118 protein-coding genes (2 of these 118 only partly in view) are annotated in these 115,343 nt (G+C 42.4%); 100 read left to right on the top strand and 18 right to left on the bottom strand.

What is annotated here, in order from left to right:
- Window positions 1-309, top strand: partial view of a DUF2785 domain-containing protein gene (locus ACVX3R_RS02440; protein ID WP_458795325.1) — the final stretch only. 483 nt of this gene lie to the left of the window's left edge; 309 of the gene's 792 nt are visible here — the last part of the coding sequence; the start codon falls outside the window, past its left edge; it ends in the stop codon at window positions 307-309.
- 111 nt (window positions 310-420) lie between these two features.
- The gene (locus ACVX3R_RS02445; RefSeq protein ID WP_458795326.1) at window positions 421-1,089 is read left to right on the top strand and encodes an MIP/aquaporin family protein; all 669 of its coding nucleotides are present in this window, start codon (window positions 421-423) and stop codon (window positions 1,087-1,089) included.
- 208 nt (window positions 1,090-1,297) lie between these two features.
- Here ACVX3R_RS02445 and queF read toward each other — a convergent pair whose 3' ends face one another.
- From queF to ACVX3R_RS02480, 7 genes are all read right to left on the bottom strand, one after another.
- Window positions 1,298-1,789 carry a preQ(1) synthase gene (queF, locus tag ACVX3R_RS02450; protein ID WP_000082582.1) on the bottom strand — a complete coding sequence of 164 codons (492 nt, stop codon included), beginning with the start codon at window positions 1,787-1,789 and terminating at the stop codon, window positions 1,298-1,300.
- Window positions 1,790-1,806: 17 nt separating this feature from the next.
- A complete protein-coding gene (gene queE / locus ACVX3R_RS02455) occupies window positions 1,807-2,523 on the bottom strand; it encodes a 7-carboxy-7-deazaguanine synthase QueE (RefSeq protein WP_458795327.1) in 717 nt (238 codons plus the stop codon).
- Window positions 2,516-2,959 carry a 6-carboxytetrahydropterin synthase QueD gene (gene queD, locus ACVX3R_RS02460; RefSeq protein ID WP_000464575.1) on the bottom strand — a complete coding sequence of 148 codons (444 nt, stop codon included), beginning with the start codon at window positions 2,957-2,959 and terminating at the stop codon, window positions 2,516-2,518. Before queD ends, queE begins: the two co-directional genes overlap by 8 nt.
- Entirely contained in the window at window positions 2,959-3,612 is a 654-nt protein-coding gene (queC, locus tag ACVX3R_RS02465) for a 7-cyano-7-deazaguanine synthase QueC (protein ID WP_458795328.1), read from the bottom strand. The genes queD and queC overlap by 1 nt, the downstream gene beginning before the upstream one ends.
- A gap of 202 nt (window positions 3,613-3,814) precedes the next feature.
- Window positions 3,815-4,129 carry a thioredoxin gene (gene trxA / locus ACVX3R_RS02470; RefSeq protein WP_001029581.1) on the bottom strand — a complete coding sequence of 105 codons (315 nt, stop codon included), beginning with the start codon at window positions 4,127-4,129 and terminating at the stop codon, window positions 3,815-3,817.
- 15 nt (window positions 4,130-4,144) lie between these two features.
- Window positions 4,145-4,366, bottom strand: a complete 222-nt coding sequence (locus ACVX3R_RS02475) for a DUF4649 family protein (protein WP_270748330.1) — start codon at window positions 4,364-4,366, stop codon at window positions 4,145-4,147.
- Between the two features lie 97 nt (window positions 4,367-4,463).
- Window positions 4,464-4,844: a MarR family winged helix-turn-helix transcriptional regulator gene (locus ACVX3R_RS02480; RefSeq protein ID WP_458795329.1), complete on the bottom strand. Its 381-nt coding sequence runs from the start codon at window positions 4,842-4,844 to the stop codon at window positions 4,464-4,466.
- Between the two features lie 196 nt (window positions 4,845-5,040).
- Between ACVX3R_RS02480 and ACVX3R_RS02485 the strand changes: the two genes are divergently transcribed.
- Entirely contained in the window at window positions 5,041-5,415 is a 375-nt protein-coding gene (locus ACVX3R_RS02485; RefSeq protein ID WP_458795330.1) for a CidA/LrgA family protein, read from the top strand.
- Window positions 5,412-6,107 carry an LrgB family protein gene (locus ACVX3R_RS02490; RefSeq protein WP_458795331.1) on the top strand — a complete coding sequence of 232 codons (696 nt, stop codon included), beginning with the start codon at window positions 5,412-5,414 and terminating at the stop codon, window positions 6,105-6,107. The genes ACVX3R_RS02485 and ACVX3R_RS02490 overlap by 4 nt, the downstream gene beginning before the upstream one ends.
- 31 nt (window positions 6,108-6,138) lie before the next feature.
- On the opposite strand, the gene ACVX3R_RS02495 is transcribed toward ACVX3R_RS02490, so the two are convergent.
- The 3 genes from ACVX3R_RS02495 to ACVX3R_RS02505 are packed head-to-tail and all read right to left on the bottom strand — an operon-like array spanning window position 6,139 to window position 7,948.
- Window positions 6,139-6,867 (bottom strand): hypothetical protein, encoded by a 729-nt coding sequence (locus ACVX3R_RS02495; protein WP_458795332.1) that lies wholly within the window; start codon window positions 6,865-6,867, stop codon window positions 6,139-6,141.
- Window positions 6,868-6,882: 15 nt separating this feature from the next.
- Window positions 6,883-7,578, bottom strand: a complete 696-nt coding sequence (locus ACVX3R_RS02500; protein ID WP_458795333.1) for an ABC transporter ATP-binding protein — start codon at window positions 7,576-7,578, stop codon at window positions 6,883-6,885.
- 4 nt (window positions 7,579-7,582) lie between these two features.
- A complete protein-coding gene (locus ACVX3R_RS02505) occupies window positions 7,583-7,948 on the bottom strand; it encodes a GntR family transcriptional regulator (protein ID WP_049537140.1) in 366 nt (121 codons plus the stop codon).
- A 140-nt stretch (window positions 7,949-8,088) separates the two neighbouring features.
- Here ACVX3R_RS02505 and nrdR point away from each other — a divergent pair, with 140 nt between their 5' ends.
- From nrdR to ACVX3R_RS02630, 25 genes are all read left to right on the top strand, one after another.
- Window positions 8,089-8,562, top strand: coding sequence for a transcriptional regulator NrdR (gene nrdR / locus ACVX3R_RS02510; protein ID WP_001203676.1), 474 nt, complete (start codon window positions 8,089-8,091; stop codon window positions 8,560-8,562).
- The gene (locus tag ACVX3R_RS02515) at window positions 8,563-9,726 is read left to right on the top strand and encodes a DnaD domain protein (RefSeq protein ID WP_458795334.1); all 1,164 of its coding nucleotides are present in this window, start codon (window positions 8,563-8,565) and stop codon (window positions 9,724-9,726) included. It abuts the gene before it with no gap.
- Entirely contained in the window at window positions 9,727-10,623 is an 897-nt protein-coding gene (gene dnaI / locus ACVX3R_RS02520; protein ID WP_458795335.1) for a primosomal protein DnaI, read from the top strand.
- Window positions 10,620-11,333, top strand: a complete 714-nt coding sequence (locus ACVX3R_RS02525; RefSeq protein ID WP_458795336.1) for an NADPH-dependent oxidoreductase — start codon at window positions 10,620-10,622, stop codon at window positions 11,331-11,333. Before dnaI ends, ACVX3R_RS02525 begins: the two co-directional genes overlap by 4 nt.
- A gap of 13 nt (window positions 11,334-11,346) precedes the next feature.
- On the top strand, window positions 11,347-12,657 hold the full coding sequence (der, locus tag ACVX3R_RS02530; RefSeq protein ID WP_084853278.1) for a ribosome biogenesis GTPase Der: 1,311 nt from the start codon (window positions 11,347-11,349) through the stop codon (window positions 12,655-12,657).
- A gap of 227 nt (window positions 12,658-12,884) precedes the next feature.
- Window positions 12,885-13,736, top strand: a complete 852-nt coding sequence (locus tag ACVX3R_RS02535; protein ID WP_458795337.1) for a TPM domain-containing protein — start codon at window positions 12,885-12,887, stop codon at window positions 13,734-13,736.
- Between the two features lie 160 nt (window positions 13,737-13,896).
- On the top strand, window positions 13,897-14,493 hold the full coding sequence (locus ACVX3R_RS02540) for a LemA family protein (RefSeq protein WP_000812473.1): 597 nt from the start codon (window positions 13,897-13,899) through the stop codon (window positions 14,491-14,493).
- Between the two features lie 132 nt (window positions 14,494-14,625).
- Window positions 14,626-14,916: a hypothetical protein gene (locus ACVX3R_RS02545; protein ID WP_458795338.1), complete on the top strand. Its 291-nt coding sequence runs from the start codon at window positions 14,626-14,628 to the stop codon at window positions 14,914-14,916.
- Between the two features lie 142 nt (window positions 14,917-15,058).
- Window positions 15,059-17,572 (top strand): preprotein translocase subunit SecA, encoded by a 2,514-nt coding sequence (gene secA / locus ACVX3R_RS02550; RefSeq protein WP_458795339.1) that lies wholly within the window; start codon window positions 15,059-15,061, stop codon window positions 17,570-17,572.
- A gap of 79 nt (window positions 17,573-17,651) precedes the next feature.
- Window positions 17,652-18,683, top strand: a complete 1,032-nt coding sequence (locus ACVX3R_RS02555; RefSeq protein ID WP_061598126.1) for a 3-deoxy-7-phosphoheptulonate synthase — start codon at window positions 17,652-17,654, stop codon at window positions 18,681-18,683.
- A gap of 1 nt (window position 18,684) precedes the next feature.
- Window positions 18,685-19,716 carry a 3-deoxy-7-phosphoheptulonate synthase gene (locus tag ACVX3R_RS02560; RefSeq protein ID WP_458795340.1) on the top strand — a complete coding sequence of 344 codons (1,032 nt, stop codon included), beginning with the start codon at window positions 18,685-18,687 and terminating at the stop codon, window positions 19,714-19,716.
- Window positions 19,717-19,760: 44 nt separating this feature from the next.
- Window positions 19,761-20,123: a holo-ACP synthase gene (gene acpS / locus ACVX3R_RS02565; protein ID WP_458795341.1), complete on the top strand. Its 363-nt coding sequence runs from the start codon at window positions 19,761-19,763 to the stop codon at window positions 20,121-20,123.
- The gene (gene alr, locus ACVX3R_RS02570; RefSeq protein WP_458795342.1) at window positions 20,113-21,216 is read left to right on the top strand and encodes an alanine racemase; all 1,104 of its coding nucleotides are present in this window, start codon (window positions 20,113-20,115) and stop codon (window positions 21,214-21,216) included. The genes acpS and alr overlap by 11 nt, the downstream gene beginning before the upstream one ends.
- A gap of 18 nt (window positions 21,217-21,234) precedes the next feature.
- A complete protein-coding gene (gene recG / locus ACVX3R_RS02575) occupies window positions 21,235-23,250 on the top strand; it encodes an ATP-dependent DNA helicase RecG (RefSeq protein ID WP_458795343.1) in 2,016 nt (671 codons plus the stop codon).
- A 320-nt stretch (window positions 23,251-23,570) separates the two neighbouring features.
- The gene (locus tag ACVX3R_RS02580; protein WP_458795344.1) at window positions 23,571-24,551 is read left to right on the top strand and encodes an acetylxylan esterase; all 981 of its coding nucleotides are present in this window, start codon (window positions 23,571-23,573) and stop codon (window positions 24,549-24,551) included.
- A 336-nt stretch (window positions 24,552-24,887) separates the two neighbouring features.
- Entirely contained in the window at window positions 24,888-28,280 is a 3,393-nt protein-coding gene (locus tag ACVX3R_RS02585) for an SIALI-17 repeat-containing surface protein (RefSeq protein WP_458795345.1), read from the top strand.
- A 233-nt stretch (window positions 28,281-28,513) separates the two neighbouring features.
- Window positions 28,514-29,212, top strand: a complete 699-nt coding sequence (locus ACVX3R_RS02590) for an N-acetylmannosamine-6-phosphate 2-epimerase (protein WP_001135660.1) — start codon at window positions 28,514-28,516, stop codon at window positions 29,210-29,212.
- Window positions 29,213-29,326: 114 nt separating this feature from the next.
- A complete protein-coding gene (locus ACVX3R_RS02595) occupies window positions 29,327-30,655 on the top strand; it encodes an ABC transporter substrate-binding protein (RefSeq protein ID WP_458795346.1) in 1,329 nt (442 codons plus the stop codon).
- A 220-nt stretch (window positions 30,656-30,875) separates the two neighbouring features.
- Window positions 30,876-31,742 carry a carbohydrate ABC transporter permease gene (locus tag ACVX3R_RS02600; protein ID WP_162183266.1) on the top strand — a complete coding sequence of 289 codons (867 nt, stop codon included), beginning with the start codon at window positions 30,876-30,878 and terminating at the stop codon, window positions 31,740-31,742.
- Window positions 31,743-31,757: 15 nt separating this feature from the next.
- Window positions 31,758-32,597: a carbohydrate ABC transporter permease gene (locus ACVX3R_RS02605; RefSeq protein ID WP_458795347.1), complete on the top strand. Its 840-nt coding sequence runs from the start codon at window positions 31,758-31,760 to the stop codon at window positions 32,595-32,597.
- Window positions 32,598-32,870: 273 nt separating this feature from the next.
- The gene (locus ACVX3R_RS02610) at window positions 32,871-33,323 is read left to right on the top strand and encodes a YhcH/YjgK/YiaL family protein (protein ID WP_000575447.1); all 453 of its coding nucleotides are present in this window, start codon (window positions 32,871-32,873) and stop codon (window positions 33,321-33,323) included.
- Between the two features lie 20 nt (window positions 33,324-33,343).
- Window positions 33,344-33,988, top strand: coding sequence for a YesL family protein (locus ACVX3R_RS02615; protein WP_458795348.1), 645 nt, complete (start codon window positions 33,344-33,346; stop codon window positions 33,986-33,988).
- 171 nt (window positions 33,989-34,159) lie between these two features.
- Window positions 34,160-35,077, top strand: a complete 918-nt coding sequence (locus tag ACVX3R_RS02620) for a dihydrodipicolinate synthase family protein (RefSeq protein WP_001281470.1) — start codon at window positions 34,160-34,162, stop codon at window positions 35,075-35,077.
- Between the two features lie 17 nt (window positions 35,078-35,094).
- The gene (locus ACVX3R_RS02625; RefSeq protein ID WP_458795349.1) at window positions 35,095-35,979 is read left to right on the top strand and encodes an ROK family protein; all 885 of its coding nucleotides are present in this window, start codon (window positions 35,095-35,097) and stop codon (window positions 35,977-35,979) included.
- Window positions 35,980-36,190: 211 nt separating this feature from the next.
- Window positions 36,191-36,661, top strand: coding sequence for a GNAT family N-acetyltransferase (locus tag ACVX3R_RS02630; RefSeq protein ID WP_458795350.1), 471 nt, complete (start codon window positions 36,191-36,193; stop codon window positions 36,659-36,661).
- A 242-nt stretch (window positions 36,662-36,903) separates the two neighbouring features.
- Here ACVX3R_RS02630 and ACVX3R_RS02635 read toward each other — a convergent pair whose 3' ends face one another.
- Window positions 36,904-37,755: a MurR/RpiR family transcriptional regulator gene (locus ACVX3R_RS02635; RefSeq protein ID WP_458795351.1), complete on the bottom strand. Its 852-nt coding sequence runs from the start codon at window positions 37,753-37,755 to the stop codon at window positions 36,904-36,906.
- Window positions 37,756-38,011: 256 nt separating this feature from the next.
- Here ACVX3R_RS02635 and pbp2b point away from each other — a divergent pair, with 256 nt between their 5' ends.
- From pbp2b to ACVX3R_RS02745, 22 genes are all read left to right on the top strand, one after another.
- Entirely contained in the window at window positions 38,012-40,054 is a 2,043-nt protein-coding gene (gene pbp2b, locus ACVX3R_RS02640; protein WP_458795352.1) for a penicillin-binding protein PBP2B, read from the top strand.
- 10 nt (window positions 40,055-40,064) lie between these two features.
- Window positions 40,065-40,661 carry a recombination mediator RecR gene (gene recR, locus ACVX3R_RS02645; RefSeq protein WP_000966754.1) on the top strand — a complete coding sequence of 199 codons (597 nt, stop codon included), beginning with the start codon at window positions 40,065-40,067 and terminating at the stop codon, window positions 40,659-40,661.
- 172 nt (window positions 40,662-40,833) lie between these two features.
- Window positions 40,834-41,877, top strand: coding sequence for a D-alanine--D-alanine ligase (locus ACVX3R_RS02650; protein WP_007521202.1), 1,044 nt, complete (start codon window positions 40,834-40,836; stop codon window positions 41,875-41,877).
- A gap of 84 nt (window positions 41,878-41,961) precedes the next feature.
- The gene (locus tag ACVX3R_RS02655) at window positions 41,962-43,335 is read left to right on the top strand and encodes a UDP-N-acetylmuramoyl-tripeptide--D-alanyl-D-alanine ligase (protein ID WP_458795353.1); all 1,374 of its coding nucleotides are present in this window, start codon (window positions 41,962-41,964) and stop codon (window positions 43,333-43,335) included.
- Window positions 43,322-43,933 carry an NUDIX hydrolase gene (locus tag ACVX3R_RS02660; protein ID WP_458795354.1) on the top strand — a complete coding sequence of 204 codons (612 nt, stop codon included), beginning with the start codon at window positions 43,322-43,324 and terminating at the stop codon, window positions 43,931-43,933. Before ACVX3R_RS02655 ends, ACVX3R_RS02660 begins: the two co-directional genes overlap by 14 nt.
- Before the next feature lie 196 nt (window positions 43,934-44,129).
- Complete coding sequence (locus ACVX3R_RS02665) at window positions 44,130-44,834, top strand: YwaF family protein (protein WP_458795355.1); 705 nt, start codon at window positions 44,130-44,132, stop codon at window positions 44,832-44,834.
- Window positions 44,835-45,067: 233 nt separating this feature from the next.
- On the top strand, window positions 45,068-46,438 hold the full coding sequence (gene ftsA, locus ACVX3R_RS02670) for a cell division protein FtsA (RefSeq protein WP_000196340.1): 1,371 nt from the start codon (window positions 45,068-45,070) through the stop codon (window positions 46,436-46,438).
- 16 nt (window positions 46,439-46,454) lie between these two features.
- Window positions 46,455-47,711, top strand: a complete 1,257-nt coding sequence (gene ftsZ / locus ACVX3R_RS02675) for a cell division protein FtsZ (protein WP_458795356.1) — start codon at window positions 46,455-46,457, stop codon at window positions 47,709-47,711.
- Window positions 47,712-47,714: 3 nt separating this feature from the next.
- Window positions 47,715-48,386, top strand: coding sequence for a YggS family pyridoxal phosphate-dependent enzyme (locus ACVX3R_RS02680; RefSeq protein ID WP_001049621.1), 672 nt, complete (start codon window positions 47,715-47,717; stop codon window positions 48,384-48,386).
- Window positions 48,387-48,395: 9 nt separating this feature from the next.
- Entirely contained in the window at window positions 48,396-48,926 is a 531-nt protein-coding gene (locus ACVX3R_RS02685; RefSeq protein WP_007517068.1) for a cell division protein SepF, read from the top strand.
- Window positions 48,926-49,186 (top strand): YggT family protein, encoded by a 261-nt coding sequence (locus tag ACVX3R_RS02690; RefSeq protein ID WP_458795357.1) that lies wholly within the window; start codon window positions 48,926-48,928, stop codon window positions 49,184-49,186. Before ACVX3R_RS02685 ends, ACVX3R_RS02690 begins: the two co-directional genes overlap by 1 nt.
- Window positions 49,183-49,974: a YlmH family RNA-binding protein gene (locus ACVX3R_RS02695; protein WP_458795358.1), complete on the top strand. Its 792-nt coding sequence runs from the start codon at window positions 49,183-49,185 to the stop codon at window positions 49,972-49,974. Before ACVX3R_RS02690 ends, ACVX3R_RS02695 begins: the two co-directional genes overlap by 4 nt.
- 8 nt (window positions 49,975-49,982) lie before the next feature.
- On the top strand, window positions 49,983-50,777 hold the full coding sequence (locus ACVX3R_RS02700) for a DivIVA domain-containing protein (RefSeq protein ID WP_458795359.1): 795 nt from the start codon (window positions 49,983-49,985) through the stop codon (window positions 50,775-50,777).
- Window positions 50,778-51,030: 253 nt separating this feature from the next.
- A complete protein-coding gene (gene ileS / locus ACVX3R_RS02705) occupies window positions 51,031-53,823 on the top strand; it encodes an isoleucine--tRNA ligase (RefSeq protein WP_458795360.1) in 2,793 nt (930 codons plus the stop codon).
- Window positions 53,824-54,144: 321 nt separating this feature from the next.
- Entirely contained in the window at window positions 54,145-54,837 is a 693-nt protein-coding gene (locus tag ACVX3R_RS02710) for a phosphoglycerate mutase (RefSeq protein WP_000240120.1), read from the top strand.
- Window positions 54,838-54,958: 121 nt separating this feature from the next.
- Window positions 54,959-55,660 carry an ABC transporter ATP-binding protein gene (locus tag ACVX3R_RS02715; protein ID WP_458795361.1) on the top strand — a complete coding sequence of 234 codons (702 nt, stop codon included), beginning with the start codon at window positions 54,959-54,961 and terminating at the stop codon, window positions 55,658-55,660.
- A gap of 1 nt (window position 55,661) precedes the next feature.
- Window positions 55,662-58,361 carry an FtsX-like permease family protein gene (locus ACVX3R_RS02720; RefSeq protein ID WP_458795362.1) on the top strand — a complete coding sequence of 900 codons (2,700 nt, stop codon included), beginning with the start codon at window positions 55,662-55,664 and terminating at the stop codon, window positions 58,359-58,361.
- A gap of 144 nt (window positions 58,362-58,505) precedes the next feature.
- The gene (gene rpsO, locus ACVX3R_RS02725; RefSeq protein WP_001018251.1) at window positions 58,506-58,775 is read left to right on the top strand and encodes a 30S ribosomal protein S15; all 270 of its coding nucleotides are present in this window, start codon (window positions 58,506-58,508) and stop codon (window positions 58,773-58,775) included.
- 339 nt (window positions 58,776-59,114) lie between these two features.
- Window positions 59,115-60,161: a FecCD family ABC transporter permease gene (locus ACVX3R_RS02730; RefSeq protein ID WP_458795363.1), complete on the top strand. Its 1,047-nt coding sequence runs from the start codon at window positions 59,115-59,117 to the stop codon at window positions 60,159-60,161.
- A 1-nt stretch (window position 60,162) separates the two neighbouring features.
- The gene (locus tag ACVX3R_RS02735; protein ID WP_458795364.1) at window positions 60,163-60,918 is read left to right on the top strand and encodes an ABC transporter ATP-binding protein; all 756 of its coding nucleotides are present in this window, start codon (window positions 60,163-60,165) and stop codon (window positions 60,916-60,918) included.
- Window positions 60,919-60,937: 19 nt separating this feature from the next.
- On the top strand, window positions 60,938-61,945 hold the full coding sequence (locus ACVX3R_RS02740) for an ABC transporter substrate-binding protein (protein ID WP_458795365.1): 1,008 nt from the start codon (window positions 60,938-60,940) through the stop codon (window positions 61,943-61,945).
- A complete protein-coding gene (locus ACVX3R_RS02745) occupies window positions 61,926-62,618 on the top strand; it encodes an alpha/beta hydrolase (RefSeq protein ID WP_458795366.1) in 693 nt (230 codons plus the stop codon). Before ACVX3R_RS02740 ends, ACVX3R_RS02745 begins: the two co-directional genes overlap by 20 nt.
- Window positions 62,619-62,660: 42 nt before the next feature.
- Here ACVX3R_RS02745 and ACVX3R_RS02750 read toward each other — a convergent pair whose 3' ends face one another.
- On the bottom strand, window positions 62,661-63,410 hold the full coding sequence (locus ACVX3R_RS02750) for a lysophospholipid acyltransferase family protein (RefSeq protein ID WP_458795367.1): 750 nt from the start codon (window positions 63,408-63,410) through the stop codon (window positions 62,661-62,663).
- 133 nt (window positions 63,411-63,543) lie between these two features.
- Between ACVX3R_RS02750 and ACVX3R_RS02755 the strand changes: the two genes are divergently transcribed.
- The 6 genes from ACVX3R_RS02755 (at window position 63,544) to ACVX3R_RS02780 (ending at window position 70,650) form a co-directional block, all read left to right on the top strand.
- Window positions 63,544-65,880 carry a cation-translocating P-type ATPase gene (locus tag ACVX3R_RS02755; RefSeq protein ID WP_458795670.1) on the top strand — a complete coding sequence of 779 codons (2,337 nt, stop codon included), beginning with the start codon at window positions 63,544-63,546 and terminating at the stop codon, window positions 65,878-65,880.
- A gap of 101 nt (window positions 65,881-65,981) precedes the next feature.
- Entirely contained in the window at window positions 65,982-66,659 is a 678-nt protein-coding gene (locus ACVX3R_RS02760) for a tRNA (adenine(22)-N(1))-methyltransferase (protein ID WP_458795368.1), read from the top strand.
- Entirely contained in the window at window positions 66,646-67,443 is a 798-nt protein-coding gene (locus ACVX3R_RS02765; RefSeq protein ID WP_458795369.1) for a Nif3-like dinuclear metal center hexameric protein, read from the top strand. Before ACVX3R_RS02760 ends, ACVX3R_RS02765 begins: the two co-directional genes overlap by 14 nt.
- 16 nt (window positions 67,444-67,459) lie before the next feature.
- Window positions 67,460-68,563 carry an NAD(P)/FAD-dependent oxidoreductase gene (locus ACVX3R_RS02770; RefSeq protein ID WP_458795370.1) on the top strand — a complete coding sequence of 368 codons (1,104 nt, stop codon included), beginning with the start codon at window positions 67,460-67,462 and terminating at the stop codon, window positions 68,561-68,563.
- A gap of 100 nt (window positions 68,564-68,663) precedes the next feature.
- A complete protein-coding gene (galE, locus tag ACVX3R_RS02775; RefSeq protein ID WP_458795371.1) occupies window positions 68,664-69,683 on the top strand; it encodes a UDP-glucose 4-epimerase GalE in 1,020 nt (339 codons plus the stop codon).
- On the top strand, window positions 69,667-70,650 hold the full coding sequence (locus ACVX3R_RS02780; RefSeq protein WP_458795372.1) for a glycosyltransferase family 2 protein: 984 nt from the start codon (window positions 69,667-69,669) through the stop codon (window positions 70,648-70,650). The genes galE and ACVX3R_RS02780 overlap by 17 nt, the downstream gene beginning before the upstream one ends.
- Window positions 70,651-70,732: 82 nt before the next feature.
- Here the strand turns inward: ACVX3R_RS02780 and ACVX3R_RS02785 are convergent, their stop codons facing one another.
- Complete coding sequence (locus tag ACVX3R_RS02785; protein ID WP_458795373.1) at window positions 70,733-70,936, bottom strand: ferredoxin; 204 nt, start codon at window positions 70,934-70,936, stop codon at window positions 70,733-70,735.
- A 45-nt stretch (window positions 70,937-70,981) separates the two neighbouring features.
- Here ACVX3R_RS02785 and ACVX3R_RS02790 point away from each other — a divergent pair, with 45 nt between their 5' ends.
- From ACVX3R_RS02790 to whiA, 9 genes are all read left to right on the top strand, one after another.
- Window positions 70,982-71,488: an SAG1386/EF1546 family surface-associated protein gene (locus tag ACVX3R_RS02790; RefSeq protein ID WP_061419698.1), complete on the top strand. Its 507-nt coding sequence runs from the start codon at window positions 70,982-70,984 to the stop codon at window positions 71,486-71,488.
- Between the two features lie 9 nt (window positions 71,489-71,497).
- Window positions 71,498-72,172, top strand: a complete 675-nt coding sequence (cmk, locus tag ACVX3R_RS02795) for a (d)CMP kinase (RefSeq protein WP_181186794.1) — start codon at window positions 71,498-71,500, stop codon at window positions 72,170-72,172.
- A 118-nt stretch (window positions 72,173-72,290) separates the two neighbouring features.
- Window positions 72,291-72,797 carry a dihydrofolate reductase gene (locus tag ACVX3R_RS02800; protein ID WP_458795374.1) on the top strand — a complete coding sequence of 169 codons (507 nt, stop codon included), beginning with the start codon at window positions 72,291-72,293 and terminating at the stop codon, window positions 72,795-72,797.
- 201 nt (window positions 72,798-72,998) lie between these two features.
- On the top strand, window positions 72,999-74,231 hold the full coding sequence (gene clpX, locus ACVX3R_RS02805) for an ATP-dependent Clp protease ATP-binding subunit ClpX (RefSeq protein WP_045592370.1): 1,233 nt from the start codon (window positions 72,999-73,001) through the stop codon (window positions 74,229-74,231).
- 8 nt (window positions 74,232-74,239) lie between these two features.
- Entirely contained in the window at window positions 74,240-74,827 is a 588-nt protein-coding gene (yihA, locus tag ACVX3R_RS02810) for a ribosome biogenesis GTP-binding protein YihA/YsxC (RefSeq protein WP_458795375.1), read from the top strand.
- Between the two features lie 9 nt (window positions 74,828-74,836).
- The gene (locus ACVX3R_RS02815; RefSeq protein ID WP_458795376.1) at window positions 74,837-75,217 is read left to right on the top strand and encodes a RidA family protein; all 381 of its coding nucleotides are present in this window, start codon (window positions 74,837-74,839) and stop codon (window positions 75,215-75,217) included.
- Between the two features lie 51 nt (window positions 75,218-75,268).
- A complete protein-coding gene (rapZ, locus tag ACVX3R_RS02820; RefSeq protein WP_000163039.1) occupies window positions 75,269-76,159 on the top strand; it encodes an RNase adapter RapZ in 891 nt (296 codons plus the stop codon).
- Window positions 76,156-77,133, top strand: coding sequence for a YvcK family protein (locus tag ACVX3R_RS02825; protein WP_458795377.1), 978 nt, complete (start codon window positions 76,156-76,158; stop codon window positions 77,131-77,133). The genes rapZ and ACVX3R_RS02825 overlap by 4 nt, the downstream gene beginning before the upstream one ends.
- Entirely contained in the window at window positions 77,130-78,041 is a 912-nt protein-coding gene (gene whiA, locus ACVX3R_RS02830) for a DNA-binding protein WhiA (RefSeq protein WP_458795378.1), read from the top strand. The genes ACVX3R_RS02825 and whiA overlap by 4 nt, the downstream gene beginning before the upstream one ends.
- A gap of 451 nt (window positions 78,042-78,492) precedes the next feature.
- Here whiA and ACVX3R_RS02835 read toward each other — a convergent pair whose 3' ends face one another.
- Window positions 78,493-79,461: an NAD(P)/FAD-dependent oxidoreductase gene (locus tag ACVX3R_RS02835; RefSeq protein ID WP_458795379.1), complete on the bottom strand. Its 969-nt coding sequence runs from the start codon at window positions 79,459-79,461 to the stop codon at window positions 78,493-78,495.
- 136 nt (window positions 79,462-79,597) lie between these two features.
- Between ACVX3R_RS02835 and cdaA the strand changes: the two genes are divergently transcribed.
- The 8 genes from cdaA to ACVX3R_RS02875 all read left to right on the top strand — a co-directional run bounded on the left by cdaA (window position 79,598) and on the right by ACVX3R_RS02875 (window position 87,898).
- Window positions 79,598-80,455 carry a diadenylate cyclase CdaA gene (gene cdaA / locus ACVX3R_RS02840; protein WP_001011078.1) on the top strand — a complete coding sequence of 286 codons (858 nt, stop codon included), beginning with the start codon at window positions 79,598-79,600 and terminating at the stop codon, window positions 80,453-80,455.
- Window positions 80,442-81,224: a CdaR family protein gene (locus ACVX3R_RS02845; protein WP_001230922.1), complete on the top strand. Its 783-nt coding sequence runs from the start codon at window positions 80,442-80,444 to the stop codon at window positions 81,222-81,224. The genes cdaA and ACVX3R_RS02845 overlap by 14 nt, the downstream gene beginning before the upstream one ends.
- A gap of 28 nt (window positions 81,225-81,252) precedes the next feature.
- Complete coding sequence (gene glmM / locus ACVX3R_RS02850; protein WP_458795380.1) at window positions 81,253-82,605, top strand: phosphoglucosamine mutase; 1,353 nt, start codon at window positions 81,253-81,255, stop codon at window positions 82,603-82,605.
- Between the two features lie 73 nt (window positions 82,606-82,678).
- On the top strand, window positions 82,679-83,053 hold the full coding sequence (locus tag ACVX3R_RS02855) for a DUF1149 family protein (RefSeq protein ID WP_001050095.1): 375 nt from the start codon (window positions 82,679-82,681) through the stop codon (window positions 83,051-83,053).
- A 2-nt stretch (window positions 83,054-83,055) separates the two neighbouring features.
- The gene (locus ACVX3R_RS02860) at window positions 83,056-83,904 is read left to right on the top strand and encodes a DegV family protein (protein ID WP_458795381.1); all 849 of its coding nucleotides are present in this window, start codon (window positions 83,056-83,058) and stop codon (window positions 83,902-83,904) included.
- Window positions 83,905-84,066: 162 nt separating this feature from the next.
- Complete coding sequence (gene dapB, locus ACVX3R_RS02865) at window positions 84,067-84,834, top strand: 4-hydroxy-tetrahydrodipicolinate reductase (RefSeq protein WP_458795382.1); 768 nt, start codon at window positions 84,067-84,069, stop codon at window positions 84,832-84,834.
- Window positions 84,831-86,030, top strand: a complete 1,200-nt coding sequence (locus tag ACVX3R_RS02870; RefSeq protein ID WP_458795383.1) for a CCA tRNA nucleotidyltransferase — start codon at window positions 84,831-84,833, stop codon at window positions 86,028-86,030. The genes dapB and ACVX3R_RS02870 overlap by 4 nt, the downstream gene beginning before the upstream one ends.
- A complete protein-coding gene (locus tag ACVX3R_RS02875; RefSeq protein ID WP_458795384.1) occupies window positions 86,027-87,898 on the top strand; it encodes an ABC-F family ATP-binding cassette domain-containing protein in 1,872 nt (623 codons plus the stop codon). Before ACVX3R_RS02870 ends, ACVX3R_RS02875 begins: the two co-directional genes overlap by 4 nt.
- A 36-nt stretch (window positions 87,899-87,934) precedes the next feature.
- On the opposite strand, the gene mntE is transcribed toward ACVX3R_RS02875, so the two are convergent.
- Window positions 87,935-89,119, bottom strand: a complete 1,185-nt coding sequence (gene mntE, locus ACVX3R_RS02880; RefSeq protein ID WP_458795385.1) for a CDF family manganese efflux transporter MntE — start codon at window positions 89,117-89,119, stop codon at window positions 87,935-87,937.
- Window positions 89,120-89,426: 307 nt separating this feature from the next.
- Between mntE and ACVX3R_RS02885 the strand changes: the two genes are divergently transcribed.
- The 5 genes from ACVX3R_RS02885 (at window position 89,427) to yaaA (ending at window position 95,271) form a co-directional block, all read left to right on the top strand.
- Window positions 89,427-92,123 carry a cation-translocating P-type ATPase gene (locus ACVX3R_RS02885; protein ID WP_458795386.1) on the top strand — a complete coding sequence of 899 codons (2,697 nt, stop codon included), beginning with the start codon at window positions 89,427-89,429 and terminating at the stop codon, window positions 92,121-92,123.
- 104 nt (window positions 92,124-92,227) lie between these two features.
- Window positions 92,228-92,638, top strand: a complete 411-nt coding sequence (locus tag ACVX3R_RS02890) for a peptide deformylase (RefSeq protein ID WP_458795387.1) — start codon at window positions 92,228-92,230, stop codon at window positions 92,636-92,638.
- Between the two features lie 11 nt (window positions 92,639-92,649).
- Window positions 92,650-94,245 carry a hypothetical protein gene (locus tag ACVX3R_RS02895; RefSeq protein WP_458795388.1) on the top strand — a complete coding sequence of 532 codons (1,596 nt, stop codon included), beginning with the start codon at window positions 92,650-92,652 and terminating at the stop codon, window positions 94,243-94,245.
- Between the two features lie 86 nt (window positions 94,246-94,331).
- Window positions 94,332-94,463 (top strand): DUF3953 domain-containing protein, encoded by a 132-nt coding sequence (locus ACVX3R_RS02900; protein WP_002874755.1) that lies wholly within the window; start codon window positions 94,332-94,334, stop codon window positions 94,461-94,463.
- 79 nt (window positions 94,464-94,542) lie between these two features.
- The gene (gene yaaA, locus ACVX3R_RS02905) at window positions 94,543-95,271 is read left to right on the top strand and encodes a peroxide stress protein YaaA (protein ID WP_458795389.1); all 729 of its coding nucleotides are present in this window, start codon (window positions 94,543-94,545) and stop codon (window positions 95,269-95,271) included.
- Between the two features lie 31 nt (window positions 95,272-95,302).
- Here the strand turns inward: yaaA and ACVX3R_RS02910 are convergent, their stop codons facing one another.
- Together ACVX3R_RS02910 and ACVX3R_RS02915 are read right to left on the bottom strand one after the other, a co-directional pair.
- A complete protein-coding gene (locus ACVX3R_RS02910) occupies window positions 95,303-95,851 on the bottom strand; it encodes an NAD(P)H-dependent oxidoreductase (RefSeq protein WP_458795390.1) in 549 nt (182 codons plus the stop codon).
- 91 nt (window positions 95,852-95,942) lie between these two features.
- On the bottom strand, window positions 95,943-96,389 hold the full coding sequence (locus ACVX3R_RS02915) for a MarR family winged helix-turn-helix transcriptional regulator (protein WP_458795391.1): 447 nt from the start codon (window positions 96,387-96,389) through the stop codon (window positions 95,943-95,945).
- 118 nt (window positions 96,390-96,507) lie between these two features.
- On the opposite strand from ACVX3R_RS02915, the gene ACVX3R_RS02920 reads away from it, so the two are divergent.
- From ACVX3R_RS02920 to ACVX3R_RS03015, 20 genes are all read left to right on the top strand, one after another.
- A complete protein-coding gene (locus ACVX3R_RS02920; protein ID WP_458795392.1) occupies window positions 96,508-96,984 on the top strand; it encodes a cell wall elongation regulator TseB-like domain-containing protein in 477 nt (158 codons plus the stop codon).
- Between the two features lie 9 nt (window positions 96,985-96,993).
- A complete protein-coding gene (locus ACVX3R_RS02925) occupies window positions 96,994-98,175 on the top strand; it encodes a pyridoxal phosphate-dependent aminotransferase (RefSeq protein WP_458795393.1) in 1,182 nt (393 codons plus the stop codon).
- A complete protein-coding gene (locus tag ACVX3R_RS02930) occupies window positions 98,175-98,546 on the top strand; it encodes a VOC family protein (RefSeq protein ID WP_458795394.1) in 372 nt (123 codons plus the stop codon). The genes ACVX3R_RS02925 and ACVX3R_RS02930 overlap by 1 nt, the downstream gene beginning before the upstream one ends.
- Window positions 98,547-98,559: 13 nt before the next feature.
- On the top strand, window positions 98,560-99,903 hold the full coding sequence (gene asnS / locus ACVX3R_RS02935) for an asparagine--tRNA ligase (RefSeq protein WP_458795395.1): 1,344 nt from the start codon (window positions 98,560-98,562) through the stop codon (window positions 99,901-99,903).
- Window positions 99,904-100,028: 125 nt separating this feature from the next.
- Window positions 100,029-101,234, top strand: coding sequence for an MFS transporter (locus tag ACVX3R_RS02940; RefSeq protein ID WP_458795396.1), 1,206 nt, complete (start codon window positions 100,029-100,031; stop codon window positions 101,232-101,234).
- A 135-nt stretch (window positions 101,235-101,369) separates the two neighbouring features.
- Window positions 101,370-101,660, top strand: coding sequence for a 30S ribosomal protein S6 (rpsF, locus tag ACVX3R_RS02945; RefSeq protein WP_001151775.1), 291 nt, complete (start codon window positions 101,370-101,372; stop codon window positions 101,658-101,660).
- A gap of 11 nt (window positions 101,661-101,671) precedes the next feature.
- A complete protein-coding gene (locus ACVX3R_RS02950; RefSeq protein ID WP_000609613.1) occupies window positions 101,672-102,142 on the top strand; it encodes a single-stranded DNA-binding protein in 471 nt (156 codons plus the stop codon).
- A gap of 31 nt (window positions 102,143-102,173) precedes the next feature.
- Complete coding sequence (rpsR, locus tag ACVX3R_RS02955; protein ID WP_000068664.1) at window positions 102,174-102,413, top strand: 30S ribosomal protein S18; 240 nt, start codon at window positions 102,174-102,176, stop codon at window positions 102,411-102,413.
- A 152-nt stretch (window positions 102,414-102,565) separates the two neighbouring features.
- A complete protein-coding gene (locus tag ACVX3R_RS02960) occupies window positions 102,566-103,075 on the top strand; it encodes a GNAT family N-acetyltransferase (RefSeq protein ID WP_458795397.1) in 510 nt (169 codons plus the stop codon).
- 408 nt (window positions 103,076-103,483) lie between these two features.
- Window positions 103,484-104,638, top strand: a complete 1,155-nt coding sequence (gene wecB / locus ACVX3R_RS02965) for a non-hydrolyzing UDP-N-acetylglucosamine 2-epimerase (protein ID WP_458795398.1) — start codon at window positions 103,484-103,486, stop codon at window positions 104,636-104,638.
- Window positions 104,638-105,417 (top strand): hypothetical protein, encoded by a 780-nt coding sequence (locus ACVX3R_RS02970; RefSeq protein ID WP_458795399.1) that lies wholly within the window; start codon window positions 104,638-104,640, stop codon window positions 105,415-105,417. Before wecB ends, ACVX3R_RS02970 begins: the two co-directional genes overlap by 1 nt.
- A 142-nt stretch (window positions 105,418-105,559) precedes the next feature.
- The gene (locus ACVX3R_RS02975; RefSeq protein ID WP_458795400.1) at window positions 105,560-106,870 is read left to right on the top strand and encodes a glycosyltransferase family 2 protein; all 1,311 of its coding nucleotides are present in this window, start codon (window positions 105,560-105,562) and stop codon (window positions 106,868-106,870) included.
- Between the two features lie 8 nt (window positions 106,871-106,878).
- Complete coding sequence (locus ACVX3R_RS02980; protein WP_458795401.1) at window positions 106,879-107,982, top strand: glycosyl hydrolase family 8; 1,104 nt, start codon at window positions 106,879-106,881, stop codon at window positions 107,980-107,982.
- Between the two features lie 122 nt (window positions 107,983-108,104).
- The gene (locus tag ACVX3R_RS02985) at window positions 108,105-109,505 is read left to right on the top strand and encodes a bifunctional Cof-type HAD-IIB family hydrolase/peptidylprolyl isomerase (RefSeq protein WP_458795402.1); all 1,401 of its coding nucleotides are present in this window, start codon (window positions 108,105-108,107) and stop codon (window positions 109,503-109,505) included.
- Window position 109,506: 1 nt separating this feature from the next.
- The gene (locus ACVX3R_RS02990) at window positions 109,507-109,866 is read left to right on the top strand and encodes a S1 RNA-binding domain-containing protein (protein ID WP_458795403.1); all 360 of its coding nucleotides are present in this window, start codon (window positions 109,507-109,509) and stop codon (window positions 109,864-109,866) included.
- Window positions 109,867-109,919: 53 nt separating this feature from the next.
- Entirely contained in the window at window positions 109,920-110,669 is a 750-nt protein-coding gene (locus tag ACVX3R_RS02995) for a tRNA1(Val) (adenine(37)-N6)-methyltransferase (RefSeq protein WP_458795404.1), read from the top strand.
- Window positions 110,659-110,943 (top strand): GIY-YIG nuclease family protein, encoded by a 285-nt coding sequence (locus ACVX3R_RS03000; RefSeq protein WP_458795405.1) that lies wholly within the window; start codon window positions 110,659-110,661, stop codon window positions 110,941-110,943. Before ACVX3R_RS02995 ends, ACVX3R_RS03000 begins: the two co-directional genes overlap by 11 nt.
- Window positions 110,944-111,028: 85 nt before the next feature.
- Window positions 111,029-111,964 carry a manganese-dependent inorganic pyrophosphatase gene (locus ACVX3R_RS03005; protein WP_458795406.1) on the top strand — a complete coding sequence of 312 codons (936 nt, stop codon included), beginning with the start codon at window positions 111,029-111,031 and terminating at the stop codon, window positions 111,962-111,964.
- Window positions 111,965-112,050: 86 nt separating this feature from the next.
- Window positions 112,051-112,563, top strand: a complete 513-nt coding sequence (locus tag ACVX3R_RS03010) for a YiiX/YebB-like N1pC/P60 family cysteine hydrolase (protein WP_458795407.1) — start codon at window positions 112,051-112,053, stop codon at window positions 112,561-112,563.
- Window positions 112,547-113,197: a DUF1803 domain-containing protein gene (locus ACVX3R_RS03015; RefSeq protein WP_458795408.1), complete on the top strand. Its 651-nt coding sequence runs from the start codon at window positions 112,547-112,549 to the stop codon at window positions 113,195-113,197. The genes ACVX3R_RS03010 and ACVX3R_RS03015 overlap by 17 nt, the downstream gene beginning before the upstream one ends.
- 43 nt (window positions 113,198-113,240) lie before the next feature.
- Here ACVX3R_RS03015 and ACVX3R_RS03020 read toward each other — a convergent pair whose 3' ends face one another.
- Complete coding sequence (locus ACVX3R_RS03020) at window positions 113,241-114,686, bottom strand: UDP-N-acetylmuramoyl-L-alanyl-D-glutamate--L-lysine ligase (RefSeq protein WP_458795409.1); 1,446 nt, start codon at window positions 114,684-114,686, stop codon at window positions 113,241-113,243.
- A gap of 105 nt (window positions 114,687-114,791) precedes the next feature.
- Between ACVX3R_RS03020 and ACVX3R_RS03025 the strand changes: the two genes are divergently transcribed.
- A protein-coding gene (locus tag ACVX3R_RS03025) for a putative polysaccharide biosynthesis protein (RefSeq protein WP_458795410.1) crosses the window boundary here: on the top strand, window positions 114,792-115,343 show its 5' portion. Its footprint extends 1,071 nt past the window's final position; 552 of the gene's 1,623 nt are visible here — the first part of the coding sequence; the start codon lies at window positions 114,792-114,794; its stop codon lies beyond the right edge, outside the window.

Below are 115,343 nucleotides of genomic sequence, written 5' to 3' on the forward strand. Positions count from 1 at the left end.
ACAAAGTCAGATATAGCCGAAGCATTTGAAATCATTGGGAAAATCTTTAAACATGTTGAGATTCGTTTTACAAATGATGAAGATTGGCGGTTAGCCAGAGCGTTTTATCAACCAATCTTACGAGGGAAAATCGAACCTTCTCTCCTCACTGCTTGGCTGCAAACAGTCGAATTTCCCTTGAAAGAAGTAAATGATTTCCATAAATTTTCCAATTTCAGATCTTGTTTGCTGGAAATTTACCTTCAACTAGACTGTCATAAACTTTTACAAGATGAGTTAAAAGAAGCTATTCAATCTTTTCAATACTAGAGATTAACTGGTCATTTTATGATTTTCAAAAAACTTTCCAGTCAATTTTCTTGAAACCCTTTCCTTCTTTTGATAGACTGGTACATAGTTTTGAAAAAAAGGAGACTTATCATGAAAAAATTTGTTGCTGAATTAATCGGTACGTTCATGCTTGTGTTTATCGGAACAGGAGCTGTTGTTTTTGGGAATGGTGTTGAAGGTCTTGGACACCTTGGAATTGCTTTGGCATTTGGTTTGGCAATTGTGGTAGCAGCTTTCTCAATCGGAACTGTTTCAGGTGCTCACTTGAACCCAGCTGTTTCAATCGCTATGTTTGTAAACAAACGCTTGTCATCAAAAGACCTTGTCAACTATATCCTTGGACAAGTAGTTGGTGCTTTCCTTGCATCTGGATCTGTGTTCTTCCTCTTGACTAATTCAGGTATGTCAACTGCTAGTCTTGGAGAAAATGCCTTGGCAAACGGTGTCACTGTCTTTGGAGGTTTCTTGTTTGAAGTTATCGCAACTTTCTTGTTTGTCTTGGTTATCATGACTGTCACTTCAGCAAGCAAAGGTAATGGTGCGATTGCTGGTTTGGTCATCGGTTTGTCCTTGATGGCCATGATCCTTGTGGGCTTGAACATCACTGGACTTTCAGTAAACCCAGCTCGTAGCTTGGCTCCTGCTGTCTTGGTAGGTGGCGCAGCCCTTCAACAAGTATGGATTTTCATCCTTGCCCCAATCGTTGGTGGCGTTCTTGCAGCCCTTGTTGCGAAAAACTTCCTTGGAACAGAAGAATAATTGAAACTCAAAAAGCCTTGCTCCTCATCTTGAGGGACAGGGCTTTTTCGTATCTGTTTATACTCAATGAAGACCAAAGAGCAAACTAGGAAACTGGCCATAGGCTGCTCAAAACACTGATTTGAGGTTGTGGATAGAACTGACGAAGTCAGTAACATACCTACGGCAAGGCGACGTTGACGCGGTTTGAAGAGATTTTCGAAGAGTATTAGCGGTTGTCAATTTTCTCTGGATAGAGGTCATGTTGGAAGAGGCGTTGTTCTGCCAGGCCTTCATACTTGGTTCCAGGTCTACCGTAGTTGTAGTAAGGGTCAATTGAGATGCCGCCACGCGGAGTAAATTTTCCCCAGACTTCTAAATAGCGAGGGTCTAGCAAGTTGACCAAGTCTTTCCCGATGGTGTTGATACAGTTTTCGTGAAAATCTCCATGATTTCGGTAGCTAAAGAGGTAGAGTTTGAGGGATTTTGACTCGACACAGAGCTTGTCAGGAATGTAGGAAATATAAATGGTTGCAAAGTCTGGCTGAGCAGTGATTGGGCATAGCGAGGTAAATTCAGGGCAGTTGAATTTGATGAAATAGTCATTTTCCACATGACGATTGTCAAAAGATTCGAGGACTTCTGGTTGATAGTCAAAAATGTAGTTGGTTTCTTTGTTGCCCAGTAGGCTTAGGTTTTTCATTTCTTCTTGTTGTGACATGATTTTTTCTTTCTAATTTAAACACCACGTTGGTTGTCGTAGAGGAGGGTATGAAGTTGAGGAAGGACGCGGACATTGCCCCAGCTATCATCAGCGGCGACATGTTCCCAAAGTTCTTTGAGGCGGTCCAATTGGTTTTGGACAATATTGCCTGTAGCCTTGGGCTCAGGATTTCCTGCTGATAAGAAGAGGACATCTGGTTGGTAGCGCTTTTGAATCCCTTTAGCAAAGGCCAAATCGGCATCGTCAAAGACAGGGATTTTAAAGGTGACCTTGTCTGGATCTAGTTGGGAAACGATAAAGTCTAAGGTTTCGAAGTTGACTTCCATCTTGGATGAAGGAGGTTTGGGACTCAGAGTGACCTGGTCAATATCTTTTAACCAATTTTGCCAGCGGGAGCCTTGGGTCTCAACAGCCAGAGTGACACCACGTTCCTTGAGCTTAGTGACCAGTTCAGCCATGTTGGCTGCTAGGATAGCAGGATTTCCCCCAGACAGGGTAACGTAATCGTAGCTTCCTAGTTTATCCAAGGCAGCAATGACCTCGTCAGCTGTCATACGAGTGGGTTTTTCAGAACCATCCCAAGTAAAGGCAGAGTCGCACCAGTCGCAGTGGTAGTCACAACCAGCAGTGCGGACAAACATGGTTTTCTGTCCGATAGCACGACCTTCACCTTGAAAGGTTGGCCCGAAAATTTCAAGAACCGGTAGTTTGAGGACACGTTCCTTAGTCATCTAACCACTCCCGTCTAAACTCTGCAAAGGCAGTCGGAGTCTCATAGAGGCGAACGTATTCCAAACGGAGACCGCGCTCGTCCGGCAACTCTTGACTCATGGTTTGGAAAATCCAGTAAACCATATTTTCAGCAGTCGTGTTCATATAAGGCAGGGTTTCATTGAGATATCGATGATCCAAGTGGGGTTCTAAGTAGTTCTTGTAGATCGCTTTGATATCTCCGAAATCGTAGGTCATGCCCCGTTCATCTAAAAATCCACTGACAGCAATCTGCAGATGATAAGTGTGGCCGTGCAGGGATTTGCATTTTCCCTCATAGTGAAAGAGGTGGTGGGCAGCATCGAAGGTAAACTCTTTTGAAACTAAGGTTCTGTGAGGATTGTAGACAAGAGACTCCCCAGTCTCCTGTTTGATTTCTTTGGGTGCAAAAAACATTAGCCCTCTCCTTTCTGTGAGAGATAAACATCTAGTCCATGCTGGCGCAGGTGACAGGCTGGACAATCACCGCAGCCACTTCCGATAATCCCATTGTAGCAGGTCAAGGTCTTTTCACGAACATAGTCAAAGGCACCGAGTTGGTCGGCTAATTCCCATGTTTCAGCCTTATCTAGCCACATGAGAGGTGTTTGGATAACGAAGTCGTAATCCATGGCAAGGTTGAGAGTAACATTAAGGGATTTGACAAAGACATCCCGGCAGTCAGGGTAGCCTGAGAAATCTGTTTCGCAGACACCTGTCACGATGTCTTTAATGCCTCGTTGCTTGGCAAGAACTGCTGCAAAGGATAGAAAGAGGTGGTTGCGACCATCAACAAAAGTATTGGGAACCTCTCCTTCTTTTTGCTCGATTTCCATATCAGAGGTCAAGGCATTTTCAGTGATTTGTCCCAGCAGAGACATATCTAAGATGTGATGACGAACGCCTTGTTCCTTAGCGATTTCTTCAGCAACTTGAATTTCGAGATGATGGCGTTGGCCGTAGGCAAAGGTGACAGCTTCGACTGTTTCATAGTGTTTTTTGGCCCAAAAGAGGCAGGTTGTGGAATCTTGACCGCCACTAAAGACGACCAAGGCTGATTGACGTTTCATAGTACTCCTTCCAAAATGGGAAATGTTCAGAGCACGCAAAAAGCTCCCTTGAGGGGAGCTAAAAAATACCAAGTAGAGGTTTTTTTTAGCGATGGCATGTCCCAAACATCGTAATATTCTACCTACAGTCTAGCATATTTTTTGAAAAATGGCAAAGGGCAAGAAAAAAGAGACCAAATAAAGTACTTGGTCTCTCGTTTGATTAGCTCAATTCAGCAACGATGGCCTTGATTTGTTCTGCAGTATGAACACCTGCAACCTGTTTAACCACTTGGCCGTCTTTTTTGAAGAGAAGAGTTGGGATAGACATGATTCCAAAAGCACGAGCTGTGTTTGGATTTTCATCAACGTCCATTTTAACGATTTTCAAGACATCTTCTGAAAGTTCTTCAGACAATTTGTCCAAGATTGGACCTTGCATACGACATGGGCCACACCAAGTTGCCCAGAAGTCTACCAAGACCAAACCGTCTTTTGTTTCTTGTTCAAATGTTGCATCTGTAATTGCTTTTGCCATTGTATTTCTCCTTTTTTAGTTATATTGGCTTAAATCTTGTTTCATGAGATAGAAGAAGACATCTCCGTAAGTCCCATGGTAGTCCAAATCATGACCGTTATAGGTCAATTTTTGAACTGGGTAATAGTCTGCGATACCGATAAGGCAAGCTTGTTGAGAACGTTCAAAGTCTTCGTAAGACTCGAACGTCATGGTTCTCTCTTGTTTGCTGGTGTCTAGATAGGTAATTTCAATCATATTAAACTCCTTTGTTCAATCTTGACTTTATTGTACTCCTTGAAAAGAGGAATGTCAAGAAAAATGATTGCGCACGCAACTTTTTTAAAAATACTCATTAAGGCAAGAAATCAAGACTGGTTTCCAATCTTTCTTCGACGGCCTTTTGTAGATAAGCCAGGGTTGTTTGTCCCTCGTCAGTCAGACAGATAAAACTGGCCCGTCTATCCTGATCGCAACATCTGCGACTAAGCAAACCGCAGTTTTTCTCTTCTAATCTAGCCACCATTCGAGAAATAGCGCTTGAGCTGAGATGGAGCTTATCTGGCAGGTCAATTTGTCGTAGAGATTTTTCTTGGGTTAGATTCAGATAGTAGAGCAGGTAAAACTCTTTCAAGTTCAGCCTTTGTTCACTCTGCTGAGCAATAGTTTCTTCCAACAAGGCTTCCATTTCTTTTTGACGGCGATTGTAGTCAAACCATTTTTCTAAGTAGGTCATTGCTTTCTCCTTTCTTTTCAAAGTAAAAATCACAAAATCATTACTGATTATCTTTATAACACAAGATGATTGCGCATGCAATGATTATACTACTTTTAACTAATCCTTGCAAGAAAGAAGAATTTCAATATTTCCTTGAAATTTTCTGAAAAAAGAGTAAACTGGTATGCAAGAAGTTTATTTCATGGAGTTTAGGATGAAATTATATGTTCAATTAATGATTCTCTTTATGATTTCTCTAATCGGTGAGGGAATCTCCAGTTTCTTTCATCTGCCCATCCCAGGCAGTATTATCGGTTTGATTATTCTCTTTCTAGCCCTGCAGTTCAAGTGGCTAAGGACCAGGCATGTCAACATGGTCGGAAATTTCTTGCTGGCCAATATGACCATTCTCTTTTTGCCGCCAGCAGTGGGTATCATGGAAAAGTTTGATGTGATTGCCCCTTATCTTTTACCCATCGTCTTGATTGTCTTTTTTGCGGCTGTCATCAACATTATCCTCATCGCTCTAGTGGTTCAGTTTATCAAGAGACGATTTGAGGGAGATTATGAGAGAGGAGATGCCAAATGAGCGAATTTGTATCCAATCCTCTATTTGGGATTGCATTATCTATCTTAGCTTATCTAGTGGGGATCTTGATTTACAGACGTTTTCCCCATCCATTGACAACGCCCCTGCTTTTGTCAGCTATTTTTATCATTATTTTCCTTAAGGCGACGGGTATTTCTTATCAAGATTATTACCAAGGTGGGGTTTATCTGAACAACTTGATTGTCCCATCGACCGTGGCTTTAGGGATTCCGCTTTATAAGAGTTTTCACCTGATGAAGCATCATGCTCGGAGTATTCTCTTTGGTAGTCTGTTAGCAGTAGTTGTCAATACTTGTTTCACTGCCATAGTAGCGAAAATATTTGGCATGGACTTTTTCCTAGCCATTTCTCTCTTTCCCAAGTCAGTGACAACCGCCATGGCAGTGGGGATTACAGAAAAATTGCAAGGTTTAACAACTGTAACCTTGGTCGTAGTAGTAGCCACTGGGATCTTAACCAGTGTTATCGGACCAACCCTTTTGAAGTGGTTGAAAATTGATGATCCAGTAGCAGTTGGGCTTTCGCTTGGAGGAACAGGTCACGCAGTCGGAACGGGAACAGCCTTTCGATACGGTTCTGTAGCAGGAGCCATGGGTGGCTTGGCTATCGGTGTCACCGGTATACTCTACGTATTTGTCAGCCCCATCGTAGCCAGTTTGATCTTGAGTTAAAGAAAAACCCAGCTTTCTAGCTGGGCATTTTTTATTGCAAATTAACCTTGTTTTTCAAGATGTAGTAGGTTCCGAGATAGTAGATAGCTGATAAAAAGAGATCGCGCAAGATTTCTGTACCAGCCATCACGTTAAAGTCATTGTCAACTCTTAAGAAGAGAGAAACATAACCAATGACGATGGCAATGACGATATAGGCTAAAATTCCCATAGCTGTTCGATATTCGTTAAAGAGTTGTCCGATAGAGATGGAGAGGTAAATAGATAAAATCCATGTGATTGACCCGACAAATAGTGATAGGGCATACAGCCAGCCGTAGCTGAGGTAAGGGGAAATGAAGTTATAGAGGGCAGTGAAGTCTTTTTCTATTGGTGTTAAGAAGAAGATAATCAATACACTCAAGATAAAGACGATATAGCTTAAGATGGACCAGACAAGACCACCTAAAAGTTTTGCGATGATGATTTGGTGCTCAGAGACAGGCAAGGTCAAGGTCAAGTACCCTTGGCGGTCATAAACACTCCCCTTGAATCTTCGGATGATTAAAAAGATTGTTGCAATCCAAAGAGTGACGCTGAGTCCTCCAAAGACTAGTACTAAAAAGAAGATGAAATAAGCAGCATTGTTAGGATTGTAACTCTGGCTAAGACTGCTAATAAAAGCTCCAATCAAAACTGAAATTGCAAGTACAGCACCGTAGAGTGCCAGATACCATTTATTGACATTTTTAAATTCATAACGAACTAGATTCCAAAACATAATAATCTCCTTTGCTTAGGCTTTAAATTCCTGGCGGAAGAGCTGGTCAATTGATTCACCTGACTCGTAACGAATATCATCAACATTTCCTTGGCGGACGACTTTTCCGTCTTTGAGGAAGATGATCTCATCCAAGATTGGCTCAATATCTGAAATCAAGTGGGTTGAAATCAGTACCGTAGAGGTTGGGGAGTAGTTATTGATGATGGTATTGAGGATATAATCACGGGCAGCTGGATCCACGCCTCCGATTGGTTCGTCCAGAACGTATAGGCGGGCTTCACGGCTCATAACCAGGATGAGTTGGACCTTTTCCTTGTTCCCTTTTGATAGTTTCTTTAGGCGACTGTTTTCATCAATACCGAGATCGGCTAAAAGGTGTTGGGCTCTTTCAAGATTGAAATCCTGATAGAAGGTTTTAAAGTAAGTCAGGGCTTCCTTGACCTTCATCTGTTCATTGAGATAAGTCGTATCTGGTAGATAGGATACGATCGCCTTGGTAGCAGGACTTGGATCCTGTTCGTTAATGAGAACACGTCCTTTGTCTGGCTGAAGGAGGCCATTGATCAGTTTGATCAAGGTTGTTTTTCCGGATCCATTTGGTCCAAGGAGCCCGACAATTTTTCCAGCTGAAATCTCTAGTGAGATATTGTCAAGTGCCGCAGTTGCTCCATATGATTTTGATACATTTTCAAGTGCTAGTAGTGTCATAGTCTTAAACTCCTTTAATATAGTCGCTTAATACATTTGGCAGTTCTTCTTTTTTGTAGCCAAATTGAAGCATGCAAGAGACGAAGTGTTGCAGTTGCTCCTCGGAAAGTTGTTTGCGGGACTGAACGATGAGGTCCAAATCCTCGGTGACAAAACGACCAGTTGTTCGTTTGCTATAAACGAATCCTTCACGTTCAAGGTCAGACAAGGCGCGCTGAATGGTATTGGGATTGACACCAGCCTCGCTCGCCAAATCTCTCACAGTAGGGAGCTGTTGGTTGGGTTCCAGTTCATGGGAAACAATCTGTAGTTTGATTTTTTCCATAATCTGTAAATAAATGGGTTTTGTATTATCAAATGACCAGGACATCATAGTCTCCTTTCTTTATCTTTATTGTTCTAATTAAATAATACAATAAAACAAAAAACTTGTCAAGTAAAAATAAGAATTGTTTTGGGAATTGCTCAAAAAATGGTATAATGAAAAGAAAACGACAAGGAGGGAAATGCATGCGTTGTCCAAAATGTGGGGCTACCAAGTCTAGTGTTGTTGATAGTCGACAAGCCGAAGAAGGAAATACCATCCGTCGAAGACGTGAGTGCGACGAGTGTCAGCATCGTTTTACAACCTATGAACGAGTAGAAGAAAGAACGCTGGTCGTCGTCAAAAAAGACGGTACACGTGAGCAGTTTTCGAGAGATAAAATCTTTAATGGGATTATCCGCTCAGCCCAGAAACGCCCTGTTTCAAGTGACGAGATCGGCATGGTGGTCAATCGCATCGAACAAAAACTCCGTAGTCGCAGTGAGAATGAGATCCAAAGTGAATATATTGGGTCCTTAGTCATGGAAGAATTGGCAGAGCTGGATGAGATTACCTATGTTCGTTTTGCCAGTGTTTACCGTAGCTTTAAGGATGTGAGTGAGTTGGAGAGCCTTCTCCAGCAGATCACTCAGTCCTCTAAGAAGAAAAAGGAAAAATAGATGAAACCAAATGACCGTTTTTCTTTTCTAAAGAATAATCGGGTGTCGCAAGATACATCTTCTCTGGTGCAGTGCTACCTCCCGATTATCGGTCAGGAGGCACTGAGCCTCTATCTATATGCCATTACCTTTTGGGATGGAGGGCAAAAGGAGCATCTCTTTTCCCATATCCTTAACCACTTAAACTTCGGCATGCCGACCTTGCTCCAATCCTTTAAAATTTTATCTGCTTTGGATTTGTTGACCCTTTATCAAAGGGGAGAAACCTATGAATTACAGCTTCATCCTCCCCTCTCCAGTCAGGAATTTCTAAGTCATTCTGTCTATAGCAGATTATTGGAGAGAAAGATTGGGGATACTGCGCTTGCTTCCATGAAGCAAGCTCCAAGTGAGGGAGAAGCACTCTCGGTTTCTTTGAGCCAAGTTTTTCCAAACCTGACTGAAGAAGTGATACCAATCGAGTCAAAAAACAGGGTGAAAAATGATTTTGATTTGGAACATTTTCAGCGCTTGATGGCTCGAGATGGTCTGCGTTTTGAAAACGAGCAAGCAGATGTTTTGGAATTGTTTGCCATCGCAGATGAAAAGAAATGGACCTGGTTTGAAATCTATCAATTAGCCAAGGCGACAGCGGTGGCTCAGGTTATTTCAGTCAAACGCATGCGTGAAAAGATTGCGCAAAAGCCAGCATCTTCTGACTTTAGCCCCAAAGAAATGACCATTATCAGGGAAGCCAAAAATAAAACTCCCCTGGAATTTTTAGCCGAAATCAAGCAAACGCGTAAGGGAAACATCACCCAGAGCGAGCGAGAACTCCTTCATCAGATGGCGTCTTTAGGCTTGTTGGACGAAGTCATCAATATCGTCTTGCTTCTAACCTTTAACAAGGTTGATTCGGCAAATGTCAATGAAAAATATGCCATGAAGGTTGCCAATGACTATGCTTATCAAAAAATTCGAACAGCAGAAGAAGCTGTGCTTCGGATTCGAGAGCGTCAGAAAAAAGGGCAAGAAGGCCAGAAATCGAAAACTAGCTCGACTAAGACAAATGTTCCTAAGTGGAGTAATCCAGAATACAAGAATCAAACCAGTGAGGAAACTCGTCTGGAACTAGAACGCAAAAAACAAGAAATGTTAGCCCGATTAGAAGAAGGAGGAGACTAGATGGAAAGTATTGGTGATGTAATCAAACGTCAGACAAGTCGTTTTCAGTATCAGGACTTGGTCCAGCAGATCATGAAGGACCCCGATGTAGCGGCTTTTATCCAGAAAGAATCCCTCAGCCGAGAGGAGTTAAATCGCAGCATCTCCAAGTTCAACCAATATATCACAGAACGGGATAAGTTTCTTCGTGGGGATGCGGACTATATAGCGCGTGGCTATAAGCCTATCTTGGTTATGAATCACGGATATGCGGATGTGTCTTATGAAGAAACACCAGAACTAATCGCGGCAGAAAAAGAGGCTGCAATTAAGAATCGTCTCAAATTGATCAATCTACCAGCCAGTCTCAAGAAAGCGAAGTTGGCTCAGATTGACCTGGATGATCTAGGACGGTTGCCGATTTTTGAGAGACTCTATTCCTTTGTTGATCTTTACCCAAGCATTCGAAAAGGCCTCTATCTTTACGGAGATTTTGGTGTTGGTAAGAGTTTCATGATGGCGGCCTTAGCTCACGACCTATCTGAAAAGCGTGGGGCATCAACGACGATTCTCCACTATCCAAGTTTTGTCATTGATGTGAAAAATGCCATCGGTGAAGGATCTGTGAAGACCTTGGTGGATGACATCAAGTTAGCAGAAGTTCTGGTCTTGGATGATATTGGTGCAGAGCAGTCGACTCCTTGGGTGCGTGATGAGATTCTCCAAGTCATTCTTCAGTACCGCATGCAGGAAGATTTGCCGACCTTCTTTACATCCAACTTTGATTTCCAAGATTTGGAAAAACATTTTGCCAAAGGAAAGAATGGAAATGACGAGACTTGGGAAGCTAGACGGGTCATGGAACGAATCCGTTATTTGGCTGAGGAGACAAGACTAGAAGGAGAAAATCGCCGATGACAGAAACCATTAAACTGATGAAAGCTCATACTTCGGTTCGTCGCTTTAAGGAGCAAGAGATTCCTCAGGCAGACTTGGAAGAGATTTTGACTGCTGGACAAATGGCGTCGTCCTGGAAAAATTTCCAATCCTACTCTGTGATTCTTGTGCGCAGTCAAGAGAAGAAAGATGCCCTATATGAACTGGTTCCTCAGGAAGCCATTCGCCAGTCAGCAGCCTTTTTGCTTTTTGTCGGTGACTTGAATCGAGCGGAAAAGGGAGCAAGACTTCACACGGACAGTTTCCAACCTCAAGGGGTAGAAGGTCTCCTTATCACGTCTGTGGACGCGGCTCTTGCTGGTCAAAACACCTTGCTTGCGGCTGAGAGTCTGGGATATGGTGGTGTTATCATCGGTTTGGTCCGTTACAAGTCGGAAGAAGTGGCAGCGCTTTTTAACCTGCCTGACTATACCTACCCTGTTTTTGGGATTGCCCTTGGCGTGCCAAATCAACAACATGAGGTAAAACCAAGACTGCCTTTGAACCAAGTGGTATTTGAAGAAGAATACCAAGAACAGCCAGTAGCGGCGATTTTGGACTATGACAAAGTACAGGCAGACTATGCTGGTGCGCGTGCGACGACCTCTTGGAGTCAGCGTTTAGCAGAGCAGTTTGGTCAAGCCGAACCTAGTTCAACCCAAAAAAATCTAGAACAGAAAAAGTTATTGTAGAAAGTGAGAAAACATGGCCTTACCAACTATTGCCATTGTGGGACGTCCCAATGTTGGGAAATCGACCCTATTTAATCGGATCGCTGGTGAGCGAATCTCAATCGTAGAAGATGTCGAGGGTGTGACACGTGACCGTATCTATGCAACGGGTGAGTGGCTCAATCGTTCCTTTAGTATGATTGATACGGGAGGGATTGACGACGTCGACGCTCCCTTCATGGAGCAAATCAAGCACCAAGCAGAAATTGCTATGGAAGAAGCTGATGTCATCGTCTTTGTGGTGTCTGGGAAAGAAGGAATCACGGATGCAGATGAGTACGTAGCCCGTAAACTTTATAAAACACATAAACCTGTTATCCTTGCCGTTAACAAGGTTGACAATCCTGAAATGCGAAACGACATCTATGATTTCTATGCTCTGGGCTTGGGTGAACCTCTGCCAATCTCGTCTGTACACGGTATTGGAACAGGTGATGTGCTCGATGCCATCGTGGAAAATCTACCACATGAAGTCGAAGAAGAAAATCCAGATGTCATTAAATTTAGCTTGATTGGCCGTCCTAACGTAGGAAAATCCAGTTTGATCAACGCTATTTTGGGAGAAGACCGCGTGATTGCTAGTCCAGTAGCTGGAACAACGCGTGACGCCATTGATACCCATTTTACAGATACGGATGGACAAGAGTTTACCATGATTGATACAGCTGGTATGCGTAAGTCTGGTAAAGTCTATGAAAATACGGAGAAATATTCTGTCATGCGAGCTATGCGTGCCATTGATCGTTCTGACGTGGTCTTGATGGTCCTTAATGCCGAAGAAGGTATCCGTGAGTACGACAAGCGTATCGCAGGTTTTGCCCACGAAGCAGGTAAAGGGATGATCATCGTGGTCAATAAGTGGGATACCCTTGAGAAAGACAACCACACCATGAAAAAATGGGAAGAGGATATCCGTGAGCAATTCCAGTATCTGCCTTATGCGCCGATTGTCTTTGTTTCAGCTCTTACCAAGCAACGTCTCCATAAACTGCCTGAGATGATCAAGCAAATTAGCGAGAGTCAAAACACCCGTATCCCATCAGCAGTCTTGAACGATGTGATTATGGATGCCATTGCTATCAATCCAACACCGACAGACAAAGGAAAACGCCTCAAGATTTTCTACGCAACCCAAGTGGCAACCAAGCCACCAACCTTTGTCATCTTTGTCAACGAAGAAGAACTCATGCACTTCTCTTACCTGCGTTTCTTGGAAAATCAAATCCGCAAGGCCTTCGTCTTTGAGGGAACACCGATTCACTTGATTGCGAGAAAACGCAAATAAGTCTTGCTTGTTTTCCTATAAAAATAAATTGAAAGAAGACTTCATAGTCTTCTTTTTTCTATCTAAAAGGGGAGAAAAGAACCTATCAAATTGGAGGAGAATCTGTCATCAAATTTCAATCATTTTCCTAGCTTTTGTAATCTATTTGTAATGAAAATGCACTTTCTTTGTAAAAATCAAAATGCTATAATTCCTTAAATCAATTTTCCTTTATCAGGGAGGTTATTATGAAAAGAAGCAGATTATTTAAACATAGTTTGTTGGTTCGCTTGCTTGGGTTGCTGATGGTCTTTCTCTTCTTGTCAGCATTCACAGCACCTGAAAAACCTGAGTACGGGATCTATGACCCGGATCATTATTTAACGGATGAGACTATAAGTCAGATTCGGGAATTGAATAATGTCAATAGTAAAAAATCAGAAAAATTCCAGATGGGTGTTTACGTTGTGAAAAGCCTAGATGGAGAAACAATCGAGACTGTAGCCAATGAAACAGCTAGAGCTTGGAAGATTGGCTACTCGGGAGATAACAATGGTGCCTTGGTCGTCATAGCAGTCCAAGATAGAAAATCACGGATTGAAACCAGTAATAATGTGGCCAGTAAAATCACTGACTATCAGACTCACAGGTTCTTGACAACAGCACGCCCTTACTTTAAAAATGGTGACTATAACAAGGGTGTTCTCTCAATAGTCAATAATCTCAACTACATGTTCTATAGTGGATCGAGTACGACTGCTTCAAGTTCTAAAAGTAGCTACGGCTATACTACCAACTCTAGTCGCTTAAGGGAACTTGAAAGGTATGCTGGTGAGAGCAGTTCTTCGAGACGGCATCGAAAAAGCAGTTCGAGTGACGGAGTTATCGGATTTGGAATTCTCATTTACTTCATCGTGATGATTATCGGATTTATATCTGGAGGTCGTGGTGGCGGTTCACATGGCGATGATTCTGGTGGTGGCTGGTGGGGCGGTGACTCATCAGATTCAGGATCCTCTTGGTCTGACTCGGGCTCTGATTCATCTGGAGGCTGGGACGGCGGTGGCTTCGATGGTGGCGGGTCGTCTGATGACTGGTGAGTGATCATATATTGCTCACACCGATTTCTCTATACAGTAAGGTGACTCCTTTGCAAGAGTTCACTCCTTAATTAAAAATAAAAACAAAGTTTGGGAAATTGATTTAAAATCTGAGTATTTTCTCAGAAAAGTTGATAAAAGAAAGTGTTAAGGTTTTGATATGAAACAAAATAAAGTAATTCTCTCAATAGTGGCGATTTTCTTTGGACTACTAGTTCTGGGAAGTTGTTCCGCAGTGACGACCTATAATGGTCTGGTTGGTGAACAGACTAAAGTGGAGCAGGCTCAGGCTGATGTCTCGACAGCCCTCCAACGTCGTTCGGACTTGATTGGTAACTTGGTGGAGTCCGTTAAAGGACAAATGAATCATGAAACCGAAGTCTTTACCAAGATTGCTGATGCTAGAGCTAAAATCGGTAGTAGCTCAGTAACTTCGGAAGAAAATCAAAAGGCTCAGGGAGAGTTGAGCTCTGCTCTTTCCCGCTTGATTTCCTTGACGGAGAATTATCCAGAACTCAAGAGCAATCAAAATGTTGAGCAACTAATGGTCGAACTTTCAGGCAGTGAAAATCGTATCTTTGTAGCACGCAAGGATTATAATAAAGTCGCAGCCGAGTACAATCAAAAGTTGAGAAGTTTTCCAACCGTGCTTTTTGCGAATATGATGAACTTTAAAGAAGCTGAAACTTTTAAAGAAACAGAAGAAGCCAAGACAGTTCCTAAGGTCGATTTTGGAACCTCTTCATCAAGTCAATAAAGTGAATCAGCCTATGAATAAAGGGATTTCTCTAGCATGACTAGTGATTTCAAACCCGAACCTGGAAAGCTTTTTCCAGGTTTTTTTGGTATAATAAAAGGGAAGAGACAGTGACTGAAATGGAGGTTTGCTATGGAGAAAACAAAAGCCTTTCTTGAAGTGCACTACAAGAGATATATCCTTACGATTTGCTTTCTCTGGTTCCTCATGTTTTTTCTTCCTTGGGATTGGCAAATAGGAGGAGTTTCAGTGTATTATTTCGTTATGAAAAAACTCTTTGTGGTTTTTGGTGTTTTATCCATCCTATACTCCGTATTGATTAAAAAAATCAGTCTTCTCGTCTTTGGCATCATCTTTTGCTTGGCCTTCTGGATTAATCTCTTTTGGTATTTTGGGATATTACCTGCATTCTTGGGAAATTAAACATTAAAAAATGATGGACTAGACTGGCTTCTAGTCCTTTTTTCCCCTTGTGAAACAAGGATTCTTTCTTGAAAAATAATGGTAAATATGCTAAAATTAAAAGAACATTCTAAAATATTCAGAATCTAAAGTAAGGAAAATCATGGCTAATATTTTAAAAACAATTATCGAAAATGATAAAGGGGAACTTCGTCGTCTAGAAAAGATGGCTGATAAGGTTCTTAACTATGAGAGCCAAATGGCCGCAATGTCGGACGAAGAACTAAAAGCAAAAACTGACGAATTTAAAGAACGCTACAATAAGGGAGAATCACTTGATTCACTGTTATATGAGGCTTTTGCGGTAGTCCGTGAAGCAGCAAAACGTGTCCTTGGACTTTTCCCTTATAAAGTTCAGGTCATGGGTGGGATTGTTCTTCACCATGGTGACGTTCCAGAGATGCGTACTGGTGAAGGGAAAACCTTGACGGCGACCATGCCAGTGTATCTCAATGCCCTTGCAGGTAAAGGGGTTCACGTAGTTACTGTCAACGAATACCTGACAGAACGTGACGCGACTGAGATGGGTGAATTGTACTCATGGCTCGGTCTGTCAGTAGGGATCAACTTAGCAGCCAAATCTCCAATGGAGAAAAAAGAAGCGTACCTCTGTGATATTACCTACTCAACCAACTCAGAGATTGGTTTCGACTACCTTCGTGACAATATGGTCGTTCGTGCAGAAAACATGGTACAGCGTCCGCTTAACTATGCCTTGGTCGATGAGGTTGACTCAATCTTGATCGACGAAGCCCGTACTCCTTTGATCGTTTCAGGTGCCAATGCAGTTGAGACTAGCCAACTCTACCACATGGCGGATCACTTTGTGAAGTCTTTGGACAAGGATGACTATATTATTGACATTCAGTCTAAGACGATTGGTTTGTCTGATTCTGGGATTGACAAGGCTGAGAGCTATTTCAAACTGGAGAATCTCTATGATGTCGAAAATGTGGCTCTTACCCACTTTATCGACAATGCCCTCCGTGCCAACTATATCATGATTCTCGATATCGACTATGTAGTTAGTGAAGAGCAAGAAATCTTGATCGTTGACCAATTTACAGGTCGTACCATGGAAGGTCGTCGTTACTCTGACGGTTTGCACCAAGCGATTGAAGCAAAAGAAGGTGTGCCAATCCAAGATGAGACCAAGACTTCAGCTTCTATCACCTACCAAAACCTCTTCCGTATGTATAAGAAATTGGCAGGTATGACAGGTACTGGTAAAACAGAAGAAGAAGAATTCCGCGAAATTTACAACATTCGTGTTATCCCAATCCCAACCAACCGTCCAATCCAACGTATCGACCACTCAGACCTTCTCTATGCCAGTCTTGATGCGAAGTTTAAGGCTGTAGTTGAAGATGTAAAAGCTCGTCACCAAAAAGGTCAGCCGGTCTTGGTAGGTACAGTTGCAGTTGAAACGAGTGACTTTCTTTCTAAAAAACTGGTAGAGGCAGGTGTTCCTCACGAAGTCTTGAATGCGAAGAACCACTACAGAGAAGCGCAAATCATCATGAACGCTGGTCAGCGTGGTGCAGTTACTATCGCAACCAACATGGCCGGTCGTGGTACCGACATCAAGCTGGGTGAAGGGGTTCGTGAACTTGGTGGACTTTGTGTCATTGGTACAGAACGCCATGAAAGTCGCCGTATTGATAATCAGCTTCGTGGACGTTCAGGGCGTCAAGGAGACCCAGGTGAGTCACAATTCTACTTGTCTCTTGAAGATGATTTGATGAAACGTTTCGGTTCAGAACGTTTGAAAGGTGTCTTTGAACGTCTTAACATGTCTGATGAAGCCATCGAATCTCGCATGTTAACGCGTCAAGTTGAAGCAGCTCAAAAACGTGTCGAAGGAAACAACTACGATACTCGTAAACAAGTCCTTCAATACGATGATGTTATGCGTGAACAACGTGAAATCATCTATGCACAACGTTATGATGTCATTACTGCAGATCGTGACTTGGCACCAGAAATCCATGCCATGATCCGTCGTACCATTGGCCGAATCGTAGATGCACATGCTCGTTCGAAAGAAGATGAAAAATTGGAAGCAATCTTGAACTTTGCTAAGTATAACTTGCTTCCAGAAGATTCAATCAGTCGTTCAGATCTTGCAGGTCTATCAGACCAAGCTATCAAAGATGAGCTTTATCAACGTGCATTGAAGGTTTATGATAGCCAAGTTGCCAAACTTCGTGATGAAGAGGCAGTGAAAGAGTTCCAGAAGGTCTTGATCCTACGTGTTGTAGACAACAAGTGGACTGACCATATCGATGCCCTTGACCAGTTGCGAAATGCTGTTGGCCTTCGTGGTTATGCTCAAAACAACCCGGTTGTAGAATATCAAGCAGAAGGTTTCCGCATGTTTAACGACATGATTGGATCAATTGAATTCGATGTGACCCGCTTGATGATGAAAGCACAAATCCACGAACAAGAACGTCCTCAAACTGAACACAATATCAGTACAACTGCGACTCGTAACATTGCAGCACAGCAGACTCATCTTCCAGCAGATGTGGACTTGAGCCAAATCGGACGAAATGACCAATGCCCATGTGGATCTGGTAAGAAATTCAAGAACTGTCATGGTAAGAGACAATAATATGAGATAAGATACAGGCGGATACCTGGTGAAAATACATTTTTGCTTGGTGTCCGTTTGCTTTATAAGGAGATGAATCATGGTATTTACAGCTAAAAGTCCTAAAATTAACATTGAAGAGGTTCGCGCCTTGTCTAAATTAGAGGGGGCGGCTCTTGCGAGAAAAAACCAACGTGATCAGGAATTGGAAGCCATCATCCGTGGGGAAGACCAGCGTATTCTCTTGGTGATAGGACCATGTTCATCTGATAACGAAGAGGCGGTTCTCGAGTATGCCAAGCGTCTATCTGCTTTGCAAGAAGAAGTCAAAGACCGTATCTTTATGGTGATGCGGGTCTATACAGCCAAACCTCGTACCAATGGAGACGGCTATAAGGGCTTGATTCATCAACCAAATGCTAAAGAAGCACCTAGCTTGATCAATGGAATCAAGGCTGTTCGTCATTTACATTATCGTGTTATTTCTGAGACTGGTATGACAACAGCTGATGAGATGCTTTATCCTGAAAATCTTCCGCTGGTGGATGATTTGATTTCTTATATGGCTGTTGGAGCTCGTTCTGTAGAGGATCAACAGCACCGTTTTGTAGCGAGTGGAGCAGACTTTTCAACAGGATTTAAAAATCCAACATCTGGAAATCTCAATGTTATGTTTAACGGGATTTACGCAGCGCAAAATAAGCAGAGTTTCCTCTTCCTTGGTAAAGAGGTGGAAACGACTGGGAATCCATTGTCCCATGCCATTCTTCGCGGTGCCTTGAATGAATATGGTAAGAATATTCCTAACTACTACTATGACAATTTGATAGATACCATTGCCCAGTATGAAAAGATGGGCTTAGAAAATCCATTTATCATCATCGATACCAATCATGACAATTCAGGCAAGCAGTACATGGAGCAAATCCGTATCGTTCGTCAGACCTTGATTAACCGTGACTGGAATGAGAAAATCAAGAAATATGTTCGTGGTTTTATGATTGAGTCCTATCTAGAAGATGGACGTCAAAATGAGCCAGAAGTTTTTGGTAAGTCCATTACAGATCCGTGTCTCGGATGGGACAACACAGAAGCACTTGTTCGCGAAATTTACCAAACGCTAGGAGAGTAAGATGGCATTTATCGAAAAAGGTCAAGAAATTGACATTGAAGCAATCAAGGCTGCGACCCAGTTGTCACCTGAAGCCTTGCGAAAGAAAGAAGCCCGCGATAGAGAGTTGGCAGCCATCATCTCGGGTGAGGATGACCGAATCCTTTTGGTGATGGGGCCTTGCTCTTCGGACAATGAAGAAGCAGTACTCGAATATGCTCGTCGCTTAGCAGACTTGCAGAAAAAAGTTGCGGATAAAATCTTTATCGTGATGCGTGTCTATACGGCTAAACCTCGTACTAATGGAGATGGCTATAAAGGCATGATTCATCAACCAAATACCAGCGAAGCGCCTAGTCTCATCAATGGTTTGCAGGCTGTTCGTCAGTTGCACTACCGTGTGATTACCGAAACTGGATTGACAACAGCTGATGAGATGCTCTATCCGTCAAACCTCGTTTTGGTTGATGACCTGGTCAGCTACCATGCTGTTGGGGCTCGTTCAGTGGAGGACCAGGAACACCGCTTTGTAGCCTCTGGGATTGATGCTCCGGTTGGGATGAAAAATCCAACATCTGGAAATCTTGGGGTCATGTTTAATGCCATCTATGCGGCTCAAAACAAGCAAACCTTCCTTTACCACGGTCAAGAAGTGGAAACTTCAGGAAATCCCTTGGCCCACGTTATCCTTCGTGGTGCCATGAACGAATATGGTAAAAATGAACCCAACTTCTACTATGAAACCCTCTTAAATGCCATCAATCGCTATGAGACAATGGGACTTGAAAATCCCTTCATTATCATCGATACCAATCATGACAATTCAGGCAAGCAGTATATGGAACAAATTCGCATTGTTCGTCAAGCCCTACTGAATCGTGACTGGAATGAAAAGATTAAAAAGACGGTTCGAGGCTTTATGATTGAATCATACCTAGTAGATGGCCGTCAAAATCAACCAGAGGTCTTTGGTTGCTCCATAACTGACCCTTGTCTAGGTTGGGAAAATACAGTAGCCTTGGTAGAAGAAATTTATACTACCTTAACAAAATAAGTGAAAAGGATGGAGTTGGGGGAATCTCAGCTCCTTTTGTGAGTATGATAGTTGGACACGGAATTGACATCGAAGAATTGGCTTCGATAGAAAATGCAGTTACACGACGTGAGGGCTTTGCCAAGCGAGTGCTGACCCCTAAAGAAATAGAGCGTTTTGCCAGTCTCAAAGGGCGCAGACAAATCGAATACTTGGCTGGTCGCTGGTCGGCTAAGGAGGCCTTTTCCAAGGCTATGGGAACTGGTATTGGAAAACTGACCTTTCAGGATTTGGAAGTTTTGAACAATGAACGAGGGGCTCCTTATTTTAGTCAGTCGCCATTTTCAGGAAAGATTTGGCTGTCGATCAGCCATACAGATCAGTTTGTGACAGCCAGTGTCATTTTGGAGGAAAATCATGAAAGCTAGTCCACATAGACCAACCAAGGCTCTGATATATCTGGGAGCCATTCGACAAAATATACAACAAATGGGAAGTCATATCCCTAATGGTACGCTCAAATTTGCAGTAGTCAAGGCTAATGCTTATGGACATGGGGCGGTAGCTGTTGCAACGGCGATCCAGGATGTTGTTGATGGATTTTGCGTTTCCAATATTGATGAAGCTATCGAGTTGCGTCAAGCAGGTATAAACAAGAAAATCCTCATCTTAGGAGTTTCTGAAATCGAAGCTGTTGCTCTAGCTAAAGAATACGACATCACCTTGACAGTGGCAGGATTGGAGTGGATTCAAGCGCTGTTAGACAAGGAAGCAGATTTAACTGGCTTGACTGTCCACCTCAAGATTGATTCGGGAATGGGACGGATTGGTTTTAGAGAGGCCAGTGAAGCTGATCTGGCTCAAGACTTGCTCAAGCAACATGGTGCTCGCGTTGAGGGGATTTTTACCCACTTTGCTACTGCAGATGAGGAATCAGATACCTACTTTAATCAGCAGTTAGAATGCTTTAAAGCTATTTTAGCAAGTATGAAGGATGTTCCAGAGCTGGTTCATGCCAGCAACTCGGCAACGACCCTCTGGCATGCAGAGACTATTTTCAATGCGGTTCGTATGGGAGATTCCATGTATGGTCTCAATCCAAGTGGAGAGGTTTTGGACTTGCCTTATGCCTTGACTCCAGCCTTGACCTTGGAATCTGCTCTAGTTCATGTCAAGACAGTTCCAGCTGGAGCTTGCATGGGCTATGGAGCCACCTATCAGGCGTATAGCGAGCAAGTCATCGCGACCGTGCCAATCGGCTATGCGGATGGTTGGACACGAGATATGCAAAATTTCATTGTCTTGGTAGATGGACAAGCTTGCCCAATCGTCGGACGAGTATCTATGGACCAAATCACTATTCGGCTGCCTAAGGTTTACCCGCTAGGAACAAAAGTAACCCTGATCGGCACAAACGGTGACAAGGAAATCACAGCAACTCAGGTAGCGACCTACCGTGGAACCATTAATTATGAGGTGGTTTGTCTCCTCAGTGATCGCATTCCGAGAGAATATTATTAAAAAAGAAAGGAGTGGAGCATGAATCTACACCAACCCTTGCATGCCTTGCCTGGTGTGGGGCCAAAGTCAGCCGAGAAATACGCCAAACTAGGAATTGAAAACTTGCAAGACCTCTTGCTCTACTTTCCTTTCCGTTATGAAGATTTCAAGACCAAGCAGGTGCTAGAGTTGGAAGATGGCGAAAAGGCTGTTCTGTCTGGTCAGGTAGTGACTCCTGCTAGTGTCCAGTATTATGGCTTTAAGCGCAATCGTCTGCGTTTTAGTCTCAAGCAGGGAGAAGTCGTTTTTGCGGTGAATTTTTTTAACCAACCCTACCTAGCTGAAAAGATTGAACTAGGTGCAACCCTTGCTGTCTTTGGGAAATGGGACCGTGCTAAGGTCAGTCTGACTGGGATGAAGGTTCTGGCTCAGGTGGAAGATGACCTCCAACCTGTTTATCGACTGGCTCAAGGAATCAGTCAGGCCAGTCTGGTCAAGGTCATCAAAACGGCCTTTGATCAGGGGTTAGACCTCTTGATAGAGGAAAATCTTCCCCAGTCTTTACTTGATAAATACAAACTCATGTCTCGTTGCCAGGCTGTTCGCGCTATGCATTTTCCTAAGGATTTAGCAGAATACAAGCAGGCCCTTCGCCGTATCAAGTTTGAGGAACTCTTTTATTTTCAGATGCAGTTGCAGACGCTCAAGTCTGAAAATAGAGTTCAGGGAAGCGGTCTGGTTCTGAACTGGTCCCAGGAAAAAGTGATAGCCGTTAAAGAAAATCTGCCATTTGTCCTGACCCAAGCTCAGGAAAAAAGTTTGCAGGAAATTTTGACAGACATGAAGTCCGACCATCACATGAATCGTCTCCTACAAGGGGATGTGGGGAGCGGAAAAACAGTCGTCGCTGGCTTGGCCATGTTTGCGGCGGTGACAGCTGGCTATCAAGCTGCCCTCATGGTGCCAACAGAAATCCTTGCGGAGCAACACTTTGACAGTCTACAGAGCCTTTTTCCAGACTTGAAACTGGCTCTCTTGACAGGTTCCTTGAAAGCTGTAGAAAAAAGAGAAGTCTTGGAGACCATTGCCAAGGGTGAGGCTGATTTGATTATCGGGACTCATGCTTTGATACAAGATGGGGTGGATTATGCTCGTCTTGGTTTGATTATCATTGATGAGCAGCACCGTTTTGGTGTGGGGCAAAGGCGTATTCTGAGAGAAAAAGGCGACAATCCTGACGTTCTCATGATGACGGCTACGCCCATTCCACGAACATTGGCTATCACGGCCTTTGGGGATATGGATGTTTCCATTATTGACCAGATGCCAGCAGGGCGGAAGCCGATTGTGACGCGCTGGATTAAGCATGAGCAGCTGCCTCAGGTCTTGACTTGGTTAGAGGGGGAAATTCAAAAAGGTTCTCAAGCCTATGTCATTTCTCCCTTGATTGAGGAATCTGAAGCTCTGGATCTGAAAAATGCCATTGCCTTATCAGAAGAGTTGACGGCTCATTTTACTGGTAAGGCAGAAGTAGCCCTCCTACATGGCAAGATGAAGAGTGACGAAAAAGACCAGATCATGCAGGATTTCAAAGAGCGAAAAACGGATATTCTGGTTTCGACAACGGTTATTGAGGTTGGGGTTAATGTTCCCAATGCGACCGTCATGATTATCATGGATGCCGACCGGTTCGGTCTCAGTCAGCTTCACCAGCTCAGAGGTCGTGTTGGTCGGGGAGACAAGCAGTCTTATGCTGTTCTCGTTGCTAATCCCAAGACGGATTCTGGGAAGGACCGCATGCGTATCATGACAGAAACGACCAATGGATTTGTCCTTGCGGAGGAAGATTTGAAAATGCGTGGTTCGGGTGAGATTTTTGGAACCAGACAGTCAGGACTTCCAGAGTTTCAAGTGGCTGATATTATCGAAGATTTTCCAATTTTAGAAGAAGCTAGGAAGGTTGCCAGCTACATTAGTTCGATAAAAGATTGGAAAGAGGATCCGGAGTGGCGCATGATTGCTCTCCACTTAGAAAAGAGAGAACATCTGGATTAAGTCTTTTCTAAGAAATCTATAAGCTAGCTTTTGGGGTTGGGTCTTATACTAGAGTCATCAAAAAGAAACGAGGACTCTCACATGACTATTAAAGTAACCTACCAAAAGAAATTCCAAACTGTCAAACTAGAGAAAGGAGCTAGCACCTATTGATACACAGAGAGCGGAAACGCTCTTTTTATTTTTAAAACTACTTTCAGGTGCTCTGTTTGAAGTTAGAGAATCTAAAATCACTTTCTATTTAGCATTCTTTCTTGCATTGCCTCCCTAGATATGCTAGAGTTATGATAGCGATTACAAAAAAACTAAAGGAGCATGCTATGAAAAATCCAGCTTTGTTAGAAGAAATCAAGACCTATCTAGGACGGGATGAGGTTCCAGCAAACTTTGATGCTTTCTGGGATGAAGAGGTCAAAAAAGTTTCATCTCTTCCAGCCTACCAGTTGGAGGAAAGAGATTTCCATATTCCCCAAGTCAAGTGCTATGAGCTAACCTTTGAAGGAACGAATGCAGGCAAGGTCTACGCACGCGTCGTCCTTCCAAAGAGTGAGGAGAAAGTTCCGTTAATCTTCCATTTCCATGGTTATATGGGACGTGGCTGGGACTGGGCTGATATGCTGGCCTATACTGTAGCTGGTTACGGTGTTGTTTCCATGGATGTGCGGGGCCAGTCAGGTTACTCGCAAGACGGCTTGCGTTCTCCTCTAGGGAATACCGTTAAGGGGCATATCATCCGTGGTGCTGTGGAAGGTCGGGATCATCTCTTTTATAAGGATGTCTATCTGGATATTTACCAGTTGGTTGAAATTGTTGCTAGTTTGCCTCAGGTAGATGAGAATCGGCTTTCCAGCTATGGTGCGTCACAAGGAGGGGCCTTAGCTCTGGTTGCAGCAGCGCTTAATCCTCGGATTCAGAAAACAGTTGCCATCTATCCCTTCTTGTCAGACTTTAGACGAGTGCTTGAGATTGGCAATACCAGTGAAGCTTATGACGAACTCTTCCGTTATTTCAAGTTTCACGATCCCTTCCATGAAACAGAGGAGGAAATCATGGCGACCCTTGCCTATATCGATGTGAAAAATCTTGCCCATCGCATTCAAGGTGAGGTCAAGATGATTACGGGCTTGGACGACGATGTTTGCTATCCTATTACCCAGTTTGCGATTTACAACCGTCTAACTTGTGATAAGGCCTATCGTATCATGCCTGAGTATGCTCACGAAGCCATGAATGTTTTTGTCAATGATCAGGTTTATAACTGGCTCTGTGGCAGTGAGATTCCTTTTAAGTACGTAAGATAATGAATGAGAGAGCCCAGGAGCTCTCTTTTTTATGTCCAAAACCTGAAAGTACTTTTAGAAAATTTAAAATATTAAAATATTCTTAAAAGTAAAATCTATTCTGTGGGAACACAGATATAAATATAAGACTTTATTGTATAATAAAGGAAAAGTCACTTGTGAAAGGAGGAAAAAGGCTGCTGGGTGGTTAAAAACTTGGGCTCAGCAGAAAATGGGAGAGGATTGGGAGCTCTCATTAAGTTGGATACTTTCTTGTAAAACTTGTCTCTTGAGAGACAATAAAAATTTTTAAAGAAAAAGAAAGCGCTTTATTTTATGAAAAATGAAAGGACAAACATGAATTACAAATCTTTAGATCGGAAACAGCGATACGGAATTCGAAAATTTGCAGTTGGGGCGGCATCGGTAGTGATTGGTACAGTAGTATTTGGAGCAAATCCGGTCTTAGCTCAAGAGCAAGCCAATGCAGCAGGGGCCAGTACAGAAACTGTCGAACCTAGTCAAGGTTTATCAGAGTTGCCAAAAGAAGTGTCCTCGGGAGATCTTGCTCATTTGGATAAGGATTTAGCTGGTAAATTGGCAGCAGCTCAAGACAACGGCGTTGAGGTGGACCAAGATCATTTGAAAAAAAATGAGAGTGCAGAATCAGAAACCCCATCCTCTACGGAAACCCCTGCAGAAGAAGCAAATAAGGAAGAGGAATCAGAGGATCAGGGGGCTATTCCTCGTGACTATTACTCAAGAGATTTAAAAAATGCTAATCCTGTCCTTGAAAAAGAAGATGTTGAAACCAATGCAGCAAATGGTCAAAGAGTTGATTTATCAAGTGAACTAGATAAACTAAAGAAACTTCAAAATGCTACAGTTCACATGGAGTTTAAACCAGATGCATCAGCTCCACGCTTTTACAATCTCTTCTCTGTATCCAGTGACACCAAGGAAAATGAGTACTTTACTATGTCGGTCCTTGATAATACAGCTCTTATTGAAGGGCGTGGCGCTAATGGAGAACAGTTCTATGATAAGTATACAGATGCTCCATTGAAAGTTCGCCCTGGACAATGGAATTCCGTGACCTTTACTGTCGAACAACCGACAGCGGAGTTACCTCATGGTCGAGTTCGTCTCTATGTGAACGGTGTCTTATCTCGAACAAGTCTAAAATCTGGGAACTTCATCAAAGATATGCCAGATGTTAATCAAGCTCAACTTGGAGCAACCAAACGGGGCAAGAAAACAGTTTGGTCCTCAAATCTACAAGTTCGAAACCTAACCGTTTACGATCGTGCTTTAAGCCCAGATGAAGTTCAAACACGGAGTCAATTATTTGAAAGAGGTGAATTGGAACAGAAACTTCCTGAGGGAGCAAAAGTCACTGAGAAAGAAGATGTCTTTGAAGGTGGTAGGAACAATCAACCAAATAAAGATGGTATCAAGAGTTATCGTATCCCAGCTCTTCTCAAGACAGATAAAGGAACGCTGATTGCAGGAACGGATGAAAGACGTTTGCACCATTCTGACTGGGGAGATATTGGGATGGTTATTCGTCGCAGCTCAGATAATGGAAAAACATGGGGAGACCGAATCGTAATCTCAAATCCTCGTGACAATGAGCACGCTAAACATGCAGATTGGCCATCTCCAGTCAATATTGATATGGCCTTGGTGCAAGACCCTGAAACAAAGAGAATTTTTGCAATTTACGACATGTTCCTTGAAAGTAAGGCAGTATTTTCATTGCCAGGGCAAGCTCCGAAAGCTTATGAACAAGTGGGAGATAAAGTTTATCAAGTTTTATATAAGCAAGGAGAATCAGGTCGCTATACAATTCGAGAAAACGGAGAGGTTTTCGACCCTCAAAACAGAAAGACAGATTATCGCGTCGTCGTTGACCCTAAAAAACCAGCCTACAGCGATAAGGGAGATTTGTATAAAGGGAATGAGCTAATCGGAAATATTTATTTTGAGTATAGCGAGAAGAATATTTTTAGAGTTTCCAATACCAACTACCTATGGATGTCCTACAGTGATGACGATGGGAAGACTTGGTCTGCACCAAAAGATATTACTCATGGGATTCGGAAAGATTGGATGCACTTCCTAGGAACTGGACCTGGTACTGGGATTGCCTTGCGTACAGGGCCTCATAAGGGAAGACTGGTGATTCCAGTTTATACAACAAACAACGTTTCCTACCTAAGTGGTTCTCAATCATCTCGTGTAATTTACTCAGATGATCATGGTGAAACATGGCAAGCAGGGGAAGCAGTTAACGATAACCGTCCAGTAGGCAACCAAACCATTCACTCTTCAACCATGAATAATCCAGGCGCCCAAAATACGGAGTCAACTGTTGTTCAGTTGAATAATGGGGATCTCAAGCTCTTTATGCGTGGGTTGACTGGTGATCTTCAGGTTGCGACCAGTCATGATGGGGGAGCAACGTGGGATAAAGAAATCAAACGTTATCCTCAAGTAAAAGACGTTTATGTTCAAATGTCCGCTATTCACACCATGCATGAAGGAAAGGAATACATTCTACTCAGCAATGCTGGTGGTCCTGGACGCAATAATGGTTTGATTCACCTAGCTCGTGTTGAGGAGAATGGTGAGTTGACATGGCTGAAACACAATCCTATACAAAGTGGTAAGTTTGCTTACAACTCGCTCCAAGAACTCGGAAATGGCGAATATGGTTTGCTTTATGAGCATGCGGATGGCAATCAAAACGATTATACTTTATCCTATAAGAAATTCAACTGGGATTTCTTAAGCAAAGACAGAATTTCTCCTAAAGAAGCAAAAGTAAAATATGCTATCCAAAAATGGCCAGGTATTATTGCCATGGAGTTCGATTCGGAAGTATTGGTAAACAAGGCTCCGACCCTTCAATTGGCAAATGGCAAGACAGCAACCTTTATGACCCAGTACGATACAAAAACTCTCCTATTCACAATAGATCCAGAGGATATGGGACAAAGGATTACAGGCCTAGCTGAGGGTGCAATTGAAAGCATGCACAATTTACCAGTTTCTTTAGCTGGCTCTAAACTAAGCGATGGTATTAATGGCAGTGAAGCTGCTATCCATGAAGTTCCAGAGTTCACAGGTGGTGTAAATGCAGAAGAAGCGGCTGTGGCAGAGGTACCAGAGTACACTGGACCATTGGCAACAGCAGGTGAAGAACCCGCTCCAACAGTAGAAAAACCGGAATTCACAGGTGGTGTAAATGCAGAAGAAGCGGCTGTAGCAGAGGTACCAGAGTACACCGGTCCATTGGCAACAACAGGTGAAGAACCCGCTCCAACGGTAGAAAAACCAGAATTCGCAGGAGGCGTTAATGCTGTTGAGGCAGCAGTCCATGAACTTCCAGAGTTCAAGGGTGGTGTCAATGCAGTTCAAGCGGCTTCAAATGAGGTTCCGGAATATAGCGGAGGTGCTAACTTTGTCTTGGCAGCTTCAAATGACCTGCCAGAATATAAGGGTGGAGTCAATGGCGCTGAGGCAGCAGTCCATGAAGTGCCAGAGTACAAGGGAGAAACTAATCTAGTATTAGCAGCTGCAGACAACAAACTGTCTCTAGGCCAAGATGTGACATATCAAGCGCCAGCAGCTAAACAAGATGAACTTCCAAATACGGGAAGCAAGGAAGCAAGCTCACTGCTTTCCCTTGGCTTTGCGGGCGTCCTCTTATCACTTTTTGCATTTGGAAAAAAGAGAAAAGAATAATAAGCAAGAGCTATTGTAGCAAGTTTCAGAAGAGGTAGCAGGTTTTCAAGCCTGCTATCTTTTTTGACGACATTCAGGTTGATTCAAAATCATAAGAGGCCTGAAACTACTTTCAGGAACGGCTGTTCTATAAAATACTTTTGAAACTGAAATCTATTCTACTACAAGCTATTGAAAGCGCTTAACAAATAATATATAATAAGCCCATAAGAACAAGAAAGGGAGGAAAGAGGATGCCACAGATCAGCAAAGAAGCCTTGATTGAACAAATCAAAGATGGAATCATTGTCTCTTGCCAGGCACTTCCTCACGAACCGCTTTATACAGAAGCGGGAGGAGTCATTCCCTTGCTAGTCAAAGCGGCTGAGCAAGGTGGAGCAGTCGGTATCCGAGCAAACAGTGTTCGCGATATCAAGGAGATTAAGGAGGTCACGAAACTCCCAATTATCGGAATCATCAAACGCGACTATCCGCCACAGGAGCCTTTCATTACAGCTACGATGAGAGAAGTTGATGAACTGGCTGAACTAGACATCGAGGTCATTGCTCTGGATTGTACCAAACGTGAACGTTACGACGGTTTGGAAATCCAAGACTTTATCCGACAAGTCAAAGAAAAGTATCCGCATCAACTCTTAATGGCTGATACCAGCACGTTTGAAGAAGGAATAGCAGCAGTTGAGGCAGGTGTTGATTTTGTTGGAACAACCCTGTCAGGTTACACCTCTTATAGTCCTAAGGTAGATGGTCCAGACTTTGAACTGATCAAAAAACTGTGTGAAGCAGGTGTGGATGTCATCGCTGAAGGGAAGATTCACACACCAGAACAAGCCAAGCAAATCCTTGAATATGGGGTGCGAGGTATCGTTGTTGGTGGAGCGATTACTAGACCAAAAGAGATTACGGAACGCTTTGTTGCCGGTCTTAAATAACACAATCTCAAAAAAGAGGAGAGTGGTCGATGCGTCGGATAAAATGAAAACGTATACAAATATAAACTTGCTCATTATCCAATATGGATACGCTTATCAATTAGGAGAATACAAATGAAATTTAGAAAACTAGCTTGTACAGTACTTGCGGGTGCTGCGATTCTTGGCCTTGCAGCTTGTGGTAACTCTGGTGGAAGTAAAGATGCTGGAAATTCTGGTAGCGATAGCGGAAAAACAGAAATCACTTGGTGGGCATTCCCAGTCTTTACACAAGAAAAAACGGGTGACGGTGTTGGAACTTATGAAAAATCAATCATCGAAGCGTTTGAAAAAGCAAATCCAGATGTAAAAGTGAAATTGGAAACCATCGACTTCAAGTCAGGTCCTGAAAAAATCACAACAGCCATCGAAGCAGGGACAGCGCCAGACGTACTCTTTGACGCACCAGGGCGTATCATCCAATACGGTAAAAATGGTAAATTGGCTGAGTTGAACGATCTCTTCACAGACGAATTCGTCAAAGATGTCAACAACGAAAACATCGTACAAGCAAGTAAGGCTGGCGACAAAGCTTACATGTATCCAATCAGTTCAGCTCCATTCTACATGGCTATGAACAAGAAAATGTTGGAAGATGCTGGAGTTGCAAACCTTGTAAAAGAAGGTTGGACAACTGATGACTTTGAAAAAGTTTTGAAAGCGCTTAAAGATAAAGGATATACACCAGGTTCATTGTTCAGTTCTGGTCAAGGGGGAGACCAAGGAACACGTGCCTTCATCGCAAACCTTTATGGCGGTTCTGTAACAGACAAAGACGTAACTAAATATACAACTGATGATCCTAAATTCGTCAAAGGTCTTGAAAAAGCAGCTAGCTGGATTAAAGACGGTTTGTTGAACAATGGTTCACAATTTGACGGTGGAGCAGATATCCAAAACTTTGCCAACGGTCAAACATCTTACACAATCCTTTGGGCACCAGCTCAAAACGGTATCCAAGCTAAACTCTTGGAAGCAAGTAAAGTAGAAGTGGTAGAAGTACCATTCCCATCAGATTCAGGTAAACCAGCTCTTGAATACCTTGTAAATGGATTTGCAGTATTCAACAACAAAGACGACAAGAAAGTTGCAGCATCTAAGAAATTCGTTCAATTTATCGCGGATGACAAAGAATGGGGTCCAAAAGACGTTGTTCGTACAGGTGCCTTCCCAGTTCGTACTTCATTTGGCAAACTTTATGAAGACAAACGTATGGAAACAATCAGTGGTTGGACTAAATACTACTCACCATACTACAACACTATCAATGGTTTTGCTGAAATGAGAACACTTTGGTTCCCAATGTTGCAATCTGTATCAAATGGTGACGAAAAACCAGCGGACGCTTTGAAAGCCTTCACTGAAAAAGCTAACGAAACAATTAAAAAAGCTACAAAACAATAAGCACTAAATCAGATTGACTCCTCCCTTTTCCCTGTGCATAGTCTATGTAAGAAAAGGGAGGATTTTGTTTGAAATGTAAGGAACTGTCACGAAATTAAAATGAAGTTCTTACATAAGCGAATCTTAAAAAATTTCATTTTGATTTTAAAACAGTTCAAGAAAATCAAAAACTATTCTATTTGAAAGAGAGGTGCCGACTGTGAAAGTCAATAAAATTCGCATGCGGGAAACAGTGATTTCCTATGCTTTCCTAGCACCAGTATTATTCTTCTTTGTGATCTTTGTCTTGGCTCCTATGATTATGGGATTCATTACAAGTTTCTTTAACTACTCCATGACAAAATTTGAGTTTGTGGGCTTGGACAACTACATTCGCATGTTTAAAGATCCTGTCTTTATGAAGTCTTTGATCAATACCGTTATCCTGGTTATCGGATCTGTTCCGATTGTGGTTCTCTTCTCGCTCTTTGTAGCATCTCAAACCTATCATCAAAATGCGATTGCTCGATCTTTCTATCGTTTCGTCTTCTTCCTACCGGTTGTAACAGGTAGTGTTGCCGTAACGGTTGTATGGAAATGGATCTATGACCCCCTATCAGGGATTCTAAACTTTGTCCTTAAGTCAAGCCATGTCATCAGCCAAAACATTTCTTGGTTGGGTGATAAAAACTGGGCTTTGCTAGCGATTATGATTATCCTTTTGACAACATCTGTTGGTCAACCGATTATCCTTTATATCGCTGCTATGGGGAATATTGATAACTCACTTGTTGAAGCAGCGCGTGTTGACGGTGCGACTGAGTTCCAAGTCTTCTGGAAGATCAAATGGCCTAGCCTTCTTCCAACAACTCTTTACATCGCAATCATCACAACCATCAACTCATTCCAATGTTTCGCCTTGATTCAGCTCTTGACATCTGGTGGCCCAAACTACTCAACAAGTACCTTGATGTACTACCTTTACGAAAAAGCCTTCCAATTGACAGAGTACGGCTATGCAAATACCATCGGTGTCTTCTTGGCAGTGATGATTGCCATTGTCAGCTTTGCTCAATTCAAGATCCTCGGAAACGACGTAGAATACTAAAGAAAGGAGACAGTTATGCAATCTACACAAAAGAAACCTTTAACAGCTTTCACTGTTATTTCAACGATTATCTTGCTCTTGTTGACCGTACTGTTCATCTTTCCATTCTACTGGATCTTGACAGGGGCCTTCAAATCACAGCCTGATACCATTATGATTCCGCCACAGTGGTTCCCTAAAATGCCAACCATGGAGAACTTCCAACAACTCATGGTGCAAAACCCTGCTATGCAGTGGATGTGGAACTCTGTATTTATCTCACTGGTAACCATGTTCCTAGTCTGTGCAACCTCTTCTCTAGCAGGTTATGTTTTGGCTAAAAAACGTTTCTATGGTCAACGCATCCTCTTTGCAGTCTTTATCGCTGCCATGGCACTTCCAAAACAAGTTGTCCTTGTACCATTGGTACGTATCGTCAACTTCATGGGAATTCACGATACACTTTGGGCAGTTATCTTGCCTTTGATCGGATGGCCATTTGGGGTCTTCCTCATGAAACAGTTCAGTGAAAATATTCCAACAGAATTGCTTGAATCAGCTAAAATCGACGGTTGTGGTGAGATTCGTACCTTCTGGAGCGTAGCCTTCCCTATCGTGAAACCAGGATTTGCAGCTCTTGCGATCTTTACCTTCATCAATACTTGGAACGACTACTTTATGCAGTTGGTTATGTTGACTTCACGTAACAACTTGACCATCTCACTCGGGGTTGCGACCATGCAGGCCGAAATGGCAACCAACTATGGTTTGATCATGGCGGGTGCTGCTCTTGCAGCCGTGCCGATCGTAACCGTCTTCCTTGTCTTCCAAAAATCCTTCACTCAAGGGATTACTATGGGAGCTGTTAAAGGATAATACTCTGCGAAAATCGAATTCAGACAATGTCAGCATCACCTTGCCATACTTAAGTACTGCCTGCAGTTAGCTTCCTAGTTTGTTCTTCGATTTTCATTGAGTATAGGAAAAACTGTCTATCAAAATTCAGAAGAATATGTTATAGACTAAGAGAAATATAGTTTCATAAGTGTCTACAAAATGGAGAGTATACAGTTACTTCGTGAAGTTTTGTCAGACACTTATAAACTTAATCTATGATTTTAGTTAACTATCAGAAACGAAGGAAACAGTATGATTTTTGACGATTTGAAAAACATCACCTTTTACAAAGGGATTCATCCCAATTTAGATAAGGCTATCGACTATCTCTATCAGCACCGTAAGGATTCTTTCGAACTAGGTAAGTATGAGATTGATGGGGACAAGGTCTTTCTAGTTGTTCAAGAAAATGTCCTCAATCAAGCTGAAAATGATCAATTTGAGCACCATAAGAATTATGCAGATTTGCATTTGCTGGTAGAAGGGCATGAATATTCGAGCTACGGTTCACGTATCAAAGACGAGGCGGTAGCATTCGATGAAGCGAGTGACATTGGTTTTGTCCATTGTCATGAAGGCTACCCACTCTTGTTGGGTTATCACAATTTTGCGATTTTCTTCCCAGGAGAACCTCACCAGCCAAATGGCTATGCAGGTATGGAAGAGAAGGTTCGCAAATATCTCTTTAAAATTTTGATTGATTAAAAGAATCAGGAGGAGCAAACATGGCACAAAAAGGAGTGAGCCTGATCAAGGCAGCATTTGATACAGATAACTTTCTCATGCGTTTCAGTGAAAAGGTCTTGGATATCGTGACAGCCAATCTTCTTTTTGTTGTCTCTTGTTTGCCCATCGTGACGATTGGAGTGGCTAAAATTAGCCTTTACCAGACCATGTTTGAGGTTAAGAGAAGCAGACGAGTACCTGTTTTCAGAACCTATCTGAGAGCTTTCAAGCAAAATCTAAAACTGGGTTTCCAGTTAGGTTTGCTAGAGTTGGTCATTGTTTTGCTGAGTCTTTTAGACCTCTATCTCTTCTGGGGACAGACAGCTTTACCTTTCCAGATTGTGAAAGCTATTTGTTTGGGGATTCTCATCTTCCTCACTCTGGTGATGCTGGCTAGTTATCCCATCGCTGCGCGCTATGATTTGTCTTGGAAAGAAGTGCTGCAAAAAGGGCTTATCTTGGCAAGTTTTAACTTTCCGTGGTTCTTCCTCATGTTAGCCATTCTCTTTCTTATTGTGATGGTTCTTTATCTATCCGCCTTCACTCTCCTTTTGGGTGGGTCGGCCTTTATCCTCTTTGGTTTTGGTTTGCTAGTCTTTCTCCAAGCAGGATTGATGGAGAAAATTTTCGCCAAATACCAGTAGGATGGCTTGTTTCTGAAACTACTTTCAATCGTTATAGTTTCTAAAATACAAGTAGAAACTAAAATATAAGTGTATACAAGATATTGAAAGCGATTTTCACAAGGTGTATACTAAACTTGTAAAAAATAGAACTGCTCTCAGCAGAAAAAAAGAAATCTTAGGAGAAAATCTATGTCAGATTTGAAAAAATACGAAGGTGTCATTCCAGCCTTCTACGCATGTTATGATGATCAAGGAGAAGTCAGTCCAGAGCGTACGCGCGCCTTGGTCCAATACTTCATTGATAAAGGTGTTCAAGGCCTCTATGTCAATGGTTCTTCTGGTGAATGTATCTACCAAAGTGTGGCAGATCGCAAGTTGATTTTGGAAGAAGTCATGGCAGTTGCCAAAGGTAAACTGACCATCATTGCTCACGTAGCATGCAACAACACAAAAGATAGTATGGAACTTGCTCGCCACGCAGAAAGCTTGGGAGTAGATGCCATTGCAACGATTCCACCGATTTACTTCCGCTTGCCAGAATACTCAGTTGCTAAATACTGGAACGATATCAGTGCTGCAGCTCCAAACACAGATTACGTGATTTACAACATTCCTCAGTTAGCGGGTGTTGCTTTGACTCCAAGCCTCTACACAGAAATGTTGAAAAATCCACGTGTTATTGGTGTTAAGAACTCTTCAATGCCAGTTCAAGATATCCAAACCTTTGTCAGCCTTGGTGGAGAAGATCACATCGTCTTTAATGGTCCAGATGAACAGTTCCTAGGTGGCCGTCTCATGGGTGCCAAAGCTGGTATCGGTGGTACTTACGGTGCGATGCCAGAACTCTTCTTGAAACTCAATGAGTTGATTGCTGAGAAAGACTTGGAAACAGCTCGTGAATTGCAATACGCTATCAACGCAATCATTGGTAAATTGACTGCTGCACATGGAAATATGTACGGTGTCATCAAAGAAGTCTTGAAAATCAATGAAGGACTTAACATTGGTTCAGTTCGTTCACCATTGACACCAGTAACTGAAGAAGATCGTCCAGTTGTAGAAGCAGCTGCTCAATTGATTCGTGAAACCAAGGAGCGCTTCCTCTAATCCATAAGGAGGTATTTATGACACATTACGTTGCAATTGATATCGGTGGAACCAACATCAAATATGGTTTGATTGACCAAGAAGGCCAGCTTGTTGAATCGCATGAAATGCCAACTGAGGCGCATAAGGGTGGACCTCATATCTTACAAAAGACAAAAGATATAGTAGCCAGCTATTTAGAAAAGGGTCCAGTAGCAGGTGTTGCCATTTCTTCAGCGGGAATGGTGGATCCAGATAAGGGTGAGATTTTCTATGCCGGCCCGCAAATTCCTAACTACGCAGGAACCCAGTTCAAAAAGGAAATAGAGACTAGCTTTAATATTCCTTGTGAAATTGAAAATGATGTCAACTGCGCAGGTCTTGCTGAGGCAGTGTCTGGTTCAGGCAAGGGAGCGAGTGTGACACTTTGCTTGACCATTGGAACAGGTATCGGCGGTTGCTTGATTATGGATGGGAAAGTCTTCCATGGATTTAGCAACTCAGCTTGCGAAGTCGGTTATATGCACATGCAGGATGGAGCTTTCCAAGACCTCGCCTCTACCACAGCCTTGGTAGAATATGTAGCAACAGCTCATGGTGACTCAGTTGATCAGTGGAATGGCCGACGTATCTTCAAGGAAGCTACTGAAGGCAACAAGATTTGTATGGCTGGCATTGACCGAATGGTCGACTATTTAGGAAAAGGTCTGGCAAATATTTGCTATGTGGCCAATCCAGAAGTGGTCATTCTCGGTGGCGGTATCATGGGACAAGAGGCAATCCTGAAGCCGAAGATCCGCACAGCCTTGAAGGCGGCCTTGGTACCAAGTCTAGCTGAAAAAACACGATTGGAATTTGCCCATCACCAAAATACAGCAGGGATGTTGGGAGCTTATTATCATTTCAAAACAAAACAATCCTAGTTTGGAGTTATAGAATTAAGAAGAACTTTTAATCACTACTTGAGTGAAAAATGTTTTGCTTAATTCTTTTTTTAATGATGGAAAAACTGTCAAGGTAAATGACGAATTGGAAGTAGTAGAATCAACTCAAAAAGTATGGAGGCATAGTATGTGTGGAATTTCTACCGATTTATAAAATAATAAATTTACAGAATATAGATCGGAGGCAATTATGGATTATGTAATTAGAGAATTAAAGCAGAATGAAATTAATTTATTGGATACTTTTCTATATGAGGCTATTTTTATTCCTGAAGGAGTACAAGCGCCGTCCAAAGATATTATAAAACATCCCGATTTACAAATATATGTTGCTGATTTTGGCAAGAATGATGATGTATGTTATGTAGCGGATTTGGATGGAAAGGTAGTAGGAGCTGTATGGACTCGTATCATCAATGATTATGGTCATGTTGATGACACAACACCCTCTCTTTCCATTTCTCTTCTCAAGGAATATAGGAATTTGGGAATTGGAACTGAACTTATGAAACAAATTCTTTTGACCTTGAAAGAGCGAGAATATAAGCAAGTGTCATTATCGGTTCAAAAGATAAACTATGCAGTGAGTATGTATAAAAAAGTAGGCTTTGAAGTTGTTCGTGAAAATGAAGAGGACTATGTCATGATTTGTAAACTGTAGTTTCTGGTAACTTCCAGTTTGTCGTAGTAAAAAAACAAATAGGATATTACCAAGAGGAAGTAAGAGGCAAATAGCCGATACTTCCTTTTTCTTGTCAAAAATTCAAAAACGGAAAGGAGGATTTATGGAGGAACTGAAAATACAGATAAACAAGGCATTAGAACAAAGGGGAAGATTGGAAAGATCACCTATGAGCCTATTATCATTTCAAAACAAAATAATCCTAGTTTGGTTCAACCAAACTAGGATTTTCTAACGCGTTTTTGTCTACGATAGCCATTGAGTTTTTTATTTTCCCAATAACTATTAAAGATTTTTTCCTTGCTATCGCGATTGATTTCCAAAAAGTAGGCATAAATCAAATCTATAAGGAAGAGCATGGGGAGTTGAGCGGATATCCGTTGAATGTAGGAAGGCTGGCTGTGGCTAGCAACAAGAACTGTCTCTGTATAGGCCTGACTATTTTTGTTTGGAGCGCTGGTAAAGAGGATGGTCTTAGCCCCCATCTCTTTTGCGTCTAATAGACTGTCTAAAATAGAAGGAGTTGTGCCAGAAAGTGAGAAACCGAGTACTAGACAATTTTCATCCATGATGCTGGTCGTCCATGCAAAGCCGTCCTGATCGGTTAAGGCTTCACAGACCACACCCAGACGCATGAAACGCAATTTCATTTCGCGAGCGACAAGACCGGAACTACCTGTTCCAAAGAAATAGACACGCTCAGCATCTTCGATTAACTGGGCGACTCGTTCCAGTTGTTCTTCGTCAATCAAATCCTGCGTTTGTTCTCGCATGATACTGTAGCTTCGCAAAACACGTTTGGTCAAAGGACTATGTTTGTGGGAATGAGTATCCTGTTTACTAGCCTGATGCTGGTATTGAAAGACGAATTCTCGGTAGCCTGTAAAACCACACTTTTTGGCAAAGCGGGTCAATGCTGCTTGGGAGATATGTAATTTCTGGGTGACTTGCTGAGAAGAAAGATCATCTTGGATCGTTTCAGGTTGTAAAAAATAGCGAGCGATTTCTTGCTCGAGCTCGGTTAATTCTTCAAAATGGAGGTCGATTATAGTTGCGATGTCTGGCTTGTTCATGAGGCTCCTTTTTATGAGTCAAAGTCTTAAAGGTTAACGCTTTCCTAACTATTACTATCATTATATCATAGAAGTTAGGATAACCAAATAAAAAGGCATTTTCAGTTGAAAGTCAAAAAATGCTTCGACTTTTCCAAGAGTTTCTCCGTAAAATATGGTACAATGAAAAGTACTGAGCTTCACCTGTTTGCTCTATTATTTTATATGTAAATAAAGGTGAAAATTGGAAATTTTTCTAGAAAAGAGTCTTAGTTGTATGAGAAAATTCAATAGCCATTCGATTCCTATTCGGCTTAATTTACTGTTTGCCATTGTTATCCTGTTGTTTATGGCCATTATTGGTCGATTGTTATACATGCAGGTGCTCAATAAAGATTTCTATGAAACAAAATTGGCTTCAGCCAGCCAGACAAGGGTAACAACCAGTTCAGCTCGTGGACAGATCTATGATGCAGCAGGGAAACCCTTGGTAGAAAACACTGTCAAGCAAGTTGTTTCTTTCACACGAAACAATAAAATGACAGCAGCTGAATTGAAGGAAACAGCCAAGAAACTTCTCACATATGTGAATGTGACCTCCCCTAATTTGACAGACCGTCAGATTGCAGACTACTACTTGGCGGACCAGGACGTTTACAAAAAAACAGTCGAATCCTTGCCAAGTGATAAACGCCTAGATTCAGATGGGAACCGCTTATCTGAAACGACTCTCTACAATAATGCGGTTGAAAGTATTGACGTGAGTCAACTCAATTATACAGATGACCAGAAAAAGGAAATCTATCTCTTTAGTCAGCTCAATGCCGTTGAAAATTTTGCGACGGGCACCATTTCTACGGATGCCTTGAATGATACCCAAGTTGCTCTCGTTGCATCAGCATCCAAGGAATTACCAGGTATCAGTATTTCAACCTCATGGGATAGAAAAGTCCTAGATACTTCTTTGTCTTCAATTGTAGGTAGTGTATCAAGTGAAAAATCAGGTCTTCCAGCGGAGGAAGTGGATGCTTATTTGAAAAAAGGGTATTCTCTCAATGACCGAGTGGGGACTTCCTATCTTGAAAAACAATATGAAGATGTTCTTCAAGGCAAACGCTCTGTCAAGGAAATCCACCTCGACAAACACGGAAACATGGAAAGTGTAGAAAATGTCGAAGAAGGAAGCAAAGGAAACAACATCAAACTAACGATTGACCTAACTTTCCAGAATGGTGTGGATGACCTACTCAAGAGCTACTTCAACTCAGAGTTGGGTAACGGTGGAGCTAAATACTCTGAAGGAGTCTACGCTGTAGCCCTCAATCCTAAAACCGGTGCAGTTCTAGCGATGTCGGGTGTCAAGCATGATGTCGAATCCGGTGAATTAAGTTCAGATTCACTTGGAACGATAACCAATGTCTTTGTTCCAGGATCTGTCGTTAAGGCAGCAACTCTTAGCTCTGGTTGGGAAAACGGGGTCTTGTCAGGCAATCAAACCTTGACAGACCAGCCGATTGTTTTCCAAGGTTCGGCTCCTATCAATTCATGGTATACCTTATCCTATGGCTCCTTCCCTATCACAGCAGTTGAAGCTTTGGAGTACTCTTCTAATACCTACATGGTTCAGACTGCGCTAGGGATTATGGGGCAGTCCTACCAGCCAAATATGATAGTCGCAACTGATCAGTTAGAAACTGCAATGGGCAAGTTGCGATCAACCTTTGGGGAATATGGACTTGGAGCTTCAACAGAGATTGACCTCCCAGATGAATCTACAGGATTTACACCAAAAGAATTTGATTTGGCCAACTATATTAATAACGCCTTTGGTCAGTTTGACAACTACACACCTATGCAGTTAGCCCAGTATGTCGCAACCATTGCAAACAATGGCGTACGATTGGCTCCTCACATCGTTGAGGGAGTTTATGGAAACAATGAACAAGGTGGCTTAGGAAATCTAGTTCAAGAAACAGCCACCAAGGAACTGAACAAGATCAATATCTCAGAAGCGGATATGGCTCTCTTGCACCAAGGTTTCTATCAAGTTTCGCATGGAACGAGTGCTCTGACAACTGGTCGTGCCTTTTCAAATGGCGCAGCCGTTTCCATCAGCGGGAAAACGGGGACAGCCGAAAGTTATGTTAATGGCGGTCAAAAGGCCAATAATACCAACGCAGTTGCTTATGCACCAACCGATAATCCTCAAATCGCGGTCGCAGTCGTCTTTCCTCACAACACCAACCTAACAAATGGTGTCGGACCTTCAATTGCGCGTGATATCATCAATCTTTATAATCAACAACATCCAATGAATTAGAAAGGAACTTATGCTGTATCCAACACCTATTGCCAAGTTAATTGATAGCTATTCGAAGCTTCCAGGTATCGGGATCAAAACGGCTACCCGTCTCGCCTTCTATACCATTGGAATGTCTGATGATGATGTCAATGAATTTGCCAAAAACCTTCTATCTGCCAAGCGGGAATTGACCTATTGTTCCATCTGTGGTCGCTTGACGGATGATGATCCCTGCTCTATCTGTACAGATCCGACTCGAGACCAGACAACCATCTTGGTGCTAGAGGATAGTCGCGATGTGGCTGCTATGGAAAACATCCAAGAATACCACGGACTCTATCATGTCTTGCACGGTCTCATTTCTCCTATGAATGGTATCAGCCCAGACGATATCAACCTCAAGAGTCTCATGACCCGTCTCATGGATAGTGAGGTTTCAGAGGTAATCGTGGCAACCAATGCGACAGCAGATGGAGAAGCGACATCTATGTATCTCTCTCGTTTGCTCAAACCAGCTGGTATCAAGGTCACTCGTCTAGCACGAGGCCTAGCCGTGGGAGCAGATATCGAGTATGCGGATGAGGTCACACTTTTACGAGCTATTGAAAATCGGACAGAGTTGTAGGTGAAGACCAGTTTACAAACTCAATTCATTATACAAAAATCGAGGAGGCCGACTTTGTTTTTATCGGTCTCTTTTATGTTTTTTGAAGATCAGTATTAGCTTCAAGTTTTAAAAAAGAAGCAAATATGATATACTAAAGAACGAATATTCTATTAGAATTAGGACAAGCAATATGAAACAAACGATTATTCTTTTATACGGTGGGCGTAGTGCAGAGCGTGAAGTCTCTGTCCTTTCAGCTGAAAGTGTTATGCGTGCGGTCAACTACGACCGTTTCACAGTCAAGACTTTCTTCATCAGCCAGTCAGGTGACTTTATCAAAACACAGGAATTTAGCCGGACTCCAGGTCAAGAGGATCGTCTCATGACAAATGCGACTATTGACTGGGGCAAGAAAATAGCGCCAAGTGCCATCTACGAAGAAGGTGCAGTGGTCTTCCCAGTCCTTCATGGTCCGATGGGAGAAGATGGCTCTGTTCAAGGATTCTTGGAAGTTTTGAAAATGCCCTATGTCGGCTGCAATATCTTGTCATCAAGCCTTGCCATGGATAAAATCACGACCAAGCGAGTTTTAGAATCTGTAGGGATTGCCCAAGTTCCTTATGTGGCCATCGTTGAAGGTGATGATGTGACTTCTAAAATCGCTGAAGTTGAAGAAAAATTGACTTATCCAGTCTTCACGAAACCGTCAAATATGGGTTCAAGTGTCGGTATTTCTAAGTCTGAAAACCAAGAAGAACTCCGTCAAGCTTTGGAACTTGCCTTCCAATATGACAGCCGTGTCTTGGTTGAGCAAGGAGTGAATGCTCGTGAAATTGAGGTTGGTCTCTTGGGGAACTACGATGTCAAGAGTACACTTCCTGGTGAAGTGGTTAAGGATGTTGCCTTTTATGACTATGATGCCAAGTATATTGACAACAAGATTACAATGGATATCCCGGCCAAGATTAGTGATGATGTAGTAGCTGTCATGCGTCAAAATGCAGAAACTGCCTTCCGTGCGATCGGTGGCCTTGGTCTATCTCGTTGTGATTTCTTCTATACAGATAAGGGCGAGGTTTTCCTAAACGAGCTCAATACCATGCCAGGTTTTACCCAGTGGTCTATGTACCCACTACTTTGGGACAATATGGGAATCAGCTATCCAGAACTAATCGAGCGTTTGGTTGACCTTGCTAAGGAGAGCTTTAACAAGCACGAAGCGCATTTGCTATAAAAATGAAAGAGAGGGTAGAAGCCAGAACGATCACTGCATGGTGACTAGAGTTCTCGGACTTCAACCCTTTTTAAAGGAGTAGAAATGAAATTAACAATCCATGAAGTTGCCCAAGCTGTTGGAGCTAAAAATGATGTTAGTCTTTTTGCGGACGTTCAGTTAGAAAAAGCTGAGTTTGACAGTCGTTTGATTGGGCAAGGTGATTTGTTTGTGCCCCTCAAAGGTGCGCGTGATGGTCATGACTTTATCGAAACAGCTTTTGAAAATGGTGCAGCAGTAACCTTATCCGAGAAAGAGGTTGCAAATCATCCCTACATTCTAGTAGACGACGTTTTGACTGCCTTTCAAACCCTCGCAGCCTACTATCTTGAAAAAACGGCAGTTGATGTCTTTGCCGTTACGGGTTCAAATGGTAAGACAACGACCAAGGATATGTTGGCGCATTTACTGTCAACAAACTACAAGACCTACAAAACTCAAGGCAATTACAATAACGAGATTGGCCTTCCTTACACAGTTCTCCACATGCCTGAAGGGACAGAAAAGTTGGTCTTGGAGATGGGGCAGGATCACTTGGGAGATATCCATCTCTTGTCTGAATTGGCTCATCCAAAAACAGCCATCGTGACCTTGGTTGGAGAGGCTCATTTGGCCTTTTTCAAAGACCGTTCAGAGATTGCTAAAGGGAAGATGCAAATTGCAGACGGTATGGCTTCAGGTTCTTTGCTTCTGGCACCAGCCGACTCCATTGTCGAGGACTACTTGCCAGCTGATAAAAAGGTGGTCCGTTTTGGGCAAGGGGCAGAGTTGGAAATCACAGACTTGGTCGAACGCAAGGATAGTCTGACCTTTAAGGCTAATTTCTTGGAACAAGCCCTCGATTTGCCAGTGACAGGTAAGTACAATGCCACCAATGCTATGATTGCATCTTATGTTGCCCTACAAGAAGGAGTTTCGGAGGAACAGATTCATCAGGCCTTTCAGAACCTAGAATTGACCCGTAATCGTACTGAGTGGAAGAAAGCAGCCAATGGAGCAGATATCCTGTCAGATGTCTACAATGCCAATCCAACTGCTATGAAGTTGATTTTGGAGACATTCTCTGCCATTCCAGCCAACAAAGGAGGCAAGAAAATCGCTGTCTTGGCAGACATGAAGGAACTCGGCGACCAGTCTGTCCAACTCCATAACCAGATGATTTTGAGCCTCTCGCCAGATGTGCTGGATACCGTTATTTTCTATGGAGAAGACATTGCCGAATTGGCACAACTGGCTAGTCAAATGTTCCCAATCGGTCATGTATTCTACTTTAAGAAAACTGCGAGCGAAGATCAATTTGAAGACCTAGTCAAGCAGGTCAAGAAAATCCTTGGAGCTAATGATCAAATCCTGCTCAAAGGCTCTAACTCCATGAATCTAGCCAAGTTGGTAGAAAGTTTAGAAAATGAATGCAAGTGATTTTGCCAAGTATCTGCAAAGAATGCTAGCCATTACGGATACTGGATTAACCTTTACAAAAGATCCTTTTGACCGTGAGCGATACGAGGACTTGCAAAGTCTGTTATCTGAAATGTTGAATCAGGTATCAGACCTCGATGCAGAAGAAGTGGCAGAAGTCTTGAAACCAACTTCCGCTTATGCAACTCCTCTGATGGATGTACGTGCTTGGATTGTTGAGGATGAAAAGATTTGTCTGGTTAGGGGACAAGGAGAGGATAGCTGGGCTTTGCCAGGTGGCTTTGGTGAGGTCGGCTATTCTCCAACCGAAAATATTCTCAAGGAAATTGAAGAAGAAGCCGGTTTTACAGCAAAAGCTGAAAGGTTACTTGCAGTTTTTGACACCAATCGTTTCCAACTACAGAGCAAACAATATGCAAAGTTTGTGTTTGAATGCCAACTTCTTGACGGACAATTCCAAGAAAATCAAGAGATTGCCGACCTTCAATTTTTTGCTATGGACCAACTGCCAGCCTTGTCTGAAAAACGCATCACTAAGGACCAAATGGAGATTCTCTGGCAAGTTTATAGAGGACAAAGAGACCAATATGTCGATTAGTTTTTGCTAGAGAAGTCGACAAATCAAAAAAGGGTGTCTGTAAAGTGCATTTCTGCAATACAAATGATATAATAGGTTGCGAATTTAAGACGCAAGTGTTCTATGAATAGCATAGAATCAAGTTTTTTCAAAAAATTTAAAAGCTGGAGAAAGTGAATTTTTTACCGCCTCTAGCTAGATGAACGAGGAATAGAATATGAATTTGTGGGATAAATTATTTACCACGCAGATATCAGAACCGCCCCAGTTTGAACTCCACTGGTATATTGGTTTGTTATGTTTACTGGCCTTTACTTTCTACGCTTCTTATCGTTTTCGCGACAAAGTGGCTTACCAACGATTTATTCAGATTCTTCAATCTGTTCAACTGATTGTTCTGTATAGCTGGTATTGGGGAAATCTCATGCCTCTATCAGAAAGTTTGCCCTTCTATCATTGCCGTGTAGCCATGCTTGTCTTGCTCCTGATCCCGGGAACCTCTAAGTACAAGCAATACTTTGCCCTTCTAGGAGCCTTTGGGGCAACAGCGGCTCTGACTTATCCACTATTTGACCCCTACCCATTTCCACACGTGACTATCCTGTCCTTCATTATCGGACATGTGGCACTTTTGGGAAATGCCCTCTTATACTTGTTTAAAAACTATGAAGCTTCCCTGCTCAATTTCAAAAATGTGGCGGTGATTACATTCACCTTGAACGCTTTGATATGGGTTGTTAATTTAGTTGTCAGTGGGGATTATGGTTTCTTAACGAGACCGCCACTTGTTGGAAATCACGGACAACTTTTGAATTACCTTATTGTTTCGAGCGTTATCGTGATAGCAATTTGCGTAACAGCAAAATTGCTAGAGATTTTTTTACAGCAAAAATCGCAAGAATTTATTCAAGAGAAGGTCTAAATAGACCTTCTTTTTTTGATGGGTTATAAATATTATAGAATTGTTGACAAGAACATCAAAAACTTTTTCCAGAAGAAAAATTTTCTAATATTTTCTCAAAAAACATGCAGGAAATTTACGAAAAACTAAGCATGATTAGTTTTTTTGTGTTATAATATTTTTTGAATAGCTATGCCCAAACATAGTTATTAAATAGAAGTGAGAAACTTGGAAGATAGAGAGGATGCGATGTAATGACTAGAGATGGTTTTTTTACAGGCTTAGATATCGGAACTAGCTCCATTAAGGTGTTAGTTGCGGAGCATAGAGATGGCGAAGTAAATGTAATTGGTGTTAGTAACGCCAAAAGTAAAGGTGTAAAAGACGGAATTATTGTTGATATTGAAGCAGCTGCTTCAGCAATCAAATCCGCAATCACACAGGCAGAAGAGAAAGCAGGCATTTCTATCAAGTCTGTCAACGTTGGTCTTCCAGCAAATCTTCTGCAGGTCGAACCAACACAAGGAATGATTCCTGTAACATCAGATACAAAAGAAATCACAGATCAGGATGTTGAAGATGTTGTTAAGTCAGCTTTGACAAAGAGCATGACTCCTGATCGTGAAGTGATTACCTTTATTCCAGAAGAATTCATCGTGGATGGTTTCCAAGGAATTCGTGACCCTCGTGGTATGATGGGTGTTCGCTTGGAAATGCGTGGTCTGCTTTACACAGGTCCTCGTACGATTCTACACAATCTTCGCAAGACAGTTGAGCGTGTAGGTATCCAGGTTGATAATGTGATTATTTCACCTTTGGCAATCGTGAACTCAGTTCTCAATGAAGGCGAACGTGAATTTGGTGCGACTGTCATTGACATGGGTGGAGGTCAGACTACTGTAGCGACTATCCGCAATCAAGAATTGCAATTCACCAACATCTACCAAGAAGGTGGAGATTACGTTACAAAAGACATCTCTAAAGTCTTGAAAACATCTCAAAAGATTGCAGAAAGTTTGAAACTGAACTATGGTGAAGCTTATGTTCCGCTAGCAAGTAACGAAACTTTCCAAGTTGAAGTAATTGGTGAAGTAGAGCCTGTTGAAGTGACAGAAAGCTACTTGGCAGAAATTATCTCAGCACGCATCAAACATATCTTTGACCAAATCAAACAAGAGTTGGAAAGAAGACACTTGTTAGATCTGCCAGGTGGTATCGTCCTTATCGGTGGAAATGCAATTTTGCCGGGCGTTGTCGAATTAGCCCAAGAAGTATTTGGTGTTCGTGTAAAACTCTATGTACCAAATCAGGTTGGAATTCGCAACCCTGCATTTGCTCACGTAATTAGTTTATCTGAGTTTGCTGGTAAATTGACTGAAGTCAATCTTCTTGCTCAAAAAGCAGTTAAAGGAGATGAATTCCTTCGTCAAAAACCAATTAACTTTGGCATTCCAAATCAACGTTTGAATCCTGTGGCGCAACCAAGCCCAACACAGACAACTCCAGTTGAAACTGTACAGGAAGCTCCAGTTGCTCCCAAGGAAGAATTCCAAGCAAGTTCTCAAAGTAAACCGAAGCTAACAGAACGTTTCCGTGGTTTAATCGGAAGCATGTTTGATGAATAAAAGAGGATAAGAAATTATGACATTTTCATTTGATACAGCAGCAGCTCAAGGCGCAGTTATTAAGGTAATTGGTGTCGGTGGTGGTGGTGGCAACGCCATCAACCGCATGGTTGACGAAGGTGTTGCTGGTGTAGAATTTATCGCAGCCAACACTGATGTACAGGCACTTAGCAGTACGAAAGCAGAAACCGTTATCCAACTTGGTCCAAAATTGACTCGTGGTTTGGGTGCTGGAGGTCGTCCAGAAGTTGGACGTAAAGCTGCAGAGGAAAGCGAAGAAGCTTTGACGGAAGCAATCAGCGGTGCAGACATGGTCTTCATCACTGCTGGTATGGGTGGTGGATCTGGTACAGGTGCTGCCCCTGTTATTGCACGTATCGCTAAAGATCTTGGTGCTCTTACAGTTGGTGTTGTGACACGTCCTTTCGGATTTGAAGGAAGCAAACGCGGTCAGTACGCTGTAGAAGGAATCAATGAACTTCGCGAGCATGTTGATACTTTGTTGATTATCTCTAACAACAACTTGCTTGAAATTGTTGACAAGAAAACACCGCTTCTTGAAGCTCTTAGTGAAGCAGATAACGTTCTTCGTCAAGGTGTTCAAGGGATCACTGACTTGATCACGAACCCAGGATTGATTAACCTTGACTTTGCTGACGTGAAGACTGTAATGGCAAACAAAGGGAATGCCCTTATGGGTATCGGTATCGGTAGTGGTGAAGAGCGCGTTGTTGAAGCGGCTCGTAAAGCAATTTACTCTCCACTTCTTGAAACAACTATCGATGGTGCAGAGGATGTGATTGTCAACGTTACTGGTGGTCTTGATTTAACTTTGATTGAAGCAGAAGAAGCTTCAGAAATCGTCAACCAAGCAGCTGGTAAAGGTGTAAACATCTGGCTTGGAACATCTATCGACGAAAGCATGAAGGATGAAATCCGTGTGACTGTTGTAGCGACAGGTGTTCGTCAAGAACGACTAGAAAAAGTAGTCGGGTCTGCTACCAACCAACCAATTGGTCGACCATCAACTAAAACTCCACAAGCACACACATTTGACCGTCAATTCGACTTGGAAGAGACAGCAGAACTGCCTAAATCAAGTCCGCGTCGCTTTGAAACCAACCAAGCATCTGCTTTTGGAGATTGGGACTTGCGCCGTGAGTCAATTGTTCGCCAAACAGATCCCGTTGTTTCACCAGTTGAACGCTTTGAAACACCAGTTTCACAAGATGAGGATGAATTGGATACACCTCCATTCTTCAAAAATCGTTAATCAATGAATTTGAAAAAAAATACTGAATTAGTTTTTCAGCAAATTGCTGATGCTAGTCAAAAAGCCAACCGTAATCTAGATGCTGTTTCAGTAATCGCAGTGACAAAATATGTAGATGTACAAACAGCGGAAGCCTTGCTTCCGCTTGGCATCCATCATATCGGTGAAAATCGGGTTGATAAATTTTTAGAAAAATATCAGGCCTTGAAAGATTACCCGGTCACTTGGCATTTAATAGGAACACTACAGAGACGGAAAGTAAAAGAAGTAATCCCATATGTGGATTACTTTCATGCTTTAGACTCTCTAAAATTAGCCCAGGAAATTCAAAAGAGAACAGATCATGTTATCAAGTGTTTCTTGCAGGTCAATATTTCTGGGGAAGAAAGTAAGCATGGGTTTTCAAAAGAAGAATTGCTAGAACTTTTGCCAGAATTGGCTAAGTTAGATCAGATTGAGTATGTTGGTTTAATGACCATGGCTCCTTTTGAGGCAGACAGTGATGAATTGAAAGAAATTTTCAAGGATACGCAGGCTCTGCAAGCAGAAATTAGAGAAAAACAAATCCCTAATATGCCGATGACAGAACTAAGCATGGGAATGAGTCGTGACTTTAAAGAAGCGATTCAGTTCGGCTCGACCTTTGTTCGAATCGGTACAGCATTTTTTAAATAGGAGAGAGCTATGTCTTTAAAAGATAGATTCGATAAATTTATAGATTATTTTACAGAAGATGGAGAAGACGTGACTAACTACCAAATTCAACAAGAGGAGACTGTTAGTCCAACCATCTCATCTTCTAAAGAATTACCAGCATCTGCTCAGCCGGGATCAGTAAAAGATGCGAATATTACTCGCCTCCATGCTCGTCAACAAGAGTTGGCAAAGCAAAACCATCACTCAGATGAGAAAGTGACGATTGATGTTCGTTATCCAAGAAAGTATGAGGATGCAACTGAGATTGTTGATTTGTTAACTGGAAATGAAAGTATCTTGATTGATTTCCAATACATGACAGAAGTACAAGCGCGTCGCTGCCTTGATTACTTGGATGGAGCTCGTCACGTCTTGGCTGGAAATATGAAAAAAGTTGCGAGTACGATGTATCTATTGACGCCTGTCAACGTTATCGTGAATATTGAAGATATCAAACTTCCAGACGAATCACAAGGTGCCGAGTTCGGCTTTGATATTAAACGAAATAGAGCAAGATAATGATTCTCTTAATCCGTTTAATTCAGAATGCAGTTAGTATTTACTCCATCATTCTCGTTGCATTTGCTCTTCTTTCATGGTTTCCAAATGCCTATGAAAGTCAACTAGGTCGCTTAGTCATCAGACTTGCTCGTCCAGTTATCGAGCCACTTCGTAAGCTCAATTTACAATTTGCTGGTCTTGATTTTACTGTCTGGGCCGCACTGATTCTAATCCAGTTTCTTGGAAATATCTTAACACGACTAGTGCTATTACTATGACAGTAAATCGAGCCATTTATCAGCATTTTTCCCAAGATGATATTCCTTTTATTGACAAGGGAGTAGAGTGGATCAAGCGGGTAGAAGATACATATGTACCGGTGCTTACTCCCTTTATCAATCCCCATCAGGAACAGATTTTAAGGGTGCTAGCTGGGAGATATGGACTGGGTTGCCAAAGTAGTGGTGATTTTCTTCCGACGGAGTCGGTTCGTGTTCTTCTCTATCCAGATTATTTTGAACCGGAAATATCAGACTTTGAAATGACCTTGTTAGAAATTTGCTATCCGAGTAAATTTGAACAGCTGAGCCATAGAAAAATATTGGGAACAATCATCAACCAGCTAGGAATTGACCGTAAATTATTTGGTGATATCTTGGTAGATGAAAAGAGAGCACAGATTTTTGTCAATCGTGATTTTATTCCTCTTTTTCAGGATGGAATAAGAAAGATTGGCAGACTTCCTGTATCGCTGGAGGAACGTCCTTTTACCGATAGGATTATATCTAAAATTGACTTTAGAGAACGAGAAATTTTAGTTTCGAGTTTTCGATTGGATGCCCTCTTATCAAGTGCCTTGAAATTATCTAGAAATCAAACTAGTCAACTGATTGAGAAAAAATCTGTCCAGGTAAACTATCATCTGGTTGAAAAATCTGATTACCAGGTTGCCGTTGGAGATTTGATCAGTGTGAGAAAGTTTGGTCGTCTAAAAGTTGTCAAAGACAATGGACAGACAAAAAAAGACAAGATAAAATTAAGCATTCAATTATTATTAAGTAAGTGAGGAAAAGTATGCCAATTACATCGTTAGAAATTAAAGATAAAACCTTTGGTACAAGATTTAGAGGTTTTGACCCAGAAGAAGTAGATGAATTTCTTGATATCGTTGTTCGTGACTATGAAGATTTGGTTCGTAGTAATCACGACAAAGAGACACGCATCAAGAGTTTGGAAGAACGTTTGTCTTACTTTGATGAGATGAAAGATTCCTTGAGTCAGTCAGTTTTGATTGCTCAAGATACTGCGGAGCGTGTCAAACAGGCTGCTCAAGAACGTTCAAACAATATTATTCAACAAGCTGAACAAGACGCTCAGCGTTTGCTAGAAGAAGCAAAATACAAGGCAAATGAAATTCTCCGTCAGGCAACAGATAACGCTAAGAAAGTGGCTGTTGAGACAGAAGAGTTGAAGAACAAGAGTCGTGTATTCCATCAACGCCTCAAGTCTACGATTGAAAGTCAATTGGCTATTGTTGAGTCATCAGATTGGGAAGACATTCTTCGCCCAACAGCAACGTATCTTCAAACAAGCGATGAAGCCTTTAAAGAAGTGGTGGGTGAAGTTCTTGGTGAAACTATTCCTTCACAACCTGAGGAAGAGCCAATTGATATGACTCGTCAATTCACACCAGAAGAGGTTGCTGAGTTGCAAGCTCGCATCGAGGCTGGAAATAAAGAATTGGCTGAGTTTGAAGCTCAACAAAATCAACATACAGATGAAAGTGAACAACATGAAGAGTCAGTTGAGGTAGAAGCTACTGCAGCGACTGAGGGAGATGCAAACAAAGAATCTGTTCTTATCCTATAAAAGTAAATGTGAGAACAAAATCTAACCAACTATATTTTCAGCGAGCGGGAGATGGTGTGAGCCCTGCAATCCCTAGTCGTTAGATTATCCTCTCAACGAATCCAATCTGAAAACAGTAAGACTGGACGTTCCCCACGTTACGGGAAAAGAGGAAAAGAGACACTGTCTTTTTTCGAACAAAGGTGGTACCACGATTTTCGTCCTTTTTGGAAGTCGTGGTTTTTAATTTGTTAATATTTATAAAGGAGATACCATGAAACTCAAAGATACCCTTAACCTTGGGAAAACAGCTTTCCCAATGCGTGCAGGACTTCCTACCAAAGAGCCACTCTGGCAAAAGGAATGGGAAGATGCAAAACTTTACCAACGTCGTCAAGAATTGAACCAAGGAAAACCGCATTTCACCTTGCACGATGGACCTCCGTATGCAAACGGAAATATCCACGTTGGACATGCCATGAACAAGATTTCCAAAGATATTATTGTTCGTTCTAAGTCTATGTCAGGATTTTACGCCCCTTATATTCCTGGTTGGGATACTCATGGTCTGCCAATCGAGCAAGTCTTGGCAAAACAAGGCGTGAAACGTAAAGAAATGGACTTGGTTGAGTACTTGAAACTTTGCCGCGAGTATGCTCTTTCTCAAGTAGATAAACAACGCGAAGACTTTAAACGTTTGGGTGTTTCTGGTGACTGGGAAAATCCTTATGTGACTTTGACTCCAGACTATGAAGCGGCTCAGATCCGTGTCTTTGGTGAAATGGCTAAAAAAGGCTATATCTACCGTGGTGCAAAGCCTGTTTACTGGTCATGGTCTTCTGAGTCAGCCCTTGCAGAAGCGGAAATTGAGTACCATGATTTGCTTTCAACTTCCCTTTACTATGCTAACCGCGTCAAAGATGGCAAAGGTGTACTAGATACGGACACTTACATCGTCGTATGGACCACTACACCATTTACTATCACAGCATCTCGTGGTTTGACAGTTGGAGCAGATATTGATTATGTAGTCGTACAACCAGCTGGCGAATCTCGTAAGTTTGTGGTTGCTTCAGAATTATTGAATAGCTTATCTGAGAAATTTGGCTGGGCTGATGTTCAGGTATTGGCGACCTACCGTGGTCAAGAATTGAATAAAATTGTGACAGCTCACCCATGGGATACAGCTGTAGATGAGTTGGTGATCCTCGGTGACCACGTTACGACTGACTCTGGTACAGGTATCGTCCATACAGCCCCTGGTTTTGGTGAGGATGATTACAATGTTGGTGTTGCCAATGGCTTGGAAGTGTTTGTCACTGTCAATGAACGCGGTATTATGATGGAAAATGCTGGTCCTGACTTTGCAGGTCAGTTCTATGACAAGGTTGTTCCAACTGTTATCGAAAAACTGGGGGATTTGCTTCTTGCTCAAGAAGAAATCTCTCACTCATACCCATTTGACTGGCGTACCAAGAAACCAATCATCTGGCGTGCAGTTCCACAATGGTTTGCCTCTGTATCTAAATTCCGCCAAGAAATCTTGGACGAAATTGAAAAAGTGAAGTTCCACTCAGAATGGGGGAAAGTGCGTCTTTACAACATGATTCGCGACCGTGGCGACTGGGTCATCTCTCGTCAACGTGCTTGGGGAGTTCCACTTCCTATCTTCTATGCTGAAGATGGAACACCAATCATGACAGCTGAAACCATTGAACACGTGGCTCAACTCTTTGAGGAACACGGTTCTATCATCTGGTGGGAACGTGATGCTAAGAATCTCTTGCCAGAAGGATTTACGCATCCAGGTTCACCAAATGGCGAGTTCAAAAAAGAAACAGACATCATGGATGTATGGTTTGACTCAGGTTCCTCATGGAATGGAGTGGTGGTTAACCGTCCAGAGTTGACTTACCCAGCAGATCTTTACCTTGAAGGTTCTGACCAGTACCGTGGTTGGTTCAACTCATCACTTATCACATCTGTTGCTAACCATGGCGTTGCTCCTTACAAACAAATCTTGTCACAAGGTTTTGCCCTTGATGGTAAAGGTGAGAAGATGTCTAAATCTCTTGGAAATACCATTGCGCCAAGCGATGTTGAAAAACAATTCGGTGCTGAAATCTTGCGTCTCTGGGTAACAAGTGTGGATTCAAGCAACGACGTACGTATCTCTATGGATATCTTGAGCCAAGTTTCAGAGACCTACCGTAAGATCCGTAACACTCTTCGTTTCTTGATTGCCAATACATCTGACTTTAACCCAGCTCAGGATGCAGTTGCTTACGATGAGCTTCGTTCAGTTGATAAGTATATGACCATCCGCTTTAACCAGCTTGTGAAAACGATCCGTGATGCTTATGCTAACTTTGAATTCTTGACAATCTACAAGGCCTTGGTGAACTTTATCAACGTTGACTTGTCAGCCTTCTACCTTGATTTTGCGAAAGACGTTGTCTACATCGAAGGTGCCAAATCATTGGAACGCCGTCAAATGCAGACTGTTTTCTATGACATTCTTGTGAAAATCACCAAACTCTTGACACCAATCCTTCCTCACACTGCGGAAGAAATCTGGTCATATCTTGAGTTTGAAGCTGAAGACTTCGTTCAATTGTCAGAATTGCCAGAAGCGGAAACATTTGCTAACCAGGAAGAAATATTGGATACTTGGGCAGCCTTCATGGACTTCCGCGGACAAGCTCAAAAAGCCTTGGAAGAAGCTCGTAATGCTAAAGTAATCGGTAAATCACTCGAAGCGCACTTGACAGTTTATCCAAATGAAGTTGTGAAAACTTTACTCGAAGCAGTAAACAGCAATGTAGCTCAACTCTTGATCGTGTCAGAATTGACTATTGCAGAAGGACCAGCTCCAGAAACTGCCGTTAGCTTCGAAGATGTAGCCTTCACTGTTGAACGCGCTGCAGGTGAAGTATGTGACCGTTGCCGTCGTATCGACCCAACAACAGCAGAACGCAGCTACCACGCAGTCATCTGTGACCACTGTGCAAGCATTGTAGAAGAAAACTTTGCGGATGCAGTCGCAGAAGGATTTGAAGCGAAATAATCAGAATAGACTGAGAAAGGTCGCTAAAATCATAAAAACGCATAATATCAAGAGTTCAAGTACCTTGATATTATGCGTTTTATCATGGGAAAATTTACTAGTCCATTTCCTCAAATGAAGTTCTTCCTGGCCTGTCCGTGTAGATAATTAATATAATCAACTATTCAGTTTTCTCATAATTTTATATTTCTACTAATTATAGAGAAGACTGATAAGCTCTTCTCTTTTTAGTTGATTTTAACTAGCTTTTTTGTGAAAAATTGTGTAAAATAGAATAGATAAACGAGGGAAACCTCGAAAAATAAAAGGAGAATCCATCTAATGGTAAAATTGGTTTTTGCTCGCCACGGTGAGTCTGAATGGAACAAAGCTAACCTTTTCACTGGTTGGGCTGATGTTGATTTGTCTGATAAAGGAACACAACAAGCGATTGACGCTGGTAAATTGATCAAAGAAGCTGGTATCGAATTTGACCAAGCTTACACTTCAGTATTGAAACGTGCGATCAAAACAACAAACTTGGCTCTTGAAGCTGCTGACCAACTCTGGGTTCCAGTTGAAAAATCATGGCGCTTGAACGAACGTCACTATGGTGGTTTGACTGGTAAAAACAAAGCTGAAGCTGCTGAACAATTTGGTGATGAGCAAGTTCACATCTGGCGTCGTTCATACGATGTATTGCCTCCTGCAATGCCTCATGATGACGAATACTCAGCTCACACTGACCGTCGTTACGCTTCACTTGACGACTCAGTCATTCCAGATGCTGAAAACTTGAAAGTGACTTTGGAACGTGCTCTTCCATTCTGGGAAGATAAAATCGCTCCAGCGCTTAAAGATGGTAAAAACGTATTCGTAGGAGCTCACGGTAACTCAATCCGTGCCCTCGTAAAACACATCAAACACTTGTCAGATGATGAAATCATGGGTGTAGAAATCCCTAACTTCCCACCATTGGTATTCGAATTCGACGAAAAATTGAACGTCGTAAAAGAATACTACCTTGGGAAATAATCTATAAACAGAAAGCCTAGGATTCCTAGGCTTTTTGTTTTTGCTTCTGGTTTCCAACTAGTTGAAAAAGCGTTATAATGATAGTAAAGAGTGACTTAATTGTAAGAAAGAGAGAAGGACGATGGCTTATATTGAAATGAAACACAGCTACAAGCGTTACCAGGTCGGTGATACGGAGATTGTGGCTAATCGTGATGTGAATTTTGAAATTGAAAAAGGGGAGCTGGTTATTATCCTTGGTGCTTCTGGTGCTGGAAAATCAACCGTTCTCAATCTCCTAGGAGGTATGGATACCAATGATGAAGGGGAGATTTGGATCGATGGTACCAATATTGCCAACTATAGTTCGCACCAACGAACAAACTATCGTCGTGAAGATGTGGGCTTTGTTTTTCAGTTTTACAATCTAGTCTCCAATCTGACAGCCAAGGAAAACGTGGAGTTGGCCTCAGAAATCGTAGCGGATGCCTTGGATCCAGAGCAAGTACTCAAAGACGTAGGTCTGGCTCATCGCCTCAATAACTTTCCAGCCCAGCTTTCTGGAGGGGAGCAACAGCGAGTCTCCATTGCACGCGCTGTAGCCAAAAATCCTAAGATCCTCCTTTGTGATGAACCAACAGGTGCCTTGGATTACCAGACGGGGAAGCAAGTCTTGAAGATTCTCCAAGACATGTCTCGTCAAAAAGGGGCAACAGTGATTATCGTGACCCATAATAGCGCGTTAGCTCCTATCGCAGATCGGGTGATTTACATGCGTGATGCTACGGTTAAGAGCGTAACAATCAATGAGCATCCACAGGATATTGATACATTGGAGTATTAGCATGAGAAAAATATACCGAAAAGACCTACTCCAGTCGGTAACTGCTTCTAAGGGGCGTTTTGTTTCTATCTTGACTTTAATGATGCTGGGTTCCCTGGCCCTAGTAGGTCTTAAAGTAGCCAGTCCCAACATGGAACGTACGGCAGAAGATTATCTCCGTAAAGCCAATACTCTGGATCTGGCCGTGATAGCTGATTATGGCTTGGACAAAGAAGACCAAGACGAACTAAAGACCCTTCAAGGAGCAAGTGTTGAGTTTGGCTATATGGCAGACCTAACCGTTGAAAATAGTGAAGAAGCGGTTCGACTTTATTCCAAACCAGAGAGCATTTCAACCTTCCAAGTGACAGTAGGGCGACTGCCAGAAGCTAATGAGGAAATTGCCTTGGCTGATTTCTGGAAAGACCGTTATCAGATTGGAGAGACCATTACCTTTACTAAGAAAGAAGAAAAGACCGTCCTAAAATCCCAAACTTTCACAATTACCGGATTTGTTCAGTCGGGTGAGATCCTTTCTAAAAAAGATTTAGGGAGTGCTAGTAGTGGAAATGGAAACTTAGCTGGCTACGGAGTGATTTTACCCAGTCAGTTTGATACAGAAGTCTACAGTATTGCGCGTGTGCGCTATGATGATTTAAAAAATCTGGATGCTTTTTCATCAGACTATAAGACCAAACGAACCCAACATCAGGAAGAGTTGCAAGACTTACTTGCTGATAATGGTCAAAAAAGATTGGTAAGTATCAAAACAAATGGGCAAAAGAGCCTGGAAGAGGGGAAAGAACAGCTCCAAACTGCTGAAAGCAACCTTGAAAATGGCAGGAGTCAGTTAGAGCAGGCTGAAAGTCGCTTGAAAACGCAAGAAGAACAAGCGACCGCTCTACCAGAACCACAAAAGAGTCAAGCCAAGGGACAGCTGACAAAAGCTAAGGAAGAACTGGCGACAAAAAAAGAAAAACTGGCTCAGACAGAGAGTGATCTATCTAAGGAAAAAGAGAAGCTTGAACAGCGTCAGAAAGAGCTTGATGAACTGGCAGAGCCGAAATACCACGTATACAATCGCCAAACCATGCCAGGTGGTCAAGGCTACCTCATGTACAGCAATGCATCATCAAGCATTCGTTCAGTCGGGAATATCTTCCCAGTGGTGCTTTATATGGTCGCTGCAATGGTGACCTTTACAACAATGACTCGCTTTGTGGATGAAGAGCGTACCAATGCTGGTATTTTCAAGGCCCTAGGTTACCGGAATCAAGATATAGTTGCCAAGTTTATCCTCTATGGTTTTCTTGCAGGAACTGTAGGAACCATTATAGGAACACTTCTTGGACATTATCTTCTTGCAGGGGTGATTTCAGATGTTATAACAGCTGGGATGGTTGTTGGAAAAAGTCACGAGTATTTCTATTGGTCTTATAGTCTTATTGCCCTAGCTTTAAGTTGGGTATCCAGCGTTTTGCCGGCTTATCTGGTAGCGAGGAGGGAATTACACGATGAAGCAGCCCAACTCTTACTTCCAAAACCTCCCGTTAAGGGATCAAAGATTTTGCTGGAACGTCTGAGCTTTATTTGGAGTCGTTTGAGTTTTACTCATAAGGTTACGGCAAGAAATATCTTTCGTTATAAGCAACGGATGTTGATGACCATTTTTGGAGTTGCAGGTTCGGTGGCTCTCCTATTTGCAGGTCTTGGCATTCAGTCATCTGTGGGAGGAGTTGTGGAGCGCCAATTTGAACAAATCCAGCAATACCAGATGATTGTAGCGGAAAAGAGCAGTGCCAGTGAGCAAGAAAAAACAGATCTAGAAAGTGCCTTGCAAGCTGAATCGATCCATGCTTCTCAAAAGATTTACTCAAAATCCATTGAAAAAGATTTTAAAGGAAAAGCAGGACTTCAAACAATCACCATGATGGTTACTAGTGGAGAAGACTTTAAGCCTTTTATCACATTAGAGGAAAATGGGCAAGAGGTGCAGGTCACTGATGGAGCGGTTGTGAGTCAAAAATTAGCCCAACTAGCAGGTGTTACGGTTGGGGACGAGCTGGAGCTTGATGGGAAGGAAATCAAGGTCGCGGCTATTTCTGAAAACTATGTTGGACACTTTGTTTATCTCAACCGAGCGACTTACGAACAAGTCTATGGAACCAGTCCGCAAGACAATACCTACCTAGTAAAATTAAAAGAGCCAACACCTTCCAATACGGAGAAAGAAGCGGCTACTTTCATGGGAAAAGCTGCTGTTTCTGGGGTCGTCCAAAATGCGACAGCCATCCATCTCTTTGAATCCGTGGCTAGTTCGCTCAATAAAACCATGGCAATCCTTGTCCTTGTTTCCGTTTTACTAGCCATTGTCATTCTCTACAATCTCACTAACATCAATGTCGCAGAACGTATACGTGAACTTTCCACTATCAAGGTTCTCGGTTTCCACAATAAAGAAGTGACCCTCTATATCTACCGCGAGACCATGGTGCTGTCCCTTGTGGGAATTGCTCTCGGTTTGGTAGCTGGCCACTATTTACATCAATTTTTGATTCAAATGATTTCACCAGCCACCATACTCTTTTATCCTCAGGTCAGCTGGGAAGTCTCTGCTCTTCCAATCGTCGCAGTGACTGTGATTTTGGCTTTACTGGGCGTCTTTGTCAATTACCACTTAAGAAAAGTAGATATGCTCGAAGCCCTGAAATCAGTAGAGTAATTCAAGGGTTTAAACAGTAAATCAGTTGACAAAGTCTCTGCTTCTTGGTAGAATAAGAACTGTCGTAAAGACAAATAACTTCTTCTTGGTTGCAGGCATGCCAACCTGTCACTCGGATGAAGCCAAATAAAAAGGAGAAACATCATGGCAATCTCAAAAGAGAAAAAAAATGAAATCATCGCACAATATGCACGTCACGAAGGTGATACAGGTTCAGTAGAGGTTCAAGTTGCTGTCCTTACTTGGGAAATTAACCACCTTAACGAACACATCAAACAACACAAAAAAGACCACGCTACTTACCGTGGATTGATGAAGAAAATCGGTCGCCGTCGTAACTTGCTTGCATACTTGCGTAAAAACGACGTTAACCGTTACCGTGAGTTAATCAACTCTCTAGGACTTCGTCGCTAATCTTGCGTCTAAAACGTTTCTATACTTCGTTGCCTTAGCCTCGATGTACCATCAGTACAATCTTCGGCTTGTCGCCTAGTCTATAAACGTTTTATCCAGCAAGAATTATGATGCTAAGGGCGCCAAAAATCCGTATGAAAATAGGGAAACGAGACAGTGTTCGATGAACATAAGGAGTTTCATCTTTTTCGCTAGGATTTTAGCCCAAGCTCAAATCAGCTCTCTGACTTCAGAGGGCTTTTTCTATATATATTTCCATTCTTGTTCATCTAATGAAAATATGGTATACTTTTTATGAGAATTTTCTAAATTTTTAAGATTCTATCAAAGGAGGTTTACATGCTTTCCAAATTTTCTGGAAGCCGACAGGACCTGCAATTCGTGTTGCTTTTAGGTATTTTGCTAGGTGTTTTAGGAATTTCCCTCTTTCTAGCAGTTTCAATGGGATCCGTTGCGATTGATCTAGGCGATACCTATCGGGTTATTTTGAGCAGGTTGGGATTTCCTCTTGAGATAGGAGAGGTTTCCAAGTCTACTCTTGCCATTGTATGGAACATGAGATTCCCTCGAGTATTGTTAGGTCTGATAGTAGGAGCAGGCCTTTCTATGTGTGGTAGTGTGATGCAGTCCACGGTAAACAATCCCATCGCTGAGCCCTATGTCTTAGGAATCTCTGCGGGTGCAACTCTAGGTGCAACCTTGAGCATCATTCTTGGTTTAAAAGTGATGATTAGCCTTGGAGCTTTTCTTGGAGCTATTTTGGCAACAATTGCTGTCCTCATCATTGCCTCTATGCAGGGAAGGATGACGACTTCTAGTCTAATCTTATCGGGAACGGTGGTCAACGCTCTCTTTCTGGCTTTTTCAAACTTTATTATCTCAGTTGGCGCTAATGCGGATAGTGTGATGACCATTAAGTTTTGGACCATGGGCTCGCTCGCTGGGACTTCCTGGGCAGACTTGGTTCTGCCAACTATAGTAGTAGGATCGGCCTTTCTATTTTTCTCTACTCAGTATCGTGTTTTTAATGCGATGATGATGGGAGATGAGACTGCTTTAACTTTGGGAATTCCCTTACGCTTCTATTGGTATCTTTATGTGACCATGGTAGCTGTGCTGACAGCAGTCTTAGTGGCAACCTGTGGGATTATTGGATTTGTTGGTCTAATTACTCCTCACTTAGCTCGAGGCTTAGTAGGAACGAATTACAGGAGACTTTTTCCCGTTGCGACCTTACTGGGTGCCCTCTTTGTCGTCTGGGCAGATGTACTCTCTCGTGTCATCATTCCAAATGCTGAGCTGCCGATTGGTATTTTCACAGCCTTGGTAGGTGCTCCCTTCTTTATCTACATTGTAGGAGGTAAGCGAAGGGAGGTGAGGGCCTGATATGGACTTGATTTGTCAGGATGTCCACTTTGGACTAGGAGAGAAAAAAATCCTCAAAGGAGTTTCTCTTAAGGTTGAGGGGCATCAATTTCACACGATACTAGGACCGAATGGAAGTGGAAAAACCAGCCTGCTTAAACTCCTCTATCGTCAGGAAAAGGCGGACAAGGGCTTGATAAGCCTAGATGGAAAGCCGCTGGAGCATTGGTCACTCAAAGAAACAGCCAAGCAAATGGCAGTTGTCACCCAGTTTAATCAATTGCAGTTTGATTGTACAGTTGAGGAAATCGTCTTGCTAGGAAGAACGCCCCATCTCTCTTTTTTACAGAAGGAAAAGGAAAGAGATTATGCCCTTGTTCAAGATGCACTTGTCAAGGTGGATATGCTTGAGAAGAAAACTCGTCTCTATTCGTCCCTGTCAGGGGGAGAGAAGCAGAGAGTCTTATTAGCCCGCGCCTTGGCGCAAGAACCGACTCTCTTGCTCCTGGACGAACCAACTAATCACCTGGATATCAAGTACCAGTTAGACTTGTTGGCCATTGTGAAGGATCTTAAGGTCAATGTTCTAGCTGTCCTACATGATATTCAACTTGCTTGTCGCTATTCGGATTATCTCTATCTGATGAAAGAGGGGGAAATTCTTTATCAGGGAACTCCAAAGGAGGCCATCACCCCTGAGTCATTACAAACTGTATATGGAGTTCAAAGTCAAGTGACTTGGACCGAGGATCAGCAAGCCATGATTCACTATTTATAAAAATGAAAAGGAAAACAAAATGAAAAAAACACTAAGCATTTTACTGGTAACAGTAGCTACCTTAACCATGGTAGCTTGTGGTAATACTACAGAAAAAGCTACCACACAGTCTAGTACAGAAACAAGTCAAAAGGCCAGCACAGAGACGACTTATCCGTTAACGGTCAAGACTTATGACGCTAAGGGAAATGAAGTCGAACAAGTCTTTGACAAGACACCTGAAAAAGTTATCACCAACAATCTTTCAACAACTGAAATCTTATTGGAGCTAGGCTTGAAGGATAAAATTGCTGGCATGCTCAACCCTGACAATGCTGTGACGGACAAATACAAGGACGCGATTGCGACGATTCCTCAAATTGGCGATAAAAAAACAGTCTCTCAAGAGACAGTGCTTTCTTATGAACCAGATGCTGTGATGGGTCGAAACATGATGTTTTCTGAAAAATCCTTGGGGACAGTTAGCACTTGGAATGAAAACAAAATCCCAGTCTATACGCAAAAAGCTTCTCTCTCAACAATTCAGCAAGATTTGGGGAATATTGTAGAAGACGTTAAAAATCTTGGAATGATTTTCAATGTTCAGGACAAGGCCAATGAATACGCAGCCCAATTACAAGCTAAAATTGACGCTGTTAAGAAAGCAAACCCAGCAAGCCAAGGTGAAAAGAAAAAGGCTTTGATTATGGTTGCTTATAATGATGAAACCTTTGGTGCCTACAAGTCTGCTTTGCAAGAAAGCTTGTTGAATCAACTTGGTTATACAAACGTTGCAACGGGAACATCAGGCTTGACCTTGGAAAATCTCGTGTCAATGGATCCTGAGTTGATTATCTATGTGACCAGCGACCGCAATAAAAAATTGGATGCTAACGCAGTAGAGTTGATGAAGGCAAATGAAGTTTTGGAAAACGTTCCTGCAATTAAGAATCAAAAAATCATGACCATTTCTTACGATGAGTTGATGGACTATGGTCCAGCAGTGATTGATTCCCTTGAGAAAATCAATGACTTTATCAATAAATAATGAGTTTGATTGGGAAGGAATCCAAGTCAAGGTCAGCCTTCCTTCGACCTATGACCCCAATCAAACCTATCCAGCAATTCTCTTGAATGATGGAAACTTGGATTTCCTCTCTTCCCTTTCAGAATCTGTGATTTTAGTGGGCTTGACCTCTAAAAATCGCCTAGATGACTACACTCCCTGGAAGGCATCTGCTTTAAGAGATGGAGCTCCAGATTTTGGCGGTCAGGCAAATGCCTATCATGGTCATTTATTTGGAGATCTTTTAGACAAGTTGCAGTCACTTTATCGTCTGGACAAAAATCGCCTTGCTTATGGAGGATACTCACTAGGTGGTTTGCTGGCAGTATACAGTCTTTTCAGCTTTGACAAGGTCTCCTGTGTCTTCTCTATCTGTGGTTCCTTTTGGTATCCTGATTTTGTGACTTATTGCAAGGAAGAAAAGGTGAGAAATTTGGACTGTTTACTGTATTTGCAGAATGGTCAAACAGAAGGAGCCCATCATACCAATCGCTTGGCTCAAGCACCAGCCTATGCTGAGCAGATCCATACCAGTCTTCAGCAACGCTATCCGACTGGTCAGTTTGTCTTTGATCCTTATGGGCATCATGAGCAAGTGGCTGAGCGATTTCTAGCCTTTTCCAACTGGTTGGCTCAAAAATGGAAAATTGCATAAAAGAAATATCCCTTGGCAAAAGCCAAGGGATAATTGTATTTTTTAACCAAGTTTCTCTCTCTTCTTATCTGGATTCCAGATAAAGCTTGCAATGAAGGTAAAGATAATTGTTAGGATACCAACAACCACAGCAAGGATGAGGGCTGGGATGCGGACAAACCACCAGAGTGGATTTGGTTTTTTATCATTGTGCCATTGCTTGGTTTCTTCGTCCAAACGTTGGAATTCTGCTTGGATACGGTCTGCAACCATTTCAATCCCTTCATCATTCATTTTCTTGATGTCTGAGATATCGATAGGATTTCCAAAGTTCATATCTACACGTTCACGGCTAATCAAGCCTTTCAAGGTCATGGGACCGGTGTAGGTAACAGGCATGATACGGACCTTGGCCATTTTGGCAATCAAGGCAACTCCACCCTTGACATCATTTGAGTGACGGCTCCCACTTGGAAACATGATGAGAGAGCGGTCACTTTTTTTGAGGACGTTGATAGGGTACTTGATGGCAGAGGCGCTGGGATTTTCCCGGTCGATAGGAAAGGCACCACACATACGGATCCACCAGCCAAAGATGCGGTTGTTAAAAAGCTCTTTTTTGGCCATAAAGATGAACTGTTTTGGCTTGGTCGCAAAAGCCATATATACAGGATCCCACCAGGTACGATGAGGAGCGACGAGGATATAGTTTTCGTCTTTACTAGGGATTTTATCAGTATTGTGGTAGTGAGCATTGCCATTGATGGACCACAAAATCAGCATGACTAGTCCACGCAAATAAGTATAAAACATGAGATCTCCTTCGATTGTATTGCTTTTATTATTATACCTTATCAAAAGACTACTGGCAAACTTTTTCAGTTATCAGCCAACAGTTTTTGGATGAGATTAGAATTCTGCTAGAAAAAATGATATGATAGAATTTATGGATAAAAATAAGATAATGGGATTAACCCAAAGAGAAGTCAAGGAAAGACAGGCTCAAGGTTTGGTCAATGACTTTACCGCTTCGGCCAGTACCAGTACTTGGCAAATCTTTAAACGAAATGTTTTTACACTTTTTAACGCTTTAAACTTTGCTATTGCTTTGGCGCTAGCTTTTGTGCAGGCTTGGAGCAATCTGGTTTTCTTTGCCGTTATCTGCTTTAACGCTTTTTCTGGGATTGTGACCGAGCTGCGGGCTAAACACATGGTGGACAAGCTCAATCTCATGACCAAGGAAAAAGTCAAAACCATCCGTGATGGTCAAGAGGTTGCTCTCGATCCAGAAGAGTTGGTTCTAGGAGATGTCATTCGTCTGTCTGCTGGAGAGCAAATCCCTAGTGATGCGCGGGTTCTGGAAGGATTTGCGGAAGTCAATGAAGCTATGTTGACGGGTGAGAGTGATTTGGTGCAAAAAGAAGTGGATGCCTTGCTTTTATCAGGGAGTTTCCTAGCCAGTGGCGCGGTTTTGGCTCAAGTTCACCATGTCGGGGCAGACAACTATGCTTCCAAACTCATGCTGGAAGCTAAGACAGTGAAACCAATCAACTCCCGTATCATGAAATCGCTAGACAAGCTAGCTGGCTTTACTGGAAAGATTATCATTCCCTTTGGTCTAGCTCTCTTGCTAGAAGCCTTGATGTTAAAAAGCCTACCCCTCAAGTCATCCGTTGTAAATTCGTCAACAGCCCTTTTGGGTATGCTGCCCAAGGGAATCGCCCTTTTGACCATAACTTCGCTCTTGACTGCGGTGATCAAGCTGGGCTTGAAAAAGGTCTTGGTGCAGGAGATGTACTCTGTCGAGACCTTGGCGCGCGTGGATATGCTCTGTCTAGACAAGACGGGAACCATCACCCAAGGAAAGATGCAAGTGGAGGCGGTTCTTCCTCTGACGGAAACTTATGGTGAAGAGACTATTGCCAGCATTTTGACCAGCTACATCGCCCATAGTGAAGATAAAAATCCAACGGCCCAAGCCATTCGCCAGCGTTTCCAAGGTCAAGTAGCCTATCCTATGCTCTCGAATCTTCCCTTCTCTAGCGACCGCAAGTGGGGAGCTATGGAGTTAGAAGGGCTAGGAACGGTTTTCTTAGGTGCGCCTGAGATGTTGTTGGACTCTGAAGTCCCAGAAGCTAGAGAGGCCCTAGAGAGAGGGTCGCGTGTCTTGGTCTTAGCCCTCAGTCAGGAAAAACTAGACCACCACAAACCACAGAAACCATCTGATATTCAGGCTCTGGCCTTGCTGGAAATCTTGGACCCGATTCGAGAAGGAGCAGCTGAGACACTAGACTATCTTCGTTCCCAGGAAGTGGGCCTCAAGATTATCTCTGGTGACAATCCAGTTACAGTGTCCAGCATTGCCCAGAAGGCTGGCTTTGCAGACTATCACAGCTATGTAGATTGCTCAAAAATCATGGATGAGGAATTGGTTGCCATGGCTGAAGAGACGGCTATTTTTGGACGTGTTTCCCCTCATCAAAAGAAACTCATCATCCAAACTCTGAAAAAAGCAGGGCATACAACGGCTATGACAGGGGACGGAGTCAATGATATCCTGGCCCTTCGTGAGGCGGATTGTTCGATCGTGATGGCTGAGGGAGATCCGGCGACTCGTCAGATTGCCAATCTAGTTCTCTTAAACTCAGACTTTAATGATGTTCCTGAGATTCTCTTTGAAGGCCGTCGCGTGGTCAATAACATCGCCCATATCGCACCGATTTTCTTGATTAAGACGATTTATTCCTTTTTGCTTGCGGTGATTTGTATTGCTAGTGTTTTACTAGGGCGGCCTGAGTGGATTTTGATTTTTCCTTTCATTCCGATCCAGATTACCATGATCGACCAATTCGTGGAAGGTTTCCCACCATTCGTTTTGACTTTTGAGAGAAATATCAAACCTGTCGAGCCAAACTTCCTCAGAAAATCCATGCTTCGCGCCCTACCAAGTGCCCTCATGGTTGTGTTCAGCGTTCTCTTTGTGAAAATATTTGGAAGTAGTCAAGGATGGTCTGAGTTAGAAATGTCAACTCTCCTCTATTATCTACTTGGCTCTATCGGCTTCTTATCCGTATTTAGAGCCTGCATGCCATTTACTCTCTGGCGTGTCCTCTTGATTGTTTGGTCAGTAGGAGGTTTCCTAGCCACAGCTCTTTTCCCAATGATTCAAAAGTTGCTTGAAATTTCAACCTTGACAGCACAAACGTTGCCTGTTTATGGGGCCATGATGCTGGTCTTTACGGTGATTTTCATTCTAACCAGTCGCTACCAAGTTAAAAAATAAAGAAAGACTGCAATCTGTGGATTGCGGTCTTTTTAGGTGCAAGATTGCTAGCTGAAATGTGGTATAATAAGAGATAATAGAGTTTTGGAAAGTGAGAGAAGATGATTTCAAAGAGATTAGAATTAGTGGCTTCCTTTGTGCCACAGGGGGCCGTTTTACTAGATGTGGGAAGTGACCATGCTTATCTGCCGATCGACTTGGTTGAAAGAAGACGAATCAACAGTGCCATTGCAGGGGAAGTGGTGGAAGGTCCCTACCAGTCCGCGGTCAAAAATGTAGAAGCTCATGGTCTAAAGGAGAAAATCCAAGTCCGTTTAGCCAATGGCTTGACAGCCTTTGAAGAGGAAGACCAAGTGTCGGTTATCACCATTGCAGGTATGGGAGGGCGATTGATTTCCACTATATTAGAAGAAGGTTTGGACAAGCTAGCTAATGTAGAGCGTTTAATCCTCCAACCCAATAATCGTGAAGACGACTTGCGTATCTGGTTGCAAGACCACGGTTTTCAGATCGTAGCAGAAAGCATCCTAGAAGAAGCTGGCAAGTTCTACGAGATTTTGGTGGTGGAAGCAGGACAAATGAAGTTGTCAGATATCGATATCCGTTTTGGCCCTTTCTTGTCCAAAGAAGTTAGTCCGGTTTTTGTACAAAAATGGCAAAAAGAAGCAGCTAAGCTAGAGTTTGCTCTTAGCCAAATCCCAGAAAAAAATCTGGAGGAACGTCAAGTTCTAGCTCATAAAATTCAAGCCATTAAGGAGGTGCTCCATGCTAGCAAGTGAAGTGATTAACGCATATGAAGCCTTTTGCCCTCAGGAGTTTTCCATGGAGGGAGACAGCCGTGGTCTGCAAATCGGCACTTTGGACAAGGATATACAAAGGGTCATGGTTGTCCTCGACATTCGTGAAGAGACGGTGGCTGAAGCCATTGAAAAGGGTGTAGATTTGATTATCGTCAAGCACGCGCCTATCTTTCGTCCTATCAAGGATCTGGTAGCTAGCCGTCCGCAAAATCAGATTTACATTGATTTGATTAAGCATGACATCGCAGTTTATGTCAGCCATACTAACATTGACATCGTTGCAAATGGTCTCAATGACTGGTTTTGCCAGATGCTAGGCATTGAGGAAACGACTTATCTGCAGGAAACAGGTCCAGAACGTGGAATTGGGCGTATTGGAAATATCCCGACTCAGACATTTGGAGAATTGGCCCAGCATGTTAAGCAAGTCTTTGGTCTAGATAGTCTTCGAATGGTGCATTATCAAGAGAGTGATTTGCAGAAGCCCATTTCAAGAGTGGCTATCTGTGGTGGTAGCGGGCAGTCTTTCTATAAAGATGCTATAGCTAAGGGGGCAGCTGTCTATATCACTGGTGATATCTATTACCACACAGCTCAGGATATGCTTTCTGATGGCCTGTTGGCATTGGACCCAGGACATTATATCGAAGTGCTTTTTGTGGAAAGAATCGCAGCACTTCTTACTCAATGGAAGGAAGAGAAAGGCTGGACTATTGATGTCTTGCCTAGTCAAGCATCAACCAATCCTTTCCACCATATCTAGTTAGAAGGTGAAGACAATGAAAAAAGTTGCCATTATAGGAGCAGGGATTGTGGGGGCAACAGCTACCTACTACCTCGCGAAAGAAAGCGACCTAGAGATAACTGTTTTTGACCATGGTCAAGGTCAGGCAACCAAGGCAGCAGCGGGAATTATCAGTCCTTGGTTTTCAAAACGCCGTAATAAGGTCTGGTACAAGATGGCACGCTTGGGGGCTGACTTTTATGTGGATTTGTTGGCTGATATAGAAAAGTCTGGTCAGGAAATTGATTTTTACCAGCGTTCGGGAGTTTTTCTCTTGAAAAAGGATGAATCCAAGCTAGAAGAACTTTATGAACTAGCCCTCCAGCGCAGGGAAGAATCTCCCTTGATAGGCCGGTTAGCCATTTTAGACCAAGCGTCTGCAAATGAATTATTCCCTGGTTTGCAGGGATTTGATCGCCTGCTCTATGCTTCTGGTGGAGCGAGAGTAGATGGTCAACTCTTAGTGAATTGTTTGCTAGAAGCCAGTCAGGTCAAGCCGGTCAAAGAAAAAGTGAGTCTGACACCTTTAGAATCCAGCTATCAGATTGGCGAAGAGATATTTGATCAGGTTATTCTAGCGACGGGAGCTTGGTTGGGAGACATTTTGGAGCCTTTAGGATATGAGGTAGATGTTCGTCCCCAAAAGGGGCAACTCCGAGATTATCAGCTTGCCCAAGACCTAGAATCTTACCCTGTTGTCATGCCGGAAGGGGAGTGGGATTTGATCCCTTTTGCAGGTGGGAAATTGTCCTTAGGCGCTACTCATGAAAATGATATGGGATATGATTTGACGGTAGATGAAAACTTACTCCAACAAATGGAGGCGGCGGCCTTGCCTCACTATCCAGCCTTGGCAGAAGCGAAATCATCGGGTGAGCGTGTGGGAATCCGTGCCTACACCAGCGATTTTTCACCTTTCTTTGGGCAAGTACCTGGCTTAGTAGGTGTCTATGCGGCTAGTGGTCTAGGTTCATCAGGCCTCACAACGGGTCCTATCATTGGTTACCATCTAGCACAGCTGGTCCAAGACAAGGAGTTGACCTTGGACCCTGAAAATTATCCAATTGCAAACTATGTCAAACGGGTAAAAAGCGAATAAAATTTTACTGAAATTTTAGCCTCCCCCTAGGATGGCAAATGACATTCCCTATCAAAAATGGTAAAATAAGAAAAAATAATCCGAGAATCGAGGAAAAAAGATGCAAGAAAAGATTTTGGTAACGGGTGGTGCTGGATTTATCGGAACCCACACTGTTATTGAGTTGATCCAAGCAGGTCATCAAGTGGTTGTGGTGGATAATCTTGTCAATAGCAATCGTAAAAGTTTAGAAGTTGTTGAAAGAATCACAGGAGTTGAGATTCCTTTTTATGAGGCAGATATCCGTGACACAGATACACTCAGAGATATTTTCAAGCAGGAAGAACCGACTGGTGTGATTCACTTTGCTGGTTTGAAGGCTGTTGGCGAATCAACACGTATCCCTCTTGCCTACTATGACAACAATATCGCAGGAACTGTCAGCCTTCTAAAAGCCATGGAAGAAAATAATTGTAAGAACATCATCTTCAGTTCTTCTGCGACAGTTTACGGAGACCCTCATACAGTTCCAATCTTAGAAGATTTCCCACTTTCAGTGACCAACCCGTATGGCCGTACTAAGCTCATGCTAGAGGAAATTCTGACCGATATCTACAAGGCTGATTCAGAATGGAATGTGGTCTTGCTTCGTTACTTTAACCCAATCGGAGCACATGAGAGCGGTGACTTGGGAGAAAATCCAAACGGAATTCCAAACAATCTCTTGCCTTATGTTTCACAAGTAGCAGTGGGCAAACTAGAGCAAGTGCAAGTCTTTGGAGATGATTACGATACAGAAGATGGAACTGGGGTTCGTGACTATATCCACGTTGTAGACCTAGCCAAAGGTCACGTTGCAGCTCTTCAAAAAATCCAAAAGGGATCTGGCCTTAACATTTATAACCTTGGAACAGGCAAAGGCTACTCTGTTCTTGAAATTATTCAAAATATGGAAAAAGCAGTGGGACGTCCTATTCCTTACCGCATCGTAGAACGCCGCCCAGGTGATATCGCTGCCTGCTATTCAGATCCTGCAAAAGCCAAAGCAGAGCTCGGATGGGAAGCAGAATTTGATATCACGAAAATGTGTGAAGACGCATGGCGTTGGCAAAGTAAGCATCCAAATGGATTTGAAGACTAAGATAATGATTTCGATCATTGTCCCCTGTTTAAATGAAGACGAAGTACTTCCTCTTTTTTATCAGTCTGTTGAAGATTTGCTTCCTGACCTGGGAGCAGAGGTCGAGTATGTCTTTATAGACGATGGCTCAAGCGATGGGACCTTAGATCTTTTGAAGGCTTATCGAGAGCAAAATCCTGCGGTGCATTATGTCTCATTCTCACGAAATTTTGGGAAAGAGGCAGCTCTGTACGCAGGTTTACAGCATGCGACTGGGGACCTGGTGGTCGTGATGGATGCAGACCTCCAGGACCCTCCCGGTATGCTACTTGAGATGAAAGCATTACTAGACCATAATGCTGACTTGGACTGTGTTGGAACGCGCAGAACCAGTCGGGAGGGAGAACCCTTCTTTCGCAGTTTCTGTGCTGATCTTTTTTACCGCCTCATGCAAAAAATCAGCCCAGTAGCTCTCCCCTCAGGCGTCCGTGATTTTCGGATGATGAGAAGGCCTGTGGTAGATGCTATTTTAACCCTGACCGAGTCCAATCGGTTCTCTAAAGGGCTCTTTGCCTGGGTGGGCTTTCGAACATACTACCTAGACTATCCAAATGTCGAAAGACAGGCTGGAAAGACCAGTTGGAGTTTTAGACAGCTCTTTTTCTACTCGATTGAAGGGATTCTCAATTTTTCAGATTTCCCCTTGAGTATAGCCTTTGTAGCTGGACTTCTATCTTGTTTTATTTCTTTTATGATGACTGTTTTTGTAGTGTTTCGGACTCTTATCTTGGGAAATCCAACATCTGGCTGGACCTCTCTGATGGCCGTCATTCTCTTTCTTGGGGGGATTCAACTTCTGACCATTGGAATTCTGGGCAAGTATATCAGTAAGATTTACCTGGAAACCAAAAAAAGACCACTCTACCTCATCAAAGAAAAAAGTGATCTTTCTATTTTTGAAGGAAAAAATAACCGGAAAAGACTATAATTTTACCTAGAAATATGCTAAACTAGTAGGTGAAGGGATTAAAGTGATAAAGAGAATCTACAAAATCAATCTCCCTTTTAAACTATGATGGATCTTTTAGAAGTGCACGTGTAGGACAATTTTTGATGGCCTCTAGAACATCGTTGCTTTCAGCGATTTCTCTTTGCAATTCAACTGGATCATCGCAAAATCGAACGATTCCATTATCGTGGTAATCAAAGAGTTCAGAATAGGTTTGGCAAAGCCCGCAGGCGATGCACCGTTCAGGTATAAGTGTGAGTTTCATATTTATATTGTAATAAGAAAGTTTAAAAAATACAAGGAGTAAGGTATGGCAAAGGAACCATGGCAAGAAGATATCTATGAAAATAGTGAGGAAGAATCAAGATCAGAGCGTCGTCGCCGTAAACAAAAAGGGAAAGGCGCTGTTGCGAATCGTGTCTTAACAGTTCTAGCCAGCCTCTTTTTTGTAGTCGTTGTAGTGATGGTGGTTGTATTGATTTACCTATCAACCGGAGGAAGCAATCGCACAGCAGCTTTGAAGGATTTTTATGATGCATCATCTCCTTCTACAAGCTCAAGTTCTAAAGTGGAAGAGTCATCATCTTCAAGTAGCAAGGTAGAAGAAACATCTTCTTCTGAGACAACTCCTTCAGAGAGCAGTTCAGAAGAGCACACAGAAGGAGAAGGAACACTCACAGTGCATCCTGGAGAGGGTGAGGCAGCTCTTGCTCAGCGTGCAGGGATTTCTATTGCCCAGTTGGAAGCGTTAAATCCTTCTCATATGTCATCTGGATCTTGGTTTGCCAATCCAGGTGATGTGATCAAGACAAGATAGGAGTCGGGAATGAAGACAATTCAAATTGCTATTGATGGTCCAGCTTCCAGTGGTAAGAGTACAGTCGCAAAGATTGTCGCTAAAGATTTTGGATACACTTATCTCGATACGGGCGCTATGTACCGTGCTGCGACTTATATAGCTCTCAAACACCAGTTGGATGCAGGAAAAGTAGAGCAACTTTTGGAATTGCTTGATCAACATCCCATTAGTTTTGGACGTTCAGAAACAGGTGATCAACTTGTTTTTGTAGGGGATGTGGATATCACTCATCCTATCCGTGAAAATGAAGTGACCAACAAGGTTTCAAGCATTGCTGCCATTCCTGAGGTGCGTGAGAAACTTGTTTCGCTCCAGCAAGAGATTGCTCAGCAAGGTGGTATCGTCATGGATGGCCGTGATATCGGGACAGTTGTTTTACCACGAGCTGAACTCAAGATTTTCCTAGTGGCTTCTGTTGATGAAAGAGCAGAGCGTCGTTACAAGGAAAATATTGCTAAAGGGATTGAAACAGATCTTGAAACGCTGAAAGAAGAAATTGCGGCGCGTGACTACAAGGATAGTCATCGTGAAACCTCGCCTCTCAAGCAGGCTGAGGATGCAGTTTATCTTGACACAACTGGACTAAGTATACAAGAAGTGGTCGAAAAAATTGAATCAGAAGCAAAAAAATATATGTCCTAGGGACGAGAGGAGCAGGCTAGATGATGCCTGCTCCTTTTCTCTCTTTTGCGCGCGTTTCAAAACAGTCTTTTTGGGAGAATTTTGATAAAATAGTAGTATCAATGAAAAGGACGGAAGCATGACAAAGAAAATCATAGCCATTTGGGCCCAAGATGAAAAAGGTGTGATTGGGAAGGAAGATCGTCTCCCTTGGCATTTGCCAGCAGAGTTGCAACATTTTAAGGAAACGACTTTAAATCATGCTATACTGATGGGACGAGTGACCTTTGATGGAATGGGGCGTCGTCTGCTTCCAAAACGGCAAACCCTGATTTTAACGCGCAATAGCGAAGAAGTCATAGATGGGGCACTCGTATTTCAAGATGTGGAGTCTGTTTTAGCGTGGTATCAGAGTCAGGAAAAAAATCTCTATATCATTGGCGGAAAACAGATTTTTCAGGCTTTTGAGCCATATTTAGATGAAATCATCGTGACACAGATTCATGCTCAGGTAGAGGGAGATACCTATTTCCCTGAGGCATTTGACTTGTCTCGTTTTGAGACAGTCGCAAGCAAATCTTACACCCGAGATGAGAAAAACGACTATGATTTTACCATCGAATACCGAGATAGAAAGGAAGTCTAATGGAGCGCAGTATATTTGGATTTTTCACAGCTTTTTTGTGTGTAATCTGTATCTTGACTGGAGCACAGGCTTTTCGTAAGAAGCGCTATGGACTGTCTGCCTTACTCTGGTTGAATGCCTTTACCAATCTGGTAAACAGTATTCATGCTTTTTACATGAACTTATTTTAGATAGAATGATAAATTAGAATGGAAGGAAATCATGCCTACAAATAGGAAAAATGATATGATGGTTTATTGCTCATTTTGTGGCAAAAGCCAAGAAGAAGTAAAGAAAATAATCGCTGGGAACAATGCTTTTATCTGTAATGAATGTGTGGAGTTGGCCCAGGAAATCATTCGTGAGGAGTTGGCTGAGGAAGTTTTGGCAGACTTGTCTGAAGTACCAAAACCAATCGAACTCCTTAATATCTTAAACCACTATGTGATTGGTCAAGATCGTGCCAAACGTGCCTTGGCAGTGGCTGTATACAATCACTATAAACGCATCAATTTTCACGATACGCGGGAAGAGTCAGAAGATGTGGATTTGCAGAAGTCAAATATCCTGATGATTGGCCCAACTGGTTCTGGGAAAACTTTCTTGGCTCAGACTTTGGCTAAGAGCTTGAACGTGCCTTTCGCTATTGCAGATGCGACAGCTCTGACTGAGGCTGGGTATGTGGGTGAGGACGTGGAAAATATCCTCCTCAAACTCTTGCAGGCTGCAGACTTTAACATCGAACGTGCAGAGCGTGGGATTATCTACGTGGATGAAATTGACAAAATTGCCAAGAAGAGCGAGAACGTGTCTATCACACGTGACGTTTCGGGTGAAGGTGTGCAACAAGCCCTTCTCAAGATTATCGAGGGAACTGTAGCCAGCGTGCCGCCTCAAGGAGGACGCAAACATCCACAACAAGAGATGATTCAGGTGGATACTAAAAATATCCTCTTTATCGTGGGTGGTGCTTTTGATGGCATCGAAGAAATCGTTAAACAACGTCTGGGAGAAAAAGTCATCGGTTTTGGCCAAAATAACAAGGCGATTGACGAAAAAAGCTCCTACATGCAAGAAATCATTGCAGAAGACATTCAAAAATTTGGGATTATCCCTGAGTTGATTGGGCGCTTGCCTGTCTTTGCAGCTCTTGAGCAATTGACGGTCGATGACTTGGTTCGTATCTTGAAAGAACCAAGAAATGCCTTGGTCAAACAATACCAAACCTTGCTTTCTTATGATGATGTTGAGTTGGAATTTGACGACGAAGCCCTTCAAGAAATCGCCAATAAGGCTATCGAACGCAAAACTGGTGCGCGTGGTCTTCGCTCCATCATAGAAGAAACCATGCTAGATGTTATGTTTGAAGTGCCAAGTCAGGAAAATGTGAAATTGGTCCGCATCACAAAAGAAGCTGTCGATGGAACGGAAAAACCCATCCTAGAAACAGCCTAGAGGTGACTATGGAAATCAATACACACAATGCTGAAATCCTGCTCAGTGCGGCCAACAAGTCCCACTATCCGCAGGATGAACTGCCAGAGATTGCCCTTGCAGGGCGTTCAAATGTCGGCAAATCTAGCTTTATCAACACCATGTTGAACCGAAAGAATTTGGCCCGTACATCAGGAAAACCTGGGAAAACCCAGTTACTCAACTTTTTCAACATTGATGACAAGATGCGCTTTGTGGATGTGCCTGGTTATGGCTATGCCCGTGTTTCTAAAAAAGAGCGTGAAAAGTGGGGGCGCATGATTGAGGAGTACCTGACGACTAGGGAAAATCTCTGTGCGGTTGTCAGTTTGGTGGATCTCCGCCACGACCCGTCAGCAGATGATGTGCAGATGTACGAATTTCTCAAGTATTATGAGATTCCGGTTATCATCGTTGCTACCAAGGCGGACAAGATTCCTCGTGGTAAGTGGAACAAGCATGAATCAGCAATCAAAAAGAAATTAAACTTTGACCCAAGTGACGATTTCATTCTCTTTTCATCTGTCAGCAAGGCAGGGATGGATCAGGCTTGGGATGCAATATTAGAAAAATTGTGAGGGAAAGAAGTGGCAAAAACAATTCATACAGACAAAGCTCCAAAAGCAATCGGACCTTATGTTCAAGGAAAAATCGTTGGCAATCTTTTGTTTGCTAGCGGTCAAGTTCCTCTTTCACCTGAAACTGGTGAAATTGTAGGAGAAACGATCCCAGAACAAACAGAACAAGTCTTGAAAAATATCGGTGCTATTTTGGCTGAAGCAGGAACAGACTTTGACCATGTTGTCAAAACAACTTGCTTCTTGAGCGATATGAATGACTTTGTTCCTTTTAACGAGGTTTACCAGACTGCCTTTAAAGAGGAATTTCCAGCTCGTTCAGCTGTGGAAGTTGCACGTCTTCCTCGTGATGTAAAAGTCGAAATTGAAGTGATCGCAGAGATTGGATAAGCTAGTTGAAGTTTGGCTCTGCCAAACTTTTTTTGATATAAGGAGAGATAGATGACAAAGAAACAACTTCACCTGGTAATTGTGACAGGGATGAGTGGTGCAGGGAAAACGGTAGCCATTCAGTCCTTCGAGGATTTGGGCTATTTCACTATTGACAATATGCCACCAGCCCTCTTGCCAAAGTTTTTGCAGTTGGTTGAGACCAAGGATGATGACCATAAGTTAGCCCTAGTAGTCGATATGCGGAGCCGTTCCTTCTTTTCAGAGATTCAGGCTGTTTTGGATGAATTGGAAAACCAAGACGATTTGGACTTCAAAATTCTCTTTTTAGACGCAGCAGATAAGGAATTGGTGGCACGCTATAAGGAAACTAGAAGAAGTCACCCTCTAGCTGCTGATGGTCGGATTTTAGATGGCATCAAACTGGAACGCGAACTCCTAGCACCTTTGAAAAACATGAGTCAAAATGTAGTGGATACGACAGAACTCACTCCGCGTGAACTGCGTAAAACCATTGCTGAGCAATTTTCAGACCAAGAGCAAGCCCAGTCTTTCCGTATCGAAGTCATGTCTTTTGGATTCAAGTATGGTATCCCTATCGATGCAGACTTGGTCTTTGATGTCCGTTTCTTGCCAAATCCATACTACCTCCCTGAACTTCGCAATCAGACAGGTGAGGATCAAGCAGTTTATGACTATGTGATGAATCATGAAGAGTCTGAAAGTTTTTATCAGCACTTACTCGCCTTGATTGAGCCCATTTTGCCAAGTTACAAAAAAGAAGGCAAGTCTGTTTTAACCATTGCAGTAGGATGTACAGGTGGACAGCACCGTAGTGTTGCCTTTGCTAAGCGAATCGCTGAGGACCTTGCTAAAAACTGGCCTGTCAATGAAAGCCATCGTGACAAAGACAGAAGAAAGGAAACGGTAAACCGTTCATGAGAAAACCAAAGATAACGGTAATTGGTGGAGGAACTGGTATCCCCGTCATTTTGAAAAGCTTGCGAGAAAAGGATGTTGATATCGCAGCCATCGTAACGGTAGCTGATGATGGTGGATCTTCTGGTGAACTAAGAAAGAATATCCAACAGCTGACACCGCCAGGTGATCTTCGCAATGTTCTGGTAGCCATGTCGGATATGCCTAAATTTTATGAGAAAGTTTTTCAGTACCGCTTCTCAGAAGAGGCTGGAGCTTTTGCGGGTCATCCTCTAGGAAATATCATTATAGCAGGGCTTTCTGAAATGCAAGGATCCACTTATAATGCCATGCAGCTGCTAAGTCTCTTTTTCCACACAACAGGAAAAATCTACCCATCGAGCGATCAGCCTCTGACACTGCATGCAGTCTTTAAAGACGGTTCTGAGGTGGCAGGTGAGAGCCACATTGCAGATCATCCAGGTATGATCGACCATGTCTATGTGACTAATACCTTGGATGATGAAACACCGCAAGCCAGTCGTCGAGTAGTCAATACCATTCTCGAGAGTGATATGATTGTCTTGGGGCCTGGTTCCCTCTTTACATCGATTTTGCCGAATATTGTCATCGAGGAGATTGGGCAGGCTCTCTTGGAGACCAAGGCAGAGATCGCCTATGTCTGCAATATCATGACCCAGCGTGGGGAAACAGAGCACTTTTCAGACAGTGACCACGTGGAAGTTCTCCATCGACACTTAGGTCGACCTTTTGTTGATACGGTCTTGGTCAATATCGAAAAGGTTCCTAGAGAATACATGGATACCAACCGTTTTGATGAGTATTTAGTTCAGGTAGAGCATGATTTTGCTGGTCTTTGCAAGCAAGTTCCTCGTGTGATTTCATCCAACTTCCTTCGTTTGGAAAATGGAGGAGCCTTCCATGATGGCGATTTGATTGTGGATGAATTGATGCGCATTATACAGGTGAGAAAATGAGTTTCACAGTAGCAGTAAAAGAAGAAATTCTTGGTCAACACCATCTCAGTCGTTATGAACTATCGGCCATTATCAAGATGTCTGGTAGCATCGGTCTCTCGACTTCTGGTCTGACCTTGTCTGTTGTGACTGAAAATGCTAAGTTGGCTCGGCATCTCTATGAGTCCTTTCTCCATTTTTATGAGATTAAGTCAGAAATTCGTCACCATCAGAGAAGCAATCTTCGTAAGAATCGTGTCTACACGGTCTATACCGATGAGAGAGTGCAGGAGCTTTTAGCTGATTTGCGGCTTGCGGATTCTTTCTTTGGTTTGGAGACGGGTATTGATCCCGATATTTTAGCAGATGAGGAGGCTGGACGTGCTTACTTATGTGGGGCCTTTCTGGCAAATGGTAGCATCCGAGATCCTGAGTCTGGCAAGTACCAGTTGGAGATTAGTTCTGTTTATCTGGACCATGCCCAAGGATTGGCCTCTCTTCTTCAGCAGTTTTTGCTGGATGCCAAGGTCATTGAGCGCAGGAAAGGTGCAGTTACTTATCTCCAACGTGCAGAAGACATCATGGATTTCTTGATCGTGATTGGGGCCATGCAGGCGCGTGATAATTTTGAGCGCGTCAAGATTTTGCGTGAAACTCGTAACGATCTCAATCGGGCTAATAATGCTGAAACAGCCAATATCGCTCGAACGGTTTCTGCTAGTATGAAGACCATTAATAATATCAGTAAAATCAAAGATAGAATGGGTTTGGAAAATTTACCCGTGGATTTGCAAGAGGTGGCGCAGTTGCGGATTCAGCATCCAGACTACTCTATCCAGCAGTTGGCAGATAGTCTGAGCAATCCCCTAACCAAAAGTGGCGTCAATCACAGACTTAGAAAAATAAACAAGATAGCAGATGAATTATGAAGAGAGAACATAAGATAAGCGGATTTCTAACTTCTATATATGCTTACGGGTACAAATTTGATAAAAAGAAGGGTGTGCTCATACGTTGAATTCTAGGGATATGAAAATAGCTGTAAAAACTCTTAATTCTTGGTACAATAGGACTAAATAAGTAGGGTAGTAGTTTACGAGTGAAAACATGGTATAGCACCGTTGGAAAGTGATGGATTTAGCGAGGGCACACTAAGTTTAGTAGTATCTAGCTATTGAAGCATGTGCTCTTATCAAGACGACGGTTGAAATCCGTCCGCCTATAATCTTTAGTCCCAATTCAATGTTGGGGCTATTGTCTTAATTCAATCTCTTTTTCTACAATCAAAGTAGCCTTTATAATATTTCTAGGGGATTTACACGTTGCAAATAATATAAATCCATTATAAAACCACGGATTATTCAATCCGTGGTTCTTTTCTTATAAACTTGTTGAGTGTTTTGGTTGCACTTTTTGCTCAGGGTCAATGTAGTTGATAGCATTGTTAACAGCTGTTGGAGCTTCACCCAGTCCTGTGGCGATCAAATCAATCTTCCCTTCATAGTAGCAGCAGTCTCCGATAGCATAGATACCTGCTTGGCTAGACTCTTGCTTGCTATTGACGATAATCTTGTGACGGTTAAGGTCCAGACCCCAATTTTTAAGATTGCCGACAGATGATTTGAAACCATAGTTGACAAAGAGGTGGTCTACTTCGATAGTTTCGGTTTCATCTGATTTGACTTTGGTGATTTCTAGTTTGTCGAGTGTCTTGCCATCTCCGATAAGTTGGCTAGGGACGAATGGTGTCTTGATGGTTACAGATGATTCTTGCAGAGCTTGCACACTATGTTCCAAGGCGCGGAAATTATCTCTGCGGTGAACGAGAGTAGTTGGGGCAGTCTTTTCAAAAGCCAGAGCCCAGTCCACTGCAGAGTCCCCACCACCAAGGATGGTCACTTTCTTACCAGCGTATTGCTGAATGTTGGAAACGTGGTAGTGGATATTTTCATAGTCCTCAACGTTCTCCAATTCGAGCGGACGTGGTTTGAAGGCACCGCCACCCATGGCAATGATGACTGTTTTAGTCAGGTGGCTTCCCTTATTAGTTGTGATGGTAAATCCTTGATCTTGTTTCTCGATTTCAAGAACAGTTTCGTTGAGGTGAACAGGTGTTTCAAAGCCGTTTAGCTGTTCAACCAAGCGATTGGTCAGTTCTTCCCCAGTTAAGTTTGGAAAACCTGGCACATCAAGGATTTGCTTTTCAGGGTAGAGGATGGCTGGTTGACCACCGAGCTGGGGAAGGGAGTCGATGATTTGAACATTGGCTTGGCGTAGATGGGCGTAAAAGGCAGCAAAGAGCCCGACAGGACCGCCACCTACAATGGTAATATCATAGAGTTGAGACATGATTTCTCCTTTGTTTTTTCTAGTCAGTTTATTTTATCATATTTTTGCTTAATTTAAAATGAGGTAGGATAGGGAAAAAATAGGCAAAAAATGGTATAATAATGAGTAAAGTGTTTTGACAGGGAGGAGGCCAAGGATGAATTTTCAACAATTATCCAATTTACAATACTGGACGAGTTTGTTTTCAAGTCCTTGGAGTATAGTCACCAATCTGATTGATATTCTCATTGTGACTTATATTTTATATCATTTTACTAAAGCGATTGCAGGCACCAAGATTATGATATTGGTCCGTGGAGTCTTAGTTTTTATTCTAGCCCAGATTCTTTCCAATATGATTGGTTTAACGACTATTTCCTGGTTGATCAATCAGATCATCACCTACGGGGTGATTGCAGCGGTGGTTATCTTTTCACCAGAGATTCGGACTGGTTTGGAGCGATTGGGCCGGGCTACTGATTTCTTCTCCAATGCCCCCATTAGTGCGGAAGAGCAAATGGTTCGTGCATTTGTGAAATCAGTTGAATACATGAGCCCTCGTAAGATTGGGGCGCTTGTGGTGGTTCAGCGAGTAAGAACCTTGCAGGAATATATCTCGACAGGGATTCCTTTAGATGCTAAAATTTCGGCTGAATTGCTTATCAATATTTTTATTCCCAATACTCCCTTGCATGATGGTGCTGTCATTATCAAGGAAGACCGAATTGCTGTAACTTCAGCCTATCTACCCCTGACTGAAGATACCGGGATTTCCAAGGAGTTTGGAACGCGTCACAGGGCGGCGATTGGTTTGTCGGAAGTGTCAGATGCTCTTACCTTTGTGGTTTCGGAAGAAACGGGTGGAATCTCCATCACCTATAATGGAGTCTTTAAGCATGATTTGACCTTGGAAGAGTTTGAATCTGAATTGAGAAGAATCTTACTTCCAAAATCAGAGAAAAAGCAAGGTCTGAAAGAGCGCTTGCTAGGAGGATTGAAACATGAGAAAAAATAGTCTATACATCATTTCTTCCTTCTTTTTCGCATGCATTCTCTTTATCTATGCAACATTGACAAACTATCAGAATAGCAACAGTGCCAGACAGGTGCGGACGGAGACTTATACAAACACAGTTCTTAATGTCCCAATTGATATTCAGTATGACAGTGATCAGTATTTTATCAGTGGTTTTACATCTGAGGTGACGGTCTTTCTAACAGGGTCAAATAGAGTTGCTTTGGCGAGTGAGATGCAGGAAAGTACCCGCAAATTTAAGGTGACAGCTGATCTTTCTGATGCCAGTGTAGGAACCATCGAAGTTCCTCTAACCATTGAAAATCTTCCGAGCGGTTTGACGGCTGTTGCAACACCGCAAAAGATAACAGTGAAGGTCGGTAAAAAAGCAAAACGGGACAATGTCATTGTTGTGCCGGAGATTGACCCTAGTCAGATTGATTCTCGCGTGAAAATCGATACAGTTACTGTATCAGATGAAAAAGTAACGGTTATTAGTGATGAGGAAACCCTCTCCAAAGTAGATCGTGTCATTGCTATCTTACCGACGAGTGAACGGATAACTGGAAACTACTCGTCCTCTGTTCCTCTACAAGCAGTCGATAAAAATGGAAATGTCTTACCAAGCGTCATTATGCCGTTTGACACAACTATGAAAATTACAACAAAAACAGCAACGTCTAGTTCAAGTAACTCGTCAACAAGTTCCTCAGAAGGCAGTTCGTCTTCAACGAGTTCAGAAACAAAATCAGATTCGTCTAAACAATAATAAATAATAGAAAAGGATGATAAATAAAATGGGTAAATATTTTGGGACCGATGGAGTCCGTGGAGAAGCAAACGTAGAACTGACGCCAGAATTGGCCTTTAAACTGGGACGTTTTGGTGGATATGTTCTTAGCCAACACGAAACAGAAGCCCCTAAAGTCTTTGTAGGACGTGATACACGTATCTCAGGAGAAATGTTAGAATCAGCCTTGGTGGCAGGTCTTCTCTCTGTAGGGATTCACGTCTACAAACTTGGTGTCATTGCAACACCAGCAGTAGCTTACTTGGTCAAAACTGAGGGGGCCAGTGCAGGTGTCATGATTTCCGCTAGCCACAACCCGGCCCTTGATAATGGGATTAAGTTCTTTGGTGGGGATGGTTTCAAACTTGATGATGAAAAAGAGGCAGAAATTGAAGCCTTGCTAGATGCTGCTGAAGATACTCTTCCTCGTCCAAGTGCAGAAGGTTTAGGAACCTTGGTGGACTATCCAGAAGGTTTGCGTAAGTATGAAGGCTACCTAGTTTCAACTGGAACTCCTCTTGAAGGAATGAAAGTGGCCTTAGACACAGCAAACGGTGCAGCATCTACAAGTGCCCGTCAGATTTTCGCTGATCTTGGTGCCCAGTTGACAGTTATCGGTGAGACACCAGATGGTCTTAATATCAACTTGAATGTTGGTTCAACACACCCAGAAGCTCTTCAAGAAGTAGTGAAAGAAAGCCAGTCAGCTATTGGTTTGGCCTTTGACGGAGACAGTGACCGTTTGATTGCTGTTGATGAAAATGGCGACATCGTTGATGGTGATAAGATCATGTATATCATCGGGAAATACCTTTCTGAAAAAGGCCAGTTAGCCCAAAATACTATCGTAACAACCGTTATGTCTAACCTTGGTTTCCATAAGGCCTTGGACAGCGCAGGCATTAACAAGGCAGTCACTGCGGTTGGTGACCGCTATGTCGTCGAAGAAATGAGAAAATCAGGCTATAACCTTGGTGGTGAACAGTCTGGTCACGTTATCTTGATGGATTACAATACGACAGGTGATGGACAGTTAACTGCCGTTCAACTAACAAAAGTTATACGGGAAACCGGTAAAACCTTGTCTCAACTGGCATCAGAAGTAACGATTTACCCACAAAAGCTGGTCAATATCCGAGTGGAAAATGCTATGAAAGAAAAGGCCATGGAAGTACCAGCCATCAAGAAAATCATCGAAAAGATGGAAGGAGAAATGGCAGGAAACGGCCGTATCCTTGTTCGCCCAAGTGGTACCGAACCTCTCTTGCGAGTTATGGCAGAGGCACCTACAACAGAAGAAGTCAATTACTATGTAGATACGATTGCTGCTGTTGTTAAAGATGAAATCGGAATTGACTAAAGCCTAGAAAACTAGATGAAATGATAAAAATGTGGTACAATTGCATAGTAAATTGTAGCAATGGGAGAGAGAAATGAATCTTAAACGAGAACAAGAATTTGTTAGCCAGTATCACTTTGATGCTCGTAACTTTGAATGGGAAAATGAAAATGGGGCTCCTGAAACCAAGGTAGACGTGAATTTCCAGCTGCTCCAATACGACCAAGAAAACCAAGTGACTTCGCTTGTTGTTATCTTGAGTTTCATGATTGTCTTTGACAAATTTGTCATCAGCGGAACCATTTCCCAAGTCAACCATGTGGAAGGCCGTATTGTCAACGAACCAAGCGAATTTAACCAAGAAGAAGTTGAAACCTTGGCACGTCCATGCTTGAACATGCTCAACCGTTTGACGTATGAAGTAACAGAAATCGCCTTGGATCTTCCAGGGATCAATTTGGAGTTTTAGTCATGAAATTAGCTGTCATTACAGATTCTTCGGCCTATTTAGAGGAGAAGACGCTGCAAAGAGAGAATCTTTTTATCTTGGATATTCCTGTCAATATCGATGGGGAGGAGTATGTTGAAGGCGTCAATCTGACTGCTGAGGAATTTTATCAAAAAATGGCTCAGTCTGCAGAATTGCCTAAAACCAGTCAACCAAGTATTGCCAAATTGGATGAGATTCTAAGTTCTTTGAAAGATGAGGGTTATACCCATGTCTTGGGACTCTTTCTTTCGTCAGGGATTTCAGGTTTTTATCAGAATATCCAATACATGGTGGACGAGCATGAAGGTTTGACCATTGCTTTTCCTGACACCCATATCACAAGTGCTCCTCTAGGATTTATGGTAGAGAGTGCCTTTGAATGGGCAGAGCAGGGTGATGATTTTGCTCAGATTCAGGAGAAATTAGCTCTTCAAATTGCTGATAATTCAGCCTTTATCATAGTAGATGATCTTGATCACTTGGTTAAGGGAGGACGTTTGTCAAATGGGGCTGCTATCTTAGGGAATCTCCTTAGTATCAAGCCTATTCTTTACTTCAATGACCAAGGGGTGATTGAAGTTTACGAAAAAGTTCGTACAGAAAAGAAGGCAATCAAACGTTTGGTGGAAATCATCAAAGAGTCGACAAAAGACGGGAATTACCGTATCACAGTCATCCATGGCAATGCTCCTCAAAAGGCAGTGGATTTGCGCCAGCTTTTGATGGAGAGTGGTGTGACTTCTGAAATTCCAATTGCAACCTTTGGTAGTGTCATTGGAACCCACCTTGGAGAAGGTAGTATCGCTTTAAGTTATACGCCAATCGTCTAGATTGTTGTTATGGGTAGCTAACGTCCTTTGTATCTTAGAAATTGAACACGGACTACCCGCCTCTTGAAAAAAGATGCCTGTCTTGCCTTTCGTGGACAGTCAGCGCCATTCCCTATTTTTCATGGGCAGCTAACGTCCTTTGTATCTTAGTCAGGAGTAGAGATGAGTATTCGAGTAATTATTGCCGGTTTTAAGGGAAAGATGGGCCAAGCTGCTTATCATATGGTCTTGGCTGATCCAGACTTGGACTTGGTCGCGGTTTTGGATCCTTTTGAGTCTGAGTCAGAATGGCAGAGAATTCCTGTCTTCAATGATAAGGCTGATTTAGCCGGTTTTGAAGCAGATGTTTGGGTAGATTTTACTACACCAGCCGTTGCCTACGAAAATACACGCTTTGCTCTTGAAAATGGCTTTGCTCCTGTCGTAGGAACAACAGGCTTTACTAGTGAAGAAATTGCAGAACTAAAAGCATTTTCCCGTGAACAAGATTTGGGTGGCTTGATTGCCCCTAATTTTGCCTTGGGAGCTGTCTTGCTTATGCAATTTGCGGCGCAGGCTGCCAAATATTTCCCCAATGTGGAGATTATCGAGCTCCATCATGACAAGAAAAAAGATGCTCCGAGCGGAACAGCCATCAAAACGGCTGAGTTGATGGCGGAAGTTCGGGAATCAATCCAGCAAGGTGCGCCTGATGAGGAAGAATTGATTGCGGGTGCTCGTGGTGCTGACTTTGATGGCATGCGCATCCACTCAGTTCGTCTACCAGGCTTGGTAGCCCATCAGGAAGTTATCTTTGGCAATCAGGGAGAAGGATTGACCCTTCGTCATGACTCCTATGATCGCAGCTCCTTCATGACAGGGGTGAATTTGGGAATCAAAGAAGTTGTCAAGCGTCATGAGCTTGTCTATGGATTAGAACACTTATTATGAGATTAACACAAATGCCTTCTGAATTTCAGAAGGCTTTACCAGTATTAGAAAAAATTAAAGAAGCAGGCTTTGAAGCCTATTTTGTTGGGGGCTCCGTCAGAGATGCCCTCCTCAATCGTCCCATCCACGATGTGGATATTGCGACTTCTTCCTATCCAGAGGAGACAAAGCAGATTTTTCCGCGAACAGCTGATATTGGAATCGAGCACGGAACTGTTTTGGTTTTAGATGGGGACGAGGAGTATGAGGTAACAACCTTTCGGACAGAAGATGTCTATGTGGACTATCGCAGACCCAGTGCGGTTTCCTTTGTGCGTTCGCTAGAAGAAGACCTCAAGCGCCGTGATTTCACAGTTAATGCCTTTGCCTTGGATGAGACAGGCGAAATCATTGACTTGTTTCATGGTTTAGAGGATTTGGAAAACCAAGTCTTGCGAGCAGTTGGAGTGGCTAGTGAGCGTTTCAACGAAGATGCTCTGCGAATTATGCGTGGTTTCCGTTTTCAGGCCAGTCTTGGTTTTAAACTTGAGTCAGAAACTTTTGAAGCGATGAAGACTTTGACGCCGCTTTTGGAGAAGATTTCTGTGGAACGCACCTTCGTTGAGTTTGATAAGCTCTTGCGGGCACCTTTTTGGCGAGTTGGTCTGTCTTCCATGATTGAGAGTCGAGCTTATGACTATCTTCCAGATATGGCAGGAAGCCAGGACAAGCTCAACAGACTGTTTGATTTAGAGGCGGATTTCACTTTTGAATCTTCTGAACAAGCCTGGGCGGCTCTTTTGTGGGCTTTGGAGATTAAAGATGCACAGCCATTTTTGAAGGCGTGGAAAACCTCGCGCCAGTTTGCCAAGCAGGTTCAGGATTTACTGAATATTTTGGTCCTTCGTGAAAAGGGGGGATTGAGCAAGCGAGATTGTTACCGTTTTGACCTAGAATCGCTCCTGCAGGCTGAAAGTCTTCGTCAGGCTCAAGGGAAAGAAGTCAATCCACAAGCCATCACAGAAACTTACTATAGTTTGACCATTCATGATAAGAAAGAAATGCAAATCAACGGTGGTATTCTGATCAAAGAATATGGTTACCAGCCAGGACCAGACTTGGGAGAGATTTTAACAGAGATTGAGTTTGCCATTGTCGATGGAGAATTGGAAAATGACCGACAAGCTATCCATGCTTACCTAAGGGAGAAAAAATGAGTGATTTTATCGTTGAAAAACTAAGCAAATCCGTTGGTGACAAGACCGTTTTTAAGGATATTTCTTTTATCATCCATGACTTGGATAGAATTGGTCTGATTGGTGTCAATGGAACGGGTAAGACCACCCTTTTAGATGTTCTTTCTGGAGTTTCAGGCTTTGATGGTGACGTTATCCCTTTTTCCGCTAAGAATGACTATAAGATTGGTTACTTGACCCAGAATCCAGATTTTGATGATAGCAAGACGGTCTTGGATACGGTTCTCTCCAGCGACCTCAAGGAAATTCAGCTGATTCGTGAGTATGAGTTAATCATGCTCAACTACAGCGAGGACAAGCAGACTCGTTTGGAACGCGTCATGGCTGAGATGGACTCTCTCCAAGCTTGGGAAATCGAGAGTCAGGTCAAGACGGTTCTCAGCAAGTTGGGTATTCAGGACTTGTCGACTCCAGTTTGGGAACTGTCAGGCGGTCTGAGAAGACGGGTTCAGTTGGCGCAAGTTCTCCTAGGAAACCACGACCTCTTGCTGCTGGACGAGCCTACCAACCATCTGGATATTGCGACCATCGAGTGGCTGACCCTTTTTTTGAAAAATTCCAAGAAGACCGTCCTTTTTATCACTCACGATCGTTATTTCCTAGACGCTTTGTCAACACGAATTTTCGAGTTGGACCGAGCAAGCTTGACCGAGTATCAGGGAAATTACCAGGACTATGTTCGCCTCAAGGCGGAACAAGATGAGCGCGACGCAGCTCTTCTCCACAAAAAGGAACAACTCTATAAGCAAGAATTGGCCTGGATGCGCAGACAACCGCAGGCGCGTGCAACCAAGCAGCAAGCCCGTATTAATCGTTTCCATGACTTGAAAAAAGAAGTTTCAGGCGGCGTTGCTGAGACAGACTTGACCATGAACTTTGAAACCAGTCGGATTGGGAAGAAGGTTATTGAGTTTCAGGATGTTTCCTTTGCCTATGAAAACAAGCCCATTTTGCAAGATTTCAACCTCTTGGTGCAAGCCAAAGACCGTATCGGAATTGTTGGGGACAATGGTGTTGGGAAGTCAACTCTTCTCAATCTGATTGCAGGAAGTCTTGAGCCGACAGTAGGTCGAGTTATCATTGGTGAGACGGTTCGCATCGCCTATTTCTCTCAACAAATCGAGGGCTTGGATGAAAGCAAGCGAGTTATCAATTACTTGCAGGAAGTAGCAGAAGAGGTTAAGACCAGTGGCGGTTCTACGACTTCCATTGCAGAGTTGCTAGAGCAGTTCCTCTTCCCACGTTCGACGCATGGAACCTTGATTGAGAAATTGTCTGGTGGAGAGAAAAAACGTCTTTATCTTCTCAAACTGCTTCTTGAAAAACCAAATGTTCTTCTCTTGGACGAACCGACAAATGACCTAGATATTGCAACTTTGACAGTTTTGGAGAATTTCTTGCAGGGCTTTGCGGGTCCTGTCTTGACAGTTAGCCATGATCGCTATTTCTTGGATAAGGTAGCAACTAAGATTCTTGCTTTTGAGGATGGCAAGATTCGTCCTTTCTTTGGTCATTACACAGACTACCTTGATGAAAAAGCTTTTGAAACAGAGATGGCCAATCAAGTGCAAAAGGCTGAAAAGGAAAAAGTGGTCAAAGTCCGTGAAGAAAAGAAACGCATGACCTACCAAGAAAAGCAGGAGTGGGCAAGCATTGAAGGCGATATTGAAACCTTGGAAAATCGTATCGCTACCATTGAAGAGGAGATGCAGGCTAACAGCTCTGACTTTGGCAAACTAGCGACCCTTCAGAAAGAGCTAGACGAGAAAAACGAAGAACTGCTTGAAAAATACGAACGCTATGAATATCTAAGTGAATTTGATAGATAGAAGAATAGAGAAATCCCGTCTCATGACAGGATTTCTCTATTCTTTTTTGGTTTCTTGATGAAAGATTTTTTGCCAAGTTTCGTGACGGCGCCAGATACTGGTGTGGACGATACCGTCCATCTCATAGCAAATGAGTTTGGTTTTCTGACTAATGGAGGTAATCTGAATGTCCTTAATTGTAGCTTTAAGTTCTTTTTCAGCCTTATAAGCCTCTTTATCCATCTGCTCCCCATCTTGACGGATATAGATAAAGTCCTCAGCAAGGAGTTCTTCTAGCTGATTTCCTTGGTCAATCAATTGTTCACGCATGAGCAGTTTTTTGTAGACATTGTCTAAAATTTCGTCCTCAGGTATGGGAGCTGGTTCGATATGGACATCGGTATCAAAGACTCCAAATCGCTCTTCTAGCATAGACTCGACCTGATCTGCAATTTCGTGACTCTCATAGACTGATAAATCGGGATTCATTTCTAAGGTAATATCAAGGTAGATGTTGCTACCGTAGGTACGCCCTCTTTGGGACTTGACCTTACTAATCTTTGGAATCTCCATGATAGCCTTTTGGTAGTCTTCTAGTAGCCGGTCATCAAAACCATCTGAAAGACTGAAGGAAGATTCGATAAAGATATCATAGGCTGTCTTTATGATAAAGAAAGTGATGATGATAGCAACCAGTTTATCCACAATTGGATAATTGAAACTGCTAGCTAGTATGGCAATGGCGGTTCCAAGTGAGGTAACAGCATCAGAAAGATTATCCTTAGCAGCTGCCTTTAGAGCTTTGGATTTGGATTTCTTACTGAGGCCTGTGTTATAGAGATAAACGACAAACATAACCGCCGCAGAAATGATTCCTAGGAATGCTCCTAGAGGATCAATAATCGTTTGTTCCCGACTGAGAATTTTTTGAATGGTGTCCCGAAGAACATCAAAGCCAACGTAGAACATGATGATGGAAGTAATCAAACTAGCCAAATCTTCAATCTTCCAGTGACCAAAACGATGGTCACGGTCTGCAGGCTGGCGCGCCATCCGAATGCCAATCAGAAGAGCAACATTTCCGATAATATCGGATACGTTATTGAAACCATCCGCTACCAAACTGGATGAATGAAGTAGATGACCAGTTGCTAATTTTGCCGCAGACAAGAGTAAGTAGGTCGAGATACTGACAATGGCACCACGCTCAGCTAACTTGAGATTTGAGATTGATTGTTTCATCAAACTTCCTTTTCAGTATAAATAATATTCTTTCATTATACTGGTTTTTGCGGGAAAATTCAAATTTAGTCCTCCTTTATCGAATTTTAATGATTGAAAACTTTTCAAAATTTGGTATAATAGTACTACTCAAGGGAGTAGCTGGCAGAAACCTGTGATAGTGTCGTCATTCCGAATTGTATACTGCGAAGTATACTTTCCGGCCCTATCTTAAACAGCGAGACTTGTTATGATTAACAAGTCTCTTTTTGTTTGTCATAAAACAAAAAGAGAACTTGTTTTGCACACAATGTCAAGGAGGAGACACATGTCAAAAGAACAAAAACGCCAAGCGTTTTATACTCAAAGTCCTGAAGAGGTCTTGAAGTCGGTTGAAGCAACTGAGCAAGGTCTCTCGTCTAGAGAAGCGCAGAAACGCCTAGCTGAATATGGACGCAATGAACTGGAAGAGGGTGAGAAAAAATCTCTCCTAGTCAAGTTTATCGAGCAATTTAAGGATTTGATGATTATCATCCTGATTGCTGCGGCTATCTTGTCAGTCGTAACTTCTGGTGGGGAAGATATTGCAGATGCCATCATTATCCTAGCCGTGGTTATCATCAACGCTGCCTTTGGTGTTTACCAAGAAGGAAAAGCAGAAGAAGCCATCGAAGCTCTCAAGTCTATGTCTAGTCCAGCTGCCCGCGTTATCCGTGATGGCCACATGGCGGAGATTGATTCCAAAGAATTGGTGCCAGGAGATATCGTTGCCCTTGAAGCTGGTGATGTAGTGCCAGCAGACCTACGTTTGCTAGAAGCCAACTCTCTTAAAATCGAAGAAGCGGCTTTGACAGGTGAGTCTGTTCCAGTTGAAAAAGACTTGACCGTAGAACTCGCTACAGATGCTGGTATTGGTGACCGTGTCAATATGGCTTTCCAAAACTCAAACGTGACCTATGGTCGTGGTCTTGGTGTTGTTGTCAATACAGGTATGTACACTGAAGTTGGTCATATCGCTGGCATGCTCCAAGACGCGGATGAGACAGACACGCCACTCAAACAAAACTTGAACAGCCTTTCTAAGGTTTTGACCTATGCAATTTTGGTCATTGCCCTTATTACTTTTGTTGTTGGTGTCTTCATTCAAGGCAAAGATCCACTTGGTGAGTTGATGACCTCTGTTGCGCTTGCTGTTGCAGCCATCCCAGAAGGGCTCCCTGCTATCGTGACGATCGTTCTTGCCCTTGGTACTCAAGTTTTGGCTAAACGAAACTCTATCGTTCGTAAGTTGCCAGCAGTTGAAACACTTGGTTCAACAGAAATCATCGCTTCTGATAAGACTGGTACGCTGACTATGAACAAGATGACAGTCGAAAAAGTCTTCTACGATGCGGTTCTACATGACTCTGCTGATGACATTGACCTAGGTCTTGAAATGCCACTACTTCGTTCAGTTGTTTTGGCAAATGATACTAAAATCGATGTGGAAGGAAACCTGATCGGAGACCCAACCGAAACAGCCTTCATTCAATATGCCTTGGACAAGGGATATGATGTTAAAGGATTTTTAGAGAAATATCCACGTGTGGCTGAGTTGCCATTTGACTCTGACCGTAAGCTCATGTCAACGGTTCACCCATTGCCAGATGGTAAATTCCTTGTAGCAGTCAAAGGTGCGCCAGACCAACTTTTGAAACGTTGTGTTCTTCGTGATAAGGCTGGGGATATTGCTCCGATTGATGAGAAGGTTACAAACCTCATTCACACAAACAACTCTGAAATGGCTCACCAAGCCTTGCGTGTCCTTGCAGGTGCTTATAAGATTATCGATAGCATTCCAGAAAATCTTACTTCTGAGGAGCTTGAAAATGATTTAATCTTTACTGGTTTGATTGGGATGATTGACCCTGAACGTCCTGAAGCTGCTGAAGCTGTTCGTGTAGCCAAGGAAGCTGGCATCCGTCCAATCATGATTACAGGTGACCATCAAGACACAGCAGAAGCTATTGCTAAACGTTTGGGAATCATTGACGCAAATGATACAGAAGGCCATGTTTTAACTGGTGCTGAACTAAATGAACTATCGGATGAAGACTTTGAAAAAGTCGTTGGTCAATACTCTGTTTATGCTCGTGTATCTCCAGAGCACAAGGTTCGTATTGTCAAGGCATGGCAAAAACAAGGTAAGGTTGTTGCAATGACAGGTGATGGTGTTAATGATGCACCAGCTCTGAAAACAGCAGATATCGGTATCGGTATGGGAATCACTGGTACAGAGGTTTCTAAGGGGGCTTCTGACATGATTCTTGCAGATGATAACTTTGCGACTATCATCGTTGCAGTTGAAGAAGGACGTAAGGTCTTCTCTAACATTCAAAAGACTATTCAGTACTTACTTTCTGCCAATACTGCTGAAGTATTAACCATCTTCCTATCAACCTTGTTTGGTTGGGATGTCTTGCAGCCAGTTCATCTTTTGTGGATCAACTTGGTAACCGATACCTTCCCAGCTATTGCTCTTGGTGTTGAGCCAGCTGAGCCAGGTGTTATGACCCACAAACCACGTGGACGCAAGTCAAGCTTCTTCTCAGGTGGTGTTATGAGTTCGATTATTTACCAAGGTTTCCTTCAAGGAGCTCTTGTTCTAGCTGTTTATGGTCTTGCCCTTCTTTACCCAGTTCACGTGGGTGACAACCATGCCATTCATGCGGATGCCCTTACTATGGCCTTTGCAACCCTTGGTTTGATTCAGCTCTTCCATGCCTACAATGTCAAATCTGTCTACCAGTCCATCTTGACAGTTGGACCGTTCAAGTCTAAGACCTTCAACTGGTCTATCTTGGTATCCTTCATCCTTCTCATGGCAACAATCGTCGTAGAACCGCTTGAAGGCATCTTCCACGTAACCAAACTGGACTTGTCACAATGGGGAATCGTTATGGGCGGAAGCTTCTCAATGATTATCATTGTCGAAATCGTTAAATTTATCCAACGCAAACTCGGCTTTGATAAGAATGCGATTTAAAAAGAAAGTCATCTTCGGATGGCTTTTTTTGCATTTGAGGGAAAGGACTAGAAGTCGCTTCCTTTTGTGCTATAATAAAGTAAAGTAGCAAGGAGCGTAAGAGAATGGAAGAGAAAATTGTCCGAGATGTCTTATTTTTGTCGCAGGTTTCGAAAGCTGCAAGTCAGGAAGACCTTTATCTGGCTAAGGATTTGCAGGATACCCTGCTGGCTAATCGCGAGACCTGTGTCGGTCTAGCGGCCAATATGATTGGTGTGCAGAAGCGCGTGATTATCTTTAATCTTGGCTTGGTTCCCATAGTCATGTTTAATCCCGTTCTCCTTTCCTATAAAGAACCTTACGAGACAGAGGAAGGTTGTTTGTCCTTGACTGGGGTACGGTCAACGACTCGTTATGAAACGATTACGGTTTCCTATCGCGATAGCAAATGGCAGGAACAGACCATTACACTGACAGGTTTTCCAGCTCAGATCTGCCAACATGAACTGGATCATTTGGAAGGACGGATTATTTAGGAGGAACTCAGATGAAACGTATACTTTTTGAACTTGTTTTTATCGCAACGACTTGGTATATCTTTTTACCACCCTTCAATCTTACCAGCTGGGAATTTATCTTTTTCCTATGTGGACATTTGGTGGTGATGGGGATTTTGTTTAGTTTTCGAAGGGATACCAATCCTTTCAAGACAGTTCACGTACGTCATGGCAAGGTTGCCAACGAACTCAATCTAGAAGGGCTTCATTTTAATAAATTAGGTGGAGGATTGTTGCTGGCTGCAGGACTCATCTTTGCACTTGCTGGTCTGGTAAGCCTAGTAACCTCTAGCTTTTTCCAAGCAAAAAATTATGCTAATGTGGTGTCCATCACAGAAAAAGACTTTAAAGATTTTCCTAAGAGTGATACCAGTAAGGTTCCAATCCTAGATCGGAGCACTGCAGAAAAGATTGGGGATCGTTATCTAGGCTCTCTGACGGATAAGGTCTCCCAGTACGTGGCAGCAGATACTTATACCCAGCTGACGGTTGATGGCAAACCTTATCGGGTGACGCCTTTGGAGTATGCCGACCCGATCAAATGGTTTAATAATCAGTCCAAGGGAATTGGCGAGTATATCAAGGTTGATATGGTGACAGGAAACGCGGAATTGGTGGATCTAAAAACGCCGATGAAGTATTCAGATTCCGAGTATTTTAACCGCGATGTCAAACGTCATCTTCGGATCAAGTACCCAACCAAGATTTTTAAAACGCCATCCTTTGAGGTGGATGATGAAGGCAATCCTTTCTATGTAGCAACTGTTTATCAAAAGCAGTTTGGTCTAGGAGTACCTCGTCCTTCATCTGTTATTATCTTAGACGCCACCAATGGAGAAACCAAGGAATACAACTTGGATGAAGTCCCAGAATGGGTGGATCGTGTCTATCCAGCTGAAGAAACCATCGAGCAAATCAACTACAACGGCAAGTATAAAGACGGCTTCTGGAATGCCTTGATCTCTAAGAAAAACGTTACCCAAACGACAGAAGGCTATAACTATCTTTCTATCGGAAATGACATTTATCTCTACACAGGGGTGACTTCAGCAAATGCTGACGAAAGTAATCTAGGATTTATCCTTGAAAATATGCGAACTGGTGAAATCACCAAGTACAATCTAGCATCAGCAACCGAAGAATCAGCCCGTGCTTCTGCAGAGGGAGCCGTGCAAGAGAAGGCCTACAAGGCTACATTCCCTATCCTTGTTAATCTCAATGACAAGCCTCTCTATATCATGGGCTTGAAGGACAATGCAGGCTTGGTCAAGGAGTATGCATTGGTCGATGCCGTGGAGTACCAAAACGTCATCGTAGCAACTACGGTAGATGAACTCCTCAGCAAGTATGCCAATAAAAACGACCTCGATCTGGATAACGAAACGGTAGAAAGTATCAAGGGAGTGATTTCAGACCTTAAATCAGCTGTCATCAAGGGGGATACCGTCTATTTCTTTAAAGTTAATGACAAGATTTACAAGGTTAAGGCTTCGGTATCGGATGACCTTCCTTACCTCGAAAATGGCCAATCCTTTGAAGGTCAAGTTGGAAAAGATAATTATCTCAAGACCTTTAAAGTACAATAATACTCTTCGAAAATCAAATTCAAACTACGTCAGCGTCGCCTTGCCGTACTCAAGTACAGCCTGCGGCTAGCTTCCTAGTTTGCTCTTTGATTTTCATTGAGTATAAAAATAGGTTTTCTCAGTTCAAGGAGAAAAAAGATAAATTCTTATCTATCTTAACAAGCTTAGCTGGCACAGCCCTTGTTCTCGTAGCTATCTGGTTAGGATGGCCAAAATAAACAGACAAACCTCGGTGTGAACCGAGGTTTTTAAGATGAAATTCTTGGTCGTGATTGAAAAATATGCTACACTAACAATATGAAAATTTTAATCCCAACAGCAAAAGAAATGAACACAAACTATCCTTGTATCGAAGCGCTTCCCTTGAGGGAAGAAAGTCAGGCAGTCCTTGACTCATTGGCGCACTACTCAGCTAGTGAATTAGAGACCTTTTATAAGGTATCTGCTGAGAAAGCAGAAGAAGAGTACGCTCATATTCAAGCTTTAAAAGATCACAGAGCTAAACATTATCCAGCTTTGAAACTATTCGATGGTCTCATGTATCGCCATATCAAACGAGATGGGTTAGCTGAGGCTGAACAAACCTATCTTGAAAATCATGTTTTAATAACATCAGCTTTATACGGTGTTGTCCCAGCCTTGTCGCCCATGGCTCCTCATCGTTTGGACTTCTTGATGAAGTTAAAAGTAGTTGGTAAAACCCTAAAGACTCATTGGAAGTCAGCCTACGATGAGGCGCTACAGGATGAGGATTTGATATTCTCCCTCCTATCATCAGAGTTTGAAACCGTATTTTCGAAGGAAATCAGAGAAAAGATGGTGACTTTTAAATTTATGGAGGATAAGGCAGGTCAGTTGAAAATCCATTCAACCATTTCAAAAAAAGCGCGTGGGGCCTTTTTGACCGCCTTGATAGAAGGACAAGTTCAAACAGTTGAGCAAGCTCGTAAGCTTAGCTTCGCCGGTTTTGACTACCAACCTGATTTATCCAGTGATTTAGAATTCGTCTTTGTGAAACAAGCATAAAACCAGCTCATTCGAGCTGGTTTTTGTTTGATTAGTTGATGGCTGTAAGAAGGTCGTCCGCTTGTTTTGCAAGTGACGAAGCGGTTGCTTCTTCTAACACCAATTTTCCGTCTGCCCAAGCAGAGTCATTGACACGAGCAGCTGTAAAGTCACCAACGACTTGTGTACGGATAAATGGCAAGAGGTCTTTGTAAATAGCAAAGAGTTGATCGTGACCGGCATTGGCTACAGATGAGACAGTGATAAACTTGTCTTGGAGGGCAGAAGCACCACGTGTATCAGACAAGTCAATGGCGCGAGAGAGCCAGTCAAGCAAGTTCTTTACTGTTCCAGGGATAGAGAAGTTGTAGACTGGAGAGAAAATCCAGATGGCATCTGCAGCAAGGACTGCTTCACGAGCAGCAGCTACAGCTGGATGAGTTGGAACTTCAAGATCTTGGATGAAGAGAGGAATAGCTGAGTAATCAAGATAGCTAACTTCCGCTTTTCCAGCAAGTGCTTTTTCAGCTTCGAGGGCCATTTGGTGGTTGAAAGAACCTTGGCGAAGTGAACCGACGATAAATAATACTTTTTTAGACATGATGTGTCTCCTTTAGTTTAAAATTCAAAGAGCTAACTCTTTTGTTACCATCTATGTTACAACAACTGATACTAATTAGCAATAATTTTGCTCACAAATTTTTAAATTTTTTTAAAATGCGGATTAAGTCTTCCTTTTCGCCATCTTCCAAGATGCTAAGTGCTTCTACGATAGAATCGATATGGTCAGGAAGAACCTCTTCGATTTTTCTGCGTCCTGCAGGTGTTAATTTCAAGAAAAAAGAGCGACGATCCTTGGGGTCACAAGTTCTAGAAATCCACCCATCTCGAACCATGTTTCGAATGACAACAGTCATGTTTCCAGAAGTGGCTAGCATTTTTTCAATCAAATCCTGAATGCGCAGTTCCCCCTTGCTATAGAGGGTTTCCAAAACTGAAAATTGGGTGGGTGTTAGCCCGTGTTCTTTGGCAGCCTTAGCTTCACATGGTTTAAAAGTTCGTATGGCTTTGTTGAGGACGATAGCTGTTTTTAAGTCTAGTTGATTATCGGAGATTTTCTCTTTTAAGTATTGTTTCATAAGGCTATTTTATCAATAATGAAAGAGAAAAACAAGAACTTATATTTTATAGGAAAAGAATCTTAGAATGTTCCTGTCTTCACTTGTAATAAAGAAGGAGAGATGGTAAAATAGACGAGTGAAACTAAGACAGAAAAAAGCAAAAAACAAGCTACTTTTACAGTATGGAATCGGCATTGCTCTGGTAGTACTAGTCATGACCACTTCCTTCCTTTATCTGATAACACTCAGTATGAAACCCTATCAAGATGCTAGAGTTGAGGGAGAAAAACTAGCCAAGCAGTATGCAGAATTGGAAAAGGCAGATCAGGTTGATTTCTATAATGGACTAGAAGGTTATTACAGCGTTTTAGGACATAATAGAAAGCAAGAGGCCATTGCCGTACTGATTGAAAAGAATGACCACAAGATTTATGTCTATCAGCTTGATAAGGGGATTTCTCAGGACAAGGCAGCGACGATTTCGAGGGAAAAAGGAGCTAGCGACATTGACAAGATTACTTTTGGTCGCTATCAGGACAAGCCGATTTGGGAAGTTAAGTCAGGAAACCAGTACTATCTGGTTGACTTTGAAACAGGAGCAGTGATCCAATAAGGAGGGCATATGGAACTATCCAAACGTGTACTAGAAATGGAAGAAAGCGTCACTCTAGCCAGTGATGCAAGAGCCAAAGCATTAAAAGCTCAGGGAAAAGATGTTCTTTTCTTAACCTTGGGACAGCCTGATTTTCATACTCCTGAAAACATTCAGGATGCAGCGGTAGAAGCGATTCGAGATGGACGAGCTTCCTTTTATACAGTTGCTTCAGGCCTACCAGAGTTAAAAGCAGCGGTTAATACCTATTTTGAACGCTATTATGGCTATTCCGTAGCGACTAACGAGGTTACCTTTGCCACTGGTGCTAAGTTCTCTCTCTACACCTTCTTTATGGCTGTGGTCAATCCAGGTGATGAGGTCATCATCCCTACACCATACTGGGTCAGCTATGGAGATCAAGTCAAAATGGCAGAAGGAGTGCCAGTCTTTGTCCAGGCCAAAGAAGACAATCACTTTAAAGTAACAGTGGAGCAGCTAGAAGCAGCCCGAACAGCTAAGACCAAGGTCTTAGTTCTCAATTCGCCATCGAATCCGACTGGTATGATTTACTCTCGTGAGGAACTCATGGCTATCGGAAATTGGGCTGTTGAACATGATGTCCTTATCCTAGCAGATGATATTTATGGTCGTTTGGTTTATAACGGGAATGAATTTGTTCCAATCTCTAGTCTGTCAGAAGCCATTCGCAAGCAAACCATCGTGATTAACGGTGTATCTAAGGCCTATGCCATGACTGGTTGGCGGGTAGGTTATGCTGTGGGAAATCCTGAAATTATCGCTGCTATGAGCAAATTGACAGGACAAACGACCTCCAACCTGACTGCAGTATCGCAATATGCAACGATTGAAGCCCTAACTGGACCGCAAGACTCTGTTGAAACCATGCGCCAGGCTTTTGAGGAACGTTTGAATACCATTTATCCACTCTTGTGCCAAGTGCCAGGATTTGAAGTTGTCAAGCCCCAAGGAGCCTTCTATCTTTTCCCAAATGTTAAAAAAGCGATGGAGATGAAGGGTTATACTGACGTGACAGAGTTTACAACGGCTATTCTCGAAGAAGTCGGCCTTGCCTTGATTACAGGAGCTGGATTTGGAGCACCAGAAAATGTTCGTCTCAGCTATGCCACAGACTTGGATACATTAAAAGAAGCTATTCGTCGCTTGCATCAATTTATGGAGGAATTATAATGATAGATCATTTTACCCTTAAGGTAAAGAATTTAGAAGTTTCTAAAGCTTTCTATCAAGCTACTTTAGCTGCTTTAAATTATCGCCTTCAATTTGATACGGGGCAGGTCGTTAGTTTCACAGAACCGCGAGATGTGGATCCAGGTGGTGATTTTTGGCTAAATGTTGGTCAACAAGAGCCGATGCATTTTGCCTTTAGTGCTCAAACTTGTCAAGAAGTAGATGCTTTCTATCATGCAGCTTTGGCTGCTGGAGGAAAGGATAATGGTGCACCTGGCGAACGTAAAAATTACCATGTGGGATACTATGCTGCGTTTATTATTGACCCAGATGGAAATAGCATAGAGGCAGTTTGCCATAAAGAAGAATAGAAAAGGAAAAATAATGACAAAACGTGTAACAATCATCGAAGTAAAAGACTACGTTGGTCAAGAAGTGACCATCGGAGCCTGGGTTGCCAATAAATCAGGAAAAGGGAAAATTGCCTTCTTGCAATTGCGAGACGGAACAGCCTTTTTCCAAGGAGTCGCCTTCAAACCAAACTTTATTGAAAAATTTGGTGAAGAGGTAGGTCTTGAAAAATTTGAAACGATTAAACACTTGAGCCAAGAAACCTCTGTTTATGTGACAGGGATTGTCAAAGAAGACGAACGTTCTAAGTTTGGCTATGAGTTGGATATTACAGACATCGAAGTGATCGGTGAATCTCAAGACTACCCTATCACACCAAAAGAACATGGAACCGACTTCTTGATGGACAACCGTCACTTGTGGCTACGATCTCGTAAGCAAGTGGCTGTGATGCAAATCCGTAACGCTATCATCTATGCAACTTATGAGTTCTTTGACAAGAACGGTTTTATGAAGTTTGATAGCCCAATTCTTTCAGGAAACGCAGCAGAAGATTCTACAGAACTTTTTGAAACAGATTATTTCGGAACGCCAGCCTACTTGAGCCAATCAGGTCAGCTTTACCTAGAAGCGGGAGCTATGGCTCTTGGTCGTGTCTTTGACTTTGGTCCAGTATTCCGTGCTGAAAAATCAAAAACACGCCGTCACTTGACGGAGTTCTGGATGATGGATGCGGAGTACTCCTACTTGACACACTATGAATCACTTGACTTGCAAGAAGCTTATGTAAAAGCCCTTCTTCAAGGTGTTTTGGATCGTGCGCCTCAAGCCTTGGAAACCTTGGAACGTGATACAGAGCTTTTGAAACGCTACATTGCTGAGCCATTCAAACGCATCACTTACGATCAAGCCATTGACCTCTTGCAAGAGCATGAGAATGATGAAGATGCTGACTATGAGCATTTGGAGCATGGAGATGACTTTGGTTCACCACACGAAACATGGATTTCAAACCACTTTGGTGTACCAACCTTTGTCATGAACTACCCAGCAGCCATCAAGGCCTTCTACATGAAACCAGTTCCTGGTAACCCAGATCGTGTGCTTTGTGCAGACTTGCTTGCACCAGAAGGCTATGGAGAAATCATCGGTGGTTCTATGCGTGAGGAAGACTATGATGCCCTTGTCGCTAAGATGGAAGAACTTGGTATGGATCGTACAGAATACGAATTCTACCTTGACCTTCGTAAATACGGTACAGTTCCACACGGAGGATTCGGTATTGGTATCGAGCGTATGGTAACCTTCGCAGCAGGAACAAAACACATCCGTGAAGCTATTCCATTCCCACGTATGTTACACCGTATCAAACCATAAAATAAATCAAAACGCCCTAGGGGCGTTTTTTCAAAGTAGAAGAAAGAAGAGGTGGAGAACATGTAAAGCACAGCTTAACAAGTGACAAACACAAAGATACAAATACACTTGTTAAAGGAGAAACTATGTTTAAACGAAATTACCGGAAGAATATCGGTCTCATGGCTGGTGTGGAATTTTTTGCTTTTCTGGGCATTACCAGCTTTTGGATTCTATTTCTCAGTCAAAATGGGATGTCACTTTGGCAGATTGGCTTATTGGAAAGTATTTTTCATGCCACCAGTGTCATTTGTGAAATTCCCTCGGGAATGTTAGCTGACCGCTATTCCTATAAAACCAATCTGTATTTAAGTCGAATCGCTGGGATTGCGTCGTCGATTCTTATGTTACTAGGGCAAGGTAATTTTTGGATTTACGCACTCGCTATGGTGTTGAGTGCCTTGTCTTATAATTTTGATTCGGGGACGAGTGCAGCCATGGTTTATGATTCGGCCGTGGAAGCCGGATTAAAAGAGCGCTACTTATCTATCTCCAGTTTTATGTCAGGAGTAGCAGAAGGGACTCGGTCTTTGGGAACCGTTTTAGCGGGGTTTTTTGTCCATGGTCAATTACACTTGACCTACTATATCATGATTGCTACTTCTATAATCGTTCTTTTCCTAACTTGGATGCTAAAAGAGCCTAGTGTTAAAGCGCAAAAATCTGAGCGCTTGACGATGAAAAAAATAATCTGGACTGTCAAAGAGGAGTTGCGGAGAAACCCCAGTCTTTTTAGTTGGATGATTCTTTCCCAAATCATCGGGACACTGATGTGCATGTTTTATTTTTACTATCAAAATCAACTTCCTGACTTAGAAGGGTGGCAGATTTCGATGGTCATGTTGATGGGCAGTGTTTTGAATATCTGGGCAGTTTATCTAGCAAGTAAGATTGGAAAGAAGTATTCAGCCTTAAAGCTTTTTCCCATTCTTGTACTCTTGACGGGAGGAACTTATTTGATTTCCTACTTTGGTACGCCGCTGATTTATATTTTGGTTTATCTGATCAGCAACGCCTTATATGCTCTCTTTCAGCCGATTTTTGATAATGATTTACAAAAGCGACTCCCAAGTGAGGTACGGGCAACCATGCTAAGTGTCTACTCTATGATGTTCAGCCTAAGCATGATTATCATTTTTCCCCTGACGGGATGGTTGATTGACTATCTAGGATTTGTAGTAGCCTTCCTTTACTTAGGGCTCATTTTAGTACTAGCCAGCTTTTTGCTATTTTTCATTTTGAAAGAGATGGCAGGAGCTTTGAAACTGAAAGAGGAAGTTATTTCTAAGTAATAAAGTTATTTTTTCACTTTTATCTTTTTTACTTGCTATCTATCAGTTTTTCTAGTATAATGGTTTATTGTGAGCGAACCTCACTTACCCCTTGCAAAGGCTGGGGGTCATTAGACCAAAAGGAGGAACATATCAATGGCTAAATACGAAATTCTTTATATCATTCGTCCAAACATTGAAGAAGAAGCGAAAAACGCTTTGGTAGCACGTTTTGACTCTATCTTGACTGACAACGGTGCAACTGTTGTTGAATCAAAAGACTGGGAAAAACGTCGTCTTGCATACGAAATCCAAGATTTCCGCGAAGGACTTTACCACATTGTTAACGTTGAAGCAAACGATGACGTAGCTCTTAAAGAGTTTGACCGTCTTTCAAAAATCAACGCTGACATTCTTCGTCACATGATCGTCAAACTTGACGCGTAAGAAGGTAGATTATGATTAACAATGTTGTACTTGTAGGGCGTATGACGCGTGACGCTGAGTTGCGTTATACCTCATCAAATGTAGCAGTTGCGACTTTTACTCTTGCAGTAAACCGTACATTTAAGAGTCAAAATGGCGAACGTGAGGCTGATTTCATCAATGTCGTTATGTGGCGCCAACAGGCTGAAAATCTTGCTAACTGGGCTAAAAAAGGCTCTCTTATCGGGATCACAGGTCGTATCCAGACTCGTAGTTACGATAACCAGCAAGGACAACGTGTTTACGTAACAGAAGTCGTGGCGGATAATTTCCAAATGTTGGAAAGTCGCGGAGTGCGTGAAGGACATTCAGGTGGCGCTTATTCTGCACCAACCGCTGGTCAATCAGCACCTGCAAACCCAGTACCAGACTTTTCACGTTCTGAAAATCCATTCGGAGCAACAAATCCATTGGATATTTCAGATGATGATTTACCATTCTAATGGACAATTAATACTATAAAGGAGAAAAAACATGGCTCAACAACGTCGTGGCGGATTCAAACGCCGTAAAAAAGTTGATTACATCGCAGCAAACAAAATTGAATATGTTGATTACAAAGATACTGAGCTTCTTAGCCGTTTCGTTTCAGAACGTGGGAAAATCCTTCCACGTCGTGTAACAGGAACTTCAGCTAAAAACCAACGTAAAGTAACAACAGCTATCAAACGCGCTCGCGTAATGGCTTTGATGCCTTTCGTAAACGAAGATTAAAGAAGAGACCCTTACGGGTCTTTTTTTCACGAGCATGGAAATGAGAGAGCGAGTTGAGGTCCGGGTGGACCTCTTTTTCAGACCCACTGGGTCTTCTTTCTTTGACTATAAATGTGTTATAATGATAGTATGAATTTTCAAAGGGGTGCCTTATGAAGGGAAACAGTATTATTAGAAAAATGATCGAATCTGATACCGAACACTTATCCCAAGGTTTTATCAATCAAGGTTGGCCGGGTAGAGAAGAAATTTTGGCTAGATATTTTCTTGAACAAGAATGTGGGGAGAGAGAAGTCTTAGTTGCAGAGGTTAAGGGGGCTTTAGCGGGGTATATCACAATTTTGCCCTGCGCTAAGCAGGGGCCTTTTGCAGAAATCTATCCAGAACTCTCAGATTTCAATGTCTTTGAGCCCTTTCAAAATCAAGGTATTGGAAATCTCTTGATGGAAGAAGCGGAAAAACGAGTTAAGCTCATATCGGATAAGGTGACCCTTGGTGTTGGGCTCCATTCAGGGTATGGGCCTGCCCAGAGATTGTACATCAAACGAGGTTATATTCCAGATGGTTCGGGCGTCTGGTATCAAAATCACAGACCGGCTATGGATGCTACTTGTGAAGATATCGGTGACCTTGTTTTATATCTGTCAAAAGATTTGATTTAAGATAGATCTTATAAGGTTTAACTTTAAAATAGCAAGAAGTCGTAAATTCCTTTTTCATTAGAGAGGGATTTTTTTGTTAGAAAAAGGGGGATTCTATGAAACGATAAAATATAATTATTTGAATTATCAAAATAAAAATAAATATTCAAAATATAGTAAGGTTTAGAATTTTAAAAATATTTAAGAAAAGTGTAAGATTTAAGGTTTACACAGTGTAAATTATATCACTACAAAAATATTACGATTATTTAGAATTAAATTAAATGCAATAATATACTTATAAAAATTTGACATATAAATTAATTGGCGGTAAAATAATTACGAAAGTCAAATTAATTGATATTGGAACTATCAGATGTACTAATTAATCTGATATGTCAAATTTTATTATAGTAGAAGGATACCATAATGAAGAAACTGAAAGTGATGCTTGTTTTTGGGACACGACCAGAAGCTATTAAAATGGCCCCTTTAGTGTTGGAATTGCAAAAACATAGTGACAGCATTGAGACGATCACAGTTGTGACAGCTCAGCACCGTCAAATGCTAGATCAAGTTCTTAAAACTTTTAGCATTGAGCCACATTATGACTTGGATATTATGGGGAAAAATCAATCCCTCTTGGATATTACTGGAAAAATTTTAGAAAAGTTTGATCCAGTTGTTAAGCAAGAACGTCCAGATATGATTCTTGTTCATGGAGATACAACGACAACTTTTGTAGCAAGTTTAGTGGCTTTCTATAATCAGGTACGTATCGGCCACGTTGAAGCTGGTCTAAGAACATTTGACAAGTATTCTCCTTTCCCAGAAGAAATGAATCGTCAGATGACAGATAATCTTGCTGATCTTTATTTTGCTCCAACTAGTGAGAGTAAGGAAAATCTCCTCAAGGAAAATCATCCTGAGTCTGCTATTGTCATTACGGGGAATACAGCCATTGATGCCTTGAAATTAACCGTTCAATCGGATTACTATCATGAAGTTCTAGATCAATTAGATCCTTCTAAGAAGCTTGTTTTAGTAACCATGCACCGTCGTGAGAATCAAGGTCAACCAATGAGAAATGTCTTTACAGCTTTACGTGAGATGGTAGATCTTCATCAGGAAATTGAGGTTGTTTATCCTGTTCACCTTAGCCCTGCCGTGCAAGAAGTAGCAAAAGATATCTTAGCTGGTCACGATCGTATTCACTTGATTGAGCCTTTAGATGTACTTGATTTTCATAATTTAGCTTCAAGAAGCTATTTTATCATGACCGACTCTGGAGGTGTTCAAGAAGAGGCGCCTTCTCTCGGCAAACCTGTCCTTGTCCTTCGTGACACGACGGAACGTCCAGAAGGAGTAAGAGCAGGTACTTTGAAGCTAGTTGGTACGGATCCAGTACGTGTCAAAGAGGCTATGGCAGCACTCTTAACAGATGAAACTCTTTATAGACAAATGTCTCAGGCACCGAATCCCTATGGAGATGGAAGAGCATCTGAACGAATCGTTCGTGCTATACAACATTATTTTGGAATGGCTGAATTTGTATCTGAATTTAAAGAGGGGGAAGAGGCGTAATGAAAACATGGAATAAATTTAGGAATTGGCTCCTCGCTTTTCTGGGGTGCGAGTCGCTTCTTTTAGGGCTTTCTTTTTTCTTTGCTCGAGAGATTATTTTAGAACAAATTTTGTTTTTAGCTTTAGCCTTGTTTGCAGTATTGGTATTATCTGACCTTTTGCTTACTTGGACCCTTATCTTAACATTTGGGCTTGGACTTATCGTTTTGGTTGCGGGTGTAGTTTATATCCCAATCACTCAACTAGTCTTCTTATTGATCAGTTTTCCACTGTTGATTGGGATTTTACTTAAAGTTCGTTATTATTTCTTCAAGGTAGCTTCAAAGGTCCAAGAACAGGAAGATGATGCTCGAGCAGATTACCAGGCTATGGTAACTGCACAAAGTGATGTGACGGTTCAATCTCTATTGATTCATTGGGCACATGAAGATTTGTTCTTCCAGATAAAACCTAGAGAGTATAACCAGATGCTCAGTCGCATTCAAGAGGTAATTGCTCAGGGATTGAGTTACAATGATAAGCTCTATTACGTTTCAGAAGGTAATTTTCTCGTTCTATCTAGTAGTAATAAGCGTTCTTTAAGGGAACTCTATTTGAGTGATTTGCGGGAGAAACTAGGTAGTTTAGTTTTTCATGGAGAAGATGGCGATCAGGGGATTCAATTTCAAACAGGGTATTTGGTGATTAACTCTGATAATAGTGGGAAATACCAAGACTACTCGGATATTGCCAGTCATCTCAAACGTCAATTAGAGACAGATGTAATTGTAGAATATTAGGAGGGAAACATGACTCTAACCAATATATTTTTTGGCATTGCTTTGGGACTCAGTCTTACCTTTGGCATTTGTTTTGTCATATTATTTATTGCATACAGTATTCTTTACCATCGAGTGAACAAAAATTTTAAGGCGGTGAATCATGATTAGTCAAATGTTAATGATTTTTACCCTGCTTACTATTTGGATTTCTCTAGCATGGGGCTTGGTAATTCTCTTTTCAGCTGTTCACTTTTGGTTTAAACACAGTGATTTTCGTGTGGACACGTCGCCACTACCTTATTATCCTAAGGTTACCATTGTCGTACCTGCTCATAATGAGGATGTGGTTATTGCACAGACGGCAAAAGCTATCTTGGATATGAACTACCCTCACGACCGTGTGGAGTTGCTTCTATTTGCAGATAATTGTTCGGACAACACCTATGCAGAGTGTTTGTCTGTACAAGCCCTGCCTGAATACGCAGGAAGAAATCTGACTATTATCGACCGTACTGGTACCGGAGGAAAAGCAGGCGTTCTAAACGATGCCTTAGAGATGGCAACAGGTGAATATATCTGTGTCTATGATGCAGATGCCATGCCTGAAAAAAATGCCCTTTATTTCCTTGTGAAAGAAGTGATGAAGGATCCAGAACGTCATGTGGCATCTTTCGGCCGCAACAAGACTCGAAATGCCAATCAAAATTTCTTAACTCGTTGTATCAACCAGGAAATCGTTGTTACTCAGCGCGTGCACCACGTTGGGATGTGGCATCTCTTTAAAATTGGGCGTATTCCAGGGACCAACTTTATCATTCAAACCGACTTTGTAAAGAGTATCGGCGGTTGGAAAAATGGTGCCTTGACTGAGGATACCGATATCTCCTTCAAAATCATGCAGAGTGGGAAATTAATTGCCCTTGCCTATAATTCAGAGGCTTTCCAACAAGAACCTGAGACCTTAAAGAGTTACTATATGCAGCGTAAACGTTGGGCAAAAGGAAACTACGAAGTTGTTCTCTCAAACTTTAAGCATTTATTTGACAGAGCAAACTGGCGTGTCAAACTAGAGGTCTTTAACTATTCATGTGTCTTCTTTTGGTTTAACTTTGCCCTTGTCCTATCGGATTTGATTTTCCTAGCGAATGTACTAGCGATCTGTCTGAACCTATTCTTCCCAGATATCAGAGTTCCATTTGCTTTTGATGCGGATAATATTTATATTGCCCAGCTCATGTTTTTTAACTGGATTCTCATGATTGGTCTGTATCTGATGCAGATTATGATTGCATTGGCCAGTCAATTTGGACAAGCGACGACAAAACAAATCTGGTTGGCCTTGGTAGCCTATTTCTCTTATGCACAGATGTTTATCGTTGTATCCGTTGATTCCATTTCTTCAATCGTGCTGGATAAGGTACTCCACCGAAAAGAAACCAAGTGGGTTAAAACCAAGCGATTTGCAGGATAGGAGGTTCTATGAAAACGAATAAATTAAAATATGTCTGGTTTGTGCTCATTCTTTCTATCTTTTGTTTAACCTTGTTTTTAGCAAGGGGAAGGAGTAAAGTCGAGATGCGCAATCGCCTTTATAGCCAGTGGAGTGAACAGTTCCTTGTAACAAAAGGCAATCAGTCTTATGTTCGTACGACGAGTAATTCTGAGGAAACAACAGTTCTATCAGAAGCTCAAAGTTACGGCATGCTCATAACAGTTCTAGCAGCTCAAAAAGGTCAGGCAAGTCAAGCAGATTTTGATAGCCTTTATCGCTATTACCAAAATCATCGTATCGAGGGAACGCAGTTGATGTCTTGGAAGCAAGTGATCAAAAATGATAGCGAAACGGTTGAAAAACAAAACGCAACTGATGGTGATCTCTACATTGCCTATTCCTTGATTGAAGCTGCCAAGCAGTGGCCAGATAAAGCACAGGAATATGAAGATCAAGCCAAAAGTATTTTGATTGATATTCTTCGCTTTAATTATAACGAGGAGACTGGTGTTCTAAAGGTAGGAAATTGGGCGAAAAAAAATACGGATTTTTACTATTTGATGCGAACATCTGATACACTACCTCATTATTTCCAAGTATTTTATAATCTAACTGGTGATAAACAATGGCTAGATATTAAGGATAAGATGCTTGGGCAATTGGAGCAAATCAGTTCTCATTCTGATACGGGTCTCTTGCCAGATTTTATCTGGGCTGAGAAGTCAGGAGCGCGTCTTGTTGATGCCAACACAATCGAGTCTCAATACGATGGGGCGTACTCTTATAACGCTTGTCGTTTGCCTTATCACCTGTCACAGAGCCAAGATGAAAGAAGCCAAAAACTCGTTCAAAAGATGATGAATTTCTTTATGAAAGAGCAACGCATTTATGCCGGTTATGACTTGAATGGAACGGCCCTCAATCAATACCAGGCAGGTAGTTTCTTGGCACCGATTACCTATGCGTCTGACAAGGGAGAAGGCTATCTGAAACTTCTTCAGCAAAATAAATACATTTTCACACAAAATTTACCTTTGGACAACTACTATGATGCAACGATGATTACCATGATTGCTCTAGAGATGTTCTAGTATGAAAAGAGAGGGCTAGTTTTGCCAGCTCTCTTTTTGATAGGATTTTCATCTTTTTTCAAAAAAGGAATTTGATCAGCTTTATGGTATAATGGAAAGAGTGATGGAAAAGAGGTAGAGAGATGGATGCGAAATTAAAATACAAGGCAAAGAAGATTAAAATCGTCTTTTTTGATATTGATGATACCTTGCGTACGTCAAAGACAGGTTTTATTCCAGCTACAATTCCCACTGTCTTTAAACAGTTGCGTGAAAAAGGAATTTTAACAGGAATCGCCTCTGGGCGTGGTATTTTCGGTGTTGTTCCAGAGATTCGTGAGCTCAAACCTGACTTTTTTGTAACCCTAAATGGGGCTTATATAGAAGATAAAAAAGGCCAGGTCATTTATCAGCATCAGATTGACAAGTCAGATGTTGAGGAGTATGTCTCTTGGACGAAGGAAGAGGGAATTGAGTACGGCTTGGTTGGTAGTCATGACGCCAAACTCTCCACGCGAACAGAACTGATCAGTGAGGCTATTGATCCGATTTATCCAAACTTGGATGTGGATCCTAACTTCCATGAAAAAGCAGATATTTACCAGATGTGGACCTTTGAGGATAAAGGGGATGACTTGTACTTACCAGAGTCTTTATCGGATAAACTTCGCATGGTGCGTTGGCATGAACATTCATCTGATATCGTGCCGATTTCAGGATCCAAAGCAACTGGTGTAGCCAAGGTTGTAGAACACTTAGGCTTGAAACCAGAGAATGTCATGGTCTTTGGGGATGGTCTCAATGACTTGGAACTCTTTGATTATGCTGGAATTAGTGTTGCTATGGGTGTTTCTCATGATAAAATCAAAGAAAAAGCAGATTATATTACAAAAACAGTAGAAGAAGATGGCATTTTTGATGCCTTAGAAGGATTTGGTATGGTAGAAAAAGAATTGCATTTCCCACAAGTAGACATTGAAACAGTAGAAGGTCCTCTTGCGACCATTAAGACAAATCATGGAGACTTGCGTATCAAGCTCTTCCCTGAACATGCTCCTAAAACAGTGGCTAACTTTGTTGCTCTTTCAAAAGACGGTTACTATGATGGTGTCATTTTCCACCGAATTATCAAGGACTTTATGATCCAAGGCGGAGACCCAACTGGTACTGGTATGGGGGGAGAGTCAATCTACGGTGACTCTTTTGAAGATGAATTTTCTGAAGAGCTCTATAATATCCGTGGTGCCCTTTCTATGGCCAATGCTGGTCCAAATACCAATGGTAGCCAGTTCTTTATCGTTCAAAACCAACATTTGCCATACTCTAAGAAAGAGATTGCTCGTGGTGGCTGGCCTGAACCAATCGCTGAGATCTATGCAGAGCAAGGTGGAACTCCTCACCTTGACCGTCGCCATACTGTTTTTGGGCAATTGGTAGATGCGGAATCTTTTGCGGTCTTGGATGCCATTGCAGCTGTTGAGACAGGTGCAATGGACAAGCCAGTTGAAGATGTAGTAATTGAAACGATTGAAATTGAGGACTAGAATGAAAATTGGTGATAAGCTAACTGGGCGTATTACAGGAATTCAGCCCTATGGTGCCTTTGTCGAGTTAGAGACAGGGGTGACAGGGCTGATTCACATCTCGGAGATTCGGACGGGATTTATTGAAAATATCTATGACATTTTAAAAATTGGTGATGAAGTCCAAGTTCAGGTGGTGGATTTTGACGAATACACTGGGAAGGCCAGTCTTTCCATACGTACCTTGGAGGAAGAAAAACATCAATTGCCAAGACGGAGACGTTTTTCAAATGATCGTATCAAGCACGGTTTTGCACCACTTGGACGAATGATGCCTGTTTGGACGCGTGAAGCATTGGAGCATTTAAAAAAGAACCCGTAAATACGATTATCTAAATCATTTGTAATATTAATATAATTTACTATAATGAAAGTATGAAAAAAGAACAATTATTAAAACCAGGAGAGCGAATCAACCAGCTCTTTTCGACAGATATCAAGATCATTCAAAATAGAGAGGTGTTTAGCTATTCGGTGGATAGTGTTCTCTTGTCACGCTTTCCTCGCTTCCCTAAACGGGGTTTAATTGTGGACTTTTGTGCTGGAAATGGTGCAGTGGGACTTTTTGCTAGTTCACGTACCCAGGCGCGGATAATATCTGTAGAGATTCAGGAGCGCTTGGCGGATATGGCAGAGCGTTCGGTTCAGTTGAATGGCTTGGAAGAGCAGATGCAGATCATCTGTGATGATTTGAAAAATATGCCTGCCCACATTCAGGGAAGTAAGGTGGATATGATTTTGTGCAATCCGCCTTATTTCAAGGTGGATCCGCATTCCAATCTGAACGAGAGTGAACACTACCTTCTGGCCAGACACGAAATTACGACTAACCTAGAAGAAATATGCCGAAGTGCTCAAAGTATTCTCAAGTCTAATGGCCGTTTGGCTATGGTTCATCGTCCAGATCGGCTCTTGGATATCTTGGACATGCTTCAACGCCATAATTTGGCACCCAAGCGCCTGCAATTTGTCTATCCTAAACGTGAGAAGGAGGCCAATATGCTCTTAATCGAAGCTATCAAGGATGGCTCGACGAGTGGCTTTAAGGTCTTGCCACCTCTCATCGTTCACAATGATGATGGTTCCTATACACCAGAAATTCAAGAGATTTACTATGGATCATAAAGCCTATATGTATGTGGTGGAGTGTCGCGACGGTTCTTACTATACGGGCTATACAACAGATGTGAAGAGGCGCCTTGCCGTTCATAATAATGGTAAGGGAGCCAAGTATACCCGAGCTCGCTTGCCAGTCAAACTCATCTATGTAGAGGGTTTTACCAGTAAGGAAGAAGCCATGTCTGCCGAAGCTCTCCTCAAACGCAAGAAACGTCCACAGAAAGAACGATTTTTATCCGAAAATCAAGAGAAAAATCTAGTCAACCATATTGATGTCTAACGAGGAGTCCTTTGGCTCCTCTTACTTTTGTCAAAAGAGGAAAAAAGTGCTACAATAAGATGAATAAATTTAAAGAGGTATTATCATGTCTAAGATTCTAGTATTTGGTCACCAAAATCCAGACTCAGATGCCATCGGGTCATCTGTAGCCTTTGCTTACCTTGCAAAAGAGGCTTATGGATTGGACACAGAAGCAGTAGCACTTGGAACTCCTAATGAAGAAACAGCCTTCGTTTTGAACTATTTTGGTGTAGAAGCACCGCGTGTTATCACATCTGCTAAAGCAGAAGGTGCAGAGCAAGTCATCTTGACTGACCACAATGAATTCCAACAATCTGTATCAGATATTGCTGAAGTAGAAGTTTACGGAGTAGTGGATCACCACCGTGTGGCTAATTTTGAAACTGCAAGCCCACTTTACATGCGCTTGGAACCAGTTGGATCAGCTTCATCTATCGTTTACCGCATGTTCAAAGAACATGGTGTAGCAGTTCCTAAAGAAATCGCAGGTTTGATGCTTTCAGGTTTGATTTCAGATACTCTTCTTTTGAAATCTCCAACAACTCACCCATCTGATAAAGTCATTGCTCCTGAATTGGCAGAATTAGCAGGCGTCAACTTGGAAGAGTACGGTCTTGCTATGCTCAAGGCTGGTACAAACTTGGCTAGCAAATCTGCTGAAGAATTGATTGACATCGATGCTAAGACATTTGAACTCAACGGAAATAAGGTTCGTGTTGCCCAAGTCAATACTGTTGATATTGCTGAAGTCTTGGAACGCCAAGCAGAAATCGAAGCAGCAATGCAAGTGGCTAATGCAGCAAACGGCTACTCTGACTTTGTTTTGATGATTACAGACATCGTCAATTCAAACTCAGAAATCCTTGCTCTTGGATCAAACATGGACAAGGTGGAAGCAGCTTTCAACTTCAAACTTGAAAACAACCACGCCTTCCTTCCAGGTGCTGTTTCACGTAAGAAACAAGTGGTACCTCAGTTGACTGAAAGCTTTAATGGGTAAGTTCCTGAGTGTCAGTTCAAAATAGGAAAGGCTAGTTTATCTTATATCGAAAGGAGTTTTAACTCCTTTTTTTCTAGGAGAGAAGCATGTTAGCAAATGGCGATTTGATTTTTGTAAGAGATGAGTCGGATTTGGGGCAGGCCATCCAGGCTTCTACTGGGAACTATAGTCATGTTGCCATCTATTTGGATGGGATGATTTACCATGCTAGTGGGCAAGCTGGTGTAATTTGTCAAGAACCGGCTGAATTTTTTGAACCGACTCATCTTTACGACCTTTATGTCTATCCAGAGTTGGAAGTTGACTTGGTAAAGGAGAGAGCTAGCAAACATTTAGATGCACCCTATAATGCCTCTTTTTATCCAGATGGGTCTGGCTTTTATTGCTCCCAGTACATCGCTGAAATCCTACCGATTTTTGAAACTATTCCCATGAAATTTGGGGATGGGGAGCAGGAAATTAGTGATTTCTGGAATGAATACTATAGAGAACTAGGAATAGCTGTGCCTCTGAATCAGCCAGGGACCAATCCTAGTCAGTTAGCATCATCCCCTCTTTTAAAATGTAAAGAAAGGAATCTTCATGATTCAGATTTTTAATCCCTCCCGTTTGACTCGACAACCATTTTTTATAGATTTGGTTGACTATCTAGACCAGCATGATGATGTAATCCTCAGGGAAATTAAGGCTCAATTTCCAGATGTATCAGTTGATAAACTTATGGAAGAGTATATAAAGGCGGGCTTGATTCTAAGGGAAAATAAACACTATTCGCTCAATCTCCCTTTTCTAGAATCTACGGATGATTTAGCCCTTGATCAAGAGATTTTTGTCAGAGAGGACAGTCCAGTCTATCAAGACTTGCTGGAGAAGACTTTTGAGACGGAATTGCGCAATCAAACCAATGCAGCCATTTTAATCGAACATACGGACTTTGCAAGGCAAAAAATGACCCTGTCTAATTATTTCTACAAGGTCAAACATCAGTATCCTCTGACAGAAAAACAGCAGAAACTCTATGATATTTTAGGAGATGTTAACCTTGAGTATGCCCTCAAATATATGACGACTTTTTTGTTAAAATTCCTCAAAAAAGATCAACTGATGCAGAAACGCCGTGATATCTTCGTGGATAGTTTGGTCGTCCTAGGCTATATTGTGCAAAAAGAAGATGGAAAGTATGAGTTAGCTGCTGATTTTGATAAGGAAAGACTGATTTTCATTAAAAAATAAAAGAAGGCTAGGAAATTCTCCTAACCTTCTTTTTCTTTATTCTTTATAGATAACGTTCTGCGATGGCCGCATCTCCAGGATAGTCTTCTTTCTTTCCTTGGACGATTTGGTAGCAATCGGCTCCCTTACCTGCAATAATCACGGCATCAAGTTCTTGATTTGTGATGGCCATAGCTGCCTTGATGGCTTCTTCACGATCGGCAATCTTTTCAACAGGATGACTGATATAGCTGCTGATTTCATCTGCAATCACCATTGGATCTTCATAGTTGGGGTCATCAGCGGTGAGAAAGACTTGAATCTCAGGATGTTGATTGAGGAGGAGGCCAAAGTCCTTGCGGCGGCTCTCACCCTTGTTTCCAGTCGAACCGAGAACCAGGGCAATTTTTCCAGTTTGATGGGTTTCAACAACAGAAATCAGTTTTTTCAGACTATCGCCATTGTGGGCGTAGTCGATGAAGACCTTGGCACCATTTTTCTGAGTCAGGACTTCCATACGTCCAGGAACGCGGGTTGCAGCGATTCCTTTTTTGATGTCTTCAAGACTGGCACCTAGACGAAGACAGGCAAGTCCTGCAGCAACGGCATTTTCTTGGTTAAAGTGGCCAATGAGTTGAATATCATAATCACCAGCGAGTTTACCAGTAGCTGAAAAGCTAAAGGCTTTGGAGTTCCCGATTTGGTTGCTCGAATGGCTACCATAGAAATCATGCTTTTGATGCTCCACTTGTTCTTTCAGTACAGAGAAGTGGTCCATGTCGCTGTTAATGACAACTGCTCGGCTATTTTCCATCAAGAGACGTTTGTGGTAGAAGTAATCTTCAAAGCTAGGATGTTCAATCGGTCCGATATGGTCAGGTGTGATGTTGAGAAAGACTCCTACATCAAAGGTCAGGCCATAGACTCGATGAACAAGATAGGCTTGGCTAGAGACTTCCATTACAAGATGGGTTCGACCATTCTTAACAGCCTGAGCCATCATGTTGAAAAGATCGATGTTTTCAGGTGTTGAGAAGGAAGATTTAAAGAAGGTCTTGCCATCTAGAGTTGTATTCATAGTTGACAAGAGAGCTGTTGGGTAGCGTTGAGATAGGATGTGGTAAGCAAAGTAAGCAGATGTTGTCTTTCCTTTTGTCCCTGTGAAAGCAAGAATTTTTAGTTTCTCTTGCGGATTACCATAAAATTCCATCGCAATCAAACTCATGGCTTTCTTGATATCGTTCACAATGATGACAGGGATACCGACCTCGTAGTCCTTTTCTGCGACGTACCAGGCTAAGCCCTGACTTATAGCAGAAAGAAGGTATTCTTTTTTAAAGGCAGCGCCTTTTGCAAAAAAAAGAGTGCCTTCTTTTACTTTTCGGCTGTCGTAACTGATGCTATCAAAAACAACTTCGTTGTAGTTGTAGTGGTAGTGTCCTTGGTCGATAATCTCGCGGAAGAGATCATCTTTCTTTAATATATCTAATACGGTTTCAATCTTTATCATACTTTCTATTGTAAACCGAAAGTCTGAATTTTACAAGTAACAAGGAAAAGTTTATAATGGAAGACGAGGAAAATTTCCTAGTTATCAAAATTGAATGAGGAAGCTATGTCTAACGAAAACAATCACCAGCAAGCCCAGATGTTGCGAGGGACTGCTTGGCTAACAGCTAGTAACTTTATTAGTCGCCTTCTTGGGGCTATCTACATTATTCCCTGGTATATCTGGATGGGAACCTATGCAGCCAAGGCAAATGGTCTCTTTACCATGGGCTACAATATTTACGCCTGGTTCTTACTGATTTCGACGGCGGGTATCCCAGTTGCGGTCGCCAAACAAGTAGCTAAGTACAATACCATGCGAGAAGAAGAGCACAGCTTTGCCTTGATTCGGAGTTTCCTAAGCTTTATGACAGGCTTGGGCTTAGTCTTTGCCTTGGTCTTGTATCTCTTTTCTCCCTGGTTAGCAGATTTGTCAGGTGTGGGGAAAGACCTGATTCCTATCATGCAGAGTTTGGCCTGGGCGGTCTTGATTTTCCCATCTATGAGTGTTATCCGAGGCTTCTTCCAAGGGATGAACAACCTGAGACCCTATGCTATGAGCCAAATCGCCGAGCAGGTGATCCGTGTTATCTGGATGTTGCTGGCTACTTTCATTATC

It is taken from the genome of Streptococcus sp. 517s (assembly GCF_054445985.1).

Coding starts and splice junctions, on each gene's coding strand:
- ACVX3R_RS02515 (WP_458795334.1), top strand. CDS start 8,563: ATGAAACCAAATGACCGTTTTTCTTTTCTAAAGAATAATCGGGTGTCG.
- ACVX3R_RS02825 (WP_458795377.1), top strand. CDS start 76,156: ATGAGAAAACCAAAGATAACGGTAATTGGTGGAGGAACTGGTATCCCC.
- rapZ (WP_000163039.1), top strand. CDS start 75,269: ATGACAAAGAAACAACTTCACCTGGTAATTGTGACAGGGATGAGTGGT.
- clpX (WP_045592370.1), top strand. CDS start 72,999: ATGCCTACAAATAGGAAAAATGATATGATGGTTTATTGCTCATTTTGT.
- ACVX3R_RS02745 (WP_458795366.1), top strand. CDS start 61,926: ATGACTTTATCAATAAATAATGAGTTTGATTGGGAAGGAATCCAAGTC.
- ACVX3R_RS02950 (WP_000609613.1), top strand. CDS start 101,672: ATGATTAACAATGTTGTACTTGTAGGGCGTATGACGCGTGACGCTGAG.
- ACVX3R_RS02970 (WP_458795399.1), top strand. CDS start 104,638: ATGAAAACATGGAATAAATTTAGGAATTGGCTCCTCGCTTTTCTGGGG.
- asnS (WP_458795395.1), top strand. CDS start 98,560: ATGACAAAACGTGTAACAATCATCGAAGTAAAAGACTACGTTGGTCAA.
- ACVX3R_RS02715 (WP_458795361.1), top strand. CDS start 54,959: ATGGCTTATATTGAAATGAAACACAGCTACAAGCGTTACCAGGTCGGT.
- ACVX3R_RS03020 (WP_458795409.1), bottom strand. CDS start 114,686: ATGATAAAGATTGAAACCGTATTAGATATATTAAAGAAAGATGATCTC.
- ACVX3R_RS02690 (WP_458795357.1), top strand. CDS start 48,926: ATGATTCTCTTAATCCGTTTAATTCAGAATGCAGTTAGTATTTACTCC.
- ACVX3R_RS02665 (WP_458795355.1), top strand. CDS start 44,130: ATGAATTTGTGGGATAAATTATTTACCACGCAGATATCAGAACCGCCC.
- glmM (WP_458795380.1), top strand. CDS start 81,253: ATGGGTAAATATTTTGGGACCGATGGAGTCCGTGGAGAAGCAAACGTA.
- mntE (WP_458795385.1), bottom strand. CDS start 89,119: ATGAAACAATCAATCTCAAATCTCAAGTTAGCTGAGCGTGGTGCCATT.
- ACVX3R_RS02595 (WP_458795346.1), top strand. CDS start 29,327: ATGAAATTTAGAAAACTAGCTTGTACAGTACTTGCGGGTGCTGCGATT.
- ACVX3R_RS02590 (WP_001135660.1), top strand. CDS start 28,514: ATGCCACAGATCAGCAAAGAAGCCTTGATTGAACAAATCAAAGATGGA.
- ACVX3R_RS02650 (WP_007521202.1), top strand. CDS start 40,834: ATGAAACAAACGATTATTCTTTTATACGGTGGGCGTAGTGCAGAGCGT.
- ACVX3R_RS03015 (WP_458795408.1), top strand. CDS start 112,547: ATGATTCAGATTTTTAATCCCTCCCGTTTGACTCGACAACCATTTTTT.
- ACVX3R_RS02720 (WP_458795362.1), top strand. CDS start 55,662: ATGAGAAAAATATACCGAAAAGACCTACTCCAGTCGGTAACTGCTTCT.
- ACVX3R_RS02750 (WP_458795367.1), bottom strand. CDS start 63,410: ATGTTTTATACTTATTTGCGTGGACTAGTCATGCTGATTTTGTGGTCC.
- ACVX3R_RS02525 (WP_458795336.1), top strand. CDS start 10,620: ATGACAGAAACCATTAAACTGATGAAAGCTCATACTTCGGTTCGTCGC.
- pbp2b (WP_458795352.1), top strand. CDS start 38,012: ATGAGAAAATTCAATAGCCATTCGATTCCTATTCGGCTTAATTTACTG.
- ACVX3R_RS02585 (WP_458795345.1), top strand. CDS start 24,888: ATGAATTACAAATCTTTAGATCGGAAACAGCGATACGGAATTCGAAAA.
- queC (WP_458795328.1), bottom strand. CDS start 3,612: ATGAAACGTCAATCAGCCTTGGTCGTCTTTAGTGGCGGTCAAGATTCC.
- rpsO (WP_001018251.1), top strand. CDS start 58,506: ATGGCAATCTCAAAAGAGAAAAAAAATGAAATCATCGCACAATATGCA.
- ACVX3R_RS02680 (WP_001049621.1), top strand. CDS start 47,715: ATGAATTTGAAAAAAAATACTGAATTAGTTTTTCAGCAAATTGCTGAT.
- ACVX3R_RS02655 (WP_458795353.1), top strand. CDS start 41,962: ATGAAATTAACAATCCATGAAGTTGCCCAAGCTGTTGGAGCTAAAAAT.
- ACVX3R_RS02790 (WP_061419698.1), top strand. CDS start 70,982: ATGGCAAAGGAACCATGGCAAGAAGATATCTATGAAAATAGTGAGGAA.
- ACVX3R_RS02545 (WP_458795338.1), top strand. CDS start 14,626: ATGGAGAAAACAAAAGCCTTTCTTGAAGTGCACTACAAGAGATATATC.
- ACVX3R_RS02910 (WP_458795390.1), bottom strand. CDS start 95,851: ATGTCTAAAAAAGTATTATTTATCGTCGGTTCACTTCGCCAAGGTTCT.
- ACVX3R_RS02505 (WP_049537140.1), bottom strand. CDS start 7,948: ATGTCCTGGTCATTTGATAATACAAAACCCATTTATTTACAGATTATG.
- ACVX3R_RS02940 (WP_458795396.1), top strand. CDS start 100,029: ATGTTTAAACGAAATTACCGGAAGAATATCGGTCTCATGGCTGGTGTG.
- ACVX3R_RS02845 (WP_001230922.1), top strand. CDS start 80,442: ATGAGAAAAAATAGTCTATACATCATTTCTTCCTTCTTTTTCGCATGC.
- ACVX3R_RS02605 (WP_458795347.1), top strand. CDS start 31,758: ATGCAATCTACACAAAAGAAACCTTTAACAGCTTTCACTGTTATTTCA.
- ACVX3R_RS02740 (WP_458795365.1), top strand. CDS start 60,938: ATGAAAAAAACACTAAGCATTTTACTGGTAACAGTAGCTACCTTAACC.
- ACVX3R_RS02995 (WP_458795404.1), top strand. CDS start 109,920: ATGAAAAAAGAACAATTATTAAAACCAGGAGAGCGAATCAACCAGCTC.
- ftsZ (WP_458795356.1), top strand. CDS start 46,455: ATGACATTTTCATTTGATACAGCAGCAGCTCAAGGCGCAGTTATTAAG.
- galE (WP_458795371.1), top strand. CDS start 68,664: ATGCAAGAAAAGATTTTGGTAACGGGTGGTGCTGGATTTATCGGAACC.
- yaaA (WP_458795389.1), top strand. CDS start 94,543: ATGAAAATTTTAATCCCAACAGCAAAAGAAATGAACACAAACTATCCT.
- ACVX3R_RS02540 (WP_000812473.1), top strand. CDS start 13,897: ATGAAACAAAATAAAGTAATTCTCTCAATAGTGGCGATTTTCTTTGGA.
- ACVX3R_RS02780 (WP_458795372.1), top strand. CDS start 69,667: ATGGATTTGAAGACTAAGATAATGATTTCGATCATTGTCCCCTGTTTA.
- ftsA (WP_000196340.1), top strand. CDS start 45,068: ATGACTAGAGATGGTTTTTTTACAGGCTTAGATATCGGAACTAGCTCC.
- recR (WP_000966754.1), top strand. CDS start 40,065: ATGCTGTATCCAACACCTATTGCCAAGTTAATTGATAGCTATTCGAAG.
- queE (WP_458795327.1), bottom strand. CDS start 2,523: ATGACTAAGGAACGTGTCCTCAAACTACCGGTTCTTGAAATTTTCGGG.
- ACVX3R_RS02930 (WP_458795394.1), top strand. CDS start 98,175: ATGATAGATCATTTTACCCTTAAGGTAAAGAATTTAGAAGTTTCTAAA.
- cdaA (WP_001011078.1), top strand. CDS start 79,598: ATGAATTTTCAACAATTATCCAATTTACAATACTGGACGAGTTTGTTT.
- ACVX3R_RS02580 (WP_458795344.1), top strand. CDS start 23,571: ATGAAAAATCCAGCTTTGTTAGAAGAAATCAAGACCTATCTAGGACGG.
- ACVX3R_RS02990 (WP_458795403.1), top strand. CDS start 109,507: ATGAAAATTGGTGATAAGCTAACTGGGCGTATTACAGGAATTCAGCCC.
- ACVX3R_RS02635 (WP_458795351.1), bottom strand. CDS start 37,755: ATGAACAAGCCAGACATCGCAACTATAATCGACCTCCATTTTGAAGAA.
- ACVX3R_RS02445 (WP_458795326.1), top strand. CDS start 421: ATGAAAAAATTTGTTGCTGAATTAATCGGTACGTTCATGCTTGTGTTT.
- ACVX3R_RS02620 (WP_001281470.1), top strand. CDS start 34,160: ATGTCAGATTTGAAAAAATACGAAGGTGTCATTCCAGCCTTCTACGCA.
- alr (WP_458795342.1), top strand. CDS start 20,113: ATGAAAGCTAGTCCACATAGACCAACCAAGGCTCTGATATATCTGGGA.
- ACVX3R_RS02625 (WP_458795349.1), top strand. CDS start 35,095: ATGACACATTACGTTGCAATTGATATCGGTGGAACCAACATCAAATAT.
- acpS (WP_458795341.1), top strand. CDS start 19,761: ATGATAGTTGGACACGGAATTGACATCGAAGAATTGGCTTCGATAGAA.
- queF (WP_000082582.1), bottom strand. CDS start 1,789: ATGTCACAACAAGAAGAAATGAAAAACCTAAGCCTACTGGGCAACAAA.
- ACVX3R_RS02735 (WP_458795364.1), top strand. CDS start 60,163: ATGGACTTGATTTGTCAGGATGTCCACTTTGGACTAGGAGAGAAAAAA.
- ACVX3R_RS02695 (WP_458795358.1), top strand. CDS start 49,183: ATGACAGTAAATCGAGCCATTTATCAGCATTTTTCCCAAGATGATATT.
- ACVX3R_RS02610 (WP_000575447.1), top strand. CDS start 32,871: ATGATTTTTGACGATTTGAAAAACATCACCTTTTACAAAGGGATTCAT.
- ACVX3R_RS02730 (WP_458795363.1), top strand. CDS start 59,115: ATGCTTTCCAAATTTTCTGGAAGCCGACAGGACCTGCAATTCGTGTTG.
- ACVX3R_RS03010 (WP_458795407.1), top strand. CDS start 112,051: ATGTTAGCAAATGGCGATTTGATTTTTGTAAGAGATGAGTCGGATTTG.
- nrdR (WP_001203676.1), top strand. CDS start 8,089: ATGCGTTGTCCAAAATGTGGGGCTACCAAGTCTAGTGTTGTTGATAGT.
- ACVX3R_RS02875 (WP_458795384.1), top strand. CDS start 86,027: ATGAGTGATTTTATCGTTGAAAAACTAAGCAAATCCGTTGGTGACAAG.
- der (WP_084853278.1), top strand. CDS start 11,347: ATGGCCTTACCAACTATTGCCATTGTGGGACGTCCCAATGTTGGGAAA.
- wecB (WP_458795398.1), top strand. CDS start 103,484: ATGAAGAAACTGAAAGTGATGCTTGTTTTTGGGACACGACCAGAAGCT.
- ACVX3R_RS02855 (WP_001050095.1), top strand. CDS start 82,679: ATGAATCTTAAACGAGAACAAGAATTTGTTAGCCAGTATCACTTTGAT.
- ACVX3R_RS02490 (WP_458795331.1), top strand. CDS start 5,412: ATGAGCGAATTTGTATCCAATCCTCTATTTGGGATTGCATTATCTATC.
- ACVX3R_RS02600 (WP_162183266.1), top strand. CDS start 30,876: ATGCGGGAAACAGTGATTTCCTATGCTTTCCTAGCACCAGTATTATTC.
- ACVX3R_RS03000 (WP_458795405.1), top strand. CDS start 110,659: ATGGATCATAAAGCCTATATGTATGTGGTGGAGTGTCGCGACGGTTCT.
- ACVX3R_RS02710 (WP_000240120.1), top strand. CDS start 54,145: ATGGTAAAATTGGTTTTTGCTCGCCACGGTGAGTCTGAATGGAACAAA.
- ACVX3R_RS02915 (WP_458795391.1), bottom strand. CDS start 96,389: ATGAAACAATACTTAAAAGAGAAAATCTCCGATAATCAACTAGACTTA.
- queD (WP_000464575.1), bottom strand. CDS start 2,959: ATGTTTTTTGCACCCAAAGAAATCAAACAGGAGACTGGGGAGTCTCTT.
- ACVX3R_RS02770 (WP_458795370.1), top strand. CDS start 67,460: ATGAAAAAAGTTGCCATTATAGGAGCAGGGATTGTGGGGGCAACAGCT.
- ACVX3R_RS02985 (WP_458795402.1), top strand. CDS start 108,105: ATGGATGCGAAATTAAAATACAAGGCAAAGAAGATTAAAATCGTCTTT.
- dnaI (WP_458795335.1), top strand. CDS start 9,727: ATGGAAAGTATTGGTGATGTAATCAAACGTCAGACAAGTCGTTTTCAG.
- ACVX3R_RS02960 (WP_458795397.1), top strand. CDS start 102,566: ATGAAGGGAAACAGTATTATTAGAAAAATGATCGAATCTGATACCGAA.
- ACVX3R_RS02700 (WP_458795359.1), top strand. CDS start 49,983: ATGCCAATTACATCGTTAGAAATTAAAGATAAAACCTTTGGTACAAGA.
- ACVX3R_RS02785 (WP_458795373.1), bottom strand. CDS start 70,936: ATGAAACTCACACTTATACCTGAACGGTGCATCGCCTGCGGGCTTTGC.
- ACVX3R_RS02495 (WP_458795332.1), bottom strand. CDS start 6,867: ATGTTTTGGAATCTAGTTCGTTATGAATTTAAAAATGTCAATAAATGG.
- ACVX3R_RS02860 (WP_458795381.1), top strand. CDS start 83,056: ATGAAATTAGCTGTCATTACAGATTCTTCGGCCTATTTAGAGGAGAAG.
- ACVX3R_RS02485 (WP_458795330.1), top strand. CDS start 5,041: ATGAAATTATATGTTCAATTAATGATTCTCTTTATGATTTCTCTAATC.
- ACVX3R_RS02560 (WP_458795340.1), top strand. CDS start 18,685: ATGGCATTTATCGAAAAAGGTCAAGAAATTGACATTGAAGCAATCAAG.
- ACVX3R_RS02980 (WP_458795401.1), top strand. CDS start 106,879: ATGAAAACGAATAAATTAAAATATGTCTGGTTTGTGCTCATTCTTTCT.
- ACVX3R_RS02975 (WP_458795400.1), top strand. CDS start 105,560: ATGATTAGTCAAATGTTAATGATTTTTACCCTGCTTACTATTTGGATT.
- ACVX3R_RS02615 (WP_458795348.1), top strand. CDS start 33,344: ATGGCACAAAAAGGAGTGAGCCTGATCAAGGCAGCATTTGATACAGAT.
- ACVX3R_RS02895 (WP_458795388.1), top strand. CDS start 92,650: ATGAAACGTATACTTTTTGAACTTGTTTTTATCGCAACGACTTGGTAT.
- ACVX3R_RS02885 (WP_458795386.1), top strand. CDS start 89,427: ATGTCAAAAGAACAAAAACGCCAAGCGTTTTATACTCAAAGTCCTGAA.
- ACVX3R_RS02630 (WP_458795350.1), top strand. CDS start 36,191: ATGGATTATGTAATTAGAGAATTAAAGCAGAATGAAATTAATTTATTG.
- secA (WP_458795339.1), top strand. CDS start 15,059: ATGGCTAATATTTTAAAAACAATTATCGAAAATGATAAAGGGGAACTT.
- ACVX3R_RS02800 (WP_458795374.1), top strand. CDS start 72,291: ATGACAAAGAAAATCATAGCCATTTGGGCCCAAGATGAAAAAGGTGTG.
- ACVX3R_RS02835 (WP_458795379.1), bottom strand. CDS start 79,461: ATGTCTCAACTCTATGATATTACCATTGTAGGTGGCGGTCCTGTCGGG.
- rpsF (WP_001151775.1), top strand. CDS start 101,370: ATGGCTAAATACGAAATTCTTTATATCATTCGTCCAAACATTGAAGAA.
- ACVX3R_RS02535 (WP_458795337.1), top strand. CDS start 12,885: ATGAAAAGAAGCAGATTATTTAAACATAGTTTGTTGGTTCGCTTGCTT.
- whiA (WP_458795378.1), top strand. CDS start 77,130: ATGAGTTTCACAGTAGCAGTAAAAGAAGAAATTCTTGGTCAACACCAT.
- dapB (WP_458795382.1), top strand. CDS start 84,067: ATGAGTATTCGAGTAATTATTGCCGGTTTTAAGGGAAAGATGGGCCAA.
- rpsR (WP_000068664.1), top strand. CDS start 102,174: ATGGCTCAACAACGTCGTGGCGGATTCAAACGCCGTAAAAAAGTTGAT.
- ACVX3R_RS02660 (WP_458795354.1), top strand. CDS start 43,322: ATGAATGCAAGTGATTTTGCCAAGTATCTGCAAAGAATGCTAGCCATT.
- ACVX3R_RS02755 (WP_458795670.1), top strand. CDS start 63,544: ATGGATAAAAATAAGATAATGGGATTAACCCAAAGAGAAGTCAAGGAA.
- ACVX3R_RS02500 (WP_458795333.1), bottom strand. CDS start 7,578: ATGACACTACTAGCACTTGAAAATGTATCAAAATCATATGGAGCAACT.
- ACVX3R_RS02475 (WP_270748330.1), bottom strand. CDS start 4,366: ATGATTGAAATTACCTATCTAGACACCAGCAAACAAGAGAGAACCATG.
- ACVX3R_RS02890 (WP_458795387.1), top strand. CDS start 92,228: ATGGAAGAGAAAATTGTCCGAGATGTCTTATTTTTGTCGCAGGTTTCG.
- cmk (WP_181186794.1), top strand. CDS start 71,498: ATGAAGACAATTCAAATTGCTATTGATGGTCCAGCTTCCAGTGGTAAG.
- ACVX3R_RS02925 (WP_458795393.1), top strand. CDS start 96,994: ATGGAACTATCCAAACGTGTACTAGAAATGGAAGAAAGCGTCACTCTA.
- ACVX3R_RS03005 (WP_458795406.1), top strand. CDS start 111,029: ATGTCTAAGATTCTAGTATTTGGTCACCAAAATCCAGACTCAGATGCC.
- ACVX3R_RS02685 (WP_007517068.1), top strand. CDS start 48,396: ATGTCTTTAAAAGATAGATTCGATAAATTTATAGATTATTTTACAGAA.
- ACVX3R_RS02555 (WP_061598126.1), top strand. CDS start 17,652: ATGGTATTTACAGCTAAAAGTCCTAAAATTAACATTGAAGAGGTTCGC.
- yihA (WP_458795375.1), top strand. CDS start 74,240: ATGGAAATCAATACACACAATGCTGAAATCCTGCTCAGTGCGGCCAAC.
- recG (WP_458795343.1), top strand. CDS start 21,235: ATGAATCTACACCAACCCTTGCATGCCTTGCCTGGTGTGGGGCCAAAG.
- trxA (WP_001029581.1), bottom strand. CDS start 4,129: ATGGCAAAAGCAATTACAGATGCAACATTTGAACAAGAAACAAAAGAC.
- ACVX3R_RS02765 (WP_458795369.1), top strand. CDS start 66,646: ATGCTAGCAAGTGAAGTGATTAACGCATATGAAGCCTTTTGCCCTCAG.
- ACVX3R_RS02480 (WP_458795329.1), bottom strand. CDS start 4,844: ATGACCTACTTAGAAAAATGGTTTGACTACAATCGCCGTCAAAAAGAA.
- ACVX3R_RS02870 (WP_458795383.1), top strand. CDS start 84,831: ATGAGATTAACACAAATGCCTTCTGAATTTCAGAAGGCTTTACCAGTA.
- ileS (WP_458795360.1), top strand. CDS start 51,031: ATGAAACTCAAAGATACCCTTAACCTTGGGAAAACAGCTTTCCCAATG.
- ACVX3R_RS02760 (WP_458795368.1), top strand. CDS start 65,982: ATGATTTCAAAGAGATTAGAATTAGTGGCTTCCTTTGTGCCACAGGGG.